The sequence below is a fragment of the Corynebacterium sp. ACRPO genome (assembly GCF_022347205.1).
In the GTDB taxonomy this organism is placed as follows: Bacteria; Actinomycetota; Actinomycetes; order Mycobacteriales; family Mycobacteriaceae; genus Corynebacterium.
In genome coordinates, this window is the sequence record NZ_JAKRNE010000004.1 from 1 (window position 1) to 115,343 (window position 115,343).

At 61.9% G+C, this 115,343-nt stretch carries 103 protein-coding genes, 6 tRNA genes, 1 rRNA gene and 1 pseudogene; 44 read left to right on the plus strand and 67 right to left on the minus strand.

All coding sequences use genetic code 11. From position 1 onward, the window contains the following. The 3 genes from MHY22_RS04140 to ramA all read right to left on the minus strand — a co-directional run. Window positions 1-328, minus strand: a 16S ribosomal RNA gene (locus MHY22_RS04140); the annotation flags it as partial. A gap of 598 nt (window positions 329-926) precedes the next feature. Next, window positions 927-2,195 (minus strand): UDP-N-acetylglucosamine 1-carboxyvinyltransferase, encoded by a 1,269-nt coding sequence (murA, locus tag MHY22_RS04145; protein ID WP_239278180.1) that lies wholly within the window; start codon window positions 2,193-2,195, stop codon window positions 927-929. Between the two features lie 21 nt (window positions 2,196-2,216). Continuing rightward, window positions 2,217-3,056, minus strand: a complete 840-nt coding sequence (ramA, locus tag MHY22_RS04150; RefSeq protein ID WP_005325834.1) for an acetate metabolism transcriptional regulator RamA — start codon at window positions 3,054-3,056, stop codon at window positions 2,217-2,219. A gap of 264 nt (window positions 3,057-3,320) precedes the next feature. Here ramA and cysK point away from each other — a divergent pair, with 264 nt between their 5' ends. Both cysK and epsC read left to right on the plus strand, forming a co-directional pair. Beyond that, window positions 3,321-4,256, plus strand: a complete 936-nt coding sequence (gene cysK / locus MHY22_RS04155) for a cysteine synthase A (RefSeq protein WP_239193344.1) — start codon at window positions 3,321-3,323, stop codon at window positions 4,254-4,256. 70 nt (window positions 4,257-4,326) lie between these two features. Then, entirely contained in the window at window positions 4,327-4,890 is a 564-nt protein-coding gene (gene epsC, locus MHY22_RS04160) for a serine O-acetyltransferase EpsC (RefSeq protein WP_034668818.1), read from the plus strand. 40 nt (window positions 4,891-4,930) lie between these two features. On the opposite strand, the gene MHY22_RS04165 is transcribed toward epsC, so the two are convergent. The 6 genes from MHY22_RS04165 to MHY22_RS04190 all read right to left on the minus strand — a co-directional run bounded on the left by MHY22_RS04165 (window position 4,931) and on the right by MHY22_RS04190 (window position 6,078). Further along, window positions 4,931-5,221: a GNAT family N-acetyltransferase gene (locus tag MHY22_RS04165; RefSeq protein ID WP_239278181.1), complete on the minus strand. Its 291-nt coding sequence runs from the start codon at window positions 5,219-5,221 to the stop codon at window positions 4,931-4,933. Between the two features lie 48 nt (window positions 5,222-5,269). Continuing rightward, window positions 5,270-5,342, minus strand: a tRNA-Phe gene (locus MHY22_RS04170). Window positions 5,343-5,361: 19 nt separating this feature from the next. Continuing rightward, window positions 5,362-5,435: transfer RNA gene (locus tag MHY22_RS04175), tRNA-Asp, on the minus strand. Between the two features lie 85 nt (window positions 5,436-5,520). Next, window positions 5,521-5,835, minus strand: a complete 315-nt coding sequence (locus tag MHY22_RS04180; RefSeq protein WP_239278182.1) for a DUF4288 domain-containing protein — start codon at window positions 5,833-5,835, stop codon at window positions 5,521-5,523. 58 nt (window positions 5,836-5,893) lie between these two features. Continuing rightward, window positions 5,894-5,967, minus strand: a tRNA-Asp gene (locus MHY22_RS04185). 35 nt (window positions 5,968-6,002) lie between these two features. Then, window positions 6,003-6,078: transfer RNA gene (locus tag MHY22_RS04190), tRNA-Glu, on the minus strand. An 82-nt stretch (window positions 6,079-6,160) separates the two neighbouring features. On the opposite strand from MHY22_RS04190, the gene MHY22_RS04195 reads away from it, so the two are divergent. Continuing rightward, window positions 6,161-6,493: a metal-sensitive transcriptional regulator gene (locus tag MHY22_RS04195; protein ID WP_239278183.1), complete on the plus strand. Its 333-nt coding sequence runs from the start codon at window positions 6,161-6,163 to the stop codon at window positions 6,491-6,493. A 31-nt stretch (window positions 6,494-6,524) separates the two neighbouring features. On the opposite strand, the gene MHY22_RS04200 is transcribed toward MHY22_RS04195, so the two are convergent. Beyond that, window positions 6,525-6,597: transfer RNA gene (locus MHY22_RS04200), tRNA-Lys, on the minus strand. Between the two features lie 109 nt (window positions 6,598-6,706). Next, window positions 6,707-8,209, minus strand: coding sequence for an acetyl-CoA hydrolase/transferase family protein (locus MHY22_RS04205; RefSeq protein ID WP_239278185.1), 1,503 nt, complete (start codon window positions 8,207-8,209; stop codon window positions 6,707-6,709). A gap of 191 nt (window positions 8,210-8,400) precedes the next feature. Here MHY22_RS04205 and dusB point away from each other — a divergent pair, with 191 nt between their 5' ends. Then, a complete protein-coding gene (dusB, locus tag MHY22_RS04210; RefSeq protein WP_239278186.1) occupies window positions 8,401-9,546 on the plus strand; it encodes a tRNA dihydrouridine synthase DusB in 1,146 nt (381 codons plus the stop codon). 101 nt (window positions 9,547-9,647) lie between these two features. After that, entirely contained in the window at window positions 9,648-10,376 is a 729-nt protein-coding gene (gene phoU, locus MHY22_RS04215; protein WP_239278187.1) for a phosphate signaling complex protein PhoU, read from the plus strand. Window positions 10,377-10,448: 72 nt separating this feature from the next. Here the strand turns inward: phoU and pstB are convergent, their stop codons facing one another. From pstB to mshD, 5 genes are all read right to left on the minus strand, one after another. Next, the gene (gene pstB / locus MHY22_RS04220; protein ID WP_023019857.1) at window positions 10,449-11,222 is read right to left on the minus strand and encodes a phosphate ABC transporter ATP-binding protein PstB; all 774 of its coding nucleotides are present in this window, start codon (window positions 11,220-11,222) and stop codon (window positions 10,449-10,451) included. A gap of 51 nt (window positions 11,223-11,273) precedes the next feature. Then, the gene (pstA, locus tag MHY22_RS04225; protein WP_239273290.1) at window positions 11,274-12,188 is read right to left on the minus strand and encodes a phosphate ABC transporter permease PstA; all 915 of its coding nucleotides are present in this window, start codon (window positions 12,186-12,188) and stop codon (window positions 11,274-11,276) included. Between the two features lie 14 nt (window positions 12,189-12,202). After that, window positions 12,203-13,249 carry a phosphate ABC transporter permease subunit PstC gene (gene pstC, locus MHY22_RS04230; protein WP_239278188.1) on the minus strand — a complete coding sequence of 349 codons (1,047 nt, stop codon included), beginning with the start codon at window positions 13,247-13,249 and terminating at the stop codon, window positions 12,203-12,205. Between the two features lie 121 nt (window positions 13,250-13,370). Beyond that, complete coding sequence (pstS, locus tag MHY22_RS04235; protein WP_225746459.1) at window positions 13,371-14,474, minus strand: phosphate ABC transporter substrate-binding protein PstS; 1,104 nt, start codon at window positions 14,472-14,474, stop codon at window positions 13,371-13,373. A 214-nt stretch (window positions 14,475-14,688) separates the two neighbouring features. Beyond that, on the minus strand, window positions 14,689-15,606 hold the full coding sequence (gene mshD / locus MHY22_RS04240; protein ID WP_239278189.1) for a mycothiol synthase: 918 nt from the start codon (window positions 15,604-15,606) through the stop codon (window positions 14,689-14,691). Between the two features lie 33 nt (window positions 15,607-15,639). Here mshD and MHY22_RS04245 point away from each other — a divergent pair, with 33 nt between their 5' ends. Further along, window positions 15,640-16,467 (plus strand): DUF2993 domain-containing protein, encoded by an 828-nt coding sequence (locus tag MHY22_RS04245; RefSeq protein ID WP_239278190.1) that lies wholly within the window; start codon window positions 15,640-15,642, stop codon window positions 16,465-16,467. On the opposite strand, the gene MHY22_RS04250 is transcribed toward MHY22_RS04245, so the two are convergent. Then, window positions 16,451-17,488 (minus strand): diacylglycerol kinase family protein, encoded by a 1,038-nt coding sequence (locus tag MHY22_RS04250; RefSeq protein WP_239278191.1) that lies wholly within the window; start codon window positions 17,486-17,488, stop codon window positions 16,451-16,453. The genes MHY22_RS04245 and MHY22_RS04250 overlap by 17 nt on opposite strands. Window positions 17,489-17,541: 53 nt before the next feature. On the opposite strand from MHY22_RS04250, the gene MHY22_RS04255 reads away from it, so the two are divergent. After that, window positions 17,542-18,237, plus strand: a complete 696-nt coding sequence (locus tag MHY22_RS04255; RefSeq protein WP_239278192.1) for an FABP family protein — start codon at window positions 17,542-17,544, stop codon at window positions 18,235-18,237. Here MHY22_RS04255 and MHY22_RS04260 read toward each other — a convergent pair. Beyond that, window positions 18,234-19,097: an aminodeoxychorismate lyase gene (locus tag MHY22_RS04260; RefSeq protein WP_239278193.1), complete on the minus strand. Its 864-nt coding sequence runs from the start codon at window positions 19,095-19,097 to the stop codon at window positions 18,234-18,236. The two genes, MHY22_RS04255 and MHY22_RS04260, sit on opposite strands and share 4 nt — an antisense overlap. Window positions 19,098-19,127: 30 nt before the next feature. Between MHY22_RS04260 and MHY22_RS04265 the strand changes: the two genes are divergently transcribed. Together MHY22_RS04265 and MHY22_RS04270 are read left to right on the plus strand one after the other, a co-directional pair. After that, window positions 19,128-20,192, plus strand: coding sequence for a folate-binding protein (locus MHY22_RS04265; protein ID WP_239278195.1), 1,065 nt, complete (start codon window positions 19,128-19,130; stop codon window positions 20,190-20,192). A gap of 140 nt (window positions 20,193-20,332) precedes the next feature. After that, window positions 20,333-20,530 carry a DUF3073 domain-containing protein gene (locus MHY22_RS04270; protein WP_193387586.1) on the plus strand — a complete coding sequence of 66 codons (198 nt, stop codon included), beginning with the start codon at window positions 20,333-20,335 and terminating at the stop codon, window positions 20,528-20,530. A 90-nt stretch (window positions 20,531-20,620) separates the two neighbouring features. Here the strand turns inward: MHY22_RS04270 and purM are convergent, their stop codons facing one another. From purM to MHY22_RS04285, 3 genes are read right to left on the minus strand one after another with little or no spacing between them, the layout of a single operon-like run. Further along, window positions 20,621-21,673: a phosphoribosylformylglycinamidine cyclo-ligase gene (gene purM, locus MHY22_RS04275; protein WP_239230571.1), complete on the minus strand. Its 1,053-nt coding sequence runs from the start codon at window positions 21,671-21,673 to the stop codon at window positions 20,621-20,623. Between the two features lie 18 nt (window positions 21,674-21,691). Continuing rightward, window positions 21,692-23,188: an amidophosphoribosyltransferase gene (gene purF / locus MHY22_RS04280; protein WP_239278196.1), complete on the minus strand. Its 1,497-nt coding sequence runs from the start codon at window positions 23,186-23,188 to the stop codon at window positions 21,692-21,694. Between the two features lie 10 nt (window positions 23,189-23,198). Further along, window positions 23,199-23,603, minus strand: a complete 405-nt coding sequence (locus MHY22_RS04285) for a sterol carrier family protein (RefSeq protein ID WP_086588954.1) — start codon at window positions 23,601-23,603, stop codon at window positions 23,199-23,201. Between the two features lie 33 nt (window positions 23,604-23,636). Between MHY22_RS04285 and MHY22_RS04290 the strand changes: the two genes are divergently transcribed. Continuing rightward, entirely contained in the window at window positions 23,637-24,647 is a 1,011-nt protein-coding gene (locus MHY22_RS04290) for an acyl-CoA thioesterase (protein WP_239278197.1), read from the plus strand. Between the two features lie 136 nt (window positions 24,648-24,783). After that, on the plus strand, window positions 24,784-25,938 hold the full coding sequence (locus MHY22_RS04295) for an asparaginase (RefSeq protein ID WP_225746450.1): 1,155 nt from the start codon (window positions 24,784-24,786) through the stop codon (window positions 25,936-25,938). Here the strand turns inward: MHY22_RS04295 and MHY22_RS04300 are convergent. From MHY22_RS04300 to purS, 4 genes are all read right to left on the minus strand, one after another. Beyond that, the gene (locus MHY22_RS04300) at window positions 25,935-26,657 is read right to left on the minus strand and encodes a hemolysin III family protein (RefSeq protein ID WP_370658831.1); all 723 of its coding nucleotides are present in this window, start codon (window positions 26,655-26,657) and stop codon (window positions 25,935-25,937) included. The genes MHY22_RS04295 and MHY22_RS04300 overlap by 4 nt on opposite strands. A gap of 210 nt (window positions 26,658-26,867) precedes the next feature. Continuing rightward, window positions 26,868-29,177 (minus strand): phosphoribosylformylglycinamidine synthase subunit PurL, encoded by a 2,310-nt coding sequence (gene purL / locus MHY22_RS04305; protein WP_239278198.1) that lies wholly within the window; start codon window positions 29,175-29,177, stop codon window positions 26,868-26,870. 13 nt (window positions 29,178-29,190) lie between these two features. Then, the gene (gene purQ, locus MHY22_RS04310; RefSeq protein WP_005325791.1) at window positions 29,191-29,874 is read right to left on the minus strand and encodes a phosphoribosylformylglycinamidine synthase subunit PurQ; all 684 of its coding nucleotides are present in this window, start codon (window positions 29,872-29,874) and stop codon (window positions 29,191-29,193) included. Next, window positions 29,875-30,117: a phosphoribosylformylglycinamidine synthase subunit PurS gene (purS, locus tag MHY22_RS04315; RefSeq protein ID WP_150850979.1), complete on the minus strand. Its 243-nt coding sequence runs from the start codon at window positions 30,115-30,117 to the stop codon at window positions 29,875-29,877. 232 nt (window positions 30,118-30,349) lie between these two features. On the opposite strand from purS, the gene MHY22_RS04320 reads away from it, so the two are divergent. After that, window positions 30,350-33,115 carry an ExeM/NucH family extracellular endonuclease gene (locus tag MHY22_RS04320; protein WP_239278199.1) on the plus strand — a complete coding sequence of 922 codons (2,766 nt, stop codon included), beginning with the start codon at window positions 30,350-30,352 and terminating at the stop codon, window positions 33,113-33,115. A gap of 134 nt (window positions 33,116-33,249) precedes the next feature. Here the strand turns inward: MHY22_RS04320 and MHY22_RS04325 are convergent, their stop codons facing one another. Continuing rightward, window positions 33,250-34,032 (minus strand): ABC transporter permease, encoded by a 783-nt coding sequence (locus MHY22_RS04325; protein WP_239278200.1) that lies wholly within the window; start codon window positions 34,030-34,032, stop codon window positions 33,250-33,252. A 295-nt stretch (window positions 34,033-34,327) separates the two neighbouring features. Here MHY22_RS04325 and MHY22_RS04330 point away from each other — a divergent pair, with 295 nt between their 5' ends. Then, window positions 34,328-34,903 carry a TetR/AcrR family transcriptional regulator gene (locus MHY22_RS04330; RefSeq protein ID WP_239278201.1) on the plus strand — a complete coding sequence of 192 codons (576 nt, stop codon included), beginning with the start codon at window positions 34,328-34,330 and terminating at the stop codon, window positions 34,901-34,903. 177 nt (window positions 34,904-35,080) lie between these two features. Here MHY22_RS04330 and MHY22_RS04335 read toward each other — a convergent pair whose 3' ends face one another. The 5 genes from MHY22_RS04335 to purD form a co-directional block, all read right to left on the minus strand. Further along, window positions 35,081-35,764, minus strand: a complete 684-nt coding sequence (locus MHY22_RS04335) for a DUF2334 domain-containing protein (RefSeq protein WP_239278202.1) — start codon at window positions 35,762-35,764, stop codon at window positions 35,081-35,083. A gap of 56 nt (window positions 35,765-35,820) precedes the next feature. Further along, window positions 35,821-37,944 (minus strand): S9 family peptidase, encoded by a 2,124-nt coding sequence (locus tag MHY22_RS04340; protein ID WP_239278203.1) that lies wholly within the window; start codon window positions 37,942-37,944, stop codon window positions 35,821-35,823. 39 nt (window positions 37,945-37,983) lie between these two features. Beyond that, window positions 37,984-38,877, minus strand: a complete 894-nt coding sequence (locus tag MHY22_RS04345; protein ID WP_239278204.1) for a phosphoribosylaminoimidazolesuccinocarboxamide synthase — start codon at window positions 38,875-38,877, stop codon at window positions 37,984-37,986. A gap of 142 nt (window positions 38,878-39,019) precedes the next feature. Next, window positions 39,020-40,450, minus strand: a complete 1,431-nt coding sequence (gene purB, locus MHY22_RS04350) for an adenylosuccinate lyase (protein WP_005325782.1) — start codon at window positions 40,448-40,450, stop codon at window positions 39,020-39,022. 41 nt (window positions 40,451-40,491) lie between these two features. Then, the gene (purD, locus tag MHY22_RS04355; RefSeq protein ID WP_239278205.1) at window positions 40,492-41,766 is read right to left on the minus strand and encodes a phosphoribosylamine--glycine ligase; all 1,275 of its coding nucleotides are present in this window, start codon (window positions 41,764-41,766) and stop codon (window positions 40,492-40,494) included. A gap of 35 nt (window positions 41,767-41,801) precedes the next feature. Between purD and MHY22_RS04360 the strand changes: the two genes are divergently transcribed. Next, window positions 41,802-42,233, plus strand: coding sequence for an HIT family protein (locus tag MHY22_RS04360; RefSeq protein WP_239278207.1), 432 nt, complete (start codon window positions 41,802-41,804; stop codon window positions 42,231-42,233). Here the strand turns inward: MHY22_RS04360 and MHY22_RS04365 are convergent. From MHY22_RS04365 to MHY22_RS04375, 3 genes are all read right to left on the minus strand, one after another. Next, entirely contained in the window at window positions 42,230-43,735 is a 1,506-nt protein-coding gene (locus tag MHY22_RS04365) for a cell wall metabolism sensor histidine kinase WalK (RefSeq protein ID WP_239278295.1), read from the minus strand. The two genes, MHY22_RS04360 and MHY22_RS04365, sit on opposite strands and share 4 nt — an antisense overlap. A gap of 12 nt (window positions 43,736-43,747) precedes the next feature. Then, window positions 43,748-44,452: a response regulator transcription factor gene (locus MHY22_RS04370; protein WP_005325775.1), complete on the minus strand. Its 705-nt coding sequence runs from the start codon at window positions 44,450-44,452 to the stop codon at window positions 43,748-43,750. A 186-nt stretch (window positions 44,453-44,638) separates the two neighbouring features. After that, complete coding sequence (locus MHY22_RS04375) at window positions 44,639-46,384, minus strand: pyruvate dehydrogenase (protein WP_239278208.1); 1,746 nt, start codon at window positions 46,382-46,384, stop codon at window positions 44,639-44,641. A 172-nt stretch (window positions 46,385-46,556) separates the two neighbouring features. Here MHY22_RS04375 and MHY22_RS04380 point away from each other — a divergent pair, with 172 nt between their 5' ends. Both MHY22_RS04380 and MHY22_RS04385 read left to right on the plus strand, forming a co-directional pair. Beyond that, on the plus strand, window positions 46,557-48,068 hold the full coding sequence (locus MHY22_RS04380; RefSeq protein WP_239278209.1) for an MFS transporter: 1,512 nt from the start codon (window positions 46,557-46,559) through the stop codon (window positions 48,066-48,068). After that, window positions 48,034-48,546, plus strand: a pseudogene (locus MHY22_RS04385) (TetR/AcrR family transcriptional regulator); the annotation flags it as partial. The gene MHY22_RS04380 and the pseudogene MHY22_RS04385, both read left to right, overlap by 35 nt. A 69-nt stretch (window positions 48,547-48,615) precedes the next feature. Here MHY22_RS04385 and MHY22_RS04390 read toward each other — a convergent pair. Beyond that, window positions 48,616-48,688 (minus strand) — tRNA-Thr (locus MHY22_RS04390). 151 nt (window positions 48,689-48,839) lie between these two features. Here MHY22_RS04390 and MHY22_RS04395 point away from each other — a divergent pair. From MHY22_RS04395 to otsB, 5 genes are all read left to right on the plus strand, one after another. After that, window positions 48,840-50,576 carry a threonine/serine exporter family protein gene (locus MHY22_RS04395; protein WP_239278210.1) on the plus strand — a complete coding sequence of 579 codons (1,737 nt, stop codon included), beginning with the start codon at window positions 48,840-48,842 and terminating at the stop codon, window positions 50,574-50,576. Between the two features lie 86 nt (window positions 50,577-50,662). Next, window positions 50,663-51,034, plus strand: coding sequence for a hypothetical protein (locus tag MHY22_RS04400; protein WP_005325749.1), 372 nt, complete (start codon window positions 50,663-50,665; stop codon window positions 51,032-51,034). 14 nt (window positions 51,035-51,048) lie between these two features. After that, the gene (locus MHY22_RS04405) at window positions 51,049-52,491 is read left to right on the plus strand and encodes a trehalose-6-phosphate synthase (RefSeq protein ID WP_239278211.1); all 1,443 of its coding nucleotides are present in this window, start codon (window positions 51,049-51,051) and stop codon (window positions 52,489-52,491) included. After that, on the plus strand, window positions 52,488-53,009 hold the full coding sequence (locus MHY22_RS04410; protein ID WP_239278212.1) for an META domain-containing protein: 522 nt from the start codon (window positions 52,488-52,490) through the stop codon (window positions 53,007-53,009). The genes MHY22_RS04405 and MHY22_RS04410 overlap by 4 nt, the downstream gene beginning before the upstream one ends. A gap of 18 nt (window positions 53,010-53,027) precedes the next feature. Then, on the plus strand, window positions 53,028-53,810 hold the full coding sequence (gene otsB, locus MHY22_RS04415; RefSeq protein WP_239278213.1) for a trehalose-phosphatase: 783 nt from the start codon (window positions 53,028-53,030) through the stop codon (window positions 53,808-53,810). On the opposite strand, the gene MHY22_RS04420 is transcribed toward otsB, so the two are convergent. Further along, the gene (locus tag MHY22_RS04420; protein WP_239278214.1) at window positions 53,807-54,904 is read right to left on the minus strand and encodes a LacI family DNA-binding transcriptional regulator; all 1,098 of its coding nucleotides are present in this window, start codon (window positions 54,902-54,904) and stop codon (window positions 53,807-53,809) included. The two genes, otsB and MHY22_RS04420, sit on opposite strands and share 4 nt — an antisense overlap. Window positions 54,905-54,954: 50 nt before the next feature. On the opposite strand from MHY22_RS04420, the gene MHY22_RS04425 reads away from it, so the two are divergent. From MHY22_RS04425 to MHY22_RS04445, 5 genes are read left to right on the plus strand one after another with little or no spacing between them, the layout of a single operon-like run. Then, window positions 54,955-55,950 carry a metal ABC transporter solute-binding protein, Zn/Mn family gene (locus MHY22_RS04425; protein WP_370658832.1) on the plus strand — a complete coding sequence of 332 codons (996 nt, stop codon included), beginning with the start codon at window positions 54,955-54,957 and terminating at the stop codon, window positions 55,948-55,950. After that, window positions 55,950-56,651 (plus strand): metal ABC transporter ATP-binding protein, encoded by a 702-nt coding sequence (locus MHY22_RS04430; protein WP_239278216.1) that lies wholly within the window; start codon window positions 55,950-55,952, stop codon window positions 56,649-56,651. Before MHY22_RS04425 ends, MHY22_RS04430 begins: the two co-directional genes overlap by 1 nt. Further along, the gene (locus tag MHY22_RS04435) at window positions 56,629-57,543 is read left to right on the plus strand and encodes a metal ABC transporter permease (protein WP_239278217.1); all 915 of its coding nucleotides are present in this window, start codon (window positions 56,629-56,631) and stop codon (window positions 57,541-57,543) included. Before MHY22_RS04430 ends, MHY22_RS04435 begins: the two co-directional genes overlap by 23 nt. 11 nt (window positions 57,544-57,554) lie before the next feature. Further along, window positions 57,555-58,427, plus strand: coding sequence for a PHB depolymerase family esterase (locus MHY22_RS04440; protein WP_239278218.1), 873 nt, complete (start codon window positions 57,555-57,557; stop codon window positions 58,425-58,427). Window positions 58,428-58,438: 11 nt separating this feature from the next. Beyond that, window positions 58,439-59,449, plus strand: a complete 1,011-nt coding sequence (locus MHY22_RS04445; RefSeq protein WP_239278219.1) for an HNH endonuclease signature motif containing protein — start codon at window positions 58,439-58,441, stop codon at window positions 59,447-59,449. Between the two features lie 15 nt (window positions 59,450-59,464). Here MHY22_RS04445 and rlmB read toward each other — a convergent pair whose 3' ends face one another. The 5 genes from rlmB to MHY22_RS04470 are packed head-to-tail and all read right to left on the minus strand — an operon-like array spanning window position 59,465 to window position 63,648. Continuing rightward, a complete protein-coding gene (gene rlmB, locus MHY22_RS04450; RefSeq protein WP_049377351.1) occupies window positions 59,465-60,412 on the minus strand; it encodes a 23S rRNA (guanosine(2251)-2'-O)-methyltransferase RlmB in 948 nt (315 codons plus the stop codon). Between the two features lie 22 nt (window positions 60,413-60,434). Continuing rightward, entirely contained in the window at window positions 60,435-61,823 is a 1,389-nt protein-coding gene (gene cysS / locus MHY22_RS04455; protein WP_239278220.1) for a cysteine--tRNA ligase, read from the minus strand. Between the two features lie 44 nt (window positions 61,824-61,867). Continuing rightward, a complete protein-coding gene (gene ispF, locus MHY22_RS04460) occupies window positions 61,868-62,350 on the minus strand; it encodes a 2-C-methyl-D-erythritol 2,4-cyclodiphosphate synthase (RefSeq protein WP_086588190.1) in 483 nt (160 codons plus the stop codon). Next, window positions 62,343-63,092 carry a 2-C-methyl-D-erythritol 4-phosphate cytidylyltransferase gene (gene ispD / locus MHY22_RS04465; RefSeq protein WP_239278221.1) on the minus strand — a complete coding sequence of 250 codons (750 nt, stop codon included), beginning with the start codon at window positions 63,090-63,092 and terminating at the stop codon, window positions 62,343-62,345. Before ispD ends, ispF begins: the two co-directional genes overlap by 8 nt. Further along, window positions 63,064-63,648 (minus strand): CarD family transcriptional regulator, encoded by a 585-nt coding sequence (locus tag MHY22_RS04470; protein WP_005325718.1) that lies wholly within the window; start codon window positions 63,646-63,648, stop codon window positions 63,064-63,066. The genes ispD and MHY22_RS04470 overlap by 29 nt, the downstream gene beginning before the upstream one ends. Before the next feature lie 192 nt (window positions 63,649-63,840). Here MHY22_RS04470 and MHY22_RS04475 point away from each other — a divergent pair, with 192 nt between their 5' ends. Next, the gene (locus MHY22_RS04475) at window positions 63,841-64,428 is read left to right on the plus strand and encodes a hypothetical protein (protein WP_239278222.1); all 588 of its coding nucleotides are present in this window, start codon (window positions 63,841-63,843) and stop codon (window positions 64,426-64,428) included. A 73-nt stretch (window positions 64,429-64,501) separates the two neighbouring features. After that, the gene (gene radA, locus MHY22_RS04480; RefSeq protein WP_239278223.1) at window positions 64,502-65,872 is read left to right on the plus strand and encodes a DNA repair protein RadA; all 1,371 of its coding nucleotides are present in this window, start codon (window positions 64,502-64,504) and stop codon (window positions 65,870-65,872) included. A 3-nt stretch (window positions 65,873-65,875) separates the two neighbouring features. Here radA and MHY22_RS04485 read toward each other — a convergent pair whose 3' ends face one another. Together MHY22_RS04485 and MHY22_RS04490 are read right to left on the minus strand one after the other, a co-directional pair. Next, window positions 65,876-66,580 (minus strand): hypothetical protein, encoded by a 705-nt coding sequence (locus tag MHY22_RS04485; protein WP_239278224.1) that lies wholly within the window; start codon window positions 66,578-66,580, stop codon window positions 65,876-65,878. Between the two features lie 64 nt (window positions 66,581-66,644). After that, the gene (locus MHY22_RS04490; protein WP_239278226.1) at window positions 66,645-67,259 is read right to left on the minus strand and encodes a carbonic anhydrase; all 615 of its coding nucleotides are present in this window, start codon (window positions 67,257-67,259) and stop codon (window positions 66,645-66,647) included. 35 nt (window positions 67,260-67,294) lie between these two features. Between MHY22_RS04490 and MHY22_RS04495 the strand changes: the two genes are divergently transcribed. Beyond that, window positions 67,295-68,155 (plus strand): A/G-specific adenine glycosylase, encoded by an 861-nt coding sequence (locus MHY22_RS04495; RefSeq protein WP_239278228.1) that lies wholly within the window; start codon window positions 67,295-67,297, stop codon window positions 68,153-68,155. Between the two features lie 56 nt (window positions 68,156-68,211). On the opposite strand, the gene MHY22_RS04500 is transcribed toward MHY22_RS04495, so the two are convergent. Further along, window positions 68,212-68,382, minus strand: coding sequence for a DUF4236 domain-containing protein (locus tag MHY22_RS04500; RefSeq protein ID WP_080970400.1), 171 nt, complete (start codon window positions 68,380-68,382; stop codon window positions 68,212-68,214). A 196-nt stretch (window positions 68,383-68,578) separates the two neighbouring features. Next, window positions 68,579-71,341, minus strand: a complete 2,763-nt coding sequence (locus tag MHY22_RS04505; protein WP_239278229.1) for an ATP-dependent Clp protease ATP-binding subunit — start codon at window positions 71,339-71,341, stop codon at window positions 68,579-68,581. Between the two features lie 219 nt (window positions 71,342-71,560). On the opposite strand from MHY22_RS04505, the gene MHY22_RS04510 reads away from it, so the two are divergent. Continuing rightward, the gene (locus MHY22_RS04510) at window positions 71,561-72,760 is read left to right on the plus strand and encodes a serine/threonine protein kinase (protein WP_239278230.1); all 1,200 of its coding nucleotides are present in this window, start codon (window positions 71,561-71,563) and stop codon (window positions 72,758-72,760) included. Window positions 72,761-72,815: 55 nt separating this feature from the next. On the opposite strand, the gene MHY22_RS04515 is transcribed toward MHY22_RS04510, so the two are convergent. Beyond that, window positions 72,816-74,237: an MDR family MFS transporter gene (locus MHY22_RS04515; protein ID WP_239278231.1), complete on the minus strand. Its 1,422-nt coding sequence runs from the start codon at window positions 74,235-74,237 to the stop codon at window positions 72,816-72,818. Window positions 74,238-74,349: 112 nt separating this feature from the next. Between MHY22_RS04515 and MHY22_RS04520 the strand changes: the two genes are divergently transcribed. The 3 genes from MHY22_RS04520 to crtI all read left to right on the plus strand — a co-directional run bounded on the left by MHY22_RS04520 (window position 74,350) and on the right by crtI (window position 78,590). Beyond that, a complete protein-coding gene (locus MHY22_RS04520) occupies window positions 74,350-75,786 on the plus strand; it encodes a GuaB1 family IMP dehydrogenase-related protein (RefSeq protein ID WP_239273338.1) in 1,437 nt (478 codons plus the stop codon). A 389-nt stretch (window positions 75,787-76,175) separates the two neighbouring features. Further along, on the plus strand, window positions 76,176-77,051 hold the full coding sequence (locus tag MHY22_RS04525; protein ID WP_239278232.1) for a squalene/phytoene synthase family protein: 876 nt from the start codon (window positions 76,176-76,178) through the stop codon (window positions 77,049-77,051). A gap of 9 nt (window positions 77,052-77,060) precedes the next feature. Further along, window positions 77,061-78,590: a phytoene desaturase family protein gene (gene crtI, locus MHY22_RS04530; RefSeq protein ID WP_239278233.1), complete on the plus strand. Its 1,530-nt coding sequence runs from the start codon at window positions 77,061-77,063 to the stop codon at window positions 78,588-78,590. Window positions 78,591-78,652: 62 nt separating this feature from the next. Here the strand turns inward: crtI and lysS are convergent, their stop codons facing one another. Then, window positions 78,653-80,230 carry a lysine--tRNA ligase gene (lysS, locus tag MHY22_RS04535; RefSeq protein WP_225746412.1) on the minus strand — a complete coding sequence of 526 codons (1,578 nt, stop codon included), beginning with the start codon at window positions 80,228-80,230 and terminating at the stop codon, window positions 78,653-78,655. 189 nt (window positions 80,231-80,419) lie between these two features. On the opposite strand from lysS, the gene MHY22_RS04540 reads away from it, so the two are divergent. From MHY22_RS04540 to MHY22_RS04565, 6 genes are all read left to right on the plus strand, one after another. Then, window positions 80,420-82,522, plus strand: coding sequence for a PhoX family phosphatase (locus MHY22_RS04540; protein ID WP_239278234.1), 2,103 nt, complete (start codon window positions 80,420-80,422; stop codon window positions 82,520-82,522). A 226-nt stretch (window positions 82,523-82,748) separates the two neighbouring features. Further along, a complete protein-coding gene (locus tag MHY22_RS04545; protein ID WP_239278235.1) occupies window positions 82,749-84,461 on the plus strand; it encodes a carbon starvation protein A in 1,713 nt (570 codons plus the stop codon). Next, the gene (locus MHY22_RS04550; RefSeq protein WP_005329921.1) at window positions 84,445-84,702 is read left to right on the plus strand and encodes a cory-CC-star protein; all 258 of its coding nucleotides are present in this window, start codon (window positions 84,445-84,447) and stop codon (window positions 84,700-84,702) included. The genes MHY22_RS04545 and MHY22_RS04550 overlap by 17 nt, the downstream gene beginning before the upstream one ends. Beyond that, complete coding sequence (locus tag MHY22_RS04555) at window positions 84,693-85,634, plus strand: ArsA family ATPase (RefSeq protein ID WP_239278237.1); 942 nt, start codon at window positions 84,693-84,695, stop codon at window positions 85,632-85,634. Before MHY22_RS04550 ends, MHY22_RS04555 begins: the two co-directional genes overlap by 10 nt. Window positions 85,635-85,683: 49 nt before the next feature. After that, complete coding sequence (locus MHY22_RS04560; protein ID WP_239278238.1) at window positions 85,684-86,982, plus strand: aminopeptidase C; 1,299 nt, start codon at window positions 85,684-85,686, stop codon at window positions 86,980-86,982. A gap of 13 nt (window positions 86,983-86,995) precedes the next feature. Continuing rightward, a complete protein-coding gene (locus MHY22_RS04565) occupies window positions 86,996-88,297 on the plus strand; it encodes an aminopeptidase C (protein ID WP_239278239.1) in 1,302 nt (433 codons plus the stop codon). 12 nt (window positions 88,298-88,309) lie between these two features. Here MHY22_RS04565 and MHY22_RS04570 read toward each other — a convergent pair whose 3' ends face one another. From MHY22_RS04570 to dacB, 13 genes are read right to left on the minus strand one after another with little or no spacing between them, the layout of a single operon-like run. Continuing rightward, complete coding sequence (locus MHY22_RS04570; RefSeq protein WP_239278240.1) at window positions 88,310-88,930, minus strand: GNAT family N-acetyltransferase; 621 nt, start codon at window positions 88,928-88,930, stop codon at window positions 88,310-88,312. Then, complete coding sequence (locus MHY22_RS04575) at window positions 88,930-89,820, minus strand: pantoate--beta-alanine ligase (protein ID WP_239278241.1); 891 nt, start codon at window positions 89,818-89,820, stop codon at window positions 88,930-88,932. The genes MHY22_RS04570 and MHY22_RS04575 overlap by 1 nt, the downstream gene beginning before the upstream one ends. Continuing rightward, window positions 89,817-90,491: a hypothetical protein gene (locus MHY22_RS04580; protein WP_239278242.1), complete on the minus strand. Its 675-nt coding sequence runs from the start codon at window positions 90,489-90,491 to the stop codon at window positions 89,817-89,819. Before MHY22_RS04580 ends, MHY22_RS04575 begins: the two co-directional genes overlap by 4 nt. Continuing rightward, window positions 90,492-91,532, minus strand: coding sequence for a DUF6779 domain-containing protein (locus MHY22_RS04585; protein WP_239278243.1), 1,041 nt, complete (start codon window positions 91,530-91,532; stop codon window positions 90,492-90,494). 5 nt (window positions 91,533-91,537) lie between these two features. Beyond that, entirely contained in the window at window positions 91,538-92,011 is a 474-nt protein-coding gene (locus MHY22_RS04590; protein ID WP_239278244.1) for a DUF3180 domain-containing protein, read from the minus strand. Then, window positions 92,008-92,493, minus strand: a complete 486-nt coding sequence (gene folK / locus MHY22_RS04595) for a 2-amino-4-hydroxy-6-hydroxymethyldihydropteridine diphosphokinase (protein ID WP_239278245.1) — start codon at window positions 92,491-92,493, stop codon at window positions 92,008-92,010. The genes MHY22_RS04590 and folK overlap by 4 nt, the downstream gene beginning before the upstream one ends. After that, on the minus strand, window positions 92,493-92,873 hold the full coding sequence (gene folB / locus MHY22_RS04600) for a dihydroneopterin aldolase (RefSeq protein ID WP_198492081.1): 381 nt from the start codon (window positions 92,871-92,873) through the stop codon (window positions 92,493-92,495). Before folB ends, folK begins: the two co-directional genes overlap by 1 nt. A 3-nt stretch (window positions 92,874-92,876) precedes the next feature. After that, window positions 92,877-93,839: a dihydropteroate synthase gene (gene folP, locus MHY22_RS04605; RefSeq protein WP_239278246.1), complete on the minus strand. Its 963-nt coding sequence runs from the start codon at window positions 93,837-93,839 to the stop codon at window positions 92,877-92,879. Between the two features lie 37 nt (window positions 93,840-93,876). Then, a complete protein-coding gene (gene folE, locus MHY22_RS04610) occupies window positions 93,877-94,470 on the minus strand; it encodes a GTP cyclohydrolase I FolE (protein WP_005325658.1) in 594 nt (197 codons plus the stop codon). Next, entirely contained in the window at window positions 94,470-96,827 is a 2,358-nt protein-coding gene (ftsH, locus tag MHY22_RS04615) for an ATP-dependent zinc metalloprotease FtsH (protein ID WP_239278248.1), read from the minus strand. The genes folE and ftsH overlap by 1 nt, the downstream gene beginning before the upstream one ends. 12 nt (window positions 96,828-96,839) lie before the next feature. Further along, a complete protein-coding gene (gene hpt / locus MHY22_RS04620; RefSeq protein ID WP_179386998.1) occupies window positions 96,840-97,427 on the minus strand; it encodes a hypoxanthine phosphoribosyltransferase in 588 nt (195 codons plus the stop codon). Window positions 97,428-97,439: 12 nt separating this feature from the next. Beyond that, window positions 97,440-98,390 (minus strand): tRNA lysidine(34) synthetase TilS, encoded by a 951-nt coding sequence (tilS, locus tag MHY22_RS04625; RefSeq protein WP_239278250.1) that lies wholly within the window; start codon window positions 98,388-98,390, stop codon window positions 97,440-97,442. Then, window positions 98,380-99,666: a D-alanyl-D-alanine carboxypeptidase/D-alanyl-D-alanine-endopeptidase gene (gene dacB / locus MHY22_RS04630; protein ID WP_239278252.1), complete on the minus strand. Its 1,287-nt coding sequence runs from the start codon at window positions 99,664-99,666 to the stop codon at window positions 98,380-98,382. Before dacB ends, tilS begins: the two co-directional genes overlap by 11 nt. 82 nt (window positions 99,667-99,748) lie before the next feature. Between dacB and MHY22_RS04635 the strand changes: the two genes are divergently transcribed. The 5 genes from MHY22_RS04635 (at window position 99,749) to MHY22_RS04655 (ending at window position 106,055) form a co-directional block, all read left to right on the plus strand. After that, the gene (locus tag MHY22_RS04635) at window positions 99,749-100,222 is read left to right on the plus strand and encodes an inorganic diphosphatase (protein ID WP_005329894.1); all 474 of its coding nucleotides are present in this window, start codon (window positions 99,749-99,751) and stop codon (window positions 100,220-100,222) included. Window positions 100,223-100,463: 241 nt separating this feature from the next. Next, complete coding sequence (locus MHY22_RS04640; RefSeq protein ID WP_239278253.1) at window positions 100,464-101,285, plus strand: endonuclease domain-containing protein; 822 nt, start codon at window positions 100,464-100,466, stop codon at window positions 101,283-101,285. 53 nt (window positions 101,286-101,338) lie between these two features. Then, window positions 101,339-101,635, plus strand: a complete 297-nt coding sequence (locus tag MHY22_RS04645; RefSeq protein WP_005325643.1) for a rhodanese-like domain-containing protein — start codon at window positions 101,339-101,341, stop codon at window positions 101,633-101,635. Between the two features lie 37 nt (window positions 101,636-101,672). After that, on the plus strand, window positions 101,673-102,131 hold the full coding sequence (locus MHY22_RS04650; protein ID WP_005325642.1) for a MarR family winged helix-turn-helix transcriptional regulator: 459 nt from the start codon (window positions 101,673-101,675) through the stop codon (window positions 102,129-102,131). Next, the gene (locus MHY22_RS04655; protein ID WP_239278254.1) at window positions 102,132-106,055 is read left to right on the plus strand and encodes a Pls/PosA family non-ribosomal peptide synthetase; all 3,924 of its coding nucleotides are present in this window, start codon (window positions 102,132-102,134) and stop codon (window positions 106,053-106,055) included. It abuts the gene before it with no gap. A 22-nt stretch (window positions 106,056-106,077) separates the two neighbouring features. Here the strand turns inward: MHY22_RS04655 and MHY22_RS04660 are convergent, their stop codons facing one another. The 7 genes from MHY22_RS04660 to MHY22_RS04685 all read right to left on the minus strand — a co-directional run bounded on the left by MHY22_RS04660 (window position 106,078) and on the right by MHY22_RS04685 (window position 115,167). After that, a complete protein-coding gene (locus MHY22_RS04660) occupies window positions 106,078-107,724 on the minus strand; it encodes a metallophosphoesterase (RefSeq protein WP_239278255.1) in 1,647 nt (548 codons plus the stop codon). Window positions 107,725-107,829: 105 nt separating this feature from the next. Next, complete coding sequence (locus MHY22_RS04665; protein ID WP_239278256.1) at window positions 107,830-108,978, minus strand: alpha/beta hydrolase; 1,149 nt, start codon at window positions 108,976-108,978, stop codon at window positions 107,830-107,832. A gap of 276 nt (window positions 108,979-109,254) precedes the next feature. Next, window positions 109,255-110,154, minus strand: a complete 900-nt coding sequence (gene ppk2, locus MHY22_RS04670; RefSeq protein ID WP_005329883.1) for a polyphosphate kinase 2 — start codon at window positions 110,152-110,154, stop codon at window positions 109,255-109,257. A gap of 154 nt (window positions 110,155-110,308) precedes the next feature. Beyond that, window positions 110,309-110,443 (minus strand): hypothetical protein, encoded by a 135-nt coding sequence (locus tag MHY22_RS11535; protein ID WP_255718026.1) that lies wholly within the window; start codon window positions 110,441-110,443, stop codon window positions 110,309-110,311. 36 nt (window positions 110,444-110,479) lie between these two features. After that, on the minus strand, window positions 110,480-110,653 hold the full coding sequence (locus MHY22_RS04675; RefSeq protein WP_239278257.1) for a hypothetical protein: 174 nt from the start codon (window positions 110,651-110,653) through the stop codon (window positions 110,480-110,482). A gap of 664 nt (window positions 110,654-111,317) precedes the next feature. Then, window positions 111,318-112,964: a chaperonin GroEL gene (groL, locus tag MHY22_RS04680; RefSeq protein WP_023019954.1), complete on the minus strand. Its 1,647-nt coding sequence runs from the start codon at window positions 112,962-112,964 to the stop codon at window positions 111,318-111,320. Between the two features lie 232 nt (window positions 112,965-113,196). Further along, a complete protein-coding gene (locus tag MHY22_RS04685) occupies window positions 113,197-115,167 on the minus strand; it encodes an OPT family oligopeptide transporter (protein WP_239278260.1) in 1,971 nt (656 codons plus the stop codon). Window positions 115,168-115,343: the final 176 nt, after the last annotated feature.

Below are 115,343 nucleotides of genomic sequence, written 5' to 3' on the forward strand. Positions count from 1 at the left end.
GGCCGTATCTCAGTCCCAATGTGGCCGTCCACCCTCTCAGGCCGGCTACCCGTCGCCGCCTTGGTAGGCCATTACCCCACCAACAAGCTGATAGGCCGCGAGCTCATCCTACACCGAAAAAACTTTCCAACCATCACACTAAAAATGGCTCCTATCCGGTATTAGACCCAGTTTCCCAGGCTTATCCCGAAGTGCAGGGCAGATCACCCACGTGTTACTCACCCGTTCGCCACTCGAGTACCCTGCAAGCAGGGCCTTTCCGTTCGACTTGCATGTGTTAAGCACGCCGCCAGCGTTCGTCCTGAGCCAGGATCAAACTCTCCACAAAAAAATTTCAGAACAAAATCCGAAACAGGCCGTGAAAAGCCCGAAACCCAACAAAAGAACAAACCACCACAAACCACAAAAGCCTGTGCTGGCGTCCAAAAAATTACTACAAAGAAAAAATAAACAGTTCCCTCAACCCGACGGGGTCAAAAAGAGGAAACCAAAAAGTTGAACACAATCACATGCCAACCAATCCATCTCAATGCAGCCGAAACACCAAACAGCATTCAAATGAGTACGTGTTCCACATACCCAACCGGCACACACCAACCAACAAACCACTAAGTCCGCTGGCAGACAAACCAATCAACACACAACCATGCACACAAAAAATAAAAAGTACATTGGCACACTATTGAGTTCTCAAACATCATCCGCACACCACAAAAAAATTAACTTCCCGTTAACCTCTCGTTGGCGGCTCGTACAAACTTACTCAAATCATTGAACCCTGTCAAATCCTTGAACCAAGTCCGCACGAAATTCGCAAAGAAGTAACCTCCCGGCTACCTCGCGGCGACTTGGATTAATGTAGTCCACCCGCTTCAACAATGCCAAATCCCCAGCACACAACGGATAAAGGTGTGCTGGGGATGTCGTTAAAAGAGCTCTTCTTCTTGAGTTCTTTCAATTGTGGCACCGAGGCGCTGCAGATTTTCTACAAAGTTGGGATATCCGCGGTCGATGTGGAAAACATCGTGGACCGTAGTGGTCTCATCCGCACATAGTGCAGAAAGTACAAGACCGGCACCCGCACGGATATCGGAACTCCACACGTGAGTAGAAGAGAGTCGTTCTTTACCGCGGACTACTACATGGTGGCCGTCAACCTGGGCGTCGGCACCCAAGCGCAGCATTTCATCCACAAACCGGAAACGGGATTCAAAGACATTCTCCGTAATGACGGTCGTTCCGTCCGCAATAGCTGAGATGCCAATAGCCATCGGCTGCAGGTCGGTGGGAAATCCCGGAAATGGGAGGGTCTGGTAGTCCACAGCCTGTGGTCGCTGGTCCATGCGCACGCGGAAACCATTCTCATAGGTCTCTAGTTCCGCGCCGGCGGACTTCAGCTTTTCTAGCGGCAGGTGCAGGTGGCGCGGGGAAATTCCACCCACGGTGATATCACCCTGGGTCATGGCTGCAGCATACGCCCACGTGCCTGCCACAATTCGGTCACCAATAACCTCATGCTGGGCGGGCTGCAGCTTATCGACGCCGCGGATGGTCACCACTGAGCTTCCCTCACCCTCGATGTCGGCACCCATGGACTTGAGCATGGTGCACAGATCGACGATTTCCGGCTCGCGAGCTGCATTATGGAGGACGGTTTCGCCTTCGGCGAGAACCGCAGCGGTAAGGATATTTTCGGTTGCGCCTACGGACGGGAAGTCTAGGCGGATATTCGCACCACGCAGGTGCGTAGCCTCTGCCACGACGGCACCATGCTCAATACGGGTGGTGGCGCCGAGCTTCTCTAAGCCGGTCTGGTGCATATCGAGCGGACGGGAGCCAATCGCGTCACCACCGGGCAACGCTACTTTTGCGTGGCCACAGCGTGACGTCAAAGGCCCGAGCACGCAGACGGATGCGCGGAATTGGCGGACCGCGTCGAAATCCGCGTTGGATTGCGGCTGTGCAGGGGTAGTAATCCGGACCTCAGAGCCCTCGATGACTACCTCGCAGCCGAGCCCCTCAAGAACCTTCTTCATGAGGGGGACGTCCAGAATTTCTGGGCAGTTGGTCAGCGTCGTAGTGCCCTCTGCCAGCAAGGATGCGGCCATGAGCTTCAAGACGCTATTTTTTGCGCCATCTACTTTAACGGTGCCCTCAAGGCGGGCACCGCCGGAAACAATAAACTGATCTTTCACAACTGCCTACGCTACCGGTTCTTAAGGCAACGCGCCGATGCGACGGGCGGCATTAACCGCCTCGTAGCGGGTATGCGCACCGAGTTTGCGCATTACCGAGCGCAAATAAGACTTCACGGTTTCTGCGCCGATCCCCATTTCCTCGGCCGCTTCTACGTTGGTGTGGCCTAGGGCCACACAAGAGAGAACGTCGAGTTCACGGGCGGAGAGCTTGGTAGATTGCTTCACGCGCACCGGCGAGACCATCTGGTCACACAGCGTCTCTAGCTCCTTGCGCAGTTCTTCGTCTTCTACGCGGTTGGCCAACATGCGCAGCTTGGAGTGGGTGGAGCGGACCTGTTCCCACTCGGCACCGTTCATGACGTGGCCCCGAGCCGCTCCACCCTTGGACCCATCGGCACGTCGCATGGCGGAATTAACGGCCAAGTCTTGCTCGAGGGTGCGCGCGGTCATCGTCACTTCTTCAATGACCTTATCGCCCAAACGAACTGGGGAGTGCACGCCTACGTAGAGGACGCCGCGAATTTCGCGCTGCACCGTAACGGGCACGGCCACGATAGAGTGCAGGCCTTCGTCTTGGATCACGCGGTCGTTCTCGTGCGAGATGGTGGTGGCACGAGTGTAATCGGATACACCTACTGCGCGGCGAGTGCTGACCACTCGGCCACCTACACCGACGCCGGAGTCAATGATCAGATTCTGCAGCGCTGGGGTGCGTAGCCCCACCCACTGCGTGATCTGCAGGCGATTATCGGGCAGCAGCGTGGCGTACATCGTCACCGGAATACCTGTAGCGGTCTTCAGGGACGACAGGGCCGCGCGTACGGATTCTTCATCATCTTTGAGGCGATGCGACTCCATGAGACTCTTTCCTCGTCGGGGGTAACCAAGCAGGTGTACCCGTCCTCCCCCGGGAATTTGGGGATCAGCGGGCAACTGAGTGGAAGTATAGACAGCATGTGGGGGTAATTCGAAATCGCCCTCGGCTTATCTGGCGCTGCAATCCCACATGAAATGCCCGAATGCCCGGTCTAGAATTTATATACTGATTGGTCTACTTGTGTAGTGTACGCTTGCGTTGTACGCGATTTGAACCCAAATCTGATTCCCAAAGGAGTCCACAAAATGGCTGTCTACAACAACATCATGGAAACCATCGGCGGCACGCCACTGGTCCGCCTGAACCGCCTTACCGAGGGCAAGGGCGCTACCGTGCTTGCCAAGGTGGAGTCTTTTAACCCGGCAAATTCCGTCAAGGACCGTATCGGCAAGGCCATCGTTGAGGCCGCTGAAAAGTCCGGCCAGCTCAAGCCGGGCGGCACCATCGTGGAGGCCACCTCCGGCAATACCGGCATCGCCCTGGCGCTGGCTGGCGCCACCTTGGGCTACAAGGTCATTCTGACCATGCCGGAGACCATGTCCAATGAGCGCAAGGTGCTGCTGCGCGCTTACGGCGCAGAAATCGTACTGACCCCTGGTGCGGCTGGCATGCAGGGAGCCGTCGACAAGGCGAATGAAATCGTCGCCGAGACCGATAACGCCATCCTTGCTGCACAGTTCGCTAACGAGGCAAACCCGAAGATTCACGAGGAAACCACCGGCCCAGAGATTTGGGAAGACGCCGAGGGTAAGGTTGACGCCTTCGTTGCTGGCGTAGGCACCGGCGGCACCGTTACCGGTGTGGGCCGCTTCCTGAAGTCCAAGAACCCAGACCTGCACTTGGCTGCGGTTGAGCCGTCCGATTCCCCTGTCCTGTCTGAAGGCCACGCTGGCCCGCACAAGATTCAGGGCATCGGCGCTAACTTCGTTCCTGAGGTACTTGACCGCGAGCTTCTCGACGAAGTCTTTACCGCCACCACCGAGGAGTCCATCAAGGCATCCCGCGACCTGGCTACCCAGGAAGGCCTGCTGGTTGGCATCTCCGCCGGCGCCAACGTTTCCGCAGCTCTGAAGCTGGCGGAGCGCCCAGAGTTCGAGGGCAAGACCATCGTGGTTGTCCTGCCGGACTTCGGTGAGCGCTACGTCTCCACCATCCTCTTCGAGGACATCCGCGAAGCTTAAATTACTTCGCTTGAATAAAAGCACCCGCCAACCTTGGCGGGTGCCTTTTTTATGCCAGTACTATGTGGGCATGAACATTATGAGCTACATCCGTGAAGACTTAGCAAATGCAAGAGATCACGATCCGGCCGCACGTGGCGACGTCGAAAATGCAGTAGTTTACTCCGGTCTCCACGCGGTGTGGTCTCACCGCATTTCGCACTGGATGTGGAAGCGCGGGCTGCGCGGGCCCGCGCGCATCTTGGCGCAGATTAACCGCTTCTTTACCGGCGTGGAGATCCACCCTGGCGCCACTATCGGCCGCCGGTTCTTTATTGACCATGGCATGGGCATCGTCATTGGTGAAACCGCAGAGATTGGCGATGGCGTCATGCTCTACCATGGCGTCACCCTCGGCGGCCAGGTGCTTACCCAGACCAAGCGCCACCCCACTATCGAAGACAATGTCACTATCGGTGCGGGTGCCAAGGTGCTCGGCCCCATTACGATCGGTGAAGGTTCGGCCATTGGCGCCAATGCCGTGGTGACGAAGGATGTTCCCGCCGAAAATATCGCGGTGGGCATTCCGGCCAAGAACCGTCCACGCAACCCGAATGAGCGCATCAAACTGGTTGACCCCGACTACTACATCTAAATTCTCTCCCAGCGGCTCACAGGCAACTGTGGGCCGCTTTTTACATGCCTTCTGGGCGCAGTAGGTCGCGGTATTCGGGATTCTTTTCTATAAAGTGCGCCACGGCGGAGCAGGAAGCAATGACTTGCTTGCCGACGCCCCGGACGTCGTCAAGCGCGGCCTTAATCAGCGGCGCGGACAATCCTTGGCCACGGAAAGCATCCTTGATGACCGTGTGGTTAAACTCGCGGGTCGTGTCTGCGTCTACATAGTGGCACGAGCCCGCCTCGACGCCATCCACGGTAAGGACGTAACGGGAATTATCGGTCTGGTGTGCAATAGCGTGTTCCATGTGCCCATACTAAGCAAAAATGGCCCCTCTTACGAGGAGCCATTATTGTGGCCAGAGCCAGGATCGAACTGGCGACCCCACACTTTTCAGGCGTGTGCTCTACCGACTGAGCTATCTGGCCAGAAACCCGAAGGTTTCCGCGACCCTGACGGGACTTGAACCCGCGACCTCCGCCGTGACAGGGCGGCGCGCTAACCAACTGCGCCACAGGGCCATTTTTAATTATGTGTGTGCTCTTGGGCACGGATAGATACTTTACAGAAGACTCCCAAGACTCACCAAATCAGCACGTCAGAACGCTATTTAGGCGGTGAAAGCGGATCGTTTCCGCCCAAGTTCATCTCGAATCGTTTGTAGTCTTCCAGCGAGGAAAAGTGCCGCGAATAGAGGTCACAATCTCGATCCACATGGCCGTAGAGGGCGGGTGCGACGTCGACAATGTGGCGCAGCCACAGGCCCTCATATTCTTGCTCATGGGCCCGTGCCTCGACCTTCCGGTGCGCCTCCTCATCCGAATCTGCATAGATGAGAAAGAAGTCCTCTCGGAAGAAGCTAGAATGCTCCGAGCTTTCGGAGGCGAGCTCAAAGACAGCGATTCCGACGTATGGTTCCATGGCACCAGCCTAACAAAACCAAAAGCAGCAACCGCCGAAGCGATTGCTGCTCATTCTGCGACCTTGACGGGACTTGAACCCGCGACCTCCGCCGTGACAGGGCGGCGCGCTAACCAACTGCGCCACAAGGCCAATCGAATATTTAATTCGGACCAACACTTTCGTGTTGGTACCCCCAACGGGATTCGAACCCGTGCCGCTGCCGTGAAAGGGCAGTGTCCTAGGCCGCTAGACGATGGGGGCCCGTCGCGCTAAGGCGACTTCTAGAAATATACTGGAGACCTCACCTAGTTACAAAATCGCTCCCCCAGAAAGATTAGGAACCATGTCTGACCAGCATCAAACGTGCTCCTGCCACGAGCCGCACGTACACGGATATAACGCGGATTCTAAGAGCAAGGATCGCTACCTCGCCAGGCTCAAGCGCATTGAGGGGCAGGCGCGCGGCATCCACCGCATGGTCGAGGAAGACCAATACTGCATCGACATCATTACCCAGATTTCGGCAGTGAAGTCGGCGCTGGAAAATGTCTCGCTAGCGCTCCTAGAAGACCATATTGAGCACTGTGTGGCCGGTGCCGCCGCCGAGGAGGGTGAGGTAGCCACCGAGAAGCTAGAAGAGGCCATGCGCGCCATTAAGAAGATGGTGAAAAACTAAAAGGAGCCACCCAAAAAGGTGGCTCCAGTTGTGGGCCCTGTGGGGATCGAACCCACGACCTGCGGATTAAAAGTCCGTAGCTCTACCAACTGAGCTAAAGGCCCAACGTCGCTCCAGTTTAGCTTGCGGTATTTGCAAAGTCCTAATTAGGGGGGCGTCGGCAAGCGAAAGGCGCCCAGCTCGCCACTGAGCGCCTGCCAAAGCGTGGCTACATTAGCCGCGCATATCGCCCTTCTCCATGAAGCGGACCTGGAAGTCAAAGGCGGTCTTCAGGTCGTGCGGGGTGTGCTGGAACTTGTTTTCCTTGGCACGGTTGAAGTAGTCCTCCAGCAGCGGACGGTAATCCGGGTGCGCCACGGAGATGACCTTCTCCACGCGCTCCTTCGGCGCCAGGCCGCGAAGGTCGGCTACGCCGTACTCGGTAATGATGACCATGGTGTCGTGCTCGGTGTGATCCGTGTGGGACACGAACGGAACCAGCGCGGAAATTGCGCCGTCCTTGGCCACGGACGGGGAAACGAAGGTGGAGATATAAGCGTTACGGGTGAAGTCACCCGAGCCGCCGGTGCCGTTCATGATGCGGGAGCCGGATACGTTGGTGGAGTTGATGTTGCCGTAGATATCGGCCTCAATCATGCCATTGGAAGAAATCAGGCCGACGCGACGGATGACCTCTGGATGGTTAGAGACCTGCTGTGGGCGCAGAATAATGTGCTCGCGGTAGCGCTCTGCTTCCGCATTCATCTTCTCCGCGTAGTCCGGGGACAGCGCGAAGGAGGTAGCGGAAGCCATGGTCATCTTGCCCGCATCGATGAGATCGAGCATGCCATCCTGAATGACCTCGGTATAGGCCTGAATATTCTCAAACTTGGAATCCAAAAGGCCGGCCATCACGGCGTTGGGGACGTTGCCCACGCCGGATTGCATGATGAACTTGTCATACTCAAGGCGACCAGCGGCGACCTCCCCCTCGAGGAACTCGATGAAGTTGGCGGCGATTTTCTCGGAAACCTCGTCCGGTTCCTTGAATGGTGCGTTGCGGTCCGGGGCATCGGTCTTAACCACTGCAACAACCTTGTCCTCCGGCACCTCCATGTAGGTGGTACCGATGCGGTCGCCCGGCTTAGTGATAGGGATGGGCTGGCGATTAGGCAGCTTTTCAATGCGGTAGATATCGTGCATGCCCTCGAGGTTGATGGACTGCCACTCATTGATCTCGATGATGATCTTATCGGCAGCCTCGATGAACTCGAGGTTATTGCCCACCGCGGAGGACGGCACCACGTGGCCTTCTTCGGTGATCCGGACCGCCTCAATAATGGCCACCTGGAAGTCACCGTAGAAGCCCTCTTCTACCTGCTGGCCCGAGTGAGACAGGTGGATATCCTGGTAAAGCGCGGTGCCATCATTGAACTGCTTACGCAGCGTGGGATCGGAGTTATAAGGAGAGCGGAAGCGAATCGCCTCAGCTTCCGCCAGAACGCCATCGCAGTCCGGGGCGGTGGAAGCGCCGGAGAAGACGTCGATCTTAAATTCCTCGCCCTTTTCATGTAGAGCCTTGGCCTTCTCTGCAATGGCGGTGGGCAGGCCCTTGGGGTAGCCAGCACCGGTGAAGCCGGAAATGCCCACGCGGTCACCGTGGTTAACGTGCTGAGCAGCCTCTTCTGCAGAAACCACGAGCTTCTCAAATGGGGCGTACGCGATTCTCTCGGACAAGGGTAATCCTCCTTCATTAAGGGGCCAGCCAAAATAACGGCCGTTCTAATTAGTTACACAGCCCACATTAGCGAATCTTTGCAAGATTTCCACCACTTTTGTGTGACCCCTACCCCATAAAACAGAAATAGGGAACGGCGCCACTGTGGACCCAGTTGCTATTTTCCCCCGTTAACTAGCACAATTGGGGCGTGAATTTGCGCATTGGACACTACGATCTCTCCTCCCCCGTCATCCTCGCCCCGATGGCGGGGGTAACCAACGTTGCCTTCCGCACGTTGTGCCGAGAGCAGGAGTTGGCGCGCACCGGCACGGTGTCGGGCCTTTACGTCTGCGAGATGGTCACCGCCCGTGCACTGGTAGAGCGCAATGAAAAGACGCTGCACATGACCACCTTTGCGCCGCAGGAAGATCCTCGTTCCTTACAGATCTATACGGTGGATCCGGAATATACCTATAAAGCCGCGAAGATGATCGTCGACGAAAACCTAGCGGACCACATCGATATGAACTTTGGTTGCCCGGTTCCCAAGGTGACCCGCCGCGGCGGCGGTTCCGCGCTGCCTTATAAGCGACGTCTCTTTGGCAATATCGTCTCGGCTGCGGTCAAGGCCACAGAGGGCACCAATATCCCGGTCACGGTAAAGATGCGTGTGGGCATCGATGACGAGCACCATACGCATCTCGACGCCGGGCGCATCGCCGTCGAGTCCGGTGCCGCCGCCGTTACCCTGCACGGCCGTACCGCCGCTCAGCGCTACTCCGGTGAAGCACGATGGGACGAAATCGCGCGCCTCAAAGAGCATCTGGCAGATACTGGCGTGCCAGTGCTGGGCAATGGCGATATCTTCCGTGCCGAGGATGCCCGCCGCATGATGGAACAAACCGGCTGCGACGGCGTGCAGGTAGGCCGCGGCTGCCTCGGCCGCCCGTGGCTCTTTGCCGAGCTCGGCGCCGCACTGCGCGGCGAGTCCATTCCGGCAGAGCCCACCCTGGGCGAGGTGACCCAGGTAATCCTCCGCCACGCGGAGCTACTGGCGGAGCACGATGGCGAGGACAATGCTTCCCGCGATATCCGCAAGCACATCGGTTGGTACCTGCGTGGTTTCCCGGTTGGTGGCCAGGTCCGCGCGGGCTTAGCCAAGGTCAATTCCCTCGATGCCTTGCGTGAGCTCCTTGCACCTTGGGCAGAGTCTGATGCTCTAGCTGCCGACGCCGACGGAGCCCGTGGCCGTCAGGGCTCGCCATCCAAGGTGGCATTGCCGGATGGTTGGCTCGACGATCCCGAGGATGATTGCGTTCCCGTTGCTGCGGACATTATGAATTCCGGCGGATAGCCTGACAGCAATTTAAGAGCAGCTAAATACATACAGGAATCGTGCATTTAACCCCTTCTTAAGTTGCGCAAAAGCAAAAAGTTTTCGCTATTATCTTTGGCATGCGTGCCGCCTACAGGGAACACTTAGATAACTTCTCCCATGACCTCATCGTGATGTGCGATACCGTGCGCACCATCTTGGATAAGGCTTCGCAGGCACTACTGCAAGGCGCCTTGGACTCCGCGGAAGATGCCCTCACCATGACTGAGGAGCTAGATGAGATTCGCGTTAGGTGCTCTGAGCGTGCTGTAACACTTTTGGCGCTGGAAAACCCCATGGCGCAGGACCTCCGTCAGGTAGTCTCCTCGATTTATATCGTGGAGGATCTCTACCGCATGGGCCGGCTTTCCCAGCACATCGCGGACTCCGCGCGCCGCCGCCACCCTGACGCCGTGGTACCGGCGAATTACATCGGCTACTTCGAGGAGATGTACCGCCTCACTGAAGAAATGGGGTCGGTGCTGCACGATATCCTCGTCACCCCTGATGCGGATTTGTCCGTCAACCTCCGTGCCGACGATGATGCAGTGGATGATATCAACTCCCATATTCTGCGCATCCTGACTCAGCGCGAATGGGAAGGCAGCGTGCGCGAAGCCGTTGAGACCTCACAAATTACGCGCTACTACGAGCGCTATGCGGACCACTGCGTCTCCGTGGCCGGCCACATCATCTATCTGACCACGGGTCTCTTGCCCAATGTCTACGCCAAGAAGCTAGAGGAGGACAAAAAGGACGCCGAATTTGAAGCACGGATGGCAGAACTCGAGCGTCAGTTTCGCCGTTAGACGGATTTAAGCGTCAAAGAAGGGGGCCGGTTCAAACCGGCCCCCTTTCTCTCGGACAATCTCTCTTACTCTTTAGCCAAAGCGGCCAGAGATGTAATCCTCGGTCTCCTTCTGAGAAGGATTCTCGAAGATCTTGGTGGTGTCGTCGAACTCCACCAAGTGGCCCGGCTTACCGGTTGCTTCTAGGGAGAAGAAGCCGGTCTTATCGGACACGCGGGCTGCCTGCTGCATGTTGTGGGTCACAATAACGATGGTGAAGTTTTCCTTCAGCTCATGGATGAGGTCCTCCACGGCGAGGGTGGAAATCGGATCCAGTGCGGAACAAGGCTCGTCCATGAGCAATACCTCTGGCTCCACGGCGATAGCGCGGGCGATGCACAGACGCTGCTGCTGACCACCGGAGAGGCCACCGCCTGGCTTGTCCAAGCGATCCTTAACCTCATCCCACAGGTTGGCGCCGCGCAGGGACTTCTCCGCAACTTCCTTGAGCTTCTTCTTGTTCTTTTCACCGGACAGCTTCAGGCCTGCCACCACATTGTCCTCGATGGACATCGTGGGAAATGGGTTTGCCTTCTGGAAGACCATGCCGATGGTGTTGCGTACGGATACCGGGTCAACCTTCGGTCCGTAGATATTGGTGCCATCCAACAGGATTTCACCCTTCACGGAGGCGCCAGGGATAACCTCGTGCATACGGTTGATGGTGCGCAGCACGGTGGACTTACCACAGCCGGAAGGGCCGATGAATGCGGTCACGGCCTGGGCCGGGATCTGCATGTTCACGTTCTGCACGGCGTGGAAGTCGCCGTAAAAAATGTTCACGTCATTGAGCGCGAGCTTAGACATTTGGGAGTTTCTCCTCTAGCAAGTGTATGGCGGAATCGAGTGGTACGGCGTTTACTTCTTAACCGAGAACTTCGCGGAAACGATGCGGGCCGCAATGTTGAGGACGGCGATGAGGATAACCAGCGTCAACGCTGCTCCCCAGAGCTTGTCCAGTACGGCGGGCTGTGCGCCGGCCTTATACATATCCAGCATCATCAGCGGGAGCGAGGACTGAGAGCCCTTGAAGGCATCCCAGTTGATGACGGAGGAGGAACCAACCAAGACCAGCACCGGCGAGGACTCACCCATCACGCGAGCAATCGCCAGCATGATGCCGGTGACGATGCCGGACAGTGCGGTAGGCAGAACGATGCGGGCGATGGTCTTCCACTTCGGAACGCCGAGTGCGTAGGACGCCTCACGCAGATCCATGGGGACCACGCGTAGCATCTCTTCGGTATTGCGCACCACAATTGGAATCATCAGCAGCACCAGGGACAACGCCACGGCGAAGCCGGAGCGGCCAAAGCCGAACAGAGTGATCCACATGGCAAAGATGAACAGGGCCGCAACGATGGAAGGCACACCGGACAGGATGTCCACCATGAAGGTGGTGATGCGGCCGAGCCAGCCGCCCTTGGAGTACTCCACCAAGTAGATGGCGGTAAAGATGCCGATCGGAATAGAGATAATGGAGGCCAGAATGGTCTGGACAAAGGTACCCACGATGGCGTGAGCGGCACCGCCACCAGAAGAGCTATTCATGATGCCGCGCTGGGAAGCGGTCCACCACTCAGGGTTGAGGATGACGCCACTGCCGCGGGCAATGAGTTCCCACAGAACCCATACCAGCGGAACCATGGCCAGAATCATTGCGCCCCAGACCACCGCGGTGGCGATGTTATTGGTCATCTTGCGGGAGCCGGAGATGTCCAGGAAGGTCGCGCCGCCTTGGGAGGCAGGCTTGGCATTAGTAGTCGTAGTCATTGATCCTCCCCTCCTTACTTACTCTTCACGATGGCGCGGGCAATTGCGTTGACCACGAAGGTCAGCAAGAACAGCATGAGGCCGGCGGCGATGTAGGCACCAGCACGCATCTCGTTACCGAACTCGGCAGATGCCAGGGCGATGGCCGTGGCGAAGGTCGTGCCGCCGTCGAAAAGCGAGAAGCGGAAGTCAATCAGCGGGGATACAACCATGTACAGCGCCATGGTCTCACCCAGTGCACGGCCCAGGCCGAGCATGGAGCCGGCGATGTAGCCGGACATGCCGAATGGAAGAACGGTCATGCGGATAACTTCCCAGCGGGTAGCGCCCAGAGCCAGGGCGGATTCCACCTGGCCCGGGGGGGTCTGTACGAAGACCTCGCGGGCGGTAGCGGCGATGATCGGCAGAATCATCACGGCAAGCACGATGCCACCAGTAAACAGGTTGCGGCCGGTTGCAAACGACGGCGAGTTATCGAAGACGTGGAATAGGAAGAAGCCACCCGCCCAGGATTCCATCCAGGAGTAGAAGCCGGACAGTGCCGGGCCAAGAACCTGCCAGCCCCACAGGCCGTAAACGATGGACGGAACTGCAGCGAGCATGTCCACGAGGAAGCCGAGCGGCTTAACCAAACGGGCAGGCGCGTAGTTGGACAGGAAGATAGCGATGGCCAGGGCCACCGGCATGGCCAGCAGAAGGGCGAAAACCGAAATGAGAACGGTGGTTCCGAACATGGTCGGAATACCGAACTTCATCGCGGAGGTATCGGAGGTCTCCCAGCGGCCACCGTAAGTGAAAAAGCCCATGAGGCCGCCGTCGTTGACGCCCAGTGCGGGAACCGCACGCCAGAGCAGGAAGGCGGCAATGGCGGCAATCATGACGGTGATAAGGGTTGCCGAAGCAGTGGACAGGAACTCGAAGATACGGTCACCCGGGCGCTTAACGCCGCTATTGGAGCTGGTGGCAACTACCTCGCCGTGTCCGCTGTTGGAGACTCGCTCGGCAGAGGTGGCGTTTGCATCCGTCTGCTCTGGAGCCGTGGTGAGATTATTGTCTGCCATGAGACTGTTAATCCTTTTCAGCGTTAAAAATGGAAAATATCGTTACATACCTGCGCCCCCAAAGCGCGAATCGTGTGCGGCAGTGGGGGCGGGAGGTATTAAGCTTTTACAGCTTTAGCGCTTACTGCAGAGCGTCAACAGCAGCCTTCAGCTTGTCCAGGTGAGCACCCTCAACTGGGATGAAGCCCTGCTCAGCCAGCTGGTCATCCTGATGATCCAGGACGGTGGTGAAGAAGGACTTGACCAGCTTGGAGGTCTCCTCATCGTAGCCCTTGGAGCAAACGATGTTGTAGGTGGTCAGGATGAGCGGGTATGCACCCTCGTTGTCGGAGGAGAACAGTGCCTCGGAGTCAACAACCATGTTGTGCTCGGAGTCGGTCTTCTTGAACTCCAGGTTCTCCAGAGCCTTGTTGACGGACTCGGTGGACAGCTCAACCGGGCCGTGGCCGAAGTCGATCTTGGCCTTCTTGACGCCCTCGCCTTCCTTCTGGTCTGCGAAGCCAGCCTCGACGTAAGTGATAGCACCATCGATGCTTGCAACCTGGTCAGCAACGCCGGAGGAGCCGTTAGCACCCTCACCAACAGCGTCTGGGAACTGCTTGCCCTCGGAGTCCCAGTCACCGGTAGCGGCCTTGAGGAACTTCTGGAAGTTTGCGGAGGTACCGGACTCGTCGGAACGGAAGATGACGGTGATGTCCTTGTCCGGCAGGTCGGTGCCCTCGTTGTCAGCAGCGATGGCCTTGTCGTTCCACTTCTTGATTTCGCCCTTGAAGATCTTGCCCAGGGTTTCGGTGGAGAGGTTGATCTCGGTGTCACCCAGGTTGTAGGCGATGGCAACCGGACCAATGGTGGTTGGCAGGTGCCATGCCTCGTTGCCATCGCAACGCTCAGCGGCAGCCTCAACCTCGCCCTCGTCTTCCTTCAGAGCGGAGTCAGAACCAGCGAAGTCAGCCTGGCCGTTGGTGAAGGCCTCAACGCCGGCGCCGGAACCGGAAGCGTTGTAGGAGAGGGAAGCGTCTGGGTAATCCTCGGAGAACGCAGTCTGGAAGTAGGACATTGCGTTCTGCTGGGAGGATGCGCCGTCGCCGACGAGCTCGCCGGAGACGTCCTCGCCGCCAGCGGAGTCGGAGGAGGAGCCAGACTCCTCAGAGCAAGCTACGAGAGCGGTGGAGGTTGCGGCTACGATGCCGAAGATTGCGGCAGTGCGCTTGAAGTTGCGAATCACGGGAAAACCCTTTCCGGTGCAGATCAGAGATTGATTGTCCGAGGAAACCGCATCTCCTGGAGAGATATTTCCTGCATCCCGCTCCGCCTTCTGGGGCGAGATGCAGGCGCACAGGTGCGGTTAACTCACAGGGTGTAAAGCTATCCGCAGGATCTGACCAAAAGGGTGCCAAGAGGTAAACACTGGGTGAACAAACGTCCTGCGCCCCATGACGTTAGTCACACACGCCCCATACGACGTGCTCTTCATCAACCTCAAAGCCTAGGCGCTCGTACGCCTTTAGCGCCGGATCATTATCCGCTTCTACATAAAGAATTACCCGCTTAGCTCCCTTTTCCACCATGCGGCGCAGGCCAACCTGCAGCAGCGGACCGCCCAACTTCTTGCCGCGGTAACCTTCCGCCAAGCCCACCACGTAGACCTCACCGAAGGCCGGAGTTTCCTCCGCATGCCACTTGGTCCAGTGGAAGCCGGCCAGTGCCGGCTCATCTGCCGTATCCCACAGGAAAAGCAGGTCTGCGGGGTCGAACCAGTCCGCCTCCATGCCGCGATGCAGGCGAACGAGATCCCAGCCGCCTTGTTCGGGATGCCAGGAAAAGGCCTCGTTATTGACCTTGAGCCACTGCTCTTCCACAAGGTCCTTGCCCCACTTATCCACCGCCTCGGTGTAATTCAAGGCGGTCAGTGGCAAACCTTCGGGGCGGGCGACCGCTGCGAGCTCTTCTCCCCCGATCCCCATGACCACCAGCTTGCGGGTGACCTGCAGGTCGCGGGAGTGCGCCAGCGCCTGTGCCGCCGGTAGGTTCCCGTGGGCCCAAGCGTGGAGGTTGGGGGTCTTAGCGGCGGCGTCGTAAAGCGCGGCACCATAGCCCTGCCCGCGGTAATCGGGGACAATGAATAGCTCGGCGGTAGAGCCCTCCAGACCGGCTACGCCGCACGGTTCCTCCCCTACCCAGGCCACCAGGTGGCGGTGCTCCAGGCGGGAATCGCTAAGACCGTTGAGGAATTGCTCCGACAGCGGCGCCATCCCATCCTGGCGTTCAGCCTGCTCAGCCAGTGCTTCTACGCGGCGAGCCAGCTCCGGGTCGTCCGGCAGGTTTTCTTCCGTAATCTTAAAGGCATTGCTAGTCATAGGGCCCAGAATACGTAGGGTAAGAATGAAAGGGTGAGTGTTCTAAAGATTGACCGGCGCATCGTGCACGTCCTCCTCGTGGTGTGTGTGCTCCTTGCGGTCTGGGTGGCGGATGCCTGCGTGGCTATGCACACGGAACACAAGGTGGCGCAAGCCGTGAAAGCCAATTCGCGGCTAGATAATACGCCGGATGTCTTCATCGGCGGCACCCCCTACGTGTGGGCGGCGGCCTCGAAGGAAATCCCTTATCTCGAGGTCAAGGCGCTGGATGTGGAGGTGCCCAAGCTGGGCATGGTCAATGCTTCCACCGTGCTGCGCGATATCACCGTCACCCCAGAACAGGTAATGAATGGAGATATTGAGGGCGCGCCCGTTTCCACCTACTCGCGCGGCATTTCTTTGGATGGTGTGGCGCTGGGCCGCTTGTTGGGGATTACCGATCTCTCGATTGCTAACCCAGACGATATTTCCCCCTCCGGTGGCACGTCTGCTGAAGCAGAGCTAACGGGCACCCTGCCTGGCGACGCCCACAAGTCCACCGCCAAGGTCACCCTCCGCCTGGTTGGTCCGGAGTTTCGCATGCAGGTCTATGACACGGACGATGAGCGCCTGCAAAAGGCCTTTTCCCTCAACTTCGATACCCGGCAGCTACCGCTTCCGGCCCAAGCGACCGCGGTAAAGATGCAGGGCGGCACCATTTCCTTCGAGGTACAGCGCCGCAATATTAAGGTGCAGCTGGCCCAGCTCTCCCCGCTAGAGATTGAAGGCTCGGAGCAAAAGGCCGTGGAAGAGGCGGAAAAGAAGGCCGCCGATACCAAGCACCGGGTCGGCCCCGCGCCGCAGACTAGCGCAGACGAATAAAGTCCCGGAGAACTTCCTTCATCGTGCGCTGATGGGCTTCCCGCCTATCCTGCGGGGCGAATACCTCGATGGCATCCTTCACGGAGGCCAAGGTAACAGCGTCAAAGCGCCCCTCCGATTCTCCATCGGCTTGGAAGCGCTGCGGTTCGCGGCAGACTAGCTCTACCCGCATGGCGTCGTCGAAGGTCACCGTCTTTTCTTTGGTGAGCTTATTGAGCCATCCGCGCTTATCGGCACCGAAGAGGTGCAGCAGGCCGACGACGCCGCCGAGCCCGCTAAACTCCTCCAGCCCAAAGAGGGCAAGGCCCTCATCAAAGGAGTTGCGCGGATTTGTCACCACCGGCAGCGGGCCCAAGAATGTCCACGGATTGGTATTTGAGGTAAACATCAGCGGCACATCATTCTTGTGCAGCCGCTCGCCATCATTGGACTCGGCTGTCACCGCAATATGCGGTGGGTTCTTCCGCGCGCGGCTCCATGCCCGGATAGCAACGTTGAGGTAGCGCAGCGGGGTGGCGGCAAAACCTTGCTCGCGGGCACGATCCACGCGGGCCAGGACATCCGCGTCCAAACCGAAGCCAGCATTGACGGCAAACCACCGCTCGTTCCACGTTCCTAGGTAGATGGTGCGGCGCAGATCCCGGTCGAGCATGCGCGCCAGCACATGGGTAGCCTCCACCGGGGTGTTGGGAAATCCTAGGGCGCGCACAAAAACATTGGCGGAACCGGTAGGAATTACGGCCAGCGCCGGGATGGACTGCGGATCGGGGCGCTGCTCATCCGCCGGACCGAGGAGCCCGTTGACTACCTCGTTGACGGTTCCGTCCCCGCCCACGGCAATGATGACGTCATAGTCATCCCTCGTCATTCCCCTGACCATCTCTTCTGCATGGCCAGGGTAATGCGTAAATTTCACTTTGAGGTGCAGGCCCTCTACCGCTTGTAGGCAGGGAACGATTTGGCGGAAGAGGGCGTTGGTTTGTGAGGTCGAGTTGGGATTCGAGATCATCAATGCATGCACGAGGCCCAAGTCTAGTAGTTAAAAAGGCGGGTGCACGACTAGGCTGGACGCCCATGAGCGAAAATAATAATGAAACCACCCCTGAAAACATCGAAACCACCGCGGCTTCCCACCCGGAGAATGATCCTGGAAAACTCAATGGCAACGATGCCGTGAACCAGGCTGCCGAGCAGTGGAAGGACGCCGCTAGCCGCAATATCCCCGCTCTCGAGCTGGGCGATATCCCGGTACCGGACGATACCGCGAACCTGCGCCAGGGCCCGTCGCTGCACGACGGCCTGCTGGGACTTCTCCCCCTTGTTGGCGTCTGGCAGGGCGAGGGCCAGGCCCACGATACGAAGGGTCAGGAGTACACCTTTGGCCAGCAGCTGGTCATCGCTCACGATGGCGAAAACTACCTGACCTTTAGCTCTCGTACTTGGAAGATCGATACCGAAGGCAAGCCGGAAGGCCCGTCTGTGCGCGAGACCGGCTTCTGGCGTATCTCGGAAAAGGATGAAATCGAGGTCACCTACACCTCTTCTACCGGCATCGTGGAAATCTTCTACGGCGAACCCTTCAATGACCGCGCATGGCAGCTGGAATCCGCCTCCACCATGGTCACGGAAACCGGTCCGAAGAACTTGGGCCCAGGCAAGCGCATGTACGGCCTCATGCCCAATAACAATCTGGGCTGGGTAGACGAGCGCATGGTGGATGGCGAGATGCGCCCCTACATGTCCGCGGAGCTCACCCGCATCGCTGGCTAAGCTCCAAGCGCTGCATCAATAAGGTCTCGGATGACGTCCACGTTGTCCGGGGCCTTTAATTTTTTGTCATTGAGCCTTGTAACGCGCGCGGCAACGCGCACCGAGGACACCAACCACACCGAGTCCGCTTTTTCCAGATACTCCACGGTCAGCGGCTTGGCCTTGCAGCGATAGCCTTTCTCTTTGGCGTGCGCGAAGAGCGCCGCTTGCGTGGTGCCGGGCAGGATGCCGCGGCCGGCGGCGGTGCGCAGTTTCTCGCCCTTGACAGCCACCACGGTAGAGGTGGCGCCTTCAAGAATTTCTCCGGTGTCCGGGTCGGTGAGGATGAGATCCTCAAAGCCCTTCTCCCGGGCCATGCGCAGCATCGCCATGGTGGCCGCGTAATTGAGCGTCTTGGCGGGCAATTCCTCCGCCACGTGCCACAGGCGGGGGCTTGTCATGACGGCGACGCCGTGGGCGCGCTGCTCTAGCACCTTGTCCTCAATCGGCTGCACAACAACCCACGCGCTCGGCCGCCCCGTAGAGGCGCGCCCGCGGGTATAGGTCCACGTGCATTTAGCATCGCCTTGCTCGTCCCCGCAGAAGTCCGCGATGGCGAGCCGGGTGGCTTCTTCCCACTTGTCCATGGGCGGCTCTGGCAGGTTCATCGTGCGGGCTGAATCGCAGAAGCGCTGCGCGTGGCGCTGCAGGTTAGCGGCTTTGCCTCCGCGCACGAGCAGGGATTCAAAGATGCCATCGCCGCGGGTGACCGCGGCATCATCTGCGTAGACAAGAGGCAGCGCGGGCATGTGCCTGCGTACCGACCCTCCAAAGGGCTCCACAACGTAGATGACCGGCTCTTTTCGCGGCGAAAACTTCATACTTTTGATTATGCCCTACCATCGGTAGTTGTGAGTTATTCTTCGCCTCTTCTGCAGCGCGCCGGTGCCGCGGAGCACCAGGACGCGACCGTACTCGATGCCCAGGGCGTGGCCTGGCACTATGGCAATCCGCTGGGCGAGCAAAGGGCCGCCGATGGCGGCACCATCGTCATTGACCGCTCCCAGCGCCGCGTCATTCGCGTGAGCGGCAAGGACGCCGCCGAGTTTCTGAATAATCTGCTTTCACAGAAGCTTGACGACGCCCCCGTGGGTTTCACCGCCGGCGCTCTCGACCTGGACATCCAAGGCCATATCCTCCACCACATGGATATCGTGCGGACCGACGATGCCTTTCTTATCGACGTCCCTGCGGCGCAATTCGACTCCCTCTTTAAGTTCCTCACCATGATGGTCTTTTGGTCCGAGGTCACCGTAGAGGAAGCCGATATCGCCATACTCACTCTTCTGGGTGAGGCCGATGTTTCGCTTCCACCCATGGTGGAGTTTTCCCGCCAGGTCCAGTGGCCGGGAATCAAGCGCGTTGACCTTGGCATTCCGCGCGAATCCTTGGTCGAGGCAGCGAAGCACTTGGAGGAATCCGGTGCACGGCTAGCGGGGCTCATGGCGTTTACCGCCGAGCGCGTCCGCGCCCGCGAGCCGGAGCTGGCGGCGGATCTGGATAATAAGTCCATCCCCCACGAGGTACCGCAGTGGATCAGCCGCAGCGCCGCCAATCCGGCCCACGTTCACCTCAGTAAGGGCTGCTACCGCGGCCAGGAAACGGTGGCGCGCGTAGAAAATCTGGGCCGCTCTCCTCGCCTATTGGTGCAGCTGCACCTCGACGGCTCCGCGCCGCAACGTCCAAATGTGGGCGATGACATTACTTTCAATGGACGTAAGGTAGGCCGCATCGGCACGATTGTGGATGACTGCGATTTCGGCCCCATCGCCCTAGGCCTAGTGAAGCGCTCTGCGCTGGACGTCGGCGCCCTAGAAGTGGGCGATACCGCGGTGTCTATCGATCCTTCCTCCATCCCCGAGGATGAGGGCCCCAAGGCTGGGCGCGAGGCAGTAAACCGGCTGCGCGGGCGCTAAATCTCCCACTAGCTAGGGGGCGGTGCGGAATTTTTTCGTCACACAGGCTATTGTGTCTTACAGGAAGATACTCAATAGACAAGTCGATGGGGCGCCCAAGAATCCCTGGCGCGCCCTACTAACCCAAGGGGGTCATGCACATGGGACGCGGACGCGCAAAGGCAAAGCAGACCAAAGTTGCACGCCAGCTCAAGTACAACTCACCCGAGATGGATATCGAGTCCCTGCAACGGGAACTCGCCGCACAGCAAGAGGGTGACTCCCGCGATTATGAAGAGGACGACCCATACGCCGACTACGTCGACGAATGGGATGATGCCGACCGCGACGAACGCTAATCTTCCGCTCGCCGCCGGATAGCTCAAGGGCCCTAGGAAATCTCCTAGGGCCCTTCCTCATACCCTCCCCTGGCAGGGCGGCAGGCCCCGCTAGAAGTTGGGGTGCTCGCCGTGCATGACCACGCGCGGCTCCTCGCCGGAAGCGGAGCGGACGGTGCCCAGCTCCCACGCATCGATGTGGCGTGCGGTAAGCATTGCCAGGGCACGGTCACGGTCTTCAGGATTGACTACGGCAATCATGCCGACCCCCATGTTGAAGGTCTTCTCCATTTCCGCCAGCTCCACCTTGCCCACCGAGGAGATGAGCTTGAAGATCTGGCCCGGGGTCCAGGTGGCGCGGTTAATATCGGCCGCTAGGCCTTCTGGAATGACGCGCTCGAGGTTGCCAGCCAGTCCACCACCGGTGACATGGCAGAAGGTGGATACGGAGCACTCGCTAGCCAAAGCCAGGCAGTCCTTGGCGTAAATGCGAGTGGGCTCCAGCAGCTCCTCGCCGAGGGGGCGGCCAAGCTCTTCCACGTGGCCGTCGAGTGGCATGCCAGCCTGCTCCAGCAGGACGTGGCGGGCCAGGGAGTAGCCATTGGAGTGTAGGCCGGAAGAGCCCATGGCGATGAGTACGTCGCCATCACGGACCTTGTCTGGGCCGAGTACGCCATCGGCCTCAACGACGCCGACCGCGGTGGCGGAGACATCGTATTCGTTTTCTTCCATCATGCCGGGGTGCTCGGCGGTCTCGCCGCCCAGCAGCGCGGCGCCGGCCTGCACGCAGCCCTCGGCGATGCCCTTGACTACCTCGGCTACCTTTTCCGGCACGACCTTGCCCACGGCAATGTAGTCCTGCAGGAAGAGTGGCTCCGCGCCACAGACAACGAGGTCGTCCACGCACATGGCGACGAGGTCGATGCCGATGGTGTCGTGCTTGTCCATGGCCTGGGCCACGGCCAGCTTGGTGCCGACGCCGTCGGAACCGGCGGCCAAGATGGGCTCCTTGTAATCGCCGAGCTTGAACAGGCCGGCAAAGCCGCCAAGACCGCCCAGAACCTCAGGGCGGGTGGCACGCTTAGCGTGCGGGGCGAAAAGTTCCACGGCACGGTCGCCCTCTTCGATGCTGACGCCGGCTGCTGCGTAAGTATTGTCACTCATGGTTTCAGGTGTCCTTTGTTATTCGGTGCCGAGCAGGGTGCGCACGGCGTCTGCATTGGAGTTTCCGGCGGGTAGGCCAAGTGGGTACTCGCCCGAGAAGCAGGCGGTACACAGCTCGGAACGGGGCTGTTCGGTGGCGGCCACCATCTCCTCGATGGAGACAAAGCCCAAGGAATCGGCGCCGATGGTGTCACAGATAGTGGCGCAGACGGTTTCCGGATCGTCGGAGGGGCTGGCGTTAGCGATCAGCTCGCCCGGAGAGGCGAAGTCGATGCCGTAGAAACACGGCCACTTCACTGGCGGGGAGGCGATGCGCACGTGCACCTCGGCGGCGCCGGCCTCGCGCAGCATGCGGATGAGCGCGCGCTGGGTATTGCCGCGGACGATGGAATCATCCACCACGACGAGCTTCTTGCCGTTAATGACTTCACGCAGCGGGTTGAGCTTCAAGCGGATGCCCAGCTGGCGCAGGGTCTGGGTGGGCTGGATGAAGGTGCGGCCCACATAAGCGTTTTTGACCAAGCCGTGGGCGAAGGTGATGCCGGATTCGCGGGCATAGCCCACAGCGGCCGGGTTGCCGGATTCAGGAACCGGGATGACCAGGTCCGCGCCCTCGGCCGGGTATTCGCGGGCCAAGCGGCGGCCAATGTCCACGCGGGAGGCGTTGACGGAGCGGCCCTTGATATCGCTATCCGGGCGGGCCAAGTAGACGTACTCGAAGACACAGCCGTGGCGCTTTGCCGGCGCGAAGTTAACGGAACGGATGCCGGCCTCATCGATGGCGACGAGCTCGCCGGGCTCAATCTCGCGAATGAACTGGGCGCCGCAGATATCGAGCGCACAGGTCTCGGAGGCCACCACCCAGCCTTTGGCCAAGCGGCCGAGGACCAGCGGGCGCACGCCGTGCGGGTCGCGCGCGGCGTACATGGTGTGACCATCGGTAAAGGTCAGGCAGAATGCGCCCTTCACGCGCGGGAGCAAGTCACGGGCGGAGTCGAAGACGGAGGTGTCTTCATCCACGCCGTCGGCAAGCAGCATAGACAAGCACATGGAGTCAGATACGGACTCCTCATGGGGCTTAATCAAGCCGCGCTGCACGGCCTCCTCGCGCAGCTCTAGGTAGTTGACCAGGTTGCCGTTGTGTCCAAGGGCGATGTCTACCCCGGTGGAGGAGGTAGAAAACATCGGCTGGACATTGGACCATTCCTTGCCGCCGGCGGTGGAATAGCGCGTGTGGCCCACCGCCACGTTTCCTTGGAGGGCGGACAGGGTGGACTCATCAAAGATATTGGCCACGAGGCCCATGTCCTTGAAGACGACGATGCGGTCATCATCGCCTACCGCAATGCCGGCAGCCTCCTGGCCACGGTGCTGCAGGGCGAAGAGACCAAAGTAGGTCAGCTTGGAGACTTCCTCCCCGGGAGCCCAAACGCCATAGACGCCGCACTCTTCGCGGGGCTCCTGCTCATTCTGATCGTCAAGATTGGTGATACTAGGAGTATGTACTTCTACCACGGCGTTTATATTAGCCTGTCGCGCCGCCGGAAACTAACGGAATAAGCGGCAACCACTGCGCAATTTCGCCTGCGCGGGAGCCGGAAGCATCGACGCGACCAGTGTTTACGGCCTCTTCCCAGTCCGCCAATCCGGTGGCAAGGCGCAGCCAGGTTTCCGGGTCGGTCTCCACCACATTGGGTGGGGTGCCGCGGGTATGGCGGGGTCCTTCAATGCACTGCACCGCAACAAATGGGGGTACGCGCAGCTCCACGGAATGGCCCGGCGCGTCGGCCTCGAGGGTGCGGGCGGTGCGACGTACGGCGTCGGCAAGCAGGGCCCTACCAGGCTTATCGTGCTCCGCCGGGGCGGCAATCCAGTCTTTGATGGCCATAACGGCCGCGCGGGTGGCTGCGGGATCGACGGGCTTTTTCATAGCTACATCATAGCTACTGTTATCTTGTTGTTTATGTCACCTACGCCTTCCGTTGCGGAAAATCAGAAATCGCCGGCGCTGACGCTGCGCTTTATGGCATCGCCAACCGACGTCACCATGGCCGGCGCCCCCGGCATCAGCGGCGGACGCGTCTTGGAATGGATTGATAAGGCCGCCTATGCCTGCGCCGTGCAGTGGTCCGGCCAATACTGCGTGACCGCATACGTGGGCCATATCCACTTCACCCGGCCGATCCCTTCCGGGCACATCGTGGAGGTGCGCTCGCGCATCGCTATGACCGGGCGTTCCTCCATGCACATCGTCAACGAGGTGCTCTCTGCCGACCCGCGCGAAGGCATTTTTACCCGCGCCTGCGATTGCCTGGTCATCTTCGTAGCCAAGGACCCGGCCACCGGTAAGTCCACCCCGGTGCCGGCCTTTGGCCCCGAGACCGATGAGCAGTGCCGCGTGGAAGAGGCCGCCAAGTCCCGCATCGAGCTGCGCAAGGCCATCGAGGAAGAGATGGAAAAGCAAACCTACAACGGGCCTTCCGATGCCCCGCGCATGGTCAACCGCTTCCTGGCCAAGCCCACCGACGTCAACTGGGGCGGCAAGGTCCACGGCGGCACCGCCATGCAGTGGATCGATGAGGCCGGCGCAGCCTGCACCATGGAGTGGTCCGCGGAGCGCACCGTTGCCGTCTACGCCGGTGGCATCCGCTTCTACAGGCCTATTTCCATCGGTGATCTCATCGAGGTCGACGCTCGCATGATGCGCACCGATACCCGCTCCATGCAGATGTCCATCCACGTCCGCTCCGGCAATCCCCGCGGTGGCCGCGATAACCTGCAGACCGCCATTCATGCCACCGTGGCCTATATCGCCCTGGACCACGATGGCCAGCCGCAGGTAGCCCGCCCCTTCCACCCGCATACCGAGGAAGACAAGCGCCTGGCCGAGCACGCCACCCTCCTGCGCGGACTGCGCGCCAAGTACTCGCCGAAGCCGCTAGTGGTGGCGCCGTCGAATCAGCACATCGACTAGCCGCTCTCCCCTCGTTTCGGTGTTAGCAAGTCCATAGTGACAGCGGGCTCCACGCCTTTCTGCGTTAGATGGACGTATATGCGGCCGACGATTCCCGCCGCCCGCTTTCGCCTCCCACACACAGAAACGAGGGACTATGCACACCTCCACAATGCGTCGCTCGGCCCGCGCCGGCCTTGCTCTAGTCGCTTCCGCTTGCCTTTTGGCTTCCTGCCAGAATCCGGATAGCCACCCCGAGGAGCAAACCTCGGCCGCGGCACCCGAGTCCTCCGCGCCACACAGCGCGACCAGCGCCGCACCCGCAGAGACCACCGAGGCCTCCGCAGCGGAAAACGAGGGCCCACACGCCACTGCCGAGGGCCACGTGGTGGTCCTTTCCACCGGCGGCACCATTGCCAGCACGCACGATAAAACTGGTGCGGTGGTTCCCACCGTTACCGGCTCCAAGCTGGTGGAGCCCCTCTCCGGCACCTTTGACAAGGACAAGCTCACGCTAGAGGTCAAAGACATTGCCAAGTTGGATTCTTCCGCGATGACCTTGGACGATACCGATACCATCATCGAGGCCGTAAATAAGGAGCTACAGCGCGATGATGTCGATGGCGTAGTGGTCACCCACGGCACCGATTCCATGGAAGAGACCGCCATCGCCGTCGATACCTTCCAAGACAGCGATAAGCCGGTAGCCCTTACCGGAGCGATGCGCCCCTTTGATGACCCGGATCCGGATGGTCCGGACAACTTGGCGCTCGCGGTCAAGACCGTAACCGACCCTTCCAACAAGGGCCGCGGTACCTTCATTGCCTTTGCGGACCACGTCATCCCCGCCCGCGGCGCTTTTAAGTCCGATACGACCAAGGCCGATGGCTTTGCCAATAACAATGGCAAGAAGCAGCCTAAGCGCCCAAAGGCTCTGAAACATCAGCCGCTGGGAAATACCCGCGTCGATATCATCGCCGCCTACCCCGGCGCGCCGGCTGACCTTATCCAGCGCTCCTTGGACAGCGGCGCCGAAGGCATCGTGATTGAGGGAATGGGCGCCGGCAATATCGGCGACGAGCTAGCCCAAGCCGCTAAGGCCGCGGCCAAGAAGGTTCCGGTTGTGCTCACCACCCGCGTGGATCACGGCCCGGTGGAAGGCATCTACGGCGGGGCCGGTGGCGGTGCCACGCTTGCCGACGCCGGCGTCATCTCCTCCGGCACCTTGCGCGCTCCCCAAGCCCGCATGCTGCTAGCCGCCGCGATCACCACCGATACCGATCCCGCGGAGCTCTTCCCCGCTACCGACTAAGCAGCCCCCTGAACCACGACCACCCACACCGCCACGAGGTGCACCACCGCCGCTGCGATGGTCGCGGTGTGGAAGTGCTCGTGATAGCCGTAGTAACGCGCATTGCGCCCCGGCCACTTAAAGCCATAGACCAGCGCGCCGAGCGAATAAACCACGCCGCCGGCGAAGAGCAGCCAGACCACGGCGGCCCCTGCCTGCGTCCACAGCGTGGGCAAGAGCGGCAGCACCAGCCAGCCCAGCGCTAGGTAGACCACCACGTCTAACCAGCGCGGATGACTAATCCACACCAGGTTCAAAATCGCGCCGAGACTCGCCCCCGCCCAGGCAACGCCTAGCATCCATGCCGCCTGCACCGGCGATAGCACGATGAGGCACAGCGGCGTGTAGGTCGCGGCGATAAATACCGAAATGGTCGCGTGATCCGCCCGCCGCCACCACTGCACCGCACGCGCGCTCGCCCATGGGTAGCGGTGGTAGAGCGCCGAAACACCAAAGAGACCCACCAGCCCCACTCCGTACACGGTCACACCTAGCCCCTGCCACCACTGCAGTGTCATCCACGCATAGGTAATGAGCACAGTAGAGGCAATTACCGACAACAGCGCCGCAATTGCATGCCCCCAGCCACGGCTTAGCGGCCTGGGCCCGCGGTCGGCCATCCAATAAGTGCGCTGGACAAGGCCCGGCCCCGGTGCGCCATTCGCATGGATCTGTGCCACGGCGGTACTTCCCTTCCACTGACCTGAAACGGATAACTTACGATACCGTAAGTGTACGGGCACAGGCAGAAGCCTTCAAGGACCTCATTTCGAAACGCTCGACGCATGCTGCGGTTGCAGCGGCGGCTTAAAGGAACAAAACAAGAAAAGCCCAGCCGAAGCTGGGCTTAACTTGTGTCCGCGTCGTTGTGCGACGGGGGTGCGGGCGGCTTACTCCACTACGGAGTTAGCGCCCACAGCATGGTCGAAGAGGTCCGGCAGGGTGGCGGACCAGGCGGCGACCAGCTGGGAGATGGCGACGGACTCGCCGCCGAGGGTGAGGGCGCCGGTTTCGGTGGTCTCACCAACGATGGCGGCTGGGATTCCCAGCTCGCCGGCGCGGGCGAGGACCTGATCGGCGCGGTCGGCGGTGGTGGCCACGAGCACGCGGGAGGCGGACTCGGAGAAGGCAGCGACAAACTCGTCCTCGTGGACCGCGGTGAGGTCCAGGTTGAGGCCGAGGCCAGCGCCGTCGGCAGTCGCACCGGCGCGCTTAGCCATTTCAAAGGCGGTGACGGCAAGGCCACCCTCGGAGATATCGTGTGCCGCGGTGAGCAGCTCATTGCCGTGGAAGAACTCGGCCAGGCGCTTCTCGTTGGCCATGTCCACCTGCGGCGGCAGGCCATTGAGGGAGGAAGCATCGGAGGTATCGGCGCTGACCTGCTGCCAGATGGAGCCGCCGAACTCGTCCTTGGTCTCACCCAGGGCAATGAGAACTTCCTTCTCGCCCACGGTGCCCAGCTCGTTGCCGATGGCCTTGTGTACGTCATCGATAACGCCCAGCACGCCCACCACAGGGGTGGGCAGGATCGGTTCTTCGCCGGTCTGGTTGTAGAAGGAAACGTTGCCGCCGGAGACGGGGATGGAAAGCTCCACTGCGGCGTCGGCAAGCCCATGCACAGACTCGCGGAACTGCCACATCACGTCGGGGTTCTCTGGGGAGCCGTAGTTCAAGCAGTTGGTGATAGCGACGGGCTTGGCGCCGGTGACGGCGACGTTGCGGTAGGCCTCCGCCAGCGCGAGGCGGGCGCCCATGTTCGGATCCAGCTTGGTGTAGCGGCCGGACGCATCGGCGGAAACGGCCACGCCGCGGCCGGTCTCCTCATCGATGCGCAGCACGCCGGCGTCCGCGTGGTGGGACTGGACGGTATTGCCGCGCACGTAGCGGTCATACTGGTTCATGATGAAATCGCGCGAGCACAGCGCCGGGGAGGACACGAGCTTCTGCAGGGACTCGACCAGGCCGCGCTTGTCGGTGCCCTGGTACTTCTGCAGCTCGTCCTGCCACTCCGGGCGGGCATACGGGCGGTCATACTCCGGAGCCTCGTCCGCAATGGTGCCGGCCGGGGCATCCACGACGACCTCGCCCTGGTGGCGGATGACCAGGTGGTTACCCTCGGTGACCTCGCCAATCTCAGCACAGGTGACGTCCCAGTGCTCGCAGATTTCGCGGAACTTCGCCACGTTCTCCGGAGCCACAACGGCGCACATGCGCTCCTGGGACTCGGAGGCGAGGATCTCAGCCGCGGTCATATTCTGCGCGCGCAGCGGCACGTTATCGAGGTTGACCTCCATGCCGCCATCGCCGGAGGCAGCCAGCTCGGAGGTAGCGCAGGCCAGACCCGCGCCGCCCAAGTCCTGAATGCCTACGACCACGCCGGCGTGGTAGAGGTCCAGGCAGCACTCGATAAGCACCTTCTCCGCGAAGGGGTCGCCCACCTGCACGGCCGGCAGCTTGCGTTCGGCGCCGTCCTCGAAGGTATCGGAGGCCAGCACGGACACGCCGCCGATGCCGTCCAAGCCGGTGCGGGAGCCAAAGAGCATGACCTTATTGCCCTTGCCAGATGCAAAGGCCAGCTTCAGGTCATCGACCTTGAGGGTACCCACGCACAGCGCATTGACCAGCGGGTTACCGGCATAGGTCTCATCAAAGACGGTTTCGCCTCCAATATTGGGCAGGCCCAGGGAGTTGCCGTAGCCACCCACGCCGGAGACCACGCCGGGAAGGACGCGCTTGGTATCGGGGGCGTCGGCAGGCCCAAAGCGCAGCTGGTCCATCACAGCAATAGGGCGAGCGCCCATGGCCATAATGTCGCGGACGATGCCGCCCACGCCAGTGGCCGCACCCTGGTAAGGCTCCACGTAGGAGGGGTGGTTGTGGGACTCCACGCGGAAGGTCACCGCGTTGCCGTCTCCGATGTCCACGACGCCAGCGTTCTCACCAATGCCGGCGAGGATCTTCTCGCCCATCTCCTCGGTCATGGTCTCACCAAAGTAACGCAGGTGTGTCTTGGAAGACTTATAAGAGCAGTGCTCGGACCACATGACGGAGTACATGGTCAGCTCCGCATCGGTGGGGCGGCGGCCCAGGATGTCATGAATGCGCTGGTACTCGTCATCCTTCAGGCCGAGTTCCGCGTAGGGCTGCTGCTCGTCCGGGGTGGACTGTGCCTTTTCTACGGTGTCATTATGAACGGTCATGAAAATGGCCTCCTTAAACCGCCGGCGCCTGGGCGACGGCCTTGATGGCGGATACGAAAAGTCCCAGTCCGTCGGTGGATGGGCCGGTTAGCGTGTCAATGGCGTGCTCGGGGTGCGGCATGAGGCCCACAATGCGGCCGGACTCATCGCTCACACCGGCAATGCCGTTGACGGAACCGTTGTAATTATCGGTATAGCGGAAGACCACGCGGCCCTCGCCCTCGATGCGGGCGATATCATCATCGCCGGCCTGGAAGCGGCCTTCGCCGTGCTTGGCCGGCACCAGGATCTTCTGGCCCTGCTCAAACTCGCTGGTCCACGCGGTGGTGGAATTGGCCACCTCAAGGTAGGTATCGGTGCAGTGGAAGTGCAGGCCCTTATTGCGGGTCAGCGCGCCTGGCAGCAGGCCCGCCTCAGTAAGGATCTGGAAGCCATTGCAGATGCCGAGCACCGGCATGCCCTGCTTCGCACGATCAATAACGGACTGCATCACCGGCGCGAGCGCGGAAATAGCGCCCGAACGCAGGTAGTCACCATAAGAAAAACCGCCCGGCACTACTACCGCATCCACGCCGTGCAGATCGGTATCTGCGTGCCAGAGGCTTTTCACCTCTGCGCCGGCGGTGCGGGCAGCGCGAGCGGCATCTACATCATCCAGGGTTCCGGGGAAAGTGATTACTCCGATTGTGGCGGTCACTTACTTGACCTCCAGCCCAACAACCTCGTAGTCCTCGATGACGGTATTGGCCAGCAGCGTGGCGGCTACCTTCTCCAAGTCCTCTGCGGTGACGGAGTCATCGACCTCGAGCTCGAAGCGCTTTCCCTGGCGCACATCGCTGACACCGGATACACCGATGCGACCCAGCGCGCGGACGACGGCTTGGCCCTGCGGATCCAGAATCTCCGCCTTGGGCATGACATTGACAACTACACGAGCCATGAAATATTTGCCTTACTGTATGGGGCTTTGGTCTGCGCGGCTTAGTTTAGTTGGCACCCCCGCCTTTTACCTAGACTCACCCCCGCAGTGTGGGTTTCACCCCGGTCGAGCAAACTCTACGTGAACCCCAAACGACGCTCTGGCAAACTTCGGCGTGCGCTCCAGCCTGGCCCGGCGCGGTGCTCTACTAATCGACGACGCACACTGTCGCTCTCTGTTTAAGGTTGAATCTATGTCTTCTCGCCGCCTCGGCGCGCTGGCACTTGCCACCGCCTTGTCCTCTGCCGCCCTTGCCGTTCCTACCGCCACGGCCGCCACCGATGGCTCCGCCGCAGTCATCTCCGAGGTCTTCGGGGGCGGCGGCAATAAGGGCGCTGCCTTCACCCATGACTTCATCGAGCTCTATAACCCCACCGATGCCCCGATTGACCTGACCGGATACACCGTGGAGTACTTCTCCGCCTCCGGCAATACCGGTGGCAAGGTGGAGCTTTCCGACACCATCGCGCCGCACGGCTACTTCCTGGTGCAGGGCGCGGCCGGCAATGGCGCGGGCGAGGCCCTGCCTGCCCCAGACGCCGAGGGCAACCTCAACATGTCCGGCTCCAAGGGCTCCGTGCAGCTTGCCGACGCCACCGGTACCCCCATCGATACCATCGGCTACGGCGCCGCTTCCCTCAAGGAAAGCACCGCCGCCGCGGGCCTGTCCAATACCAAATCCGCCTCCCGCGACGCCGAGGGCACCGATACCGATGACAACGCCGCCGACTTCACCACCGGAGCACCTACCCCGACCAACTCCGGTAACGAGGCCCCCACCCCGCAGCCCGAGGAGCTGGTCGAGCCCGAGCAGCCGGCTCCCGAGGGGGTCACCGCCATCGCCGATATCCAAGGCACCGGCGCCGAATCCCCATTCAAGGACCAGACCGTGGCCACCGAGGGCGTCGTCACCGGCGTGTGGTCCGAAGGTGGACTCAATGGCTTCACCATTCAGACCGGTGGTACTGGCAACGAGGCCACCGATGCCTCCCAGGCCATCTTCGTCTACATGGGTAACAAACCAGCCGATCAGTACCCTGCCCTTGAGGATTCCGTCGAGGTAACCGGCAAGGTCTCCGAATTCTATGGCTCCACCCAGCTCACCGCCTCCGCGGTCACGCAGCTCGATACCCCGCTGGAGAAGGTCACCCCGCTCAAGGTAGACCAGCTTCCCGATGGCAACGAGGCCCGCGAGCCCTTCGAGCACATGCTCATCCAGCCAGGCGAGCACACCGTGACCAATAACTATTCGCTCAACCAGTACGGCGAGGTGGGCCTCGCCCCGGGCAAGGAAGCCTTCCGCCAGCCTTCCGATATCTTCTCCCCCTCCACGGATCCCAACTCCGATATCCAGAAGCTCACCAAGGACAATGCCGATAAGCTGGTCACCCTGGACGATGGCCGCACCCGCGACTATCTCAAGACCGACCAGAACACCCCACTGCCTTATATCGCCCAGGATGATGCCCAGACCATCAAGTCCCTGCGCACCACCGATACCGTGTCCTTCCAGCACCCCGTCATCGTGGGCTTCTCCCACGACCAGTGGCGCTTCCAGCCCACCACCCCGGTCACCGGCAACACCGCGGGCGCAGACCTGCCCATCTCTTGGGAGGATTCCCGCGCGACCGAGCTGCACGCCATCGATGACGTCAAGGGCGAGTACACCATCGGCGCCTTCAATGTGCTGAACTACTTCACCTCCTTGGGCGAGGAATTCGGCGGCAGCGCCTACACCGACCGCGAGGGCAATAAGGTCACCGTCAATCGCGGTAAGACCCGCGGCGCCTATACCCAATCAGCACTAGAAGACCAGGAGCGCAAGATTGTCGCGGCCATCAACGGCCTCGATGCCGACGTCATCGGCCTTTCCGAAATCGAAGATGGCTACGCCGTCACCGGTGACTTTACCCAGCGCGATAAGGCCCTCAAGCACCTGACGGAAAAGCTCAACGAGGCCGCCGGTTCCGAGAAGTGGGCCTTCGTCCCCTCTCCTTCCGAGGACGCCGTACCGGACTCCCCGGATGTCATCCGCACCGCGTTCATCTACCACAAGGATGTGGTCAAGCCCGTCGGCGAATCCCGCATCTTCCAGGATGATCGCTTCACCGGCACCGCCCGCGAGCCACTCGCCCAGGAGTTCCAGCCGTTAAAGGAGGGCGAGGAATCCTTCGTTGCCGTGGCCAACCACTTCAAGTCCAAGGGCTCCGTAGCCAAGGGCGACGCCGACTCCGGCGACGGCCAGGGCAATAACCCGAACGTCCGCAACGCACAGGCCCAGGCCGTCCTCGATGCGCTGCACAAGCAGGAAGACTGGAAGGACAAGCCGCTATTCGCCCTGGGTGATTTCAATACCTACACCCACGAGACCGCGCTCGATGTCTTCCGTAACGACGGCTTCACCGTCCCCGCCGAAAAGTACGAGGCTGACCCTTCCTACCAGTTCTCCGGCCTGCTTGGCACCCTCGACCACGTGCTGGCCAATAAGGTTGCCACCGGCACGCTTGACGACGCCCAAGTGTGGAACATCAACGCCGACGAACCCGTCGCCTTCGAATACTCCCGCCGCAACTACAACATCGTGGACTTCTACGATGACTCCCCATTCCGCGCCTCCGACCACGATCCGGTCAAGGTCGGATTCACCCTCGGCGCGGACGACTCCGCCGGCCAGCCAGACGATCCTGCGGATGATCCGGCGGATAAGCCTTCCGATGAACCTTCCGATAAGCCAGAGGACAAGCCCTCAGAAAAGCCCGGTAAGCCTGGCTTCGGTTCCACCTCCAGCACTAGCTCCGTCGGTGCCGGTATCGCCGCTGCCATCGCGGCCATCGCCGGCCTTATCGCCATCCCCGGCTTCCTCGCGGTGACCGGCAACCTCCAGAAGACCATCCCGGCCCCCATCTGGGGCATGCTGCCGCAGGAGGTAAAGAACTTCATCACCGGCCTGCAGCGCTAACCGCCCGCAAACGAAGACCCCGCTCGCTTTTGGATAAATCCCAGGCGAGCGGGGTCTTAATTTTTGTGATTTCAACGCCTAACCGCGTTTTCTGCCTACAGATGCGTGTTTCTTTCCAGCATTAGACAGAGGATTTAGGCCTCAAGCTTTGGCTTAGAGCGGTCAAACGCTAGCAAGAGCAAACCGATGATGACCCACGCAGCGAGGACACTCCACGCGCGAGTTGCCCCAGCGCCGTCAAAGTAGGAAATCGAGCGGATCAAGAAACCCGTGGAGCCGATGGGCATCAGTTGTCCTAGCGTGGACCATCCCGCAGGAAGCAGCCACGGTCCAGTAGCGAGACCGGACAGAGGATTACCCACGAAGATGGTAAGAACTGCACCGATTCCAATGCCCGGTGTCCCGATTAGCGCAGCAAGGCCCGCTGTAATTGTTGATGTCGCCAATATGCCCAGAGCAATTCCTAACCACTCCTGAAAAATATTTCCATCCAGGGTCCCATAGACTCCGTGCAACATCCACACCACAAGCCCAGCACCGAGGGCAGCAATTCCGGCAAGAGCAAAAAGCTTCATCCACTTGTGCCCGCGCAGCAGGAAGGCAGACAGTACAGCGGAGACAATGCCACCAAAGGCAAGGGGCAGCCCAAGCATTGAAATGCCACTTGCCTGCGGATCATCCTCGGTCAAGGGGGCAAGATCTTCAGTTTTTACCTGGGCGCCGGTGGCTTCTAGCTTCTTTGCCATGCCGTCGAGCATCTGCACATACGGACTGCCATTGCCGGAAGCCTCATAAACAGTAGCTTCACCCTTGCCAATGACTACCGCACCCACAGCCTCTCGGTTCTGCACCATCTCTTTGGCTCTATCCGAAGAATCCACGGAAATGAGATCCGGATGCTCTTCATGTTGTTCCATCTCAGATGTGATCTTTGCTTGAACTGGTTCGGGCCCAGCGATAGCAATGGGTACTCCGGATGGACCCGACCCAAATGATGGCGCCAGAAAGGCCCAGAGCATCAGAAAAATTACAACTGGCACTCCGAAGGTAATTGCAAGCATTTGCGGAAGGGGACGCCTCGTGGTCTTGGCGGTGTCCGTTCCGGCTGTAGAAGTAGACATGAGCTTTCTCCCTATTTGGAACACTATGTTTCACTTGACTAAATGGAGCATACTGTTCCATTTACTTTTCTGTCAAGGTAGACTCACAACAATGAGGAAAGATGCATCGGACAATCGGCAAGCCATAATTCAGGCGGCAAAGACTCTTATTTCGCGCGAAGGCATAAAGGTCTCGATGCGAGCCATTGCTCGAGAAGCCCAAGTGGGAGTAGCTACAGTTACTCGCCACTACCCCGAAAAAACTGATATTTTTACCGCCATCGTCTATGACGCGCTGGAACAAGTCCGCGCACTAATAGATACCCAACTCGCCCAGTTTCCTGCTGCCCCCGTCGATACTTGGCAAACCACCATCCATGGACTGATAAACCTGCGGCTTCCAGCTATCACGCAGGAAGTAATACCCGAATTAGCAAAGATCTTCACCGAAGAAGATATGAACCATTCGGCCAGCGAGTTGGAGGATGTATATCGTCCTTTTCTCAAAGCAGCCGCCGAGCATGGTCTCTGCTCACCTCATCTGCAGCCATTCACGTTTCACCTGGGCATTATCATGCTTTCTCGGCCTCTCCCCCGCCCAGCTGATGAAAGGTTCGGTGCAGAATTGAACGACATAGTGGAGATTTTCATCGCTGGACTAAGGCGATGGGACGCTGATGAGGTTTAAAGACTTTTAGCGTTCCCGCTCCACTTCGCCGCGCATCCTTCATATCCGAGTGACGGTTGGGCGCAAACACCTGCGGCCAACTTATCCGGTTTTCCGGCTTTTGTCGTCAGGTGCTTCTCAACTCTCGTCCCAGGTCATCGAGACCTGCGACGCTACCGGAAGCAGAAGGTTCGCCGCCTACTTTGGCAAGAAGGTGCCATAATCGGCAGGGGTCGCACCAGCGTTAATAGCCCGGTCGGCAGCTTTGACGAAGTCATGGATCACCTTGCGGTCATCTAGGTTTCGGCCGGACACGGACAGGCGGACGGTATTGCCGCGCTGCGCGGAACGTTCTGCCGCGCGGATGATGTTCTTGCGCCACCACTTAGCGGAACCAAAGCCCTCGCCAAAGGACAAGTTACGGGCCTGGTGGAATTTGCCGGAATTGATCTGCAAAACACCGCGGGTAGAGGCTGCCACCTCAAACTTAAACTGTGGCAAGACCTGCAAGGTGCCGGGAGACATGCGCCAGCGCGGTGGGGCGAAGATTGTGGGTTCGAAGCCGATCTTGGCCATCTGGCGGGTAGCACCCGCGAGTCGGAGCTTTGCCTCGTGGGAGTCGAGATTCGCGAACTCTGCCCGGCGGCCTTGCACCGAGCGGTCGAAACCATTGAGGATGAGAATGCGGCCACCATCGGCTTGGTCTCGAAGCCAGCTTTTGGTGTCTTTGTCTTTGGCAAGGTGCCAGTTGCCGTCGATATGCGGGGCAATCAGCAGGGAAACAGGAATCTCCTCTCGATCAAGGATCGAGAGGAGCCGGCTAGCCTGCTTCCGCGTGTCATCAAAGATGCTGGAGATAGATACCAGAAGGTGGCCATTCATAAGAAAAATTATCGCACAGGAATTCAGGATTCGCGCGTTGGCCCCCTATCCGGGTTTTACTTCTCCAGACCGGTGGCCTTATTAATCGTCCACGCATACTCGAAGGCGTTTTGGCGCCACTTTTCATAACGTCCAGACACTCCGCCGTGGCCTGCAGCCATTTCTGTCTTGAGCAGGAATTCGCCGCCGGTAGCCGTCGCCCGCAGCTGGGCAATCCACTTGGCCGGTTCGACATAGAGCACGCGGGTGTCGTTAAGCGAGGTAATAGCCAGGATGTCCGGATAGTCCTTGGCCTCGATATTCTCGTACGGCGAATAGGACTTCATGTAGTCATAGACCTCAGGATCGTGGTACGGGTCGCCCCATTCCTCCCACTCAGGCACGGTAAGCGGCAGTTCCGGCATGAGGATAGAGGTCAGCGGATCCACGAACGGAACAACGGCCTGGATGGCGGTGAAGCGATCCGGGGCCATATTGGCGATAGCACCCATGAGCATTCCGCCAGCCGAACCGCCCTCGGCCACCATTTGGTCTGCGGTGGTCACGCCGCGGGCGATGAGATCATCAGCGACATCGATGAAGTCGGTAAAGGTGTTTTTCTTCTTGAGCATTTTGCCGTCGTCGTACCAGGTGCGACCCATCTCGCCGCCGCCGCGCACATGGGCAACCGCAAAAATCATGCCGCGGTCCATAAGAGACAGGCGGGTAACGGAGAAAGCCGGATCCACGCTGACCTCATAGGAACCGTAGCCGTAGAGCAGGGTCGGGTTCGGCTGGGTGCGGTCGAGGTCGGCGCGGTGAACAATGGATACGGGGATGTCGGTGCCGTCGGCAGCCGTGGTCCACATGCGGTAGGCCACGTAGTCATCCGGGTTATAACCGCCGGGAACCTCCTGCTCCTTAAGCAGGGTAAATTCGCCGGTATCCACGCGGTAATCAAAGAGCTGGGAGGGCTGGGTGAAAGACACGTAGCTCACGCGCAGCACCGGTGCGTCCCACTCGGGATTGCCGGATACGGACACGGTGAAGAGTTCTTCGTCGAAGTTGAGCTCTTCGAATTCGCTAAAGCCGTCGTTCACGCGCATGATGGCGGCACGGCCGATGCCGCCGCGGCGGTAGCCCACCACAATCTGATCGCGGTAGGTGTCCACGCCCTCGATGCGGGTGGTTTCCTCGTGCGGCAAGAGCGCCGGCAGGTCGCGTAGGGTGGGCAGCTCATCCTTGGCCTTGGTATAGCCGACCTCGAAATTGGGGCCATTGGCGTTGTGGGTGACAATCCAGTAATCCTCGCCCTTAACGATGGCGTGATCGACGTCGTAGTCCACACCAGATTCGCGCTCCCACAGCAGGCGGAATTCACCCTCGGGGTTGTCTTCTTCGAGGACCCACACCTCAGAAGTCACCTTGGAGCTCACACCAAGGAAGAGGTACTTATCGGAACGAGCGCTGCCGATGCCGACGTTGAAGTGCTCGTCTTCTTCCTTGAACACCTGCACGTCTTCGGACTGCGCGGTACCGACCTTGTGGCGCCAGATGGCGTCGGGGCGCCATGCCTCGTCGACGGTCGTGTAAAAGATATAGCCGTCGCCAGCCCAAGTGGCGCCGTAGAAGATGCCCTTGAGGTGGTCGTCGAGAAGCGCGCCGCTTTCCAAGTCCTTAATATAGAGCTCAAAGCGCTCGTCGCCGGCGAAGTCCACGGAATAGGCCAGGTAGCGGCCGGAATCAGAGATGGAGGCCGCGCCGAGGGCAAAGAAGTCCTTGCCCTCCGCCAGCGCGTTGGCGTCGAGGATAATCTCCTCGCCTTCCGGGGTGCCTTCCTCTGGGATGACCGGGGCAGTCCATGGGTCAGCCCCCTCCTCTACCGGGAGACGGCAAGAGTAGCCGTAGCTCTTGCCCTCCTCGGTACGGCCGTAATACCAGTAATCGCCGCGGCGAGAAGGCACAGACATATCGGTTTGCTTGATGCGGGACTTAATCTCCTGGAAGATATTTTCCGTCATCTCATCCAAGTGCGCGGTCTTCGCCTTGGTGTAATCATTTTCTGCGTTGAGGTAATCCAGGGTTTCCTGGGATTCCTTGTCGCGCAGCCACTCGTAGTTATCCAAGAACTCGCGTCCGTGGAAGGAACGGGTCACGGGGTGGACGGCGGCCACGGGGGCGGAAAGATTCTCGTTGCTCATGCCGCCCCACTGTACGCGTGGCGCCCCGTAGAGCGAGAGCTAGGCCTCGGGCGAGAGGAAGTCCGCGAAGCGCTCGCCGGAAAGCCGCTCATAGGCCTCGATGTAGCGCAGGCGGGTGGCGGAAACGACGTCGTTGGGAAGCTGGGGCGGGGTACCGTCAGCGGCTTGATCCCATCCGGAGGCGTCGGAAGTCAGCCAATTGCGCACGTATTGCTTGTCAAAGGACGGCTGGACCTCGCCCTCCACGTAAGAATCGGCCGGCCAGTAGCGGGAGGAATCTGGGGTAAGGACCTCATCGGCCAGCACGAGGGTGCCGTCTTGGTCTAGGCCGAACTCGAACTTGGTATCGGCGAGGATAATGCCCTTCTCCTCCGCGAGCGCGGCGGCCTCGGAGTAAATGCGGAGGGTGGCCGCGCGCAGCTCCTCGGCGCGCTCGGCGCCCAGCTTGTCCACCACGAAGTCGAAGGAGACATTCTCATCGTGCTCGCCCTGTTCCGCCTTGGTGGCCGGGGTGAAGATGGGTTCGGGCAGGCGGGAAGCCTCAACCAGGCCCTCCGGCAGCTCGATACCGCACACGGTGCCATTGGCCTTGTACTCCTTCAGGCCGGAACCGGTGAGGAAGCCGCGGGCCACGCACTCGAAGGGCAGCATATCCAGCTTCTTGACCACCATCGCGCGGCCAAGGCACTCGGCGGGGATGCGCTCATCATCGAGCGGGCCGGCCAGGTGGTTGGGGAAATCGATGGAGTCGAAGAAGAACTTCGAGGTTGCGGTCAGCACGCGGCCCTTGTCTGGGATGGCCGGCTCGAGGGCGTGGTCGTAGGCCGAGATGCGGTCCGAGACCACCATCAGAAGAGTGTTCTCGTCTACATCGTAAATATCGCGGACCTTGCCGGAGGCAAGATGGGTATAAGAAGAAAGCTCAGGTCGCATGACCTTCATTCTAGCGCTCAGGGGTAGCGAGTACGTTTCGATCAAATAAGCCCCGAAATCCGCACGGGATTCGGGGGCTATTTGATCGAAATGCGAAAAAGGAGGGCGCACTGCGAAAGGAAGGCGCCCAGCGAGGCTCGCTTTAGAGGATCTCGCCCGGGGTATAGGCCGCGGCCTTGGGGTGCTCGCCTACCAGCGCGTTGATGCGGTTGAGCACCTGGCTGACCTGGGACTCGGCGGCGCCGATGAAGGCGTGCTTATCGGCCAGGGCGGCCTCGAGGTCGGACTCGTCCATGGGCAGGCGGTCATCGGCGGCGAGGCGTTGGACTAGGTCCTGCTCACCGCCGTTTTCGCGCATATTAAGCGCGACGGCCACGGCGTTTTCCTTGATGACCTCGTGGGCGGTCTCGCGGCCCACGCCGGCTCGCACGGCCGCCATGAGGATGCGGGTAGTGGCCAGGAAGGGCAGGTAGCGCTCCAGTTCGCGGTCGATCATGGCCGGGAAGGCACCGAACTCGTCGAGGACGGTAAGGAAGGTTTCGAATTGGCCGTCGAGGGCAAAGAAGGCGTCGGGAAGCGCGACGCGGCGGACGACGGAGCAGAAAACATCACCCTCGTTCCACTGCTGTCCAGCGAGGTCCGCAGCCATGGTGAGGTAGCCGCGGAGGATGACCTGCAGACCGCCAACGCGCTCGCAGGAGCGGGCGTTCATCTTGTGCGGCATGGCGGAGGAGCCGACCTGGCCTTCCTTGAAGCCCTCGGTGACGGTCTCGTTGCCGGCCATCAAGCGGATGGTGGTGGCCAGGGAGGACGGGGCGGCGCCGAGCTCCACCAGGGCGGAGATGGCGTCGAAGTCGAGGGAGCGCGGGTAGACCTGGCCCACGGAATTGAAGATGCGGTGGAAGCCCAGGTAGTCCGCAATCGCGGTCTCCAGGGAGGCGAGCTTGTCCTCGGAGCCGCCCATGAGATCCAGCATGTCCTGGGAGGTGCCCATCGGGCCCTTGATGCCGCGCAGCGGGTAGCGTGCCAAGAGATCTTCGACGCGCTCGATGGCCAGCAGCATCTCATCGCCGGCCGTAGCGAAGCGCTTGCCCAAGGTGGTGGCCTGCGCGGCCACGTTGTGGGAGCGGCCGGCCATGACCAGGGACTGGTACTCGGCGGCGTGGCGGCCGATGCGGGAGACCACTGCGATGGCCTTATCGCGGATGATCTCCAGCGAGGTGTGGATCTGCAGCTGCTCCACGTTCTCGGTGAGATCGCGGCTGGTCATGCCCTTGTGAATGTGCTCGTAGCCGGCCAGCGCATTGAATTCTTCGATGCGGGCCTTCACATCGTGGCGGGTGACGCGCTCGCGCTCCGCGATGGACTCAAGGTTCACGTCCTCTACCACGGCCTCGTAGGCATCGATGGCCTTGGCGGGGATGTCTACGCCCAGATCCTTCTGGGCGCGCATGACCGCAATCCAGAGCTTGCGCTCCAAGATGATTTTATGCTCCGGGCTCCAGATATTGGATAGCTCCGCGGAGGCATAGCGGGAGGACAGGACGTTGGAAATCTTCTTCTTTTCAGCCACGTGGCTATTATTCCATGCCTGCCCCACCGCGGGGTGAAGGGTTAGAGAGAAATCTCACCGTCTTCTGCTCGCTTGCCGATGTCCCGGCGCACAAACCCACCCGCAAACTCGATGCCGTCGACAGTGGCGTAGGCGTATGCGCGGGCGTCGGCAAGCGTGGCACCCTTGCCCAGCACGCTGAGCACGCGGCCGCCCGCGGTGCGGTAGGCGCCATCGGTATGCACGGTGCCGGCGTGGAGGACGCGCTGCGGATCGTCCAGGGCGGCGCCGGTGATGGCATCGCCCTTGCGTGGGGAGGCCGGGTAGCCCTCGGCCGCCATGACGATGATGACGGCGAAGCCATCCTCCCACTCCAGTGGCGGGAGCTCGGAGAGGGTGCCGGTGGCCGTGGCGTGGAGGGCCTCAGCCAGCGGGGACTTGAGCAGGGAGAGCACTGCCTGGGTCTCTGGGTCGCCGAAGCGGCAGTTGAACTCGACGACGGCCGGGCCTTCTTCGCCCCAGGCCAGGCCGGCGTAGAGCAGACCGGAATAAGGGGTGCCGCGGCGCGCCATCTCCTTGGCCACAGGGGTGCAGACCTCGTCCACGATGCGCTGCACGCCGTCCTCCGGCAGCCACGGCAGCGGGGTGTAGGCGCCCATGCCACCGGTATTGGGGCCCTCGTCGTTGTCATAGGCACGCTTGTGATCCTGGGCTGGAAGAAGCGGGACGACGGTCTCGCCATCGACTAAGCAAAAGAGCGAGACTTCGGGGCCGTCGAGGAAGGATTCCAGCAGCACCGGGTTACCGGCCGCGAGGACGGCATCGACGTGGGCGCGGGCGGCGGCGCGGTCCGGGGTGACCACCACACCCTTGCCGCCGGCCAGGCCATCGTCTTTGACCACGAACTGCGGGCCGAAGCGGTCGAGCGCGGTCTCAATGTCGGCCTCGCCCGCACCTGGGCGCAACTGCTCCGCGCGGGCGGTCTTGACGCCGGCGGACTCCATGACGTCCTTGGCAAAAGCCTTGGATCCCTCGATCTGGGCTGCGTCCTTGCTAGGTCCGAAGACAGCGATGCCGGCCGCGCGCAGGGCATCGGCCACGCCGGCGACGAGGGGAACCTCAGGACCGATGACAACGAGGTCCGCGGCGATGCTCTGGGCGAGCTCGACCATGCGGTTAGCGTCATCTACCTGGGAGTAATCCGGGTGGACGGTAGCGAGAGTGGACATGGCCGCGCTGCCTGGCGCGGCGTGGATTTCGGTGCTCTTAGGGTCGGCGGACAGGCCCTTGACTAGGGCGTGTTCACGGCCGCCCGAACCAATTACGAGAATGCGCATGCCCACCATCATAACTAGCGGGTAGCCTGGCACACATGGCTTCTGTATTTACAAAGATCATTAATGGTGAACTACCCGCTCGCTTTGTCTACCGCGATGAGACCTGCGTGGCTTTCCTCTCCATCGAGCCGCTGCGCTACGGCCACACCCTGGTCGTGCCCATCGAGGAAGTAGATAAGTGGACTGACCTGGATCCCCAGACCTGGGCCCACCTCAACGAGGTCGCCCTGGAAATCGGCGGCGCTATCAAGACCGCGTTTGATACCCCGCGCACCGGCTACATCATCGCCGGATTCGATGTCCCGCATACCCATATCCACCTCTTCCCCACCGAGAAGATGGAAGAGTATGACTTTGCCAAGGCCTTCGACGCCGAGAACACCGACGATGCCGCGATGGATGAGGCGGCCGCCCGCATTCGCCAGCACCTCGGCTGCAACGAGGAAGGCTTTCGCGAGGAGGACTAGGGCTCAGAGGGGGCGTCGGCAAGCGCGGGCAGGCGCACCGTAAAGGTGGTGCCGCGGCCGAGCTCAGAGTCGACGCTAATGCTGCCACCGTGCTGCTCCACCAGGGAGTGGACGATGGCCAAGCCCAGGCCGGAGCCGCCCGTATCGCGGGTGCGCGAGGTATCCGCGCGGTAAAAGCGCTCAAAGATGTGTGCCGCATCTTCCTGGGACATACCCTTGCCGTCATCGCTGACATCGACTAGCACGTCATTGGCCTCGCGGCGCAGGCGCAGCGTCACGGTCGCATCCTCGCCGCCGTGACGGATACCGTTGGTCACTAGGTTGAGCAGCACCTGGTGCAGGCGGCTGGCATCGCCATTGACCACCGGGATGGACTTGGCGTCATTGGCCACCTCAATCTCGCGGCCGGGGAAGGCCGCGCGCGCGGAAGAGCCCACGGACAGGGCCAGTTCCAGTAGGTCCACCGGGCGCAGGTCTAGGCGCGTGCCTTCAGCGCGGGTGAGGGCCAGCAGGTCCTCCACCAGCAAGGACATGCGCTTGGATTCATCGTCGATCTTGGAAAAGACTAGGTCCACGTCCTTGGTGGCACCGGAGCGATAGAGCTCGGTATAGCCGCGCAGGCTGGTCAGCGGCGTGCGCAGCTCATGCGAAGCATCGCCGACGAAGCGACGCATCTGTTCCTCTTTCTCCTGCGCGCGCACGACGGAGCGCTGCAGCTGACCCAACATGATATTGAGCGCGGCAGCCAGCTGGCCCACCTCCGTGTGCAGCGGCCACTTGGGCACGCGTTTGTCTAGGTCGCCTGCCGCGATTTGCGACGCCGTCTTTTCCACCACCCGCAGCGGCCGCAACGCCCTGCGGATAAACCAGAAACCCACGGCCGCAATGGCGGCCAGGGCGATGGCGGCAATGGTCACTTGGACCATGGCTAGGCCGTGCAGGATTTCCTTCTCATGGGTCATGTCCTTAGCAATGACCGTGATGACGCCGTTGGAGTCCGCGAAGGCGAGCGCGCGCCACTTGGTGTTGTTCTCGATGGAACCCACGGTGGTGGGGTAGCCGCCGAGCGGGATATTCTCCGCATTCGGGGTGGTTGACGATGGTCCCGAATAGCGGATGGTGCCATCGGGCAGGTAGTTCAACACCACGTATTCGGTAGGCGGGCGCTTGGTGTGATCGCCGATGAAAAAGTCATTGCTGATATCGCGCGCCCATGTGGTCGACGCGGCGCGCAGCTCATCATCGACGTTATTGAAGAGCACGTTGCGCATGATGGAATTCACTGCAAAGGACGAGCCCGTAATGCCGAGACCGGAGACCACGACGAGGAGGATGACCAGCCACGTCCGCAGCGGCATGGCCTGCGGAATTTGGGAAAACATCCGCCGCTTGGAGGACTTTCCTTCCCCTTCGCCTTGCCCTAGGCCCTCATGCCACATGGACTGCGGGCGCGCCGCCGCCGGTGCAGGCGCCTGGTCCTGGGTCTCCTGTGAATCTTCCATCACTTAAGCACTTTAGGAGCGCGGGGTGCGCAGTACATAACCCACGCCGCGCACAGTGTGGATCAGCTGCGTCTCGCCGGTATCGATCTTGCGGCGCAGGTAAGAGATATAGGACTCGACCACGTTGCCATCGCCGCCGAAATCGTAGTGCCACACGTTATCCAAAATCTTGGACTTGGACAGCACCACTTCCTTGTTTTGCATGAGGTAGCGCAGGAGGTTGAACTCGGTGGGCGAAAGCTCAATGAGCTCACCGGCCTTGGTGACCTCATGGGTGTCATCATTGAGCGTTAGATCCGCGTAGCTCATGGTGGCATCGTTGGTGGATTCTTCCGCCGCGCCGCCGCGGCGCATGATAACGCGCAGGCGGGTGATAACTTCTTCCAGGCTAAATGGCTTCGTCACGTAATCATCCGCACCGATGGTCAAGCCGTGGATGCGCTGGTCCACACCGTCCTTAGCGGTGAGGTAGAGCACCGGGCCGTCCAGGCCTTCTTGGCGCAGCTTGCCCAGCAGCTCGAAGCCATCCATGCCCGGCATCATGACGTCCAGGATGTAGGCATCAGGGTTTACTTCGCGGGCAATGCGCAGCGCCTCGTTGCCGGAATTGGCGCTGTACACCTCGAAGTTCTGGAACTTCAGCGATACGGTGAGTAGCTCCACAATATTGGGTTCGTCATCGACGACAAGAACCTTGGCGAGTTTAGTGTCTTCCATGTTCTCCTCAGATCCCCTTAAAGGTTGTGATTTTCTAACACGTCATCATGGCACGCTTGCTTTCCAGCCTACTGAAGAGTTTCTGCCTGAATCCTGTGAACGTGAGTACTCGGCCTGGTCGGGGTAAAAGAAAACCACGCCCCTCCTTAGGTGAGGAAGGGCGTGGTAGCTAGCGCAGCGCGCTATTTAGAAGTCCTGCGGGCGCGGGATGTTGCGCAGGTTGGACTTTGCCATGGTGATCATCTGGCCAACGCCACCGTCCAGAACGGTGCGGGTGGCAGCCTTGGAGAAGCCCATGAGCTGCTCGATGGTCAGCGTTGGTGGCAGGGAGAGGGCGTTGGGGTCAGTAACGACGTCGATAAGAGCCGGGCCGTTATAAGCCAGCGCCTTCTTGATCTGCTCCGGTGCATCCTTCGGATCCTCGATGCGGAAGTGCTTGATGCCGGAAGCTTCTGCAATCTTGGCAAAGTTGACGGACTCGTGGTCGGTCTCGTGCTCCGGCAGACCCTGCACCAGCATCTCCAGCTTGACCATGCCCAAAGAAGAGTTGTTGAACACGAACATCTTGATAGGCAGGTTGTGCAGCTTCACGGTGAGCAGCTCACCCATCAGCATGGACAGTCCGCCATCACCGGAGAAGGTGATGACCTGGCGGCCCGGGTTAGCGGCCTGTGCACCCAGTGCCTGTGGCAGGGCGTTAGCCATGGTGCCGTGGCGGAAGGAGCCGATCTGCTCGCGCTTGCCGTTAGCGGTGATGTAGCGAGCGCCCCACACGTTGCACATGCCGGTATCAACGGTGAAGATGGCATCCTCATCGGCGTTCTTGTCAATGAGGTCAGCAACGTACTCCGGGTGGATCGGGGTGTGCTTGTCCACGTTGGAGGTATAAGCCTCAACGACGTGCTCCAGCTTGCCGTAGTGCTTCTTGAGCATCTTGTCCAGGAAGGAGCGGTCCTTCTTCTCATCCACGTGCGGCAAGATGTTCTCGATGGTGGCGGCTACGTCACCGGTGACCGGGTAGGAAATCTTGGTGCGGCGGCCGATGTGGGAGCCGTTGATGTCTACCTGCGCCACGTTGGCATCTGGCAGGAAGTCGTTGTACGGGAAGTCGGTACCCAACAGGATGAGCAGGTCAGCCTCGTGGGTGGCCTCGTGTGCCGCACCGTAGCCCAGCAGGCCGTTCATGCCTACGTCAAACGGGTTCTCGTACTGGATGTACATCTTGCCGCCCAGGGCGTGGCCGATGGGAGCCTTGATCTTCTCCGCCAGCTTGAGCACCTGCTCACGGGCGTCCTTGACGCCGGCACCAACGAAGAGGGTGACGGACTTAGCCTCGTTGATGGCCTGGGTCAGGGCAGCGGCCTCGGCGGGATCCGGGAAGACGACCGGGCGGCCAGTAGAGATCTTGGACTCGACGAAGGAGTCATCCTCGGCGTCCTGCATGGAGACGTCACCCGGGATAACGAGGACGGAAACGCCATTGCCGGCCATGGTGGACTGGATGGCGTGGTGCAGGACAACGCCGCCCTGCTCAGCGGAGTTGACCATCTCGCAGTAGCCAGAGCACTCCTGGAAGATTGCCTCTGGGTGGGTCTCCTGGAAGAACTTGGAGCCGATCTGGCGGGATGGGATGTGGGAAGCCAGTGCCAGCACCTTGGCGCCGTTGCGGTGGGCGTCGTACAGGCCCTGGATCAGGTGGGTGTTGCCCGGGCCGCAGGATGCGGCACATACGGCCAGCTTGCCGGTGGTCAGGGAATCTGCCTCAGCAGCGAAGGCTGCTGCTTCCTCGTTGCGGACGTGAATCCACTCGATGGAGGAGCGACGAACGGCATCAACGATCGGGTTCAGGGAGTCACCGACGAGGCCATAAATGCGCTCGACACCCTGCTTTTCCAGGGTGTCAACTAGCTGTTCTGCATAATTACGTGCCATTAAAAATCATCCTTAACTCTTAATTGGTGTTAATACCACTGTGCTACTTAGACCGCAGGAAAGTCCACTCATCTCCTATACACTCACACACTGCGCCCAGCTGTGAGGAAGGCAATACTAACCTATCTTCGGCTGCAAACTGTAACGACCGTTCGGTACTGTTTACTGCGCTATGAGTATCCACCCGCCCCGCGCACAAGACCACACCGCTGCGGCCTCCACGGCCGCCCAGCGGTGGTCTTTCTGCGCCGTCATCTCTCTGGGGTTACTCATGGTTGGGCTGGATAATTCCATCCTCTACACCGCATTGCCGCAGCTGTCGCAGCAATTGCACACGACCGATACCCAGCAGCTCTGGATTATCAACGCCTACGCGTTGGTGCTCTCCGGCCTCCTTCTTGGCGCCGGCACACTGGGCGATCGCACCGGCCACCGGCGGATGTTCCTCATCGGCTTGGCCGTCTTCGGCGGCGCTTCCCTGCTCGCCGCTTATTCCCCCAGCGCTTGGACGCTGGTTTTAGGCCGCGCCTTCTTGGGCTGCGGCGCCGCCATTATGATGCCGTCGAGCCTGGCGCTCATCCGTCTGACCTTTCCCGATGAGGTGGAGCGCAACACGGCCATTGGCATCTGGGGTTCTGTCGCCGTCATCGGCGCGGCGGCTGGCCCCACCGTGGGCGGCTTCTTTTTGGAGCATTTCTGGTGGGGCTCGGTCTTTTTGCTCAATGTCCCGGTTGTGGTCGTGACCATTGTGCTGACCTTGTTCCTTGCCCCACCAAACGCTCCGAACCCCCTAAAACACTGGGACTTCCCTTCGTCCCTGTACTCCCTTATCACTCTCGCCAGCCTGGTGCTGGCCATTAAATCCCTGGCACACCATTGGCCGGTAAGTGCCGCCGCAGGCATCGTCTTCATCTGCGGCGCGCTCGCCTTTGGCCGCCGCCAGGCTCGCTTGTCAGATCCCCTGCTGACCTTCGATATCTTTGGCTCCCGCATCTTTAGCGGCGGGGCCCTAACTGCCGGCGGCGCCATGTTCGGCCTCGCCGGCCTGGAACTGCTGAGTACTCAAAAGCTGCAGCTTGTCGACGCCCTCTCACCCCTCCACGCCGGCCTCATCATCTCCGCCATGGCGCTCTCTGCCATCCCTACCTCCATCCTGGGTGGCGCCATCTTGCATCGCGTGGGGTTCCTCCCACTCATTAGCGGCGGATTCTTGCTCATGGCCGCCGGCATGGCCCTGGTGGTGGTGAGCCGGGGTGAGACGCTTCCCCTACTCGTCTCCGCCCTAGTGCTCACCGGCCTAGGCGCGGGCCTGGCCATGTCCGTGTCCTCCACCGCCATCATCAATGCCGCGCCCCTTCATCGCACGGGCATGGCCTCGGGTGTAGAAGCGGTCTCCTATGAGTTCGGCACCCTGATCTCCATTGCACTAACCGGCACCCTTGTGCCGCTGCTCATGGCCCGCGAATTGCCGCCCCACCTCGCGGAACAGGGTACCGACGCGCTGCACCACCCTGCTTCCCACGCGGCCGCCGCTAGCGCCTACAATGCCGGATATCTTTCCACCATCGGCGGCCTAGCTTGCTTCGCCTTGCTCCTAGCCGCGATAACCGCCTGGTGTTTCCGCGATAACCCCAAATCAGGAGTTCCCTATGCCGCGACTCAACAAAAAGACCACAGCCCTTGAAGCTGCGCTCGATATCATCGCCGCCGAGGACGTCTCTGGCCTTACCTACGACTCCCTGGCGCAAGCGACCGGCATGTCCAAGTCTGGTCTCATTTATCACTTCCCTACCCGCCACGACTTGCTCGTAGACTGCCATCGGTTTTGCGCCGCACGCTGGGAAACAGAACTCGAGCGCCTGGCCGGCGGCCACCCGGCAAGCGAGCTCGGCTGGGCCGAGCGCTCCCGAGCTCTCGTATTGTCGATGGGCAAAAATGATCCCCTCATCAAGCTTTTGATGTGCGTACATTCCCAGACCCACCCGGATTTTTCCGCCCAGTGGGCCGAGGTGGATGCGCGCTGGATGGTCGATCCTTCCGCCCCCGAAACGAACGAGGATGATCTGCTGGTGATGCTTCTTAGTACCGGCCTGTGGGTGCACGATCACCTCAACCAGCGCAAGCTATCTCCCGCCAATCGCCAACGCATGGTCGACCGGCTTTTTCGGCTTATCGACGCCCCCTCAAAACCACCGAAGGCTAGGCCCACACCGGGGCCCAGCCTCCTTTTGAGCTGGAGACGAGACTTGAACTCGCAACCTACGCATTACAAGTGCGTTGCGCTACCAATTGCGCCACTCCAGCACCGCGGGAGAAATCCCGCTCGTTGCATAGTACCCGAGCACCGCCGCCGAGGGGAAAGCCGGTCCCCCATCTATGCATTGGCAGGGTGCAGGGGCTAAAGTTCAGGCAGAATCTTTCCCACATTTCCAGCGCTTTTTCGAGGGTTATTTCCGTGTCATTTTTGTCCGCTATGCGGGAGCGCCTGCGCGCTTCTTCGGGCCAGGTAGCCATCATCGACGCGGCTAAAGCCGCACCACCTCCATCACCACTCGCCCCGGTCGATCTCACTGACGCCGCCCAGGTCACCGGCGTTATGGAGATCGCCGCTCGCATTGGTGAAATCCTCATCGGAGCCGGCACCGCCAACTCGGATGCGCGCGCCCAGGTGCACCTGGCAGCGTCTTCGTATGGTTTGCACTACTGCCACGTGGACATCTTGATGAATACCATCACCATCCACACCGCCATCGGCACCGGTGAGCAGCGCAAAAACCTGCACGTCTTCCGCGTGGTGCCGAGCATTGGCGTGGATTTTTCCAAGCTCGCGGCCGTCGATAAGCTCATTCGCTCTATCCACTCCGGCCAGATGCCGCCGGCCATGGCGGAACAGCGCCTAGACGAGATCGACCGCATGCCAGCGCCCTATAAGCCGTCCACGGTGATGCTCGGCTGGGGCGCGATGGGCGGCTTGATTTCCATGATGCTTGGTGGCGACCTGCTCGTCGGCGTGGTGGCGTTTGTAGTCTCCGCGTTCATCATGGGCTTAAACGCCTGGTTGGCTAATTACCGCCTGCCGCCCTTTTATCAGAATGTGGTCGGCGGCTTTTTCGCCGTCTTCCCGGCCGCCATTTTGTACAACATCGCGGCCTCCTTCGGCATTAATTTCTCGCCCGCGCAGATCATTGCCTCCGGCATCATCGTGCTGGTGGCGGGGCTGACGTTGGTGCAATCGCTTGTCGACGGCATCACGCGCGCCCCCGTTACCTCCTCCGCCCGCTTCTTTGAGGCGCTACTATCTACCGGCGCCATCATCGCTGGCGTCGGTGTGGGCATCCAGCTGGCCGATTCCCTGGGCTTTAACCTGCCGCCGCTGGCCACGCTGGCCCCACCGGTCTACCACGAAATTCCACTGCTAGTGCTGCTTGGCGGCACGGGTTCTGCTGCCTTTGCGCTGGCCTGCGGTGCGGCCTGGATTGAGGTCACCATGTCTGGCCTTACGGCCGCGGCCGGCATGATTTTCTATTACTTCGTGGTGGTGCCCTTCGGCGTCGGCCCGGTGATTGCCTCTGGTCTTTCCGCCGTGGTCGTCGGCCTGGCCGGCGGTTTGATGTCGCGCCGCTGGGGAATCCCGCCGCTTATCACCATGATCGTGGGCTATACGCCGATGCTGCCCGGCCTCATGCTCTACCGCGGCATGTACGCCTCGCTCAATGAGCAGATGATTACCGGCTTTACCAATATCGCAACGGCGCTGGCCATCTCCGGTGCACTGGCCGCCGGCGTGGTATTGGGTGAACGCGTGGCCCGCCGCCTGCGTCGCCCGCAGTATTTCCGCCCTTACTCCGCCTTTAAGCGCATCGGCCGCTTCTCCTTCCATAAGGCCACGCACTTGGCCCGCAAGGCCCCGCGCATCCCGCGCGTGCCGATGTCCCCGTTTGCCCCGCGCGTCAATCGCCCGGAGCTACCACCAAAGCTCGGGCCGAAACCACCGCAGCAGCACCCGCGCCACGAGGCCCAAAGCCATGCGCCACACACCCGCTCGGCCGCGGACCTGTGGCCGGAGGATTCCCAGTGGCCGGCGCAGCCGCAGCAGCGTGAGAAGACCACCTATACCGTGCCCGGAACCGAAACGTTTCAATCCCAGAAACCGGAGCAGCCAGGCACCGAATCCGGACCCGAGAGGCCTTAAACGCCGCCGGTAGCGTACAATATTTGCTCTGATAGCTTTTCTTGCAAGCGCTTAAGTAGTTTCCACAACGTTCAGGAGGACACGTCGTGCCACCCAAGGTCCAAGACACCCACCCACAGGCTGACCAGAATCACGCCCTTGAGGAGGAGACCTCCCGCGCAGCCCGCCGCATCGTGGCCACCTATGCGCAGGACTTCCTCGACGGCGTGACCCTGATGTCCATGCTGGGCGTGGAGCCAAAGGGCCTGGTGCACAAGAAGGTGCTGGCGGAGCAGGCCGATGCCGCTCCGAAGAAGTCGACCAAGAAATCCAGCAAGAAGTCCACGAAGAAGTCGACTAAGAAGTCCACCAAGAAATCGACGAAGAAGTCGACCAAGAAGGCTACAAAGAAGGCCACCAAAAAGGCGACGAAGAAGGCCTCCAAGAAGGCAACGAAGAAGTCCACGAAGAAGTCTTAAGTTATTCTTGCACCATGAGTGAGCATGGCAATGACTTCGTGGTGGTGGCCAACCGCCTGCCGGTAGATCTGGAAACCCAGCCTGATGGCAGCCATGCCTGGACGCCCTCGCCGGGCGGTCTGGTCACCGCTTTGTCTCCAGTCCTCGAATCGCACCAGGGCTGCTGGGTGGGCTGGCCCGGTGTGGCCGATGCCGCACCGGAGCCCTTCCGCACCGATACCGGCGTGCTGCTGCACCCAGTCAAGCTCACCGAGTCCGATTTCGAGGGCTTTTACGAAGGTTTCTCTAATGCCACCTTGTGGCCGCTCTACCACGATCTCATCGTCACCCCTACCTATGACCGCGATTGGTGGCACGCCTATCGCGAGGTCAACCTGCGTTTTGCAGATGAGGTAGACGAGGTCGCCGCCGAGGGCGCCACCGTATGGGTACAGGACTACCAGCTGCAGCTTTTGCCTGGCATCCTGCGCCAGAAGCGCCCGGATCTCACCATCGGATTCTTCCTGCACATCCCCTTCCCTTCTGCCGATCTCTTCCGCCAGCTGCCCTGGCGCGAGGAGCTCGTGCGAGGGCTACTTGGCGCGGATCTCATCGGCTTCCACTTGGAGGCCAATGCCCGCAACTTCTTGGAGCTTGCCCGCCGCCAGGGCCTCGACGTGGAAGGCGAGGCCAGCACCCGCGAAGTCACCGCGCATATTCGCCTGCCGCAGGGGCGCACCATCGGCGTGGGCGCCTTCCCCATTTCCATCGCCGCGAAGGACTTTGCCGCATTCACTGGGGAGGAGAAGGGGGACGTCGCCAAGCTGCGCGAAGAGCTGGGCTCACCCCAGCGCATCATCTTGGGCGTGGATCGCCTCGATTACACCAAAGGCATCCTGCAGCGGCTGACCGCCTTTGAGGAGTTACTGGATACCGGCGTGCTCGACCCGGAAGAGGTAGCGCTGGTGCAGCTCGCCACGCCGTCGCGCGAGCGCCTCGACCATTACAAGGCCACTCGCTCCGAGGTGGAAGAAGCCGTCGGCCGCATTAACGGCCGCTTTGCCCGCGTTGGCCACCCGGTGGTGCACTACCAGCACCGGGGCGTGGCCAAGAGCCTCCTGCGCTGCTACTACCGCATGGCCGATGTCATGCTGGTGACCCCCTTCAAGGACGGTATGAACCTGGTGGCCAAGGAATACGTGGCCTGCCACGACGATGGCTCGGGCGCGCTGGTGCTCTCCGAGTTCGCCGGCGCGGCCGATGAGCTCAGCCAGGCCTACCTGTGCAATCCCTTCGATATCGAGTCCGTCAAGGCCGCCTTGCTCAATGCGCTCAAGGCGCTTGACGACGCCCCCTCAACCATGACCCACCGCATGCTCACCATGCACCAGCAGGTCACCGAGCACGACGTGCAGCTATGGTCCCAGTCCTTCCTGGGCTGCCTGCGTCAGGTCGAAGAACAGGAGGCGGGCGCATGATGTCTCGCCTTACCCGCCTGGCCGCAGTGCCCATTGCCGCAACCTGCGCCGCCGCATTACTGGCCGGCTGTGGCTCCGGCGACGAGGAACCCAAAGCCCCCGGCGATGAGCAGCTCCTGGATAAGCAGTGGCAGGTAGTCTCCATCAACACCACCCCGGACGCCGCCTCCACCATCCCGGAATCCATCCCGCAGGCACCCACGTTGAGCTTTGGCCAGTCCACAATGGTGGGCACCACCGGGTGCGCCCAAATGGTGGGCAAGGTGACCTATTCCGCCGATGATGAGCGCCAAAACATCCGCGAGGGCAACCGTCTCCACTTTGATGAGGTGGAGTTTGACGAGACCGCCGAGGATTGCCACGGCGCGTCCGTGTGGGCCGATAACCTGCTGCGCAACCTGATTTCCGCGGACCACGATTTCCACTACACCGTCAATTCCAATAACCAGCTGGTCTTGGAACTGGTCACCGATGAGGTGGACTCGCCGTCTATCAAATTGGTTTCCCTCGGCGGTTAGTTGCGTAGGCTGGAGGCCATGACGCTTTCAACTGCCATCAAGGCCCTTGCCGCCGCCGAGCACCTCGCGGTGGTCTCGGATTTCGACGGCACGCTCTCCCCCTTCGCCACGGCTATCTATGAGGTCGAGATGAACCAGGAATCACTGCGCGCCCTGGATAAACTGGCCCACCTGCCGCACACCACCGCGGCCGTGCTCTCCGGCCGCCACCTCGAAGGTCTCAAGCGCGTGTGCCCGCTGCGCGAGCCCGTGCTCTTCGGCGGCTCCCACGGCGCCGAATCCTCGTGGGAGGACACGGATCTAACCCCCGCGATGCGCGAGCACCTCGCCACCAAGGAAGCTGAGATCCGCGCGATCATGGAGCGCTTCCCCGGCGCGGAAATCGAGGTCAAACCCTTCCAGCGCGTATTGCACCTGCGCGCGCTCGAGGATTCCGATCCAGAAGCTGCCGCCCAAGCCTACGAAGCCGCCCTCGCACTCGATCCGGGCGACTTCCCGCGCACGGCCGGCAAGTCCGTGGTGGAGTTCTCCGCCACCCAGGCCACCAAGGGCACGTGGATTGAGAACTTGCGCGAGCGCACCGGAGCCACCGCCGTGGTCTTCTTGGGCGATGACGTCACCGATGAGGACGGTTTCCGCGCCCTGCACCAGCCGCCAGACGTTGGCGTCAAGGTCGGCGAGGGCGAGACCGCGGCCGTAGTGCAGCTTGCCGACGTCGACGCCGTCGCCCACTTCCTCACCGAACTCGCCGCCGCCCGCGCGGCCCATGTCAGCCGCCCCAACAACGGCGGCGCTGCCTAGCGCGGCGGCGCCACCGTCCGCCCGGCAGCGAAGCTGGTCTGCAGCACGCGCCGTAGCACCGCAGTTTCGCCTGCGCCCGATTCCTCTGTGCCCGCGATGAGTTTGGCAAGCATGTGGCCGGCGGCCGCGCCCTTGGCCTTATTGGGTTGGACGATCGTCGTCAAGCCAAGGCGCTGCGCCGCATCAATGCCGTCGAAGCCGGTAACGGATAACTCACCGGGGACGTCGATGCCCCGCTCGCGCGCATAGGTCATCACGCCCAGCGCCATCGAGTCGGTTGTGCACAGGACGGCGGTGAGGTCAGGGTGGGCGTCGAGAAGCAACTGCGCGGCCGCCCGCGTGGTGTGCGCATCGTTGATGTGTTGAGTAACCACGGGCACGGTCTCGGGCGCGATGCCCGCCTGCGCAAAGACGTCCATGGCACCCATGACCCGGGCGCGCTGCACGTGCATATCGGCGCCCTGCAGCTCACCCCACGAAATGGGGCCATCGTGGCGCTCGCGCTTGAGGCGAATCGCCAGCACGCCGATCTTGCGGTGGCCGGCCTCCACCAGCGCGCGGGCAGCCGGGGCAATCGCCGCGCGATCATCGATGCCCACGAACGGCAGGCCCGAATCCGTCGGCTGATCGCAGACCACCACCGGCAGCCCGCGGCCGCGCGCCGCCTCCAAGTAGGCATCCCCGGCCGCCACGGAGTAGACCACAAAGCCATCCACCGCGGCCGCGCCCACCAAGCTGGCGGCCTCCGCCTCGCCCTCCGGGCCGGCCGGGATGAGGGTGAGCGTAGTCTGCGCGCCGGCCGAGGCTTCTGCCATGCCAGCCAGGAAATCCACCGAGGCCATGTCCTCAAAGGCATAGGACAGGTGCTCGGTCAGCAGCACGCCCACCGAGCCCGCGCGGCGAGTGCGCAAGCTGCGGGCTGTAGGGTCCGGACCGGGATACCCCCGCGCCTTCGCCGCCGCCAGGATGCGCTCGCGCGTTGCGGCCGAAAGCTGGTCCGGCCGACTATAAGCATTGGATACCGTCGTGCGCGAAACACCCAGTTCGGCGGCCAGCGAGGCTAGCGTCTTGCGGGTGGGGCTGCGTTTCACCATGGCCGCAAGCATACCCCGCGGCCGTGTTTTCAATACATATTCAATTGACAATGGTTCCCATCAAACGCACACTGGAAGCTATGCATACCTCACTTCGCGCATCCGCAGCCCTCCTCGCGGCCGGTGGCCTCCTGCTGACCGCCACCGCCTGCTCCTCCGACACCGAGGACTCGGCCGCCGAGCCGGGCGCCCAGAAGAAGATTTCCATCGTCGCGTCCACCTCCATCTGGGCCGACGTCGCCCAAGCCGTGGCCGATACCGCCTCCGGCGTGGACATCGAGGTCAAGCCCATCGTCGAGGGCAACGGCGTTGACCCGCACCACTTCGAGCCTTCCGCGGCCGATATCGCCAAGGCCGAGGACGCGGACCTGCTCGTGGTCAACGGCGGCGGCTACGATTCCTGGATTTACCAGGCCGTCTCCGACCAGGACAACATCATCTCCGCCCTGCCGCTCACCGATCACGGCAAACTGGCCGATGAACCCAATGTCATGACCATCGACGCCGCCAAGGCCACCGCCAAGAAGCACCCGAAGAAGGTCACCAATATCGAGGGCAACGAGCACATTTGGTACGACCCGGCCGCGCTCGACGAGGTCGCAGGAAATATCGCTGACCAGATCAACGAACTCAATACCGATGCCAACGCCAGCACCGAGCGCGTGGATTCCCACGTCGACCGCCTGCGCGACAAGCTCAAGGAACTGCCGGGCGATCTCTCCTACGCGCAGACCGAGCCGATTGCGGACTACATCATGAAGTACACCTCCGGCAAGGATGTCACCCCAGAGGGCTACCGCAAGGCCACTATTTCTGAGGGCGAGCCCACCGCGGCCGACCTCGCTGCCTTCACCAAGGCGATCAAGGAGGACAAGGTAGACCTGCTTATCTTTAACCCACAGACCGAAACCGATACCGCCGGCCGCATCAAGTCCGCCGCGGAGGATGCGGACGTCTCTATCGTCGAAATCGGCGAGACCCCGCCGGATGGCAAAGAATTCTGGACCTACTATGACGAGGTCACCGATTCCCTGGGGCAGCTCTAGTGCTCATCCACTTTCATGACGCAGCGGTTGCCCCGCTGTGGTCCAGCCTTAACCTCGCCGTTGACCGCGGCGAGTTTATCGCCGTTTTGGGCCCCAACGGCGTGGGCAAATCCACCCTGCTCGGTACCATCTTGAGAACCCGCAAGCTCACCGCCGGCAGCGTCGACGTTAACTGCCGCGTCGGCTTCATCCCGCAGCAACGCATGTTCCCGGCCGACCTGCCCCTGCGCGCCCGCGACTTAGTCTCGCTCTCCCTGGCACACGGCGCTTTCCGACGCCGCCGCCCACCCCGCCATCGCGTCGACGAGCTCCTCGCCGAGGTCGGTGCCACCGGCCTGCGCGACCGCCGCGTCGGCCAGCTATCCGGCGGCCAGCAGCAGCTCATCCGCCAAGCCCAAGCGCTGGCCAACGACCCCGAGCTCATTCTCGCCGATGAGCCGCTGCTCTCGCTCGACCCGGCGCGCCAGCAGGCCACCGTGGACAAGCTGGATGCGCTGCGCCGCGAGCGTGGCACTTCCATTATCTTTGTCACCCATGGCATCAACCCCGTACTCGGGGTGACGGATAAGGTGCTCTACCTCGCCCCTGGCGGCCATACCTTCGGCACGGTGGATGAGGTCATGCGCTCCGATGTCCTTTCCGAGCTCTACGGTTCCAAGGTCAACGTCTTAAACGTCGATGGGAGGCTCATCGTTGTCTAGCTTTATGGAAGACACCCAGTACCTTCTCAGCGTGGATTTTGTGCAGTCCTCGCTCATCGCCTCCGCGCTGCTGGGCATTCTCTCCGGCGTGATGACCTCGCTCATCGTGCTGCGCCAGATGTCCTTTTCCGTCCACGCCACCTCCGAGCTCGCGCTCATGGGCGCCTCGGCCGCGCTGCTCTTCGGCCTCAACCTCGGCTTTGGCGCCGTGGCCGGCGCCATCGTGGCCGCCATCATCCTCGCCGTACTGGGCTTTAAGGGCCAGCAAGACAGCGCCATCGGCGTGGTCATGAGCTTTGGCTTAGGCCTCTCGGTGCTGTTTTTGCACCTCTACCCCGGCAACGCGAATACCGCGATGACGCTGCTGACCGGCCAGATCGTCGGCGTCTCTTCCGCCTCGGTATGGCTTTTGGCCGCGACCACCGTGGTCATCCTCGCCGCCGTAGCCATCCTGTGGCGGCCCATGCTCTTCGCCTCGGCCGACCCGGTCATGGCCCAAGCGGCCGGCGTACCCACCCGCTTCATTTCCGTCACCTTCGCCGTACTCGTAGGCTTGGCGGCCGCGCAGTCGGTACAAATCGTCGGCTCGCTGCTCGTCATGGCGCTGCTCATCACCCCGGGTGCTGCGGCCGTGCAGATTACCTCCTCGCCCCTGCGCGCGGTCATGTGGGCCACCATTTTCGCCGAGGTCTCAGCCGTGGGCGGCTTTGTCTTGTCGCTCGCGCCCGGCCTTCCAGTCTCGGTTTTTGTTACCACCATTTCTTTTGTCATTTACTTGATATGCCGCCTCATTGGCTGGCAGCGCAATAAAAAGGCGGTGCGTGACGAGGTCGCCGCTAGGCGCTTCCACGCCGACTGCCACAGCACCGCCGAAGAGCATCACGCCGACTAGACTGGGCGGCTATGCACGTACACCGCCGCACCGCGGATGTGGATGGCCGCACCCGCCGCTTCCTCGTCATCGCGCCGGATAACCCCGGCCCGCGCCCGGACCTCTTGCTCTTCTTCCACGGCTCGCTGCAGTCCGGCAGCGTGATGCGCCGCTTTACCAACGGCACCTTCGACGAGCTTGCCGATGCCACCAACACCGTCCTCGTCTACCCCGACGGCATCGACCGCCATTTCAACGATTGCCGCAGCATCCTGCCGGTTACCGCCCGCGCGGAGAACGTGGACGACGTTGCCTTTACTGCCTTCCTCGTCGAAGAGATGCGGCGCGAATTCGGCACCGACCGCACCTTTGCCTGCGGCTACTCCAACGGCGGGCAGATGGTGCTCCGCCTGCTTTTCGACGCCCCCTTTAGCCTCACCCGCGCCTGCATTTTCGCCTCCACCCTGGGCGAGGGCGACAACCACGCGCCCAGCAACCCGGCCGGTTACAGGCCCACGCCACTGCTGTTTTTCCACGGCACCGCCGACCCGTACGCGCCTTATGAGGGCGGGGTCGCCGGGCTGGATGCCGAGCGCACCCGCGGCCGTGTGCTTTCCGCGCCGGCCACCGCCGAGTACTTCGCGCTGGCCAATGGCTGCCAGCCGCCCCGCGACTACCACCCCACCACGGATGTCACCGCCACCGCATACGACGGCGATTTCCCCGTCGAGCTGTGGACCATGAAAGGCCTCGGCCACGTGATTCCCTCTAGCATGAAAACCGACCCACGCATAGGCCCAACGCTGTGGATAAGGTCCGCGAGTTCTTCGGCCTCGACGACGCCCAGGCCTAGTTATCCACACCCACACCCAACTCACCGCGCGCCGACTTGCACCCGCACTTAACGTGTGGAGCCGTGAACGCGCTACAAAAATTCTTGACAGGCCTGGCCGCCGGCATGGACATCATCGCCGACTGCCATGGCCTTACTAAGCGCGCGCTTATCGACGCCGGCTGCCCCGACACCACCGCCGCCCGCCTTCTCACCCTCGCCGATACCTATTTCGGCCCCACCGCGTTTAGCCGGCTCCAGCGCGAATCCATCGCAGCGGCGCGCACCAACGAGCACAGCCTCACCGCGCTGTTGGCCATCGAGCGCCACGCCACCAAGCTGAAGAATAAGCGCCAGGCCTGGGCGCTGCGGCGGGAGCTGTGTGGGATGAAGGGGGATGCGTCGGACGTCGATAAGCAGGGGCGCAAGCGCGTGCGCGAGATTAAAGGCCCGCCGCAGCGCACACCCGGTGTCAAGCTCTACCGCCGCGCCGATGGGCCGTGGACCATGACGATTACCGGCAAGTCTGCGGACATCGCGGATATGCACGCCGCGCTCGATAAGGACGCCCCACTCGATTCGGTGCGCAAGATTTTTCAAGGCTCCGCCGCGGCCTCCCCCGCGACCGTGACCACCACTGTGGTGCTGCGCTTGGACGAACTCGACCGCGTCGTCGACACCGCGGGCGATGACATCACCCTGCAGCTCACCAATGGTGCCCGGATGACCGGCGCGGACCTAGTGCGCCGCGCATTTACCGCGCACGGCTATGTGACTCTGATCCACCCCGTTAAAGGCCCGGTAAATCTCTACCGCACCGAGCGGCTCGCCTCCCCCAAGCAGCGGACCATGGCCGCTGCGGAAAACCCCACCTGCCCGTGGCCGCAGTGCAATTACCCCGCCGATGAATGCCAAGTCCACCACCTCACCGCGTGGCGCCACGGCGGTGAAACGAACCCCGAAAATCTCACCATCGTCTGCCCGTATCACAACGGCGTCAACGACGATGATCCCAACGCCCCGCCGCTGCGCGGCCGTCTGGCCAGGGTGAATGGAACCATTAAGTGGCTTCCACCCTGGGCAGAAAGCGGCTAGAAACCTCGCTGGAGGTTACTGGGCCGCGCGGCGCTGGCGTGCGAATTCGGAGAGCACGGAACCGGCCGCGACGGAAGCATTGAGGGACTCGACCCAGTCCGTCATCGGGATGGACATGATGACGTCGCAGTTTTCGCGCACCAAGCGGGAAATACCCTTGCCCTCGGAGCCGATGACGATGACTACGGGATCTGTCGCGCCGTTATAGGTATCCAGCGTGTGTTCGCCGCCGGCATCCAGGCCGACGACCTGGTAACCGCTCTTTTGGAATTGCTGCACGGTGCGGGTGATATTCGTCGCGCGGGCAACCGGCAGGCGCGCCGCCGTGCCGGCCGAGGTACGCCACGCCACGGCGGTTACGGACGCAGAACGGCGCTCAGGAATGATGACGCCGTCGCCGCCGAAAGCCGCCACGGAGCGGATGACCGCGCCGAGGTTGCGCGGGTCGGTGATGTTATCCAGGATGACGAACATACCTGGGCGTGCGTTCTCGGCCGCACGAGCGATGAGCTCGTCGACGTCGGCGTACTTATACGGCGGAATCTGCAGCCCGATGCCTTGGTGCATGCCGTTACCGGTCATGCGGTCCATCTCGTGGCGTTGCACCTCGATGATGGGGATATTGCGGGTATTGCACATGGCCACGGCCTCGGACAGTCGCTTGTCGTTGCGGGTACCGGCCACGATGTAGAGCGTGGTGGCCGGCACCTTGGCGTGCAGGCACTCGATGACCGGGTTGCGGCCCACGACCATCTCGGCGGTCTCCTTCTGGTGGCGACCCGAGTTGCGGCGCTCGCGCTCCAGCTTGGCCTTGTGCTTGGCGTGGTAGATGCGGTCCTCTGCCTTGGGCGTCGGCCCCTTACCAGCCAAGCCCTTGCGGCGCTGGCCGCCGGAGCCTTTGGTTGCGCCCTTCTTATTGGTCTTGCGGATTCCCGCGCCACCTCGGCCGTGGGTACGTGCCATAATTTATGTCCTTTCGGAGTGCTTAACGCTGCGCCAGCGACCAGGTCGGGCCGTCTGGGGTATCGGTGATGGTGATGCCGGCGGCCGCAAGGCGGTCACGGACGGCGTCGGCAGTAGCGAAGTCCTTGTCCGCACGCGCCTGGGTGCGCCGCTCCAGCTCAGCTTGTACCAGCGCATCCAGCGCGGCATCCGCCCCGCTAGCTTGCGCTCCATCTTCCCACTCCAGTGGGTCAAAACCAAGTACGTGCGCCATCGCACGGACCTGGCTGGCCAGCGTGCGCGCCTCGGCCTCATCGCCGGCCGCGAGCGCCTTATTGCCAGCGCGGACGGTGGTGTGGATTTCCGCCAAAGCCTTGGGCACCGCGATGTCATCATTCATCGCGTCTGCAAAGCCCTGCGTCCACTCGCCAAGCTCCAGATCGTCGAAGTGGCCGAGGAAGTCCTCAATGCGGCGGTAGCCAGCGGCGGCCTCGGTCAGCGCGGTCTCGGAATACTCCAGCACGGAGCGGTAGTGTGCCGAGCCCAGGTAGTAGCGCAGCTCCACCGGGCGCACCAGCTCCAGCATATTCGGGATGGACAGCACGTTGCCCAGGGACTTCGACATCTTCTCACCCGACATCGTCACCCAGTGGTTGTGCATCCAGTAATTAGCGAACTTATCGCCGGCCGCGTGCGACTGCGCGATTTCGTTCTCGTGGTGCGGGAACTGCAGGTCTAAGCCGCCGCAGTGGATATCGAAATTAGAGCCCAGGTAATAGGTGGACATGGCCGAGCACTCCAGGTGCCAGCCAGGGCGGCCGTCGCCCCACGGGGTAGGCCAGCTGGGCTCGCCCGGCTTCGCGGCCTTCCACAGGGCAAAGTCCTGGGCGCCACGCTTGGCGGAATCCTCGCCTTCGCCCTGCTCCATTTCCTCTACCTTGTTGCCGGACAGCGAACCGTAATCGGAGCCTTCGGCCTTGGTCCAGGCGGCGACGTCGAAGTAGACGGAGCCCTCGGCGGGGTAGGCAAAGCCGGCGTCGATAAGCCGCTGCATATAGTCGACCATCTGGGTGACAAAGCCGGTCGCGCGCGGCTCTACCGAAGGCGGAAGCACACCAAGGGTGTTATAAGCCTTGGTGAACTCGCGCTCATAAGTGGACACCCACTCCCACCAGGGGCGATTATTCTCGGCCGCCTTGGTGAGGATCTTGTCATCGATATCGGTGACGTTGCGCACCAGGGCTACGTCATAGCCCTGGGCGAGCAGCCAGCGGCGTAGGATGTCGAAGGCGACGCCGGAGCGCAAGTGCCCGATGTGCGGCTGGGCCTGCGGGGTGGCGCCGCACAGGTAAATGGAAGCGTGGCCGGGGCGAATCGGCTCGAAATCGCGTTGGCTGCGGGTGGCTGTGTCATAAATGCGCAAAGTACTCACGCCACCCAGTCTAATTGACGCGTGCGCGGGGTTAGTGTGGTGGGCTAGGCGCGCCAGACGACGGCCGTGGCAACCGCCGCGCGGCCCTCCTTCCGGCCGGTGAAGCCTAAATGGTCCGTCGTGGTGGCAGAGACGGACACGGGGGCACCAAGGATTTCGCTCAGTACCGCTTCGGCCTCTTCGCGGCGCGGGCCCATCTTGGGGGTCTGGCCGATGAGCTGGGCGGCGGCGTTGCCGATGATAAAGCCTTCGGATTCGAGGAGTTCGCGGCATTCGCGCAGCAGTTTCGCTCCGGATACGCCGTCGTATTCGGGCCTGCCGACGCCCACGAAGGAGCCGAGGTCGCCGAGGTGGGAGGCGGATAAGAGGGCGTCGACAAGCGCGTGCGCTACCACGTCCCCGTCGGAGTGGCCCTCGCAGCCATCCACGCCCTCGAAGAGCAGGCCGGCGATCCAGCAGTCCTTGCCGGCCTCGATCTGGTGGGCGTCGGTGGCGATGCCAACGCGCGGGATAATCGGGTTAGTCATGGGTCTCCTCGGTCAGGGCGTGGGCCAGGGTGAGATCGATGGGCGTGGTGATTTTGAACGCCAGGGTGTCGCCCGGCGCGGTCGCCACGCGCTCGCCGTGCCATTCCATGAGGCTGGCGTCATCCGTGGCGGTGAATTCGGGCTGCTCGGCCCAATAATCGAGGTTGGCCTGGCGCAGTGCAGGCAGGCGGAAGGCCTGCGGGGTTTGCACGGCGCGCAGGCGGGAGCGGTCGGGAGTGCTCACCACGGCGTCGGCCGCGACTTCCTTGATGGTATCGGCCACGGGAACCACGGGCACGGCCGCGGGGGCGCCTTCGAGCACACGCTTAGCGACGCCCCGCACCATCGCCGGCGGAGTCAGCGCCCGGGCCGCATCGTGGATGAGTACCACGGCGTCGTCGTCGGGAATTGCTTGCAGGCCGGCCCACACGGAATCGGCGCGCTCGCTGCCGCCGTGCACGAGGCGGATGGGCGCGGCGTTGGTGGTGTCTTTAGCGCCTGCGGTGTCGATGCGGCCGATAATCCGGGCTGCTTCGGGCTCCATATCTGGGCTGACCAGCACAATGACCTCGTCCACCACGCCGGAGGCCAGCAGCGCGCGCACGGAGCGCTCCAAGAGGGTGCGCCCGCGCAGCTCGACATAAGCCTTGGGCACCTCGGCACCGAGGCGGGTGCCTTGGCCGGCGGCCGCGATGAGCGCGATGACGCGCGGTTTAGTCTTCGTCGTCGAAGGAGAGGTCATCGAGATCGATGTCGTTGTCGATATCGGTGGTGATGGACTTATCGTCTACCAATCCGGCCGCGCGGTGGCGCTCGATGGTGGCATCGATTTCTTCCATCATGGTGTCGGCCTTTTTCTCATCGACCGGCTTGGCCAGCGCGAGCTCGCCCACCAGGATGGTGCGGGCCTTGCCCAGCATGCGCTTTTCGCCGGCCGAAAGGCCGCGGTCCTGGTCGCGACGCCACAGGTCGCGAACAACCTCGGCAACCTTATTGATATCGCCGGAGGCCAAGCGCTCCTGGTTAGCCTTATAACGGCGGGACCAGTTGCCGGCCTCTTCAACGTCCTCGTCACGCAGCACGGAAAAGACCTTTTCCAGGCCTTCCTTGCCCACGACGTCGCGCACGCCGACGTTATCGGCGTTCTTGATGGGCACGCGAACGACTAGGTCGGACTGGTTGATGTGCAGCACCAGGTATTCCAGCGTCTCGCCGCCCATCTCGCGGGTCTCGATATCCTCGATGACGGCCGCACCGTGGTGCGGGTAGACGACGACCTCGCCGACCTTATACTCCATTGCCACTCCTTGTGTTCCCGATTTATCCCGGTTGACTAAGGCCGCTATTTTATCACGCACGGCCGCCCCGCCTGCGGATACCCCCGTATACCCCCACGGTCTACCCGCCCGGTTTGGGACAAACTGTGTACTTTAATGCGAAAGGGACTAGGCTAAAGCGTTGATAAGCCCTGTGATCGCAATTGATGGAGGATGCTCAACGTGCAGTCCCTGAAGTCCGCCGCCCGCCGCGGTGCCATTATTTCCGTTACCGCCGTCTCCGCTCTGGCGCTGGCTTCTTGCTCGGCGGGCCAGGTCACCCAGACCGCCGACAAGGTGGCTGCGGTCGATGGCGCTTCTGCAAGCACGGAAGACAACAAGGTTGCGGTTCGCGATGTCACCATCTTGGTAGAACCGGACGGCACCGCTGCTCTGAAGTTCACCGCCGTAAACCAGGGCTACGATACCGATGTCATCTCCCTGGAGTCCGTCAAGGTCGATGGCCAGCGCGTAGAGATGGACAAGGCTCAGCCGCTGCACCGCGACCAGTCCATCATCGCGGATTCCCAGAAGAACCTGGACGCCACCACCCAGCAGGATTCCGAGACCGTCCAGTACATCGCCACTACGCTGAAGAACGATGACTTCGGCTACGCCGGCAGCCGCCCAGTCACCTTCGAGTTCTCCAACGGTTCCATCGACGTGGACGCCACCATTGCCGCCACCCAGATGCAGTCCGGCGAGTTCGACCGCGACGTCGAGTCGTCCGAGGGCTACTCCTCCGAGGCTCCAAAGAACTAAGCCCCACCGCCCAAAAGTCTCGCCTCCAGCCCGTTTCGGGCCGGGGGCGTTTATGTGTTTTAGGCTAGAAGCCATGGCCAAGAAATCTCGCCCTATCCACACCTGTTCCGAATGCGGCTACGTCTCGCCGAAGTGGCTCGGGCGCTGCCCCGACTGCGGGTCCTGGGGCACATTGGAGGAACGGGCGCCGGTGGTGGCCGGGCCGGGGGCTGCGGGGGCGTCGGCAAGCAAGAGCGTAGCGCCGTCCAGCCCGGCGCAGCCGATTACCAAGATTGGGGCGCAGGCGACAAAGACGGTGCGCACCGGCATCGGCGAGCTCGACCGCGTGCTTGGAACCGGCATCGTGCCGGGTTCGGTGGTGCTTATGGCCGGCGAGCCCGGCGTGGGCAAATCTACGCTGCTGCTGGAAGTAGCCTCGCGGTGGGCCCAGCTCGGCCGCACCGTGCTCTACGCGACGGCCGAGGAATCCGCCGGCCAGGTCCGCTCCCGCGCCGAACGCACCGGGGCGCTGCAGGAATCGCTGTACTTGGCGGCCGAGTCCAACCTGGACGCGGTCTTTGGGCACGTGGATAAGCTCAAGCCGAGCCTTATCATCGTCGATTCGGTGCAGACAATGCACGCCGTGGGCGTGGAGGGCGTATCGGGCGGCGTGGCACAATCGCGCGCGGTGACGGCCGCGCTGACCTCACTGGCGAAGTCCACCGGCATTCCGGTGCTCCTGGTGGGCCACGTGACCAAAGACGGCAACGTGGCCGGCCCGCGCGTGTTGGAGCATCTTGTCGACGTCGTCTTAAACTTCGAGGGCGACCGCCAATCCAGCCTGCGTATGCTGCGCGGCATCAAGAATCGCTTTGGCGCCACCGATGAGGTGGGGTGTTTTGAGCAGACGGCCGGCGGCATTCGGGAAGTCGCAGACCCTTCCGGGCTGTTTCTCTCGCACCGCGGCACGACGCCGGATGGCTCGGCCGTGACGGTCGCGATGGACGGCGTGCGGCCGATCCTCGCGGAGGTGCAGGCGCTGACGGTGGACCCAGTAGCGAAGAACCCGCGGCGCGTAGTGACCGGGCTAGATTCCAACCGCGTGCCGATGGTGCTTGCGGTTCTACAGGCGCGCGCCGGCCAACGCACCAACGATAAGGATGCTTATGTCGCCACGGTGGGTGGCATGCGGATTACAGAAACCGCCACGGATTTAGCGGTGGCGCTGGCAACGTGGTCCTCGCTGCACGAGCAGCCGCTGCCGGCCAAGACGGTGGTCATCGGCGAGGTGGGCCTGGCCGGCGAGTTGCGGCCGGTGCCCAATGTGGAGCGGCGCTTGATGGAGGCCGCACGGCTGGGCTACAAGCACGCGATTGTCCCGCGCGGAGATATCGAGCCGGTAGAGGGCATGCGCGTGCACCAGGCCGGGACGCTGGGGCAGGCCATCGCCGCAGTGTCGGGATAGCGCCTAGCGCAGCGTGAAGTCCTGCGGCGGGGAGGAGTTATCGCCGATGACGGTGTGGGCGAAGTAGGCCCCAGGTTCGGCCGCGGGGCGGTCGGTGCACTCGCCCGGCTTGGAGGCCTGGCGGGACCATTCGGCCTCGAATTTCACGTCCTTGCCGGCCGGGAAGGTTTGCGAGCCGGTCTGCACGGAGGCGTAGCAATCCGTATCGGACCACACGCGCTGGTTATCGGCCATCTTGTAGACCTCGAAGCGCAGCAGGTTCTTGTCCAGGTCGATCTTGCAGTCCGCGGCCGTGGGATTGGTGACCGTCATGAAGAACTTCGGCAGCTCGCCTTCCGGAACGGAGTAGTTCAGCATGGAGGTGCGGACATCGAGGTCCGCGAGGTCGCAGGTCTTCTTTGCTGCTTCGGAGCTTGCAGGCGCCGCGCTCGACGGCTCGCTTTCGGCCGCCTTGCTTTCCGACGCCCCCTCGGCCGAAGCCTCCGCAGCCGTCTCCGAGGCAGCTTCAGAGGTCTCCGGGGCGGCAGAAGACGAGGTCTGCTCCGGCGTGGGCGCAGGGGCGGCAGTATCGGCCGGCTCATCGCTGCTACCCCCGAAGGCGGCCACGGCCGCCCAGATCAGCACCACGGCCAGCACGAGCACGATGATGAGCGCCGCCACGCGGCGGCGCTTGTAGATCTCTTCAGGTAGGGGCTTTTTCTGCGTCACGCTGTCAATTTTAAGCGGTGGGTGCGGGCCGGTGCGCTAAGCCCGCGCCGCGTGTCAGGTTGGGTTATTCCACCCCGAAGGTCTGCAGGGTTTCCACGCTGGAGTCCTCCAGCAGGTAGCGCGCGCCGATAACGCCCAAAACGCGCTCGTCTAATAGGCGACGCACGTTGGGCACGCTGGCCACCAGCTGGGCGACGGTCTGGCGGGTGTGTTCCCGCTCGACGTCGTCAGTCGTGGCATTCGGTCCCGCCACCAGCGCGGAGGCGGCGACCTTCTCGATAATGGGTCGCTGCAGGCCGGTGGGCAGTTCGCCGCCGGCCACGAAACCGGTAGCCGCGCCGACCGCGCCACAAGATTGATGGCCGAGGACCACCAGCAGGTTGGGCTTGAGGGCGGCGAGGGCGTAGTCGAGGGAGGCCAAGACGGCGTCGTCAAGAATGTGGCCCGCGGTGCGGATGACAAAGGCATCGCCGAAGCCGATGTTGAAAACGTGCTCGATAGGGGCGCGGGAATCGGAACAGGAAATGACCACCACGCGGGGATCCTGACCTTGGGTCAGGCCTTCGCGGTTATAAATCTCGCGCACGTCGACGGTCTCGCCGTCCAGCACGCGCTGATTTCCCGCCTTAAGGGCCTCCCAAACGGCCTGCGGTTCGTGGGCAACATTACGTAAAGGCATAGGCCACATTCTAATGCCCTAGACTATCTCCCACGATGGATTCGCAAGCTCTTCTTTCCTGGTTCGATGCCAATGAACGCGACCTGCCGTGGCGCCGGCCTGGCACGAGCGCGTGGGGCGTGCTGCTCAGCGAGGTCATGAGCCAGCAGACGCCGGTCGCGCGCGTGGCTCCGGTGTGGGAGGAATGGATGCGGCGCTGGCCCACCCCGGCGGACTTTGCCCAGGCCACCCGGGCGGAGGTGCTGCGCGCCTGGGGCAAGCTGGGCTATCCGCGGCGCGCGCTGCGCCTGTGGGAGTGCGCGGCGGCCATTGGCGAGGGCGAGGTACCGGCGGACGTCGATAAGCTGCTGCGCCTGCCGGGCATCGGTGACTACACCGCGCGCGCCGTGGCCTGCTTCCACTATGGGGTCAACGTGCCGGTGGTCGATACCAATGTGCGCCGGGTGTATGCGCGCGCGGAGGAGGGCAGGTTCTTGGCGCCGCAGCCGTCGAAGCGGGAGTTAGCGGCCGTGGCGGAGCTGTTGCCGGCCGAGAATGGGCCGCGTTTTTCGGCCGCGCTCATGGAATTGGGCGCGCTGGTGTGCACAGCGAAGAATCCTTCCTGCGAGCAGTGCCCGCTGCGCGCGAGCTGTGCGTGGCAGCTCGCTGGTCGGCCGCAGCCCAGTGCAGAGGAGCAGGCACGGGCAAAAAAGCGCGTGCAAAAATTCGTCGGCACGGACCGACAGGTGCGCGGCAAGATTTTGGACGTACTGCGTGCGGCGGAGCGGCCGGTGCCGCAGTCCGAGATTGACGTGGTCTGGCCCGATGCGGCGCAGCGCTCCCGGGCGTTGGCTTCGCTGCTTACCGACGGCCTCGCCGAGCAAAACGACGCCGGCCTGTTCCACCTCCCTATTTAGGAGGTTAATAATGGCCGGCTATAATCGCAGGTCGCGATCCAGGGTGTGTGATCTGGTTAACGCCAGCGGCCGCGGAAATTGAATCCACCCGGCAAGTTCACCCACATGCCGCCGCGGGAATTAAAGGTGACCGGCCCTACCTTGGTAGACATCGACGCACCGGATCCGGAGACGTTGATCCAGCTATTCTTGCCGGTCTTTTTTCTTGAACGATACTGAAGTCCCATAAGCATATATTTTAGCAATTCCACTTCCACCGTTCCTACTGCACAGTAGGTTTTGGGCATGGAAAAGATTTGACGGGAAACCGACATCTTCTAATTGTGCGGGCTAAATGGGGTCCGAGCCCGCGGAACGGCACACAAAAAGCCACCCAATCTCGCAGAAAGCGAAGTGTTGGGTGGCTTTAACCGTTGGACCGAATTACATCGGCTGGCCGGCGCCTGCTGGCGGCGGGTTGTGGCCGTCGTCATCGGAGTCGGAACCAGAGCCGGACTCTAGGTCGGTTCCGGCGGCGGTGGAGCCGCCATCGCCCGGAACGTCCGGAGTGATGGTGTCGGGCTCGCCGGCATCGGTGGAGTCGGCGTCATTCTCGCGCACCTCGGCGTCGTCAAGCTGCGGCTCCTCGGTATCCTCCGGCAGAGGCTTCGGGCGCGGGCTGAAGGTGAACTTCGCACCCGTGTTGTCCTTGGACTCGCCGTCCCAGCCCTCGACGTCGACGGTGATGATTTCGCCGGCGCCGATTTCGCCGAAGAGGATCTTCTCAGAGAGCTGATCCTCGATCTCGCGCTGGATAGTGCGGCGCAGCGGACGAGCACCCAATACTGGGTCGAAGCCGCGCTTAGCCAGCAGGTCCTTGGCCTTCTGCGTGAGCTCGATGCCCATATCGCGCTCATCCAGCTGCTTGGCCACGCGGCCGATGAGCAGCTCGACCATCTCCACAATCTGCTCCTGGGTGAGCTGGTGGAAGACGACGATGTCATCGATACGGTTCAAGAACTCTGGGCGGAAGTGCTTCTTCAGCTCGTCGTTGACCTTCTGCTTCATCCGGTCGTACTGAGCATCGGCATCGTTCTCGGAGGAACCGGTAAAGCCCAAGCCCACCGGCTTCGAGATGTCCTGGGTGCCCAGGTTCGAGGTGAAGATGAGAACGGTGTTCTTGAAGTCGACGACGCGACCCTGGCCGTCAGTAAGGCGGCCATCTTCCAGCACCTGCAGGAGGGTGTTGTAAATCTCCTTGTGGGCCTTCTCGATCTCATCGAAAAGCACGACGGAGAACGGCTTGCGGCGAACCTTCTCGGTCAGCTGGCCACCCTCTTCGTAGCCGACATATCCCGGAGGTGCACCGAAGAGACGGGAGGCGGTGAAGCGATCGTGGAACTCACCCATGTCGATCTGGATGAGGTCATCATCCGAACCGAAGAGGAAGTTAGCCAGGGACTTCGACAGCTCGGTCTTACCCACACCGGACGGGCCGGCGAAGATGAAGGAGCCGGACGGGCGGCGCGGATCCTTGAGACCTGCACGGGTGCGGCGGATGGCGCGGGAGACGGACTTGACCGCCTCGTCCTGGCCGATGATGCGCTTGTGCAGCTCCTCTTCCATGTTGAGCAGACGGTTGGATTCCTTCTCCGTCAGCTTCAGCACAGGGATGCCGGTCCAGTGCGCCAGAACCTCGGCGATCTGGTCCTCGCCCACCTCGGCGATTTCCTCCAGGTCACCGGAGCGCCACTGCTTTTCCTTCTCCGCGCGCTCCTCGCCCAGCTTGCGCTCCTTATCGCGCAGGCCGGCTGCCTTCTCAAAGTCCTGGGCATCAATGGCCGCTTCCTTTTCCTTGCGGACCTCAGCGATGCGGTCATCGACCTCGCGCAGGCCCTTCGGCGCGGTCATGCGCTTGATACGCATGCGGGCGCCAGCCTCATCGAGGAGGTCAACGGCCTTATCCGGCAAGAAACGGTCATTGATGTAGCGATCCGAGAGGGAAGCTGCAGCATGCAGCGCCTCATCGGTGTAGGACACGCGGTGGTGCGCCTCGTACTTATCGCGCAGGCCCTTCAGGATCAAGAAGGTGTCATCCAGGGAAGGCTCATCCACCTTGACCGGCTGGAAGCGGCGCTCCAGCGCGGCATCCTTTTCGATGTGCTTGCGGTATTCCTCAAGGGTCGTAGCACCAATGGTCTGCAGCTCGCCACGAGCCAGCTTCGGCTTGAGCAGCGAGGCAGCATCGATGGCGCCTTCAGCAGCACCAGCACCAACCAGGGTGTGGATCTCATCGATGAACAAGATGATGTCGCCGCGCTGGTTAATCTCCTTGAGCACCTTCTTCAGGCGTTCCTCAAAGTCACCGCGGTAACGGGAGCCAGCTACTAGGGAACCCAGGTCCAGCGAGTAGAGCTGCTTATCCTTGAGGGTCTCCGGAACCTTGCCGTTGACGATGTCGAGCGCCAAGCCCTCAACGACGGCGGTCTTACCAACGCCCGGCTCACCGATGAGGACCGGGTTATTCTTCGTACGGCGAGACAGCACCTGCATGATGCGCTCTACCTCGGACTCACGGCCAACGACCGGATCGAGCTTACCGTCCTTCGCGGCCTGGGTGAGGTTGCGGCCGAACTGGTCGAGCACCAGGGAATTGGAACGCTCGCCGGAACCGCCGGAGCCACCACGGCCGCCCGCGCCGGCACCTGCGCCTGCGCCGACCGGACCGGAGCCCTGGCCGTTGGAGGAACCGCCCTCCTGCTGGCCGCCCTCATAACCGGACAGCAGCTGGATAACCTGCTGGCGCACGCGCGGCAGGTCGGCGCCGAGCTTGGTCAGCACCTGGGCGGCAACGCCGTCGCCCTCGCGAATGAGACCCAATAGCAAGAACTCAGTACCGATGTACTTGTGTCCCATCTGCAGGCCTTCGCGCAGGGAAAGCTCCAAGACCTTCTTGGCGCGTGGGGTAAAGGGAATGTGGCCGGTGTGTGGCTGGCTACCCTGGCCAATGATTTCCTCGACCTCGCGGCGGACATCCTCCAGGGAGATACCCATGGATTCCAGCGCCTTGGCGGCCACGCCTTCGCCCTCATGGATAAGGCCGAGCAGGATGTGCTCGGTGCCGATGTAATTGTGGTTAAGCATGCGTGCTTCTTCCTGCGCCAAAACGATGACGCGGCGAGCACGATCGGTAAACCTCTCGAACATGATTCCCCTATACTTTCGCTTCTAATGTGATACCCACTCTAACGCGGCAATCCGCCGATAATTTCCGGTTTTGTTCCCAGATGCCCGCAATACCGCCAGAATCCATCATATTCGCAGCTCACACGGGTGTACGCCGGTAGCGAACAGGGGCATGGGCATGTAATCTAGAATCGTTTTATCGTTCCCTGCCCCTCCCCACTATTAAAGGACGTAGCGACCGTGCCCCAGCTTCCTGAGTTCTTTGCCACCCAGCACAACCTGCACGAATTGGCCGTGTTGGATGAGGCACCATCGTCTATCCTCTTTGCGGTCGAAGATGGAACCACGCACCAGCAGCTAAGCGTGGAAATCTTCGCGCCGGAAATTACCGGCGTAGTGGACAAGTCCACGGCACTGCATGGGTTGCGCCACCCAGCCATCGCGCCGCTGGTGGGCACGGGCACCACCGCGGATGGGCAGGAATTCATCGTGCGCGAAGGGACTTCCGGAACCCAGCTTTCTGAGCTGCCCAGTAATCTCAGCCGCGAAGAGGCCGCCGACGTCTTTGGTCCGCTGGCGGGTGCGGTGGACTTCTTAGTGTCGCGTAATCGGGCAGATTTTGCGGTGCATGGGCTAAGAGAGGCCCGGGTGGGCGTCGATAAGCAACGCCAGGTTTCGGTGCTGGCTGCGGCCGGTCCGTCCGGCGAAGAGCACGGCGATGCGGTAGCGGCGTTTGAAGAGCTCGTCGCCCACAAGTGCCCGGAGTACAAGCCCACTAACACGGCAGAGAGCGCCAAGGATGTGGTGGAGCACCTGCGCCCGGAGCGCGATTTCGATACCGCGCAGATTCCGCGCGTGCAGGAGCCAGAACCGCGCCCCCAGCAGCAGTTCGCTCCGCCGCAACAGCCGCAACCGATGGGCCAGCCCATGGCGCAGCCGCAGCAACCGATGGCACCCGCGCCGAAGAAGAAGGGCAAGGGCGGGCTCATTGCGCTCATCACGGTGCTGGCGGTGGCCGCGATTGCTGCTGCGGCCGCGCTGTGGTTCTTCCTGTCCTACCCCAGCTGGAATGATAAGGAGCAGAACCTCGCGGATGCGTATCCGGACTTGGTGGGCTCCCGCAGCGGCCAGGACGGCTTCGATGGGGCTAAGTGCTCCTCGCGCGACCCGGAGCCTGGCCAGGAGGCCAAGATTTCCTGCGTGGGCGATGGGTTCAACTACATCGTGACCTACTACCCCAGCGTGGAGGAGCGCGATGCCATGCTTCCCGACGCCGAACCGGTCGAGCTTTCCAATGACCAGTGCACCATCCAAAGCTTTGAGACCACCGCGGATGTTCCGACCTACGTAATGGCCGTGGAAGGCACCCAGTCCGCATTCCTGGTGTGGGGCGATAAGGCTGAAGAGGAGCGGCTGAACCTGCCGCTGTGCGCCTCTTAGCTCGCGCCCTAAAGTTTAAGGCCCGCTGGTGCAGGCCTTTATTTTGTCCTCGTGCCTATTCCCCGGAGGGTACGCGCTTGAGGAACGGGGCCAGCACAACGACCACCAGCGAAAGCACGCCGGCAAAAAGGAAGGCCCAGTGCGCGCCGTGAGCCGTCGCGGCTGCCTCGTTCATGCCTTGGGCCGCACCGGACTTGGTACCACGGGTCAGGAAGGTCATCAGGAAGGCAGTGCCGGCCGCGCCCGCCAGCTGCTGCAGGGTATTGAGGATGGCGGAGCCGTGCGAGTAGAGCTCGTCTGGCAGGGAGGCCAGGGACGTCGTCATCAGCGGCGTCATCATAAGCGCAATGCCCAGGGCAAAAAGGATATGCATGCCAATGACCATCCATACCGCACTGTCCTCGTTGAGCAGGGTCATCAGCCACGTGCCCGCGGCTAGGAGCAGGGCGCCGGGGATCATGAGTGGACGGGGCCCGTGGATGTCATAGAGGCGGCCGACCATCGGCGAGATGCCGCCTTGGAGCAAGCCGCCAGGCATGACGACGAGCCCGGTGACCAGCGAGCTTACCGCCAGAGAGGTCTGCAGATAGATGGGCAGGATATTGACCACGCCGAGCAATAGCCCAAACATGAGCAGCATGCCCAGTACCGCCACGGTGAAGTTGGGAACCGTAAACGGGCGCATGTCCAAAAGAGCCCGATTGTCCTTGGCCAGGCGCAGCTGGCGGCGGGTGAAAAGCGCCAGGGCCACGAGGCCGACGATGAGAACGACGATGTCTACCAGGCCATCGCCCTCCAGCATGTTTTCCAGGGACGATACGGCGTAGACCAATCCGCCAAAGGCGAAGACGGACAGGACGACAGACGGGAAGTCCAGCGGGGTATCGCGCTTATCTCCCACGTTGACCAGGCGGAAATAGCCGGCGGCGCAGATGAGGCCAAGCAGCGGCACCATGGTCCAGAAGATGACGTGCCAGCTAGACATGCTCAACACGAAGCCACCTACGGTGGGGCCGAGCGCTGGGGCCACGGAAATGACCACGGAGATAATGCCCATGACGCTGCCGCGGCGCTGCGGCGGGACGAGGGTCATCGCCACTGTCATCAGGGTGGGGATCATCAAGGCGGTGCCGGCCGCCTGGAATACGCGGCCCACCAGCAGCACGCCGAAGGCCGGGGCGAGCGCCGCCAACACCGTACCGGCAAGAAAAACGCCCGACGAGGCCAAGAAGATCTGCCGGGTGGTGAACTTATCCATAAGAAAGCCGGTGGTCGGGATAACCACGCCCATGGTGAGGAGGAAACCGGTAAGCAGCCACTGGGCGGAGGTCGCGGGGATACCAAAGTCCGCCATGATGGTGGGCAGCGCCACCGACAGGGCGGTCTCGTTCAGGATCATCACCATCGCGCCGAGGACGAGGATGGTGAGGTTGATTTTTACCTCTGCGGAAATGTGGGGATCTGGTTTCTGAGACACCCAGACAGGATACTGAGGCCGCGGGTGCGGGGAAAGTCGAGGAGTATAGTTTTAGTGTCTTCATCCGCGCGGTGAGACCGCGCCACCCGAGCCTAAAGCGAGGTACACCCCAGTGCGTTTTCTCAACGATTCCCATCCGCCGTACGAATTGACCTACTCCGACGTATTTATGGTCCCGAGCCACTCCGAGGTGGGCTCGCGCCAATCGGTAGACCTCACCACTGAGGACGGCACCGGAAATACCATCCCGCTCATCGTGGCCAATATGACTGCCGTGGCCGGGCGCCGCATGGCTGAGACCATCGCCCGGCGCGGCGGGCTGACCATCCTGCCACAGGATCTCTCCTTAGAAGCGGCCGCAGAAACCATCGCCTCTGTGAAGGCGGCGGACTTGGTCTATGACACCCCAATTACCGTCAAGCCGCACCACACCGTGGGCTATACCAGCAATCTTTTGCACAAGCGCGCCCATGGTGCCGCCATTGTGGTCGAGGGGGACATGCCCATCGGCATCATCACCCCAAAGGACCTGCGTGGACAGGATAACTTCACCGCCGTCGGCCAGCTGATGACCACCGACTTGGTCACGCTGCCAGTGGGCATTGACCCACAGGAGGCCTTTACCAAGCTGCGCAAAACCTCCCGCAAGCTAGCCCCAGTGGTCAACCCGGATGGCACCCTGGCCGGCATCCTCACGAGGAAGGGTGCGGTGAGGGCGAAGATGTATAGGCCGGGCGTCGACAAGCAAGGCCGCTTACACATCGGTGCTGCGGTGGGCATCAACGGTGACGTGGAAGGTCGCGCCCGTGCTCTAGCGGAGGCCGGTGCTGACGTCCTCGTCATCGATACCGCCCACGGCCACCAGGAAAGCATGCTTACCGCGCTGCGCAAGGTCAACGCGCTGGAACTGGGGCTTCCCATCGCTGCCGGCAATATCGTCACGGCCGAGGGCGTGCGCGAGCTGGCCGCGGCCGGCGCGGACATTATCAAGGTCGGTGTGGGCCCGGGCGCGATGTGCACCACCCGCATGCAGACAGGCGTGGGCCGCCCGCAGTTCTCGGCCGTCCTAGAGTGTGCTGCAGCCGCCCGCGAGGTAGGCGCCCACGTTTGGGCCGACGGCGGCGTGCGCGACCCGCGCGATGTCGCCCTCGCACTTGCCGCAGGTGCCTCCAATGTCATGATCGGCTCCTGGTTCGCCGGCACCTTTGAATCCCCAGGTGACCTGCACAAGGATGCCGACGGCGCCTTTTATAAAGAATCCTTCGGTATGGCGTCGCGCCGGGCGGTGCGCGGCCGCAATTCCGATACCGAGGCCTTTGAGCGCGCCCGCCGCGAGATGTTCGAAGAGGGCATTTCTACCTCTCGCATCTACCTCGACCCCGAGCACGGCGGCGTGGAGCACCTGGTGGACCGGATTGTCTCTGGCGTGCGTTCCTCGTGTACCTACGCCGGTGCCGATTCCCTAGCCGCCTTCCGCGAACGCGCCACCGTGGGCGTGCAGTCCGCCGCCGGCTTTGCCGAGGGGCAGCCACGGGCCACGAACCGCTAAAACAATAACCCCAGTGATGTGCAGATGGCCTGCAGGGATCGCTCTGGGGCTTTCAAATGCGACACTACCATGGGAGCCATGACGCCTCAATCAGCTACCCAACGCCAGCTAATTGAATGGTTTTCAGCTCCCAGAATGAAAAGGTTTCTCGATCATCCTGACCCGGCGGCTCTTTATCTATGGAATACCCGCGTCTCGAAGGCATTCCTAGAAGATATTCAGCACGCTGAGGTACTTCTGAGGAACCACATAGACACAACACTTCACAAAGTTTGTTCCTGGATCTCCCCGGAAGCGGCCTCCTGGATACTCGAACAGTCTAGAGTTCGAGTGCTAAGAAGCCAGCGCCCCTAGAGGCGCTCCGTACAGCACGTGCTACGTTGACAGATATGTTGACTCGCTATGACCAAGCGGCCTCCCGCGCGGCCGCGCAGGTTATGGGGCAGTACTCCACCAGTTTCTCCCTGGCCACGCGGCTTTTGCGCGGGCGGGTGCGCGCCGATATCCGCCACCTGTACGCGGTGGTGCGCATTGCAGACGAGCTTGTCGACGGCACCGCAACCCAAGCCCACACTGACCCCGCCGCCGCGCTGGATGCCTACGAGCAGACCATCTTGGCCGCACCGCGACAGCGACTGCACACGGACCCGATAGTGCACGCTTATGCCATCACGGCTCGCCGCTGCGGCTTCCACCGCGAGTACCTTGCTGCCTTCTTTAGCTCCATGCGTGCGGATCTCACCCAGCGCGAGTACTCCCCATCGGAACTGCAAGACTATATCTACGGCTCAGCGGAAGTCATTGGGTTATTGTGCCTGCAAATTTTCTTGGCCGAAGAGGACGTCTCCCCCGCCGACCGCGCCGCGATGGAGCGCGGTGCCCGCGCTCTAGGGTCAGCCTTTCAGAAGATTAATTTCCTTCGTGACCTAGGCGAAGACAGCTCAACTTTAGGTCGCACCTATTTTCAGCAGGCCCCATCGGGACGAATTGATGAGGCCACCAAGTCCGCGCTTATCGCAGAGATCCGCCGGGAGCTCGCCACCGCTGCGCTCACCATCAACTTGCTGCCGGCCTCTGCACGGGTGGGGGTGAGCGCGGCGGCGGATATCTTTACTGAGCTCACCAATCGCCTTGCCGCCACCCCGGCTACGGACCTTGCCATCTCGCGCGTATCCGTGCCGAACCACACCAAGGCTTGGCTAGCAGCCCGCGCAGTGCGACGCCGCGGCCACAGCAGCCATACCCCACACCCAGCCAGAGATTAAGGAGACGTCATGCACGCCGTCGTCATTGGAGCCGGCATCGCCGGACTCGCCACCGCCGCTTTGCTCGGCCGCGAGGGCTACGAGGTCACCGTCGTGGACTCGCTGGATGAGGTAGGCGGGCGCGCCGGCAGCTTTGCGGAGGCCGGCTTTCGCTGGGATACCGGCCCGTCGTGGTACCTCATGCCTGAGGCTTTCGATCACTTCTTTGCGCTGTGCGGCACCTCCACCGAGGCGGAGCTGGACTTGGTCGACCTCTCCCCCGCCTACCGCGTCTTTCACGGCGATGCGCCGGTGGACGTGCACTCCGGGATCGAGGAAGTCACCGCGCTTTTCGAGTCACTGGAGCCCGGCGCGGGGGAGAAAGTTCGCGAGTACCTAGCGCAGGCCAGTGATACCTACGAGATGGCGCTCAAACACTTCCTTTACACCACCTTCTCCGCACCGCTGAACCTGGTGCACCGCGATATCCGCACCCGGATTTCGCGCCTCATGGCTCTACTGACGGTGAATCTAAAGCAGCATGTGGGCCGGACGTTTTCTGATGCCCGCCTGCGCCAAATCTTGAGTTACCCGGCGGTCTTTTTGTCCTCCGAGCCGGCCGCTGCACCGGCACTGTATTCCTTGATGAGCCACACCGACCTGGTGGAGGGCGTGCGCTACCCACAGGGTGGCTTTGCCGCCGTGGTCCAGGCCATCTACCGGCAGGCACAGAAATTCGGCGCCAGCTTCCGTTTGGGCGAGGAGGTTACTTCCATCAAGGTCGCCAACCGGCAGGTCACGGGCGTGCGCACGAATAGGGGCGCCATCCACGCCGATATCGTGGTCTCGGCGGCGGACATGCACCACACCGAGACCCAGCTTTTGCCGCCGCAGTTGCGCACGTACCCGGAGCGCTACTGGGGCCAGCGCAATCCCGGTCTGGGCACTGTGCTCATTTTGGCCGGGGTGAAGGGCGAGCTGCCAGAACTAGCGCACCATACGCTGCTTTTTAGCCAGGATTGGGATCCGGATTTCCGCGCCGTCTATTCCGGTCCGGAGCCTTCCCGGCCGTTGGGCGCCTCGAAGTCCATCTACGTGTCCAAGACCTCGGCCACCGACCCGAACGTAGCGCCCGCAGGCCACGAAAACCTCTTCATTCTGGTGCCGGTGCCGGCCGCGGAGGCGCCCGGGTTCGGCAATGCCTACCACGCAGAGGAATCCGAGCGCGTTGCCGCGATTGCCGACGCCGCCCTTAACCACATTGCAGCCACGGCTGGGGTGCCGGATTTGGTAGACAGGGTCGTCGTCAAGCGCACGCTCGGCCCTGCCGATTTTGCCGAGCGCTACCATGCTTGGTCGGCCGGTTCTATTGGGCCCGCGCACACGCTGCGGCAATCGGCGTTTTTGCGCGGGCGTAATGCCTCGCGCAAGGTCGATGGACTCTTCTACGCCGGTGCGACCACCGTGCCGGGCGTGGGCGTGCCGATGTGTCTGATTTCGGCCGAGAACATTATTAAGCGCCTGCGTGGTGATAAATCCGCCGGGCCGTTTTCGCATTAGCCCAGGCACGGCAAAAGCCGCCAGCCTCATGGGCTGACGGCTAGAGATTGGCCGCTGGGCTGCTACTTCTGCTCTGGCTTAACCAGTGGGAAGAGCACGGTTTCGCGGATGCCCAGGCCGGTCAGGGCCATCAGCAGGCGGTCCATGCCCATGCCGGTGCCGGCCGTAGGCGGCATGCCCTGCTCCATAGCAGCAAGGAAGTCCTCGTCCAGCACCATGGCCTCGTCATCGCCACCGGCGGCCAGGCGGGCCTGATCCTCAAAGCGCTCGCGCTGAATAACCGGGTCCACCAGCTCGGAGTAGCCGGTTGCCAGCTCAAAGCCGCGGACGTAGAGATCCCACTTCTCGGTCACGCCCGGCTTGGAACGGTGCTGACGGGTCAGTGGGGAGGTCTCAACCGGGAAGTTCTTGACAAAGATGGGGCCTTCCAGCTGGTCCTCGCACAGGACCTCCCAGATTTCCTCCACCAGCTTGCCGTGGCCCCAGCCGCCGTCCTTGGGGACGTCAAGGCCGATGACGTCGGCAATGCCCTTGAGCGTTTCAACGTCGGTATCGATGGTGACCTCCGGCTGGCCCGGGAACTTGCGCTGTAGGGCCTCATTGAGGGAGGGGTACATCTCGATTTCGGGCCACTCTTCGCCGCCGAAATCGAACTCGGTGCCATCTGCCAAGGTGACGGTGGTCGAGCCAAAGACGTCGCGCGCTACGGCCTGGATGGACTCGCGCGTCATGCGGGCGCAATCGTCGTAGTCGCCCCATGCAGCGTAGGTCTCGAGCATGGCGAACTCCGGCGAGTGAGAACGGTCCACGCCCTCGTTGCGGAAGTTGCGGTTGATTTCGAAGACGCGGTCAATGCCGCCGACGACGGCACGCTTCAAGTACAGCTCCGGCGCAATGCGCAGGTAGAGGTCAATATCCAGCGCATTGGAGTGGGTGATAAACGGGCGAGCGGCCGCGCCACCGTGCAGGGTCTGCAGCATCGGGGTCTCGATTTCAACGAAGTCCTGGCTTTCCAGGTAGTTGCGCAGCGCGCGCATGACCTTCACGCGGATCATGGCGTTCTTGCGGGCCTCTTCACGGATAATGAGGTCGTTATAGCGCTGGCGCACACGGGTATCTTCTGCCATATCGGCAAAGGACACCGGCAGCGGACGCAGGGACTTAGCGGCCATGGTCCACTCGGAAACCATGATGGACAGCTCACCGCGGCGGGAGGAAATCACGCGGCCGCGCACGGAGATGAAATCGCCCAAGTCAACATCGGACTTCCACGCGTCGAGGCGCTCCTTGCCTACCTCGGCCAAGGAAAGCATGGCCTGCACCTGGGTGCCGTCACCATCTTGCAGGGTGGCAAAGCACAGCTTGCCGGTATTGCGCATAAAGATAAGGCGTCCGGCAATGGCGTGGGTTACCTCGGTTTCCTCGCCTGGGGCCAGGTAGGTCACGCCTTCTTCGGCGCCCGGCTCTTCGCCCTCGGGTACAACGCGGAAATCGTGGCGCAAATCCTTCAAAGAGATGGTGCGCTCAACGGTTACCGGGTAGGCCTCTACGCCGGATTCCAGCAGGCGATCGCGCTTCTCGCGGCGGATGCGCAGCTGCTCAGGGACATCGTTTACTTCATTATTCTTCTGCTCGCTCACGTTAGCCTAGGGTAGTCGATCCCCACCGCAGCACGCGATTTAGCCCACGCCACCCTCACCCCGGAAAAGATTTACGCATAATTCACTTAACCGTCACCTCCGCGCCAACGCACAGTTACTGAGATCCCCTTATATATATGGCTGTCCCCGTGTCTAAACAATATTTTCAACCCATTTGGAGCAGTAATAATGGCGCTTAAAGGCCGCAACCTTCTCTCTAGTCTCTTTGCCTCCTCTCGTTCCAGCCTGACCTGCACCTACAAGTGCGGTAATGCTTGCTTTGGCGAGTGCGAGAACAAGTCCAATAACCCGTACTTTGCTGACCAATTCTCCCGCCGTACCGCGCTGCGTGCGGGTAGCCTGTCCGTCGTAACCGTTGGCGGCGGCGCTGCTTTGGCGGCCTGCTCCAACCCGGATGATGCGTCTAATGAGGCTTCTTCCTCCGAGGGCAAGGGCGGCAAAACCTCTGAGGCGAACGTTGAGCTCACCTCCGCAGAGGGCATGAAGTTCGACCCAGTACAGCCAAACGAGAAGGACGAAGTGGTCATCCCGGATGGCTACGAGCAGTCCGTCCTCATTGCCTGGGGCGACCCGCTGTTTGAGGACGCGCCGGAATTCGATGACAAGAACCAGACCGCCGAGGCAGCTGAGAAGCAGTTCGGCTTCAACAATGACTTTGCGGGCCTTATCGAGCACCCGGACGATGACAACCGCCTTATCTACGTCTGCTCCCACGAGTACACCACCGAGCCGCAGATGTTCCCCAACTACGATGCGGATAACCCGACCGAGGAGCAGGCCAAGATCGGCTGGGCTGGCCACGGCCACTCCATCGTGGAGGTATCTAAAGTTGGCAAGACCGGCGAGCTCAAGCGCGAGTTCGGCCCGCTCAACCGCCGCATCACCGCCACCACCGAATTCACTCTGGTGGGCCCAGCTGCCGGCTCCGATTACGTCAAGACCTCCGCCGATAAGACCGGCAAGAAGGTCAAGGGCACCCTGAATAACTGCTCCGGCGGCATCACTCCGTGGAATACCATGCTCTCTGGCGAAGAGAACTTTGACCAGTACTTCGCCCACGCCAAGCTGGATGACAAGAAGGCGCAGGAGTCCCTGGAGCGCTTCGGCATGGAAGACGGCGAGTCCCAGCGCAAGTGGGAACGCTTTGATAAGCGCTTCGACGTCTCCAAGGAGCCGAACGAGCCGAACCGCTTTGGCTGGATCGTAGAAATCACCCCGCTGGACCCGAAGTCCACTCCGGTCAAGCACACCGCGCTGGGTCGCTTCAAGCACGAGGCCGGCAACATCCACATCGCATCCGACGGCACCGTCGTGTGCTACTCCGGCGATGACTCCCGCTTCGAGTACATCTACAAGTTCATCTCCACCAAGAAGTACAAAGAAGGCGACATCGAGCACAACCTCACCATCTTGGACCACGGCACCCTGTACGTGGCCAAGGTAGAGGGCAACTCCCCAGAGGACGAGATTGACGGCTCCGGCGTGCTGCCAGAGGATGGCGCCTTTGATGGCAAGGGCGAATGGATCAAGCTGCTGACCTCCGATACGGAGAACAACAAGTTCGAGTCTCACGTTGATGGCATGTCTGCCGAAGAGGTTGCCGTCTACACCCGTGAGGCTGCCGATAAGGTGGGCGCCACCAAGATGGACCGCCCGGAGGATATGCAGGTTCACCCGGACTCCGAGAAGGTCTACGTGGCCCTGACCAACAATAAGTACCGCGGCGCTACCGGCGAGAATGCCAAGAAGAACAAGGAAGAGCCGATGGAGTGGGCTCCTATCAAGGAGAACAAGAACGGCCTGGTCATGGAGATTGAAGATGACCACGCTGGCGAGAAGTTCACCTGGAACCTCTTCCTGGTCTGTGGTGATCCGAAGGAAGCAAATACCTACTTTGGTGGCTTTGACAAGGAGAAGGTCTCCCCAATTTCCTGCCCGGATAACCTAGCCTTCGATAGCCACGGCAACCTATGGATCTCCACCGACGGCAACGCACTTGAGTCCAACGATGGCCTCTACGCGGTGACCACCGAAGGCGATACCCGCGGCGAGCTCAAGTGCTTCCTTACCGTTCCGGCAGGCGCCGAGACCTGCGGCCCCATCGTCACCGATGAGCGCGTGATGGTTAACGTTCAGCACCCAGGTGAAACCGATGACGCTACCTTTGAAAAGCAGACCTCTCACTGGCCAGAGGGTGGCAAGTCCACCCCTCGCCCAGCAGTGGTTGTGGTGTGGAAGAAGGACGGCAACATCGGCGTCGATAAGAAGTAAGCACCACCTGGTTTAAGCACCCACCGCGCGGCCCTCGTTCCTCCACTGGAACTGGGGCCGCGCTGTTGTTTTTCCTGCCGGCAGCATGAGGTACTGCGCCGCCTGCGCCTTCCAAATATAAATCCACCCGCCGGTCTCCCCCACGGGCTAATACCTATGTGAGTTATGGCATACTATCCGCACGTGTGAGACACGCCACCCAACTGCCCATGAGGAGACGCACACCATGAACTCTCTAGTCCTCGCCATCATCGGCATTGCGATGATGGGCGCCGGCTATCTGCTCTATTCCAAGTTCCTAGGAAAGAGCATTTTCCGGCTATCCCCGAACTACCCCACCCCGGCCCACACCATGGAAGACGGCGTGGACTTTGTGCCCACCAATAAATACGTCCTGTGGGGTCACCACTTCACGTCCGTGGCAGGCGCCGCACCCATCATTGGTCCGGCCGTAGCCGTCATCTGGGGCTGGGTTCCGGCGTTTCTCTGGGTCACCCTCGGCACCGTCTTCCTTGCCGGCATACACGATTTGGGTGCGCTGTGGGCGTCGCAGCGCCACAAGGGCCAGTCCATCGGCACTTTGTCCGGGCGCTACATTGGCAAGCGCGGCCGCAACCTCTTCCTCATCGTGATCTTCCTGCTGCTATTGATGGTGAATGCGGCCTTCGCCGTGGTCATTTCGAACCTGCTGGTCTCCACCCCTACGGCCGTTATCCCCACGTGGGGCGCCATCGTCGTCGCGCTGCTTATCGGCCAGGCCATCTACCGCCTGAAGTGGAACCTGCCACTGGTCTCCATCGTGGGCGTTGTAGCGCTCTACGCGCTGATGATCATCGGTGACCGCGTGCCTGTGGTCCTGCCAGATACGGTCCTGGGCATCCCCGCCAACGGCGTGTGGATCATCTTGTTATTCATCTACGCCTTCATCGCTTCGATGCTGCCGGTGTGGGTACTTCTGCAGCCGCGCGACTACATCAACGGCCTCCAGCTCTTTGTGGGCCTGGCCATCTTGTACGGCTCCTTTCTCATTACCCGCCCTTCGCTTGCCGCACCGGCGCTGCGCGACAACGTGCCGGAGGGCACCCCGGGCATCTTCCCGCTGCTCTTTGTCACCATCGCCTGCGGCGCTATTTCCGGCTTCCACGGCGTGGTGGCCTCCGGCACCTCGTCCAAGCAGGTGGATAAGGAAACTGACGTGCGCTTTGTGGGGTACTTCGGCGCCGTGGGCGAGGGCCTACTCGCGCTGGGCACCATCATCGCCACCACCGCGGGCTTTAAGTCTCTGCAGCAGTGGGAAGAGATCTACTCCGAGTGGAATGCCGGCGGCGTGGAGGCTTTCGTGCAAGGCGGCGGCGCGCTCATGAACGAGGGCATGGGCATTCCCACGTCCCTCTCCGGCACCATCTTGGCCACCATGGCCGTGCTCTTTGCCGCTACCACCATGGACTCGGGCGTGCGCCTGCAGCGGCTAGTGGTGCAAGAAATCGGCGAGATCATGGGCGTGCGCATCAAGGCCCTGGCCGCCACCGTCATCGCGGTAGGCTTGGCCTTCGGCCTGACCTTCTCCGCCGGCGCGGATGGCTCCGGCGGCATGACCATCTGGCCGCTATTCGGCACCACCAACCAGCTCATGGCGGGCCTTTCCTTGGCCATCGTGGTGATCATCCTGACCCACCTGCGCCGGCCGACGTGGCCGGTGGTCTTCCCGCTCATCTTCGTTACCGCCATGTCACTGTGGGCCGCACTGCTCCAGCTGAAGTCCCTCTTTACCAGCCAGAACTGGCTGCTATTCTGCATGGACGTCATCATCGTGGTCGCCGCCATCTGGGTCATCGTGGAGGCCGTCGGCGCCATTTCCCGCGCCCGCAAGGAGACCCCACTGGAGTGGTCCGATGATGACCTTGACGCCCCGCTGCCCGAGCATGCTCGACAAGCTTAAGGCACTTGCGGCCGGGCTCAATGAGTACTACCAGGCCCCGTATCGTGCCAGCTTTGCCAAGGCCCAGCAGCAAGAAGATGATCTCTTCCTGATGCTGGTCGCCTCGGAGGCGCTCGGCATCCCTAACCCCGCCAGCTACTACACCCTGGAGCTTTTGCCGTTGGTCTATGAGGATTTTCACGCCTGGCATACCCGCATGGGAATGGATAGATCCCCGCTGGAGAATATTCAATGTTGTTAAAGACCGCACCCATCATGTTCTTCGGCGGCAAGGGAGGGGTGGGTAAAACCACCCTGGCCACCGCCACCGCGCTGCGTCTGTCCCGTGAGCACCGCGTCTGCCTGGTGTCCACGGACCCGGCGCATAACCTGGGGCATATTTTTGGTGCCTCGCTTGGCGACGCCCCCGTAGACCTCACCCCTACCCTGTCCGCCATCGAGATCAACCCTGCGCGCGCGACCGAGCAGCACCTGGCGCAGGTAGGGAACTCGATGCGCCGCTTTATGCCCGAGCACCTGCACGGTGAGGTGAAGAAGCACCTCGACCTAGCCCGGCAATCGCCCGGCACACAAGAGGCGGCACTATTGGAACGCATAGCGGCGCTAGTCGTGGAGGAGTCCGACTTCGACTACCTCATCTTCGATACCGCCCCCTCTGGGCATACCTCGCGACTCATGGCCCTGCCAGAGATCATGGCCGCCTATACCGATGGATTGCTCTCCCGGCGCGAGAAATCCGACAAATTCGGCTCGCTGGTGCGCGGGATGTCTAACGTCAGCGGCGCGGATAATGACCCGGTGGACCGGCGCAATCAGGAGATTCGCGCCACGCTTTTCCAGCGCCGCGAGCGCTTTGCCCAGCTGCGCACCGCGCTTACCTCCCCGCGCACCGTGTTCCACATCGTGCTCACCGCCGAGCGCCTGCCCGTGCTGGAGTCAGCCGAGTTTCATGCGGACCTCACGAGCAACGGTGTGCGGGTGGGATCCATGCTGGTTAACCGGCGCACCCCGGCCGACCAAGGCGAGTTCTTGGCCGCTCGGCGCGCCGCCGAGGATGAGGCGCTCGCGCTGTTGCGTACCAAGCTCCCACAAACCCCAGTGCGCGAGGTTCCGTGGTTGCCGGAGGAAGTGGGGACTCCAGAGGCCGTCGGCAAGCTGGCGGCCTATCTCTAGCTCCACCCGCCCGCGCCGCTGTGGGCTCGGGTCTGCTAAAACCGAAACTATGACTTTGCTCACCAACGAATACCTATCCCACTTGCGCAAGGAGGCCGCGGCCGATTCCCGGCTGCGCATCGCGCGCAACGCCATCACCAACGTCGGGGCGGCCAAGGCGGCCCTAGACCGCGACCGTATTACGGCGCTCTACCCCACCACCGAGGTCAAGCTGGATAGCTTGGGCGTATCGGACCAAAAGCGCTCTGGCCGCTGCTGGATGTTTGCGGCGCTGAACGTCTTCCGTCACCGCGCGACCAAGGAACTCAATGTAGATAACTTCGAGTTCTCCTTCACCTACCTGCAGTACTTTGACAAGCTGGAACGCGCCAATCTGGTTCTCAACCAGCTGCTGGACAAGAAGGACGCCGGCTGGGACGAGCGCACCGTCGCCGCAGTGCTCGACCACGCGGGGGCCGATGGCGGCTGGTGGTGCTTCTTTAGCAACCTGGTAGCCAAGTACGGCGCCGTTCCTGCCGAGGTCATGCCGGAGGTGCGCTCGTCTGGAAATACCGCGGAGATGAACCGCGACCTCGCCACGGTGGTGCGTCGTGCCGCCGCCCAGGACGGACCGCGCGAAGAAATCCTCGCCCAAGCGCGCAAGGATATCCACCGCATCCTGGCCATCCACCTGGGCACCCCGCCGCAGGAATTTACCTGGGCGTATCGCACCAAGGACGAGCAATTCGTGCGGCTGCACTCCACCCCGCGCGAGTTTGCGGATAAGTACCTGCCGAATCTGGACGAGTACGTGGTGCTGGCCGATGACCCCCGCTCCACCAACCCCAAGCATCGCGTGTTCAGCAGCGCCGAGGAGACCAATGTGCTGGGCGGCGCACCACAGGAGTACCTCAACGTCAGCGCGGCCGAGCTGAAGGACACTGCCAAGCGCAGCCTGGCGGCCGGCGAGCCGGTGTGGTTTAGCTGCGATGTCAACCGCCAGTTCTCCTTCCTCAACGGCGTATGGGACGAGGGATTGGTAGATACCGATGGCCTCTACGGCATCGATTCCTCCATGAGCAAGGAGGAGCGTTTTACCTCCGGCGAGACCGCACCTACCCACGCGATGGTCCTCACCGGCGTCGATGGTGACCGCGCCTGGCGCGTGGAAAACTCCTGGGGCTCCAAGCCACCGCGCAAGGAAGACGGCGAGGATGTGCCCGGCAAGGGCTTTGCCACCATGGCCGATGCCTGGTTTGACCAGAACGTCTTCCACATCGCCGTGCGCAAGGAGCACCTGAGCGACGAGCTTGCCCAGGCCCTTGCCACCGAACCGATTGAGCTTCCCCTCTGGGACCGGATGAACTAAGGAGAATCGAGAAATGACAGAGATTAAACCGAACGAGGTTCATGCCGCCACTGCCGAGCTCACCAGCGATGCCACGCTGCGCCTGGTACGCAATGGGGTGGCCCAGGAGGGCGTCGACAAGCTCAGCCTCGACCATGAGCAATTGCGCCATCTCACCCCGATAACCAGCCATAAGCTAGATTCTTGGGGCGTGGCCGACCAGAAGGCATCGGGTCGCTGCTGGATTTTTGCCGGCCTCAATTCCCTGCGCGGCGGCCTCATGGACAAGGCCAAGCTCAAGGACTTTGAGCTCTCCCAGACCTATATTTACTTCTTTGACAAGCTGGAAAAGGCCAATTGGTTCCTCACCGCCATGGCTGAGCTCAAGGACCGCGAGATTACGGACCGCACGGTGACCAAGCTCATGGATGATCCCATCGATGACGGCGGCCAGTGGTCCATGTTCGTCGCCCTGGTGGAAAAGTACGGCGTGGTGCCGCAGTACGCCATGCCGGAGACCGCGTCTTCCGAGGCCACGGCGATGCTTAACCGCAATCTGCAGACCGTGCTGCGCCGCGCCGCCCACCGCATCCGCAGCGGCGAAGAGGGCGCGCATGAGCAGGCGCTTGCCGACGTCTACCAGATCCTCACCGCCAACCTTGGCCTGCCTCCCGAGGACTTTGTGTGGCAGTACCGCGATAAGGACGATGAGTTCCACCGCGTTGGTACCTATACCCCGCAGGAGTTTGCCCGGGAATACCTGCCGGCGAACCTAGGCGAGTACGTGTGCGTGGTCAACGACCCGCGCAACGCCTACGGCGAGCTCTACACCGTGGAGTATCTGGGCAACGTGGTAGGAAAGCGCGTGACCTATTTGAACGCGCCTGTGGAGGTGCTGCGCGATGCCGCGCGTGCCTCCATCGAGGACGGCCAGCCGGTCTGGTTCGGCTGCGATACCGACCAGCAATCCGATGATGAGCACGGCGTATGGGCTAAGCACCTGCACGATTATGAGGCCTTCTACGGCGTGGAGATGGATCTGGACAAGGCACAGCGTTTGCGCCTGCACGAGTCCCTCATGACCCACGCGATGGTCTTTACCGGCGCCGATATCGCAGACGACGGCACCGTCAATCGCTGGCGTGTGGAGAATTCCTGGGGCCCGAAGAAGGCCGATAAGGGCTTTTGGACCATGGCCGATGACTGGTTCGACGAGTTCGTCTTCGAAATCGCCGTGCACCCCTCCCGCCTGCCAGAACAATACCAAGCGGCGTTGCAGTCCGAGTCCGTCACTACCCTGCCGGCCTGGGATCCGATGGGCGCGTTGGCGCGTTAAGCCTGCGGCACGCTAAGCCTGCGGCGTGCCAAGGCGCCGCACATAAAACATGCACACCAAGTCGCGGTCCTCGTTGACCGCGATGGTGCGCTCGCCCACCTGAGTGAAACCGCGGCTGTCATAGAACTGATAAGTGCAGCCGTCATCGGTAAACAAGTAGACGTTCTTTCCCTCATGACGGGCTTCGAAGGCCTCGAGCAGCGCCGTTCCTACGCCGCTCACGCCGGAATTGGGATCCGCGACGAGGAAGCCGATTTCGCCATCAATGGGGTGCTTACCCAAGTACTTGAGCAGCATGTCCTGATTGGCGGCATCGTAATCATCGCGGTGCCCGCCCGGGCGCAGGTTATTAAAGATTTCCACCGCGCGGACATAGGCCTTGCGCCACCACGGATACGGCAAGGCGGGCTTGCCTTTCATGGAGGCTAAAAGCACGCCGAGGAAGCGGTCGCCATCGTAGGCGGCCAGGATATCGGTGGCCTTGGCGCGCTCTAAATCCCAAAAGTAGCGGCCATAGGCGCGCTCAAAGCGCGGGTTCTTTACAAACCAGTGCAGGTGCATGCCCTCGATAGCGAAGGAAATCGCTTGGGGCTCATCGCGCGGGTCGAGGTCGCGGATCTGAATATCGGTCATTAGTCCTCCGAAGGCTGCTGGGAAGCGATACCCTGTGCGCGTTGTTGCTCGCGCTCGAGCTCGGCCTTGGCTTCGTGTTCTTCAATATTATTAAAGCCGATGCCCAGCGGCAGGCCCACATTATCGATGAGGCGGACGCCGCCGATTGTCGCGGCAACGAGCAAGCGGGCATCCCCCTCCTCAGGAGGCGTGCCGAGGTCGCGACCGCGCACCTCGAGGTAGTCCGGCTCAACGCCTGCTGCGCGCAGGACTTCCGCGGCAACCTCGCGGACCTTCTCCGCACCGGCTTCGGCGGCATGTGCGCCGGCGGTCAGCGCGGCGGATAGGGCCGCGGCTTGGTCACGGGATTCGGCCGGGACGTTGGTATTGCGCAGGCTCATCACCACGCCATCGGGCATGCGTACGGCGGGCACGCCCTGCACGCGGACACCCAGGTGGAAGTCTTGAACCGCGTGATGGATGGCGAGGAGGAGCTCGTAGTCCTTTTCACCAAGGAGGACGTCTGTAGGCGAAAGCGTCAGGATGAGCGCAAGGTACAGCGAGAGATCCTCGCTGAGGTCCGGTTCAAGGGCGGTCGCGGCGTCGGCCAGAGCTACGGCAATGCGGCGGCCGTGCGGCCACAAGGTTTCTGGCGAGTAATCCCACACGATGTCCACGCCCTCGGCACGCAGGAGCTCAAGATCCTCCTCGTGCGGGGACTGCAAGGCCACGACGGTAACAGCGCCGCGGATGTGCTTGGCCGCGCGCACCAACGCGATATGGCCGGCGTGCACGCCGGTAGTCAGCGGCACAAAGGCCACCGGGCGACCAGTCTTATGAAAGGCGCTGCCGACCATACGGATGCGCTCAATCTCACTGATGACGGTGGCGTTTCCCAGCTCTAGGCTCATCGGCTCTCCTCTTGTAGGGCCCACATTTCCAGCTCCTCGCGGCCGTCTACCTCGCCTAGGCGGCGGGCAACCTCCACGTAGCTGCGGCGCAGGCCGGGGTCGGTGGCGCCGCGATAGGCGGCGATGATTTCTTCGGTGTCCATGTCCTCACCCACCAGGGGTGGCTCTTCTGAGGGCGAGAGGAAATGAGCATCAACTGCAGCAGAGATATGCAAGCGCCGAAGCATCTCGGCGTAGTAGGCGCGGGCGGCAAAGGAAGGACGTTCGGCATCGGAAAGCGCGACGGCTTCGCCGCGGAACTCGGTGATATTGAGCTCCACTACAGTCTCGCCCAGCTCGTCCAGGGTGGTCACGGCCCAGCGCATATGTGCAAATGGGGCGAGTGCCGCAACGACACACCCGCGGGTTTCTAGCGGATCTAGCACTTGGACACCGCGCGAGAGGCAGGTGTGGAACACGATAAGCCCGTGGTGGACGTGGGGTTCAAGAAGTTCCACGGTAGCTTCTAAGCGAGCATCGCCCACGGCGATGATGAGGGCCTCAAAAGAGGCAAGTTCGGCTGGGTCCGAGAGCATCTGCACCTCATGGCCGGCGCGTTCCATGGCATTGGCCAAGGTAAAGCCGGCCAGGCTCCGGCCGAAGAGGGCTACCCGCATGCGTGGCGGGCGCATTTATTTATCCTTCTTCTTCGCCTGGGCCAGCAACTCGGCCACGGATACCGCGCCTTCGCGCTTATCGTCGCTGCGACGGCGTCCGCGTGTCTGCTCCTCTGGCTGAGGTTCAGCCGCACGGTGATGCGGGCGGGCTGCCTTCTGGCGTACTGGTTCGGCCGATTCCGGAGCCACATGTTGACCCGAGCCTGGGTACTCCGCGCGCTCGTCGCGCTGCGGCGCCGCCTGCTGCGGAATGTCCTGGGTCTCATCATTGGCCTTGGTGGCAGCCTCTGGCTTGCGGTGGCTGCCGTGGTGCTCGCTGGCCGCGGACGTGCGGGCATTCTTCAGGGAATCATCGCCGCCGGTATCCCAGCGCACGGCCTGGAAGCCACCAGTGTTGAAGGTGGAGGCACCAGAAGTCTTACCGGAGGTGCGCTGCGCACGGGTCTTTTCGCTGATGATGTCATTGAGCGGGTTGGCCTCGGTGTGCGCCGCGGACGGCTGATTGCCCAATCGGCCGGCGATGGCATCGGCGGACGGGGCGCCGGAGGAGGACTGGGTGAAGTCCACATTGCCCTCCTCAGAGCCAGGGCGAGCAGCGGCCGCGGTCTGGGCCTCGAGCTGCATGATGCGGCGCGCCTCGGCGTGCAGGGCGGCCGGTTCATAGGTGAAGTCCTGGCCGGAAAGATCCTCAATCTGCTTGCGGATGGCAGCCAGCTCGGTGCGGATCTCATCCAGCAGCTCCTGGTCTGGCAGCGGCTGGCCATCGGCTGCGCGGACCTGCTTAAGCTCGGCGCGGTGAGCGCGCTCCTGCAGCTCCAGCTTGGTCACGGATTCCTCGGCCTGGCGGCGGTAGCGCATGACCAGGAAGAAGCCAAGCACGGCGGCCCACAGTGCTGCAATGAGGGCGATCTTGAGCGCGGCGGCAGAGCCGGAAATCAGCATGACGATGCTGGCTACGACGGCCAGCACCACGAGGACGATAAGGCCGATCTGGCCCAAGTCCGGCTTGGTCGTCTTGGCGGAAGTATTGCTAGAAGAAGAGCGCGGCTCAGTCATGCTCACTAATGTACCGTTTGAATCCCATCTGGTGGGGGCGGGGTCTCGCAGTGTCGCTCTAGCCGCAGGCCAGCGGCGGCCATCGCGAGGCCACCAAGCGCGGAGGCAATGACACCCACGAGGTCATCGGAGGCCGCGGTGAGTGTACCGGCGTTGGGAATGACGTAGACGGCAATGCCGGCATAAATGCCACCCACGATGGAACCCGTCCATGCCGAGGCCTTTCCTACCAGCATGAATTGCGTGATGGTCATGGGGTTGAGCTGCGAATTATCCAGGCCAATGCCATGCTCGTCCTCGGTGGCTTGGTCCACCTTCCAGGTCAGCGCCACACAGACAACGGCCATAAGCCACAGCGTGGCCGAGACCGTTACCGGGATTTGCAGCATGGAGCCATAAAAGCGCGTGGTGAGGATGGCCGCTGCGGCGGCGAAAAAGACCCCGGTGCCGATGAGGGCACCCAGCGAGGTCCGTGTCATAGCTCCTCCATCATGCCCAGCCGGCGAATCTCGGCGCGCTCTTTCGGGTCGAGTGCTGCTACCCGCTTGGCGACGCCCTCCCCACTCAACCTAGCACCAGCATCGGCCGCCAACCACGGAATCAGCACGAAGGCGCGCTCGTGGGCATAAGGATGCGGGACGATAAGCTCCGGGTCATCGGAAGTAAAACCTTCAATATCGACGATATCCACGTCCAGCGTGCGCGGTCCCCAGTGGCGCACGCGGACGCGCTCGGCGGCCTCTTCGAGCTTCTGCCCGCGGCGCAGCAGTTCCTTCGGAGTCTCCTCGACGTCCACGATGAGCACCGCGTTGAGGAATTCGTCTTGGTCAGTCACGCCCCACGGCGGGGTGGCATAGACGGGCGAGGCGGCGACGATCTCGTCGGCGAACTCGTCGAATACCGTGCGCAAAAGCTCCACGCGGTCATCCATATTGGAGCCGATAGACAGCACCGCACGCATTAGAGGGTCCTCGCGTGCTTGCGGGAGCGACGGGCGACCACGGCGACGTCGGCAAAAGTGCGCGGAATCGGCGCCTTCGGCTTGTGCAGGGTGACCTCCACGGCATGCAGGCCCTCGAAGGTCTCCATGATGGTATCGGCCACCTCACTGGCGACGGTCTCGATGAGGTCGCGGGCGGGGCCTTCGATGATTTTGGCGGCGACGTCGGCAAGCTCGGCGTAATTGATGGTCTTGGTCAGATCATCGGTGGCGGCGGCCTCGGCGAACTCGGACCAGCAGGTGATATCCACGATGAAGGGCTGGCCGGTGCGCTTTTCTTCCTCAAAAACGCCGTGGTAGCCAAAGCATTCTAGGCCGGTGAGCTCGATGCGGTCTGCCATGTTTTACTCCTTTGGGTTGCGCGGTAGGGCGGTGGATTTCATGGTGCCGTTGCCATCGGCGCCATTGCTATAGCTGCCGCTAGCATTGGCCCCGCCCGCGTAGCCGTTGCCGGCATTCCACGCAGCCGCAACATCGACGGCGTCGCGCGAGACGGCGACCTCGTGCACGCGCACACCCCACGCGCCCATCTGGGCGGAAATGGCGGTCACGGCCGCAGTCGCGGGATCGGCCAGCAGTGGGCTGGACTCCACGCCACGGTCCTCCCGGATGGCGGCGAGGAAGCGCTTGCGGGAAGCGCCCACCAGCATGGGGAATTCGGCGTCGAGGAACTCCGGCAGGGCCTTGAGCAGCGCCCAATTATCCTGCGGGGTTTTGGCGAAGCCTAAGCCCGGATCGAGCACGATATTATCGCGGCGCACGCCGGCCTCCAGCGCGTTATTTGCCAGGCGCTCGAGGGTCTCATGCACATCGCGCACCACATCGCCGCCGTGGTCGGCGCTACCGGCTGCGGATCCAAAGGCGCCTTCCTGCAGCGTGCGCCAGTGCATCAAACAGACGGGCACACCGGCCTCGGCCATCGCGCGATACATCTCCGGATCAGCTAGGCCACCGGAGACGTCATTAATCATGTCCACGCCGGCCGCTGCGGCCGCACGGGCCACCGAGGCGCGCATCGTATCCACGGAGGTGCGGATGCCCAGCTCGCTCAGCGCCTTAATGACGGGAACCACGCGGCGCTTTTCGACGTCCGCTTCTACCCGCACCGCGCCCGGCCGGGTGGACTCACCACCGACGTCAATCATGTCCGCGCCCTGCGCCACGAGTTCGCGGGCGTGGTTGATGGCGGCATCGACGTCCAACCACTTACCGCCATCGGAGAAGGAATCCTCCGTGACGTTGACGATGCCCATCACCAGCGTGCGGTTGGCGATGGTCAGATCTGAGACCGAGGTTGCCTGCTGCATGGCGTGCTCCTTCTCGCTTTCGTGGTAACCGGGGGACTTAGCTGCGAATCAGGCTGAGCACCTCGGCGCGGGAGGCGGCATTGTTTTTGAAGCCGCCGCGCACCGCGGAGGTGGTCGTCGTCGCACCCGGCTTGCGGATGCCGCGCATGGCCATGCACAGGTGCTCGCACTCAATGACCACGATGACGGACTGCGCACCGAGGACCTCCACCAAGGCGTCCGCTACCTGCTGGGTGAGGCGCTCTTGGACCTGGGGGCGCTTAGCGTACATATCCGCCAGGCGGGCGAGTTTGCTCAAACCGGTGACGTGGCCGTCTTTGCCCGGGATGTAGCCGATATGCGCCACGCCGTAGAACGGCACTAGGTGGTGCTCGCAGGTGGAGTAAATGGGGATATCGCGCACCAGAACCAATTCTTGGTGGTCCTCAGCGAAGGTCTTGTGCAGAACCTCGGTTGGGTCCTCGTGCAGGCCGGCGAAGACCTCGCGGTAGGCGCGGGCCACGCGGGCAGGGGTTTCGCGCAAGCCCTCGCGGTCAGGGTCCTCCCCTACCGCAAGGAGCAGCTCACGCACCGCTGCCTCCGCTCGGTCTTGGTCAAAGGCGGCGCGAGCGGGAATGTGATTATCAGGCATTAGTTATCTTCTTGCTTGTCGTCCTCGCGCGCATAGGGGTTCTTGCGGCGATCCTTCTCGTCCCAGCCAGGGGTAAACCACTGGCTGGTCTCGGCATCGGCATTCGCGCCGGCATCCGGCTTGTGGTGCTTTCCACCACCGGTAGCGGGGCGTGCGGCCGGCCGGGCGGATGACTCGGAAGCCGGGGCAGACTGGGCGTCGCGAGCCTGCTGGGTCGGCTGGACCGACTGGGCCGGCGTGGAGTCCGCGGATTCCTTAGCAGGGCCGCTGCCCAGCTCGCGGGCGGTGTCTGGGTCGACGTAATCGCCTGCGTGCTGGCCAAAGTTGAAGCCCACCTCGCCCTTCGGCTCTTCGCCGGCGAGGCGGCGCTCGCGGGCGGCACGGGAGGCATCGAGAAGCGTCATGCGCTTAGGCAGCTCCTCGCCGCGCTCCTTTGCCAGCTCGACCGGGGTCTTCACCGGAGCGTAGCCAATCTGGCGCGGGAAGCGATCGTCTTCACCCGGGAAGACGTCGAAGGCCTCGCGCGGCTCGATGCCGTCGAAGATGCGCTCCAGGTCAGGGCGGCGCAGGGTTTCCTTCTCCAGCAGGGCCTCGGCCAGCTTGTCCAGGTAGTGACGGTTATTGCGCAAGATGTCATAGGCCTGCTCGTGCGCGCGCTCGAGCAGGTAGCGCATCTGCTCATCAATCTTGGAGGCAACCTCATCGGAGTAATCGATGGAGCCGCCGCCACCCATCTGGCTGAAGGGATCGCCCTGCTCCTTGCCGTACTTTACGGTGCCGAGATCTGGGGAGAATCCGTACTCGGTGAGCATAGAACGAGCGATCTTGGTGGCGTTTTCAATATCGGAAGACGCACCGGTGGTCGGTGCACCGAAGACCAGTTCCTCGGCCGCGCGGCCGCCCATGGCAAAGACCAAGCGGGAGAAGAGCTCGTCGCGGGTGTACATGCCCTTGTCGTCTTCCTGGGAGGTCATGGCGTGGCCGCCGGTGCGGCCGCGGGCCAGGATGGTGACCTTGTACACGCGCTCAATATCCTTGAGTGCCCACGCGGAAAGCGTGTGTCCACCCTCGTGGTAAGCGGTGACCTTCTTCTCGTGCTCGGAGATGATCTTGCCCTGGCGGCGCGGGCCGCCCACGACGCGGTCGGTGGCCTCTTCCAAGGCGTCGTAGGTAATGACGTTGCCGCCAATGCGGGCGGTTAGCAATGCGGCCTCGTTGAGCACGTTGGCCAGGTCCGCGCCGGACATGCCGGCGGTGCGCTTGGCCAACTGCGCTACGTCAACCTCTTCTGCCAGCGGCTTATTCTTTGCATGCACGCGCAGGATCTGCTCGCGGCCGGCCAAGTCCGGGTTGGTGACCGGAATCTGGCGGTCGAAGCGGCCCGGGCGCAGCAGCGCCGGATCCAGGATGTCCGGGCGGTTGGTGGCGGCGATGAGGATTACGCCCTCGCGGTCACCAAAGCCGTCCATTTCTACCAGGAGCTGGTTGAGGGTCTGCTCGCGCTCATCGTGGCCGCCGCCGGTGCCGGAACCGCGCTGGCGGCCCACGGCGTCAATCTCGTCCACGAAGATAATGCAGGGGCTATTTTCCTTCGCCTGCTTGAACAGGTCGCGCACGCGGGAGGCACCCACGCCGACGAACATTTCCACAAAGTCAGAACCGGAGATGGAATAGAACGGCACGCCGGCCTCGCCCGCCACGGCGCGGGCCAGCAAGGTCTTACCGGTGCCCGGAGGGCCATAAAGCAGCACGCCACGCGGAATCTTGGCACCCAGCTCGTGGTAACGAGTGGGATCTTCCAGGAAGTCCTTGATCTCCTGCAGCTCGTCCACGGCCTCGTCCGCGCCGGCCACGTCCTCGAAGGTATTGGTCGGCATATCCTTGGTCAGTTCCTTGGCCTTGGAACCGCCGATACCAAACATGCCACCAGCGCCCTGCTGCATGCGGGACATGAGCCAGAAAAGCACACCGAAGAGGATGATCATCGGCAGCAGCATGCTGAGCATGGAGCCCAGGAAGGATTCCTGCGTGACATTGGTCTGGTACTTCTCGGCACCGGAATCCTTGACGGCGTTAAAGACCTGCTCGGAGGCGCGGGCCGGGTACTTGGCCACGATCTCCTGCACGCCGTCGCGCTCGTCTACCGTGATTTCGTCCTTGAGCTTGATGCGCAGGCGCTGCTCGCGGTCATCGATTTCCACCTCATCGACGTTTTTGTCCTTGAGCTGGGTCAGCGCAACGGAGGTATCCGCTTGCACGTAGCCGCGGGCGTCGTTGCTAAAAAAGGTAAAAGCGTACAGCGCGATAAGGATAAGGGCCGCAATCCCGCCGTAGCGAAGAATCTTGTTGTTTTTCATTACTGCGCGATTTTAGTTGGTGGTATAGACATCAGGGTGCAGGGTGCCCACGTAAGGCAGATCGCGGTAGCGTTCCGCATAGTCCAGCCCGTAGCCGATGACGAATTCATTCGGGATATCAAAGCCCACATCCAGCAGGTCAATATCGGCCTTGACTACCTCGGGCTTGCGCAGCAGGGTGACCACATTCAGCGAGGCAGGGTTGCGGCCTTCCAGGTTGCGGATGAGCCACGACAGGGTGAGGCCGGAGTCAATGATGTCTTCCACGATGAGCACGTTGCGCCCGGCAATATCGCGGTCCAGATCCTTCAAAATGCGCACCACGCCGGACGAGGAAGTGGAGGCGCCGTAGGAGGATACGGCCATAAACTCCAGCTCGGAGGGGATGGATAGCTTGCGCGCAAAGTCCGTGAGGAAGAATGCTGCGCCCTTGAGCACACAGACCAACAGGAGGTCTTGCTCAGAGTCGGCATATTTTTCCGAGACCATATCCGCGAGTTCTTGGACGCGGCTTTGCAGTTCCTCTTCTCCAATGAGGATTGCTTCTACATCGTCACCGTAGCGGTTTGCGGGAACGGCGAAGTCTTTCTTGTCGTGCACGTGTGCGCTCCTTTAATGACCAGACAATAGTGCCAGTTTGCCACCTATACGGGCTACTTCCAACCTCTGCCCCACCTGCCGCGCCGATCGCACGGCCACCGGGCCTTGCCCATGCCAGTGGGTGCACAGCTTGCCGACGTCCCCCACTCCCCTCCTTGTTACCTCTACCCCCTCGCTGACCAGCCACGCAGCGATTGCCCGCCGGCGCCGCGGTTCCGCCATCGCCGCCAGCTCGGCGCAGTCGGTGGTGGGTGGGGTGCGCAGGGCGGCGTCGTCAAGCGCGGCGTCGCCTGCTGCTTGCGCCAGCGCTGGCACCGCGTCCCCGCCAATAATGCGGCTCAACTGCGGGATTACCTCGCGGCGCAGCGCCACGCGGCGGAAATTCGTGTCCGCGTTCTGCGGATCCTGCCACGCCGAGAGGCCCAGCTCCGCGCAGGCGCCCTCGGTATCGGCCCGGCGCACGCCCAACAACGGCCGCACCACGCGGGCGCCTTCCACCTCGCTGCGCTCGCTCATGCCGGTCACCCGCCCACGCAGCGCGCCGAGCAGCAGCGTCTCCGCCTGGTCATCGGCCGTATGTGCCACGGCCACCTCTAAGTCTTCGCCCGCGCACGCGGCGGCCAGTGCCCGATACCGCGCCACCCGTGCGGCCGCCTCCATCGACTCCGCCCCCGCTGCAGCGCCTGCCTCAACGCTAAGCACCTCCGCCCGCGCGCCCAGCGTTCGCGCCTGTTCGGCCGCGCGCTCTGCCTGCGCCCGCGAGCCGTCCTGCAACCCGTGGTCCACGCACAGCGCAAGCACGTCGTGCCCCTCCGCCACGAGCGCCGCCATGAGAGCCAGCGAATCCGCGCCCCCGGACAGCCCCACCGCCACTGCGTGGTCAAGGTCGGCGGTGCGCACGCCGCGCCGACACGCCAGAAAGTGCGGCGAAACCCGCGGCCAAAAGGGCTTATTAGAATTCATGCAGTGCAGAAGCCAACGCGTCTTGTGCCTTGCGGGCGGCCAAGATATCGCCGTCATTAACAAGGAAGGCAAAGGCGTACACGCGCCCGGAATTGCCCTGCGCGGTGCCGGCCAAGGCCGAGACCCCAGTCAGCGTGCCGGTCTTAGCGCGCACGTAGCCCTTGGCCGCGGAATCGCCGTAGCGCTCGTACAGCGTGCCATCACCGCCGGCCACCGGCAGGTAGGACACCAGCGGACGCAGGCGCGGATCCTTGACCGCACCATTAATGAGCTGCGTCAACAGCCCGACCGTGAGCCGATTGTCCACCGAGAGCCCGGAATTGTCCTTAATATCCACGCCCTCGACGTCGAATCCTTGCTCCCGCAGCACCTCGAGCGTGGCCTGCGTATCGCCCTCAAAGCTGGCTTCCTTACCGCGGGAAACCGCCAGCTCGCGCGCAATGGCCTCGGCCATGACATTATCGGAATGGCGCACCATTTCTCGGGCGCGGTCCGCTAGCGGCGGCGAATCCACGCTCGCCACCTCCTGCGCATTCTCCGCCACAGACCCCATGCCTACCTTGCCCGCACCGAGGCGATCGCCTAACTGCTTAGCCACGTCCAAAGCCGGCTCATGACTCCTCGGCACATCCCCCGTCGTCGCGCCCAGGCGACCACCGTAGAGCATGGCCGGTTCCATTGGCGCGACGAAGCCGCCGTCCACGTTTTCCGGATCCCAGCCTGGGGCCTGCGCCTCGCCGGACCATACGGAGGTATCGATGTAGACGCCATCGACCTGCTCGACGTTTTCCGAAATCTGCTCGGCCAAATCATCGAGCTGCTCATGCGTCATCCACACATCGCCCGCGGCCTTAATAACCACGTTCTTTTCGTTCGACCCACGGTAGACCTTGGTGGTGATTTTCTCATTCTCATCCAGCGCCAACGTCGCCGCCGCGGTGGTGAGGACCTTCGTGGACGAGGCCGGGGTAAGCCGCTTATCTGCGTCGCGCTGCCACACCACGTCACCGGTTTCGGTATCGATCACCTCGCCGCCGAAAGTGGCAAGGTCTTTATTCTTAGCGAGCTCATCCAGCTTCGCGCTCAGCGCATCCAGGTCTGCCTCGCCCGGCTGTGCTGCGCTCAACGGCTCCTCAGGAGCCTCGACCGCTTGCGCCTCCCCGTGCGAGAGATCGCCGTATTCGCGCTGGAGGGTAACGCCCAGCGCAGCCGTACCTCCGACCGCTGCTGCTACCACGAGCGCGGTCGCTGACCACCAAACATGCTTTGCTTTCATTGCCTTTAACCCTAGCGCGAATCCGCAACGCGCTAGACTATGGGCAGTAATTGATACCCAATCCCCCATGGAGGACATCGCTGTGAGCGTTGAAGTAACCATTGAAATCCCGAAGGGCTCCCGCAACAAGTACGAGGTTGACCACGAGTCCGGCAAGGTCTACCTCGACCGTTACCTGTTCACCCCGATGGCTTACCCGGCTGACTACGGCTTCATCGACCACACCCTGGGCGAGGACGGCGACCCGCTCGACGCCCTGGTCATCCTGCCGGAGCCGGTCTTCCCGGGCGTAGTCGTTGAGGCCCGCATCGTCGGCGTCTTCAAGATGACCGACGAGGCCGGCGGCGACGACAAGCTGCTCGCCGTCATCGATGACCCGCGCTGGGAGCGCTACCAGGACATCAACGATGTGGAGCAGCACATCAAGGACGAAATCGAGCACTTCTTCGTCCACTACAAGGACCTGGAGCCGAACAAGGAAGTCACCGGCTCCGGCTGGGGCGACAAGGCCGAGGCAGAGAAGATCCTCGACGAGGCAAAGGCTCGCTTCAAGTAAGCCTTCCTGCTCCGGGCTGCCCTTAGGGCGTTTCGATCAAATAGCACCGCGAAAGCGGCGGTTTTCAAGACCGTATTTGATCGAAACGCCCCTTTTTGTCCCTTTTCGCCCTCCTTCGCATCCGCAAGGCCCTCCCCGCGACACCATCCCGTCCCCGCAGTACAATTCGATCACATAGCAGGCCGAAACCACCGGCCTCGGGGGACCTAATTGATCGAAATGAACGCCTAGGGGTGGGCGCATGAGAATCTTCACCACGCGCAGGGCCGCGCACCGCGCAATCAACAACCAAGCCGTGAAAATCTGCCACGGCCTCTATACCGAAGGAAAGCCCTCGCCGCGCGAACTCGCGGAAATCGTCTCCCATCGCTGGCCCGATTCAGCGCTCGACGGCTACTCGTGTGCCCACCACTACCTCGGCCACCCTTTAAGTTTCCCACTCCACTTCCTGCGCGCGGGAATGATGGCCTCCAGCCCGTACTTCCGCAGCCGCCGCGCCCGTCCCAAGGCGCTTGGTCAGCTCAATGGAATTAACGTGTGCAATCCGCTGCAGGCCACAGAAATCATGGCGGAAGAAGACGCCGTCGCTTTCCTCGAGGCCTGCTTTGCCGGCCAGTACGGCGCCTCCCAGATGGAGGGCCACATGCTTGATTTTCAGCGCTTCCCGCAGCACACCCGGCGCGTGCTGGAAAACACCATCCTCGGCGCTGATAGCGTCCCCGAGCGCAACCTCACCCGCGCGCTTCGGCCCCATGTCACCGTGCACAACAACAGATACATTGGCCCTTACCGCTGGGACTTACTCTTGGAGGAACACAAGCTAGCCATCGAAGTCGACGGCTACGCCTACCATCAGGGCGAGAACCGGCAGCGGTTCGAAATTGACCGCCAAAAGCTGAACGACGCCGTCCAAAGAGGCTACAAACCCCTCCACTTCACCGCCGCCACAATCGAGCACCACCTCGACATAGCTGTTGGCCAAATCCTCGCAATAGTCCACGGTAAAGGCAACATTGTGCAGCCACCGTGGCAGTGGCACCACTACTGGCGGTTCCAGCGCTAGCACTGCGGCACGCGGAGCAGCACAAGGACCTATGCGTGACTAGGGTATGAGGCATGAAAAACGTTCAACCAACCGAAGTACCAGAAGGCGCTCAGCTCATTGATGTCCGCGAGAATGATGAGTGGGCGGTGGAGCGCGCGAAGGGCGCGACCCATATCCCGATGAGTGAGATTACGGGTCGCATCCAGGAAATCGACCCGGACAAGGACATCTACGTCATCTGCCACGCAGGCGGCCGCAGCATGCAGGTCTGCCAGTATCTGGAGCATGCGCTGGGCTGGGACACTATTAACGTCGATGGCGGCACGGATAAGTGGAAGGCTGCCGGGCTTCCCATCGAAACGGATTAATTGGCCTTAACCAATCTTTTGGGATTATTATGATGGTATGGCTTCCACGAATAATTCTGTAATCCCAACTGCCCTGCTCGAATCCCCGTCGTTCCAGCTGGAGCGCCTCCGCCGCCGCACCCGCGATGGCGTCGAGGCCGCGCTGCAAACCAAACAGACGACGCTGCGCGAGTACTGGGTCCTTACCTGCCTGGTAGACGCGGATGCCGCGTCGCAGTCCTACCTCTCCGAGACCCTGGCCATTGATGCTTCTGACATGGTGCGTCTTATCGACGCCCTCGAGGACCGCGGCTGGGCCAAGCGCGAGCGTGATCCGAAGGATCGCCGCCGCCAGATCGTCGCGTCCACCAAGAAGGGCGCGAAGGTCCACAAGGACCTGGCGGAGCTTGTTGCCACTGCCGAGGACGAGGCCTTGGATGAGTCCACCAATAAGCAGCTCAAGCACCTGCGAAAGTTGGCCAAGTCCATCATTGCCGCCGACGAAGACGAGGCATAAATGGCGAGCCCCGAATCGCTCGTCCCGCAGCAGTACCTTCTAGGTAGCGCGGCGCCGCGGCCGCGCACGCTGTGGGACATCATCACCACTACCGCGGAGATGCACCCAGACGCCGCCGCGCTGGACGACGGCGAAATCATCACCTACTCCGAGCTCATCTACGAAGTCGAGCTGTGGGCCACCGAGCTGCACGCCAATGGCGTGCGCCGGGGCGATCGCATCGGCATTCGAATGACCTCCGGCAAGCGCGAGCTCTACCTCGCCATTTTGGCGACCCTGGCGGCAGGCGCAGCCTACGTGCCTGTCGACGCCGATGACCCAGACGAGCGCGCCGAGATGGTCTTCGGCGAGGCCGATATCGATGGCGTCTTTACAGATGAAGGCTTCCGCTTCCTGCGCGATTCCGCGCGCCCAGACGCCCCCGACAGGTCCGCCGAGGAGCCGGCCGAGAACCCCAATGCCCCGCGCCCAGAAGACACCGCGTGGATCATCTTCACCTCCGGTTCTACCGGCAAGCCGAAGGGCGTGGCCGTGAACCACCGCTCCGCGGCCGCCTTCGTGGACGCCGAGGCCAGCCTCTTTTTGGTCAATCACCCGCACGGACCACTCGGCCCGGAGGATCGTGTGCTCGCCGGGCTGTCCGTCGCCTTCGATGCCTCCTGTGAGGAAATGTGGCTGGCCTGGGGCCACGGCGGCTGTTTGGTCCCGGCGCCGCGATCTCTGGTGCGCTCCGGCATGGACTTGGGCCCGTGGCTCATCCGCCGCGATATCACCGTTGTGTCCACCGTGCCTACCTTGGCAGGCCTGTGGCCAGCCGAGGCGCTGGATAATATCCGCCTGCTCATCGTCGGCGGCGAAGCCTGCTCGCAGGAGCTGGTGGACCGCCTGGCCACCGAGGACCGCGAGATGTGGAATACCTACGGCCCTACTGAGGCCACCGTTGTCGCCTGTGCGCAGCAGATGCTGCCGGGCCGGCCGGTGTCCATCGGGCTGCCATTGAATGGGTGGGACCTAGTGGTCGTCGATAAGCAGGGCATACCTGTGGAAATGGGCGGCGTCGGCGAGCTGGTGATCGGCGGCGTGGGACTGGCTTCCTACCTGGACCCAGCCAAGGACGCGGAGAAATACGCTCCGCTGGAGTCGATGGGCTGGCAGCGTGCGTATCGCACCGGTGACCACGTGCGCCTGGAGGAGGACGGGCTGTACTTTGTCGGCCGCGTGGATGACCAGGTGAAAATTGGCGGGCGCCGCATCGAGCTCGGCGAGGTCGAAGCCAATGTCGCGGCCCTGGATAACGTCTATAACTCGGCCGTGGCCGTGCAAAAGACCCCGGGCGGCGAGTCCGTCTTGGTGGGCTATGTTTCCCTCGAGGATGAGGCCAAGGGCTTCGATCACGAGGCCGCGCACGCCCGCTTGGCCGAAACCATGCCGGCCGCGCTCGTCCCGCGCATCTGCGTGATGGAGGAGCTGCCGGTGCGCACCTCCGGCAAGGTGGACAAGAAGGCCCTACCGTGGCCACTGCCGGGAGTGGGCGTGGAATCGACCACGCTGACCGAGACCGAGAAGTGGCTCGCGGAGCTGTGGGTCGAAACGCTCGGCGTGTCCGTGGAAGACGAGAACGCCGACTTTTTCTCGCTCGGCGGCACCTCGCTGGCGGCCGCGACCCTCGTGGGCCATATCAGGGAGCGCTACCCCACCGTGGCCGTGCGCGACCTCTACGACCACCCGCGCTTGGGCTCGCTGGCCGAGCTCATTGCGGGAGCCGAACCGCGCCCCGCGGCTGCCGATGTCCCCATGCGCGAGGTCACCAAGGTCGGCTTCGGCACCCGCCTCGCCCAGACCCTGATTCAGATCCCCATCATGACGCTGGCAGCATCCAGCTGGCTGGCCTGGCTCATGCTGGGTTCCACCGTGGCGGCATCGCTGGGCTTCGAGTGGGCCGCGGCCTATCCGTGGTGGCTGGTCATCGCCATGCTCATCGTCTTTGTCACCCCAGTCGGACGCATCCCCCTCGGCGGCTACGGCGCGCGTCTTATTACGGCCGGCATTAAGCCGGGCGATTACCCGCGCGGCGGTTCGACGCACCTGCGCATCTGGGCGGCCGAGCGCTGGGCTAATGCCTCCGGCGCGAGCTCCCTGGCCGGTGCCACGCGCGTGAATAACTACGCCCGCGCGCTCGGCGTCAAGGTCAAGCGCGGCGTGGACCTGCACTCCCTGCCGCCGGTGACCGGCCTGCTCACCTTGGGCAAGCACGCCGCCATCGAGCCCGAAGTGGACCTCTCCGGTTACTGGCTGGACGGCGATATCCTGCATGTCGGTGCCATCGACGTCAAGGAAGGCGCCCGCGTGGGCGCACGCTCCACGCTGCTGCCAGGCACCGTGGTGGGCAAGGATGCCCATGTGGAGGCCGGCTCCACCGTTACCGGCCGCAAGAAGATCAAGGACGGACAGCGTTGGTCCGGCTCACCTGCCAAAAAGGTGGGCCGCTCCAAGCACCGCTTCCCATCCCATACGCCCAAGCGCCGGCCGTGGTGGGTGGCCATTTATGACGCCACCTCCGTCCTGCTGGCCATCCAGCCGGTTGTTGCGCTGGCGGTAGGCGCGGCCATCGTCTTGGCCCTAGTACATTCCACCGGCGGCGATAGCTTCGTCGGTGCGATCTTCTTTGCGCCCGTTGGCGCGCTGGCGGCCTTTGGCACCTATATGCTGCAGACTTGGCTGGGCGTGCGCATTCTCTCCCTGGGAATTAGCCCGGGCGTAGCACCAGTGCGGTCGGTCAAGGGCTGGCGCCTGTGGGCCATCGAGCGCCTCATGGACGAGGCCCGCACCAAGCTCTTCCCGCTCTATGCCTCCCAGCTGACCCCAGCGTGGCTGCGCTCGCTCGGCGCGGAGATTGGCGCCAACGTGGAAATCTCCACCGCGGTCATGATCCCCAAACTCACCGAGGTCAAAGAGGGCGCCTTCCTGGCCGATGACACCATGATCGGCGGCTACGAGCTCGGTGGCGGCTGGATGCGCACCGGCGAGACCAAGGTGGGCAAGCGCTCCTTCGTGGGCAACTCCGGCATCACCGCGCCCGGCCGCAAGCTGTCCAAGAACTCGCTGGTTGCCGTGCTTTCTTCTACCCCGAAGAAGACAAAGGCCGGCGCCAACTGGTGGGGTGCACCGCCAGAACGCATGCGCCGCGTGACCGTAGAGGTGGACTCCCCCGCCAACTCGGGTGAGGCGCTGACCTATAACCCGGGCTTTGCTGTCAAGGCTGCCCGCGGCGTGGTGGAAACCATGCGCCTTTTGGCACCGATGTTTTCTGCCATGCTGCTCGCGGCAACCCTCAGCGTCTATGACTCGCTTCTCGACGCCCTCGGCTTCCCCCTCACCTGGCTCCTTTCCGGCCTCGTGCTCATGGGCATGGGTGCGGTGGCCATGGCCGTCACCGTCGCGGTGAAGTGGATCTGCGTGGGCAGGCACCGCGCCGCCGACCACCCGCTGTGGTCCGCTTTTGTCTGGCTCAATGAGCTGCAGGATACCTTCGTGGAGGTCGTCGCTGCGCCGTGGTTCTTCCAGCACACCTACGGCTCCGGCGAGATCAACCTGGGGCTGCGCGCCCTCGGCGTGGAAATCGGCCGTGGTGCGTGGATCGATTCCTACTGGTTCCCGGAAACGGACCTCATCCGCATCGGTGAGGCCGCCACCGTGGGCCCTGGCACTGTGGTGCAAACCCACCTTTTCCAGGACCGCGTGATGAGCCTGGATACCGTCACCGTCGAGGCCGGATCTACGCTGGCCTCCCATTCGGTGGCGCTGCCGGCCTCGCTCATCGGCAAGGCTTCTACCGTAGGCCCCGGCTCACTGGTGATGCGCGGCGACCGCGTTCCCACCAACGCCGTATGGCAGGGCAACCCCATCGAGCCGTGGAAGCGATAGGCCACCGGCAATAACCTTCGCCCTACCGCGCGAAGTCCTGATACTTAATCATTTCGCCGGACTTAAAGTCCCAGGCCTCCACCCGGACGCGGTCAGCAAAGACCTTGACCCGCAGTCCGGTGGAGGCCTCTTCTTTTTCCTTGACGATTGTCTCGTCATTATCGCCATCCGGCAGGTACTCATTGAGGATGGCACCGGTATTGACTACCGGGAAGCCGGTGCGGCCGGCCTCGCCGGTGCCGTCGTAACGGCGGGTTCCCCACCAGTTATTTTGGTGCAGCGAGGAGTGGCTGTGGCTGCTAAACCACACGATATTGTTGTACTTATTGACCACATTGGAAAGCGCCTCAAGGTCTTCGAAATCATTCTGGTACCACGCCGAATGGGACATCGATACCGTCTGCGGCAGCAGCGGATGGCTAAAGACCAGCGCCGGAGTGCCCTTAGCATCCCAATACGCTAGGCGCTCATCTAGCCAATCGAGCTGCTCCTTGCTAAGGCGCTGGAACGGCTCCTTGCCGTGGCGCAGAATATCGGAATAAAACTCGGTATTTACCGAAATGAGCGGCACCCCATCAACTACCTCTTCCTTCCACGGCTTATCCTGGCCGGAGTACTTCAGGAAGCGATCCAAGTAGGTCTTAGAGCCTTCCTTGCCATACATTTCGTGGTTGCCGATGGTCCACAATTCCTTTCCCGAATCGTGCGGCACTTCGCTGTGCGCGGCCAAGAAATCATCCCACTGCTGCTGCGAGCCATCGTCCACGAGGTCGCCGTTGAGCACCAGCGCCCCGGCCTTATCCTCCATGCCGTTCAACTGGCGGACCGCGTCTTTGTAGTCTTGAGGGTCGCCCTGGACGTCGGAAAGCACGTCCACGGTAGCTTGCGGCGAACCTCGCAGCTCACCGAGCGGCTTGACGACGCCCACGTTGTCCACCGCCCACCACCAGTCATCATTGCCGTTGTTGTAGCTGAAGCTAACCTGCATATTCTTCGCGCCGGCCGGCACGTCCACGCCGATGGACTCGTGCTTGGAGAATACGTCCTTATCAAATAGGGCGATTTCCTGGGCTTCTCCACCATCGAAGGAGACCGTCACCGTGGCATTCTGCCCGTCCTTGCCTTGGCGGTAATGGTGGTCGAATTCCACATTCACTCGCTCCTGCCCCGCCACCGGGATGGCCGGGCTCTTCAGCCCGGCGGTCATGGAATCGCCTTCGGCCAGTCGCTGCTGCTTATTGTCGATGATGGCGAAGGTGTCATGCGCCTGGGTGAAATAGTGGCGCATATCGGTGCCAGATGCCCAGGTCCAGTGGCGCATATCGCCAAAGGTCCAGCCCTTCCAGCGGGCCTCGCCCGAGTCCACGCCGTGCACGTCAGTGCTCCACCCCTGCGGCGCGCGGTGGGTAAACCACGCTGGGGTATCCACCTCATCGAAGCTTTCCTGCCACAGCACCCGCGACTCAGCGGCTTCCTCCGGCTGCGCATCGTCCCCCGCGGAGGAACCCTCGGACGAGCCCTGAGAAGACCCCCAGGAAGAGCCCAACGATGACCCCAAAGAAGAACCAAAGGAGGAACCCGGAAGTGAGGACTGGGCCGCCGCAACGGGCGCGCCCACCATTCCGGTAAGCGCCAGGACAGAAGAGAAAGCACAGAGTTTATTTTTCATAATTCAATTTCTATACGGCCTGGGCAACGAGGCGGTTACATATACGTAAACTCTTGGCAAGCACTGTATGCCTGCCAAGAGTTCTCGCTTTGAGGTCCACGTATTTTAGGCGTGGCGGTCGAGCCAGTCCACGACGGTATCGAGGGCCTGATCGGCAGCCGGCTCATTGAAGACCTCATGCTTCTGGCCCTCCCAGGTCACATACTCCACGTCTTCGGAAGAGATGGAGTTGTACCAATCCTGGGAGAAATACGGCGGCACGATACCGTCCTTGGTACCGTGCATGATGAGCGTCGGTGCGGTGAAGAGATCCGCATTGACGGCGTCATAGTTCGCGATTGCTGCCAACTGCAGGGCGGTACCGGCGCTGGTCTTCTGCGCGATGAGCGGGCTCGAGGCATACTCGTCCTTGACCGCCTGGCTGGTGGAGACGCCATCCGTAAACGGGTTGGAAAGCTTGATGTCCTTGCTCCACTCTGGCGACTGGGCACCGATTTCAGTGCGGTGCGGAATCAGGTTCTGTGCATAGTGCGCATTAAAGCTGGTGAGTTGGGCCAGCGGCAAGCGCTCAAAGATGATCGGATCCAGCTTCTTCTGGGCCTCAGAAATATCCTCCGGAGTGATATTCTTTCCGGCCACATTTTTGCCCGAAAGGTTCAGTGGCGCACCGCCACCGTTGGTGATGATGCCATCCACCTTGCCCGGCTCGCGGATGCCATAGGCCTCCACGGTCAGCGAGCCCATCGAATGGCCCAGCAAGAAGGTCTTTACTCCCTGGTTTTCCTCCTTGGCCATGTCCACCACATGGTCAAAGTCATCCAGGATGTACTGGAAGTTATCGATGTGCCCCAGTGGCACGCTGCCGCCAGCGGACTTGCCGTGGCCGCGGTGGTCTACACGGTAGACGTTGTAGCCCGCATCCAGCAGGCGCTTGGCGACGTAATCGTATCGCCCCGAGTGCTCAGAAACCCCGTGCGCAAGAACCACCGCACCGCGTGGGTTGGCCACCTTCTGCTTGCGGTAGTAGATCTTGACGCCCTCGCCGTGAGCGCTGTAGAAGTAGCCGTCCTCATCGGATACCTGCTTTTCCGAGACAGTTGGGCGCCCCAATACGTCTGGTTTCTGGTCTGCCGCGGGCGCAGGCGCCGGGGCTTCCTGGGCGATTGCCCCTGCCGTGAGCGTGCCAGATACCGCAACTGGTGCCGCCAGTACTGCTGCCGCCGTCAGGCAGGCGGTTACGTGCTTCTTCATCATCACTGTCTCCTCATGGTGCTGTAGATCATATCCTTGTGCTAGATGAGATTGAGATAACAGTGATGCTAAATATTCTAAGACGGAGACCACAAATAGTTTTCGACAATGTTACCTACGGTTCCGTAACATAACCGCCCGGAAATAACCCTTTAAAATCCACAATTTCCCGCGAAACTATTCCTCCCCATTTACCCCCTTTTGGTACCCCTAAAACAAAAAGCGGGAAACCCGGAATTACCGAGTTTCCCGCCCATTGTGCGGCTAATTTAGCTCAACCTAGTCACCAATCTGGTCGCGACCACGCTTGACGATGTTCTCATCGACCTCGCCCACCAGCTCGTGGTCCTTGTTCGTGTACTCGAACTTGGATAGCACATAGCGCATGGCGTTAATACGGGCGCGCTTTTTGTCGTTGGACTTAATGGTGATCCACGGCGACTCTTCCGTATCCGTGTAGCGGAACTGCTCTTCCTTCGCGCGGGTGTAGTCATCCCACTTATCCAGCGAAGCCAGGTCCATCGGGGATAGCTTCCACTGGCGCACCGGGTCGATCTGACGGATAGCGAAGCGAGTGCGCTGCTCCTTACGGGTAACCGAGAACCACAACTTGGTCAGGGAGATACCCGAGCCAAGAATCATGTTCTCCAACATCGGAACCTCACGGAGGAACTCCGCGTGCTGGCTTTCGGTACAAAAGCCCATAACGCGCTCCACGCCGGAACGGTTGTACCAAGAGCGGTCGAAGAAGACGATCTCGCCACCGGCTGGGAAGTGCTCGATATAACGCTGGAAATACCATGAGGTGGATTCGCGCGGCGAGGGCTTTTCCAGAGCCACAGTGCGAGCACCACGCGGATTCAGGTGCTCGTTAAAACGCTTAATGGTGCCACCCTTGCCGGCCGCATCTCGACCCTCAAAGAGGATGATATGGCGCTGGCCAGTCTCCTTGGTCCAGTTCTGCCACTTCAGCAGCTCAATCTGCAGCGCGCGCTTAACGGACTCGTACTCATCGCGAGTCATACGCTCATCGTAGGGGTAATTTTCACGCCAAGTCTGAACCGGGGAACCATCCGGCATGATTAGCGAAGGATCATCCTCATCGGTTCCATCGACGACGTAGCCGTCAGTTTTAGCCAGGTCGATCTCGGGAAGGTCGTCGTCTTTAATATCAGCCATGCATTTAGTGTAACCCGAATGTAGACATCAAGCGCGCCAAATTTTCGCAGTTACCCCTGCCCCCCAGATGACCAACAAAACAAAAAGAAGGCCTACCGAAACGGTAGGCCTTTTTGCTTCAGCGAGCGTTAAAGCTCAGAACTGAGGGATGTTCTTATACGAACATGCCGATCAGGTCGGATGCGCCGTCAGCAATGTTGACCAGCGGCTCAACGATGCCATACAGGGCGTTGAACAGGCCACCAAAGATGTCGAATGCGAAGTTCAGAGTGGAAGAAAGGTTCTCCATTTTAGTATCTCCTCAGATAGTTAGCGTGTGTTTTGATTACTTGGAGCTCAGAGCCGGCAGAACTTCACCGGTGAACTCGAATGCGCCCTTAGCAGCCTCAAAAGCGTTAGAGAAGCCGGTCCATGCAGTGATGCCATCAACGATGGTCTTCCAGCCAGTCCAAGTGGTTACGAAGTTGTCCAGGTGAGTCTGAATGAGGGAGAGATCCATGTTTGAACTCCTAAAATAGATCCGAAGCTATTTGCCGCGGAGGGGTTTGCAGTTTGCAGACACCCTCAGTGGGCGTCACAAGAGATATTTTCGCACAAGTTTGAACGAAATCAAGTCAAATTTACATAGATACCCCAACACACAGGCGACTTGATAAGGATAAGTTTATGGCTTATAGCAATCATTAAAGATTTTTTACCTTAAATGAAAGGCCGCTGAACTGGGCCTTTATGTCACGTTTTAAATAACTAGGCTAAATAGGACTTAACACTGTAACGCTTTCCAGTGTAACGAACGATAGGTAGGCGCAAAACCCACTCTCTGAGAGCGAAAAACTTTTTTAATTTCCGCCGCTTCAGTTACCCCTATACGGGGTCAATGGGGCTCATGGTTCGCGTGTTAAAATTTGTGGCGGTGATTGGCGCACCACTTTCCGCGGTGGATTGCCCGACTTTTCTTTGCACTAAGGCCCAAATGGAAACCGCCTATGAGAAGCGATTTCGGAAAATCTTTCCATGAAGAAGCCGTGCTGCCATATCGCATTGGTGAAGCAAAGTGCTGCAGACACGCCAAAGCGCCCCGCTTCATGCGCTCAACAGCACAGAAACGGGGCGCTCAGAAGGGCTAGAGGGCCCTAAAATGTGCCCTAATACCTCTCCGGAACCTAGAAGCCCATGCCTCCCATAGCGTCAGCGTCCGGCATGCCGTTGTTGGCGCCGGCCGGCTCAGGCTTGTCGGCGACGACAGCCTCGGTGGTCAGGAACAGAGCTGCAATGGAAGCAGCGTTCTGCAGAGCGGAGCGGGTGACCTTAACCGGGTCATTGATGCCAGCCTCCATAAGGTTGACGTACTCACCGGTAGCAGCGTTCAGACCCTCGCCTGCCGGCAGGGAGGAAACCTTGTCAGCAACAACGCCCGGCTCCAGGCCAGCGTTGTGTGCAATCTGCTTCAGCGGTGCAGACAGGGCCTCGCGGACGATCTTGACGCCGGTAGCCTCGTCGCCCTTGAGGTCATCCAGGGAATCCAGGACGGAAGCGGCCTGCAGCAGTGCTACGCCACCGCCGGCAACAATGCCTTCTTCCACGGCAGCCTTTGCGTTGCGGACTGCATCCTCAATGCGGTGCTTGCGCTCCTTGAGCTCAACCTCGGTAGCGGCACCGACCTTGAGCACAGCAACGCCGCCGGAGAGCTTAGCCAGGCGCTCCTGCAGCTTCTCACGGTCGTAGTCGGAGTCGGAGCTTTCGATCTCGGCACGGATCTGCTTGATACGGCCGTCGATCTGCTCCTGAGAGCCAGCACCCTGAACGATGGTGGTCTCGTCCTTGGTGACGACAACCTTGCGTGCCTGGCCCAAGTACTCGAGCTCGGCGGTCTCGAGGGAGAGGCCGACCTCCTCGGAGATGACCTGGCCGCCGGTGAGGATGGCCATGTCCTGCAGAGTGGCCTTGCGGCGGTCGCCGAAGCCCGGTGCCTTAACCGCAACGGACTTGAAGGTGCCGCGGATCTTGTTCACAACGAGGGTAGACAGGGCCTCGCCCTCAACATCCTCAGCGATGATGAGTAGCGGCTTGCCGGACTGCATGACCTTCTCCAGCAGCGGAACCAGGTCCTTGATGTTGGAGATCTTGGAGGAGACCAGCAGGATGTACGGATCCTCCAGGACCGCCTCCTGGCGCTCCATATCGGTAGCGAAATAACCGGAGATGTAGCCCTTATCAAAGCGCATGCCTTCGGTTACCTCGAGGTCAACGCCGAAGGTATTGGACTCTTCCACGGTGATAACGGAGTCCTTGTTTACGGAGCCGTTGCCCACGGTGTACATAGCCTCAGCGATCTTCTCGCCGATTGCTGGGTCAGCGGCGGAGATGCCAGCGGTGGTAGCAATCTGCTCCTGGGTTTCTACTTCCTTGGCGGAAGACAGCAGGGAGTCCACAACCTTCTTGGTTGCGGTCTCAATGCCGCGCTTGATGCCCATTGGGTTGGAACCTGCGGCCACATTGCGCAGGCCTTCGCGTACCAGAGCCTGTGCCAGCACGGTTGCGGTGGTGGTGCCGTCGCCTGCGACGTCGTCAGTCTTCTTGGCAACTTCCTTGACCAGCTCGGCGCCGATCTTCTCGTAAGCATCCTCGAGCTCGATTTCGCGAGCGATGGAAACGCCGTCGTTGGTAATGGTCGGAGCGCCCCAGGACTTTTCCAGGACGACGTTGCGACCCTTGGGGCCGAGGGTGACCTTGACGGCGTCGGCAAGCGTGTTCAGGCCGCGCTCAAGGCCGCGGCGGGCCTCTTCATCAAAAGCGATAATCTTTGCCATTGTGTTTGTGCTCCTTGGTTTATTGAGGACGACACTCACGTCTTTCTCGCTGCGGACGCCCGCGACGGCATGGCTGGTGAGTGTGAACCAACCTCAACCACAACGATGTAGATTTATCTGGCACTCATACTGTGCGAGTGCTAACGACCATTCTGGCACTCTCCTACCGTGACTGCAAGAAAAAATGACGCCCCCGCGAAGGGACGCCATTATATAAGGAATGGATCAGGAACTAAGCCTTCTTCACCGTGCGTTTGGTCCAGCGGTAAATGAACGTCAGCGCGATAATAAAGAGGATCACGCCCACGATGGTCGCAGACGTGCCGCCCTCGAAGATTTCCAGCGGGCTCTCGCCGCCAGCAGCGGCAATGATGCCGGCGTTGACCACGCCAAAGAGGGACTCACCCACGATGAGGCCGGTGGCCAGGAGGGTACCCATACGCTTGGCAAACTCCGGGTGGGATTGCTTCGCGGCCCACTTGTCATAGAAGGTGCCCAAGATGGCACCGATGGGAATGACGATGGTCAGGGCGGCCGGTAGGTACATACCCATGCCGGCGGCCAGCGGGGACAGCGAGTACTTATCGGTGAACTTGCGCAGGAGCTCGTCAATGATAATGAGGACAGCGCCAATGGCCATGCCGATGAAGATGAGGTTCCAATCCAACGAGCTATCGAAGATGCCGGAGGCAACGGAGGACATTAGGGCGGCTTGCGGGGCCGCCAGGGCGTCTTCGCCGGCGCCTTCCATGCCTTGGAAGCCGAAGCCATTGAGCATGACCTGCAGAATCGGCGGGATGACCAGGGAGCCGAAGACCACGCCGATGATGAGCGCAACCTGCTGCTTCCACGGAGTAGCGCCGACGAGCTGACCGGTCTTGAGGTCCTGCAAGTTGTCATTGGAAATGGTGGCAATGCCAAAGACGATGGCCGCGGTAAAGAGCGTGTAGGCCACCAAAGACAAAGGATCCGCAGTGGTGCCGCGGGTGACAGCCGCGATGAGCAGCGAGGCAGCGAGCACGGCGATGATGCCAATGGAGGAAATTGGCGAGTTAGACGCACCGATCAGGCCGGCCATGTAGCCGCACACGGAGGCGATAATCAGGCCTACCAGCAGGGTAAAGAGGACGGAGACGGTAATGAGCACGGCCATGTGGTCGTGGATATCGGTACCGCGCACAAAGTCCCACAACAGCAATGCGATAGGCACCATGAACGCCACGATGGTGGTGGCGACATAGGGGAAGGGAATATCACGCTCGGTAACGTCCACGGCGGAGCCGGACTTGCGGGCGCGCGAGGAGGCTAGAGACTGACGGATGCCCACAGCAATGGGAGCGGCGATCTTCAGCAGGGTCCAAATGGCGGCGATGGCCATGGTCCCCACACCGATGAAGCGGATGTCATCGGAGAAGGTGGTATCGACGACGTCGGCAAGCGCGGTGGCGCCCGTAATATCGCCGGTGGTGAAGATAGGCAGCAAAATGAAGTAGGAAATCACCACGCCTACCAGCATGGCAATGCCTACCGGCAGGCCCACCAGGTGACCCACGCCGATAAGCGCGGTAGACAGGCTGGTGCCCAAGGTGGTCGCGCCAGCGCCGAGCTTGAAATAGGCGGTGACTTCGGAGGCGGCGGCCTTCATTGCGGTCAGCAGCGCCATAACGGCCGAGGTAATGCCGCCCGCGACGATGACACGCAGGCCCTTGGCATTTTCCTCATGGCTGGCGCCATCGGCGTTCTCGTCGCCTACTTTGAGGACCTCGGCCGCGGCCACGCCCTCCGGGTAGGGCAGATCGGAGCCGGTGACCAAAGCGCGGCGCAGCGGGATGGAATACATCACGCCCAGCACGCCGCCGATGATGCACACGCCGGCAGTCTGCAGGAAGCCAAAGCCCTGCCAGTACCCCACCATCACCAGGCCCGGGAGGACGAAGATGATGGCAGACAGGGTGCCCGCAGCAGAGGCAATGGTCTGCACAATGTTGTTTTCTTTAATGTTGTGGCCCTTGAACCGGCGCAGCACCGCCATAGAAATCACGGCGGCCGGGATGGAGGTAGCAAAGGTCAAGCCCACCTTCAGGCCTAAGTACACATTGGCAGCGGTGAAGATGAGGGTAATCAGGCCACCGATGATAATGCCGCGCAGAGTCAGCTCGGGCAGGGAGGCCTTGGAACCTGCGGCGGATGATGCGTTCGCCATGCCAGGTCCTTTCTATTCTCGGCTATGAAAGTTTCTCGTTTCACCCTGCGTAGCAAACCGCGGCCTGCCACGTCCGTTTCTGCCTGTTTGGCGCCGGTTTCTTCCCGGAATAGGGTCCGAACGGACAAAATCCGCACAGGGTGGAATGAATAAATTTTAGTTCACCACCCCAGCGT

Coding starts and splice junctions, on each gene's coding strand:
- ramA (WP_005325834.1), bottom strand. CDS start 3,056: ATGGAGTCGCATCGCCTCAAAGATGATGAAGAATCCGTACGCGCGGCC.
- cysK (WP_239193344.1), top strand. CDS start 3,321: ATGGCTGTCTACAACAACATCATGGAAACCATCGGCGGCACGCCACTG.
- epsC (WP_034668818.1), top strand. CDS start 4,327: ATGAACATTATGAGCTACATCCGTGAAGACTTAGCAAATGCAAGAGAT.
- MHY22_RS04165 (WP_239278181.1), bottom strand. CDS start 5,221: ATGGAACACGCTATTGCACACCAGACCGATAATTCCCGTTACGTCCTT.
- MHY22_RS04180 (WP_239278182.1), bottom strand. CDS start 5,835: ATGGAACCATACGTCGGAATCGCTGTCTTTGAGCTCGCCTCCGAAAGC.
- MHY22_RS04195 (WP_239278183.1), top strand. CDS start 6,161: ATGTCTGACCAGCATCAAACGTGCTCCTGCCACGAGCCGCACGTACAC.
- phoU (WP_239278187.1), top strand. CDS start 9,648: ATGCGTGCCGCCTACAGGGAACACTTAGATAACTTCTCCCATGACCTC.
- pstB (WP_023019857.1), bottom strand. CDS start 11,222: ATGTCTAAGCTCGCGCTCAATGACGTGAACATTTTTTACGGCGACTTC.
- pstA (WP_239273290.1), bottom strand. CDS start 12,188: ATGACTACGACTACTAATGCCAAGCCTGCCTCCCAAGGCGGCGCGACC.
- pstC (WP_239278188.1), bottom strand. CDS start 13,249: ATGGCAGACAATAATCTCACCACGGCTCCAGAGCAGACGGATGCAAAC.
- mshD (WP_239278189.1), bottom strand. CDS start 15,606: ATGACTAGCAATGCCTTTAAGATTACGGAAGAAAACCTGCCGGACGAC.
- MHY22_RS04255 (WP_239278192.1), top strand. CDS start 17,542: ATGAGCGAAAATAATAATGAAACCACCCCTGAAAACATCGAAACCACC.
- MHY22_RS04260 (WP_239278193.1), bottom strand. CDS start 19,097: ATGAAGTTTTCGCCGCGAAAAGAGCCGGTCATCTACGTTGTGGAGCCC.
- MHY22_RS04270 (WP_193387586.1), top strand. CDS start 20,333: ATGGGACGCGGACGCGCAAAGGCAAAGCAGACCAAAGTTGCACGCCAG.
- purM (WP_239230571.1), bottom strand. CDS start 21,673: ATGAGTGACAATACTTACGCAGCAGCCGGCGTCAGCATCGAAGAGGGC.
- MHY22_RS04285 (WP_086588954.1), bottom strand. CDS start 23,603: ATGAAAAAGCCCGTCGATCCCGCAGCCACCCGCGCGGCCGTTATGGCC.
- MHY22_RS04290 (WP_239278197.1), top strand. CDS start 23,637: ATGTCACCTACGCCTTCCGTTGCGGAAAATCAGAAATCGCCGGCGCTG.
- MHY22_RS04295 (WP_225746450.1), top strand. CDS start 24,784: ATGCACACCTCCACAATGCGTCGCTCGGCCCGCGCCGGCCTTGCTCTA.
- purL (WP_239278198.1), bottom strand. CDS start 29,177: ATGACCGTTCATAATGACACCGTAGAAAAGGCACAGTCCACCCCGGAC.
- purS (WP_150850979.1), bottom strand. CDS start 30,117: ATGGCTCGTGTAGTTGTCAATGTCATGCCCAAGGCGGAGATTCTGGAT.
- MHY22_RS04320 (WP_239278199.1), top strand. CDS start 30,350: ATGTCTTCTCGCCGCCTCGGCGCGCTGGCACTTGCCACCGCCTTGTCC.
- MHY22_RS04325 (WP_239278200.1), bottom strand. CDS start 34,032: ATGGAACAACATGAAGAGCATCCGGATCTCATTTCCGTGGATTCTTCG.
- MHY22_RS04330 (WP_239278201.1), top strand. CDS start 34,328: ATGAGGAAAGATGCATCGGACAATCGGCAAGCCATAATTCAGGCGGCA.
- MHY22_RS04335 (WP_239278202.1), bottom strand. CDS start 35,764: ATGAATGGCCACCTTCTGGTATCTATCTCCAGCATCTTTGATGACACG.
- MHY22_RS04340 (WP_239278203.1), bottom strand. CDS start 37,944: ATGAGCAACGAGAATCTTTCCGCCCCCGTGGCCGCCGTCCACCCCGTG.
- MHY22_RS04345 (WP_239278204.1), bottom strand. CDS start 38,877: ATGCGACCTGAGCTTTCTTCTTATACCCATCTTGCCTCCGGCAAGGTC.
- purD (WP_239278205.1), bottom strand. CDS start 41,766: ATGCGCATTCTCGTAATTGGTTCGGGCGGCCGTGAACACGCCCTAGTC.
- MHY22_RS04360 (WP_239278207.1), top strand. CDS start 41,802: ATGGCTTCTGTATTTACAAAGATCATTAATGGTGAACTACCCGCTCGC.
- MHY22_RS04365 (WP_239278295.1), bottom strand. CDS start 43,735: ATGGAAGATTCACAGGAGACCCAGGACCAGGCGCCTGCACCGGCGGCG.
- MHY22_RS04370 (WP_005325775.1), bottom strand. CDS start 44,452: ATGGAAGACACTAAACTCGCCAAGGTTCTTGTCGTCGATGACGAACCC.
- MHY22_RS04375 (WP_239278208.1), bottom strand. CDS start 46,384: ATGGCACGTAATTATGCAGAACAGCTAGTTGACACCCTGGAAAAGCAG.
- MHY22_RS04380 (WP_239278209.1), top strand. CDS start 46,557: ATGAGTATCCACCCGCCCCGCGCACAAGACCACACCGCTGCGGCCTCC.
- MHY22_RS04405 (WP_239278211.1), top strand. CDS start 51,049: ATGAGTGAGCATGGCAATGACTTCGTGGTGGTGGCCAACCGCCTGCCG.
- MHY22_RS04410 (WP_239278212.1), top strand. CDS start 52,488: ATGATGTCTCGCCTTACCCGCCTGGCCGCAGTGCCCATTGCCGCAACC.
- otsB (WP_239278213.1), top strand. CDS start 53,028: ATGACGCTTTCAACTGCCATCAAGGCCCTTGCCGCCGCCGAGCACCTC.
- MHY22_RS04420 (WP_239278214.1), bottom strand. CDS start 54,904: ATGGTGAAACGCAGCCCCACCCGCAAGACGCTAGCCTCGCTGGCCGCC.
- MHY22_RS04425 (WP_370658832.1), top strand. CDS start 54,955: ATGGTTCCCATCAAACGCACACTGGAAGCTATGCATACCTCACTTCGC.
- MHY22_RS04435 (WP_239278217.1), top strand. CDS start 56,629: ATGGGAGGCTCATCGTTGTCTAGCTTTATGGAAGACACCCAGTACCTT.
- MHY22_RS04440 (WP_239278218.1), top strand. CDS start 57,555: ATGCACGTACACCGCCGCACCGCGGATGTGGATGGCCGCACCCGCCGC.
- rlmB (WP_049377351.1), bottom strand. CDS start 60,412: ATGGCACGTACCCACGGCCGAGGTGGCGCGGGAATCCGCAAGACCAAT.
- ispF (WP_086588190.1), bottom strand. CDS start 62,350: ATGACTAACCCGATTATCCCGCGCGTTGGCATCGCCACCGACGCCCAC.
- ispD (WP_239278221.1), bottom strand. CDS start 63,092: ATGACCTCTCCTTCGACGACGAAGACTAAACCGCGCGTCATCGCGCTC.
- MHY22_RS04470 (WP_005325718.1), bottom strand. CDS start 63,648: ATGGAGTATAAGGTCGGCGAGGTCGTCGTCTACCCGCACCACGGTGCG.
- MHY22_RS04475 (WP_239278222.1), top strand. CDS start 63,841: ATGCTCAACGTGCAGTCCCTGAAGTCCGCCGCCCGCCGCGGTGCCATT.
- radA (WP_239278223.1), top strand. CDS start 64,502: ATGGCCAAGAAATCTCGCCCTATCCACACCTGTTCCGAATGCGGCTAC.
- MHY22_RS04490 (WP_239278226.1), bottom strand. CDS start 67,259: ATGCCTTTACGTAATGTTGCCCACGAACCGCAGGCCGTTTGGGAGGCC.
- MHY22_RS04495 (WP_239278228.1), top strand. CDS start 67,295: ATGGATTCGCAAGCTCTTCTTTCCTGGTTCGATGCCAATGAACGCGAC.
- MHY22_RS04500 (WP_080970400.1), bottom strand. CDS start 68,382: ATGGGACTTCAGTATCGTTCAAGAAAAAAGACCGGCAAGAATAGCTGG.
- MHY22_RS04505 (WP_239278229.1), bottom strand. CDS start 71,341: ATGTTCGAGAGGTTTACCGATCGTGCTCGCCGCGTCATCGTTTTGGCG.
- MHY22_RS04525 (WP_239278232.1), top strand. CDS start 76,176: ATGTTGACTCGCTATGACCAAGCGGCCTCCCGCGCGGCCGCGCAGGTT.
- crtI (WP_239278233.1), top strand. CDS start 77,061: ATGCACGCCGTCGTCATTGGAGCCGGCATCGCCGGACTCGCCACCGCC.
- MHY22_RS04540 (WP_239278234.1), top strand. CDS start 80,420: ATGGCGCTTAAAGGCCGCAACCTTCTCTCTAGTCTCTTTGCCTCCTCT.
- MHY22_RS04545 (WP_239278235.1), top strand. CDS start 82,749: ATGAACTCTCTAGTCCTCGCCATCATCGGCATTGCGATGATGGGCGCC.
- MHY22_RS04550 (WP_005329921.1), top strand. CDS start 84,445: ATGCTCGACAAGCTTAAGGCACTTGCGGCCGGGCTCAATGAGTACTAC.
- MHY22_RS04555 (WP_239278237.1), top strand. CDS start 84,693: ATGTTGTTAAAGACCGCACCCATCATGTTCTTCGGCGGCAAGGGAGGG.
- MHY22_RS04560 (WP_239278238.1), top strand. CDS start 85,684: ATGACTTTGCTCACCAACGAATACCTATCCCACTTGCGCAAGGAGGCC.
- MHY22_RS04565 (WP_239278239.1), top strand. CDS start 86,996: ATGACAGAGATTAAACCGAACGAGGTTCATGCCGCCACTGCCGAGCTC.
- MHY22_RS04570 (WP_239278240.1), bottom strand. CDS start 88,930: ATGACCGATATTCAGATCCGCGACCTCGACCCGCGCGATGAGCCCCAA.
- MHY22_RS04575 (WP_239278241.1), bottom strand. CDS start 89,820: ATGAGCCTAGAGCTGGGAAACGCCACCGTCATCAGTGAGATTGAGCGC.
- MHY22_RS04580 (WP_239278242.1), bottom strand. CDS start 90,491: ATGCGCCCGCCACGCATGCGGGTAGCCCTCTTCGGCCGGAGCCTGGCC.
- MHY22_RS04585 (WP_239278243.1), bottom strand. CDS start 91,532: ATGACTGAGCCGCGCTCTTCTTCTAGCAATACTTCCGCCAAGACGACC.
- MHY22_RS04590 (WP_239278244.1), bottom strand. CDS start 92,011: ATGACACGGACCTCGCTGGGTGCCCTCATCGGCACCGGGGTCTTTTTC.
- folK (WP_239278245.1), bottom strand. CDS start 92,493: ATGCGTGCGGTGCTGTCTATCGGCTCCAATATGGATGACCGCGTGGAG.
- folB (WP_198492081.1), bottom strand. CDS start 92,873: ATGGCAGACCGCATCGAGCTCACCGGCCTAGAATGCTTTGGCTACCAC.
- folP (WP_239278246.1), bottom strand. CDS start 93,839: ATGCAGCAGGCAACCTCGGTCTCAGATCTGACCATCGCCAACCGCACG.
- folE (WP_005325658.1), bottom strand. CDS start 94,470: ATGCCTGATAATCACATTCCCGCTCGCGCCGCCTTTGACCAAGACCGA.
- ftsH (WP_239278248.1), bottom strand. CDS start 96,827: ATGAAAAACAACAAGATTCTTCGCTACGGCGGGATTGCGGCCCTTATC.
- tilS (WP_239278250.1), bottom strand. CDS start 98,390: ATGAATTCTAATAAGCCCTTTTGGCCGCGGGTTTCGCCGCACTTTCTG.
- dacB (WP_239278252.1), bottom strand. CDS start 99,666: ATGAAAGCAAAGCATGTTTGGTGGTCAGCGACCGCGCTCGTGGTAGCA.
- MHY22_RS04640 (WP_239278253.1), top strand. CDS start 100,464: ATGAGAATCTTCACCACGCGCAGGGCCGCGCACCGCGCAATCAACAAC.
- MHY22_RS04645 (WP_005325643.1), top strand. CDS start 101,339: ATGAAAAACGTTCAACCAACCGAAGTACCAGAAGGCGCTCAGCTCATT.
- MHY22_RS04650 (WP_005325642.1), top strand. CDS start 101,673: ATGGCTTCCACGAATAATTCTGTAATCCCAACTGCCCTGCTCGAATCC.
- MHY22_RS04655 (WP_239278254.1), top strand. CDS start 102,132: ATGGCGAGCCCCGAATCGCTCGTCCCGCAGCAGTACCTTCTAGGTAGC.
- MHY22_RS04660 (WP_239278255.1), bottom strand. CDS start 107,724: ATGAAAAATAAACTCTGTGCTTTCTCTTCTGTCCTGGCGCTTACCGGA.
- MHY22_RS04665 (WP_239278256.1), bottom strand. CDS start 108,978: ATGATGAAGAAGCACGTAACCGCCTGCCTGACGGCGGCAGCAGTACTG.
- ppk2 (WP_005329883.1), bottom strand. CDS start 110,154: ATGGCTGATATTAAAGACGACGACCTTCCCGAGATCGACCTGGCTAAA.
- MHY22_RS11535 (WP_255718026.1), bottom strand. CDS start 110,443: ATGGAGAACCTTTCTTCCACTCTGAACTTCGCATTCGACATCTTTGGT.
- MHY22_RS04675 (WP_239278257.1), bottom strand. CDS start 110,653: ATGGATCTCTCCCTCATTCAGACTCACCTGGACAACTTCGTAACCACT.
- groL (WP_023019954.1), bottom strand. CDS start 112,964: ATGGCAAAGATTATCGCTTTTGATGAAGAGGCCCGCCGCGGCCTTGAG.
- MHY22_RS04685 (WP_239278260.1), bottom strand. CDS start 115,167: ATGGCGAACGCATCATCCGCCGCAGGTTCCAAGGCCTCCCTGCCCGAG.